The sequence below is a fragment of the Paenibacillus plantiphilus genome, assembly GCF_927798095.1.
In the GTDB taxonomy this organism is placed as follows: domain Bacteria; phylum Bacillota; class Bacilli; order Paenibacillales; family Paenibacillaceae; genus Paenibacillus_Z; species Paenibacillus_Z plantiphilus.
The window spans coordinates 115,344-230,686 of sequence record NZ_CAKMMF010000004.1; the positions used below are offsets into that span (position 1 = coordinate 115,344).

112 protein-coding genes (2 of these 112 cut by a window edge) are annotated in these 115,343 nt (G+C 49.6%); 1 reads left to right on the plus strand and 111 read right to left on the minus strand.

Annotated elements, in window-relative coordinates; all coding sequences use genetic code 11:
• The 12 genes from L6H65_RS04420 to lepB all read right to left on the minus strand — a co-directional run.
• On the minus strand, nt 1-778 hold the beginning of the coding sequence (locus tag L6H65_RS04420) for a VWA domain-containing protein (RefSeq protein ID WP_236339238.1). Its footprint begins 2,195 nt before the window's first position; only the first 778 of its 2,973 coding nucleotides appear in the window; its start codon is at nt 776-778; its stop codon lies off the left edge, out of view.
• Nucleotides 762-2,771 carry a vWA domain-containing protein gene (locus tag L6H65_RS04425; protein WP_236339239.1) on the minus strand — a complete coding sequence of 670 codons (2,010 nt, stop codon included), beginning with the start codon at nt 2,769-2,771 and terminating at the stop codon, nt 762-764. The genes L6H65_RS04420 and L6H65_RS04425 overlap by 17 nt, the downstream gene beginning before the upstream one ends.
• Before the next feature lie 55 nt (nt 2,772-2,826).
• Nucleotides 2,827-3,843, minus strand: coding sequence for a DUF58 domain-containing protein (locus tag L6H65_RS04430; RefSeq protein ID WP_236339240.1), 1,017 nt, complete (start codon nt 3,841-3,843; stop codon nt 2,827-2,829).
• Complete coding sequence (locus tag L6H65_RS04435) at nt 3,840-4,829, minus strand: AAA family ATPase (RefSeq protein WP_236339241.1); 990 nt, start codon at nt 4,827-4,829, stop codon at nt 3,840-3,842. Before L6H65_RS04435 ends, L6H65_RS04430 begins: the two co-directional genes overlap by 4 nt.
• 30 nt (nt 4,830-4,859) lie before the next feature.
• The gene (locus tag L6H65_RS04440) at nt 4,860-6,608 is read right to left on the minus strand and encodes a DUF8809 domain-containing protein (RefSeq protein WP_236339242.1); all 1,749 of its coding nucleotides are present in this window, start codon (nt 6,606-6,608) and stop codon (nt 4,860-4,862) included.
• A gap of 48 nt (nt 6,609-6,656) precedes the next feature.
• On the minus strand, nt 6,657-7,580 hold the full coding sequence (locus L6H65_RS04445; RefSeq protein WP_236339243.1) for an ABC transporter permease: 924 nt from the start codon (nt 7,578-7,580) through the stop codon (nt 6,657-6,659).
• The gene (locus L6H65_RS04450; RefSeq protein ID WP_236339441.1) at nt 7,577-8,509 is read right to left on the minus strand and encodes an ABC transporter ATP-binding protein; all 933 of its coding nucleotides are present in this window, start codon (nt 8,507-8,509) and stop codon (nt 7,577-7,579) included. Before L6H65_RS04450 ends, L6H65_RS04445 begins: the two co-directional genes overlap by 4 nt.
• Nucleotides 8,510-8,520: 11 nt before the next feature.
• Nucleotides 8,521-10,962, minus strand: a complete 2,442-nt coding sequence (locus tag L6H65_RS04455) for a DUF8725 domain-containing protein (protein WP_236339244.1) — start codon at nt 10,960-10,962, stop codon at nt 8,521-8,523.
• A gap of 142 nt (nt 10,963-11,104) precedes the next feature.
• Complete coding sequence (locus tag L6H65_RS04460) at nt 11,105-11,776, minus strand: hypothetical protein (RefSeq protein ID WP_236339245.1); 672 nt, start codon at nt 11,774-11,776, stop codon at nt 11,105-11,107.
• Between the two features lie 92 nt (nt 11,777-11,868).
• Complete coding sequence (locus L6H65_RS04465) at nt 11,869-12,216, minus strand: DUF3889 domain-containing protein (protein WP_236339246.1); 348 nt, start codon at nt 12,214-12,216, stop codon at nt 11,869-11,871.
• A gap of 46 nt (nt 12,217-12,262) precedes the next feature.
• The gene (locus L6H65_RS04470; protein ID WP_236339247.1) at nt 12,263-13,243 is read right to left on the minus strand and encodes a DUF4184 family protein; all 981 of its coding nucleotides are present in this window, start codon (nt 13,241-13,243) and stop codon (nt 12,263-12,265) included.
• Between the two features lie 39 nt (nt 13,244-13,282).
• Complete coding sequence (gene lepB, locus L6H65_RS04475) at nt 13,283-13,828, minus strand: signal peptidase I (RefSeq protein ID WP_236339248.1); 546 nt, start codon at nt 13,826-13,828, stop codon at nt 13,283-13,285.
• 174 nt (nt 13,829-14,002) lie between these two features.
• On the opposite strand from lepB, the gene L6H65_RS04480 reads away from it, so the two are divergent.
• Nucleotides 14,003-15,202, plus strand: a complete 1,200-nt coding sequence (locus L6H65_RS04480; RefSeq protein WP_236339249.1) for an MFS transporter — start codon at nt 14,003-14,005, stop codon at nt 15,200-15,202.
• A 57-nt stretch (nt 15,203-15,259) separates the two neighbouring features.
• On the opposite strand, the gene L6H65_RS04485 is transcribed toward L6H65_RS04480, so the two are convergent.
• From L6H65_RS04485 to codY, 99 genes are all read right to left on the minus strand, one after another.
• A complete protein-coding gene (locus tag L6H65_RS04485; RefSeq protein WP_236339250.1) occupies nt 15,260-16,423 on the minus strand; it encodes an iron-containing alcohol dehydrogenase in 1,164 nt (387 codons plus the stop codon).
• A gap of 151 nt (nt 16,424-16,574) precedes the next feature.
• Nucleotides 16,575-17,078, minus strand: coding sequence for a YlbF/YmcA family competence regulator (locus L6H65_RS04490; RefSeq protein ID WP_236339252.1), 504 nt, complete (start codon nt 17,076-17,078; stop codon nt 16,575-16,577).
• 57 nt (nt 17,079-17,135) lie between these two features.
• Nucleotides 17,136-18,695, minus strand: a complete 1,560-nt coding sequence (miaB, locus tag L6H65_RS04495; protein WP_236339253.1) for a tRNA (N6-isopentenyl adenosine(37)-C2)-methylthiotransferase MiaB — start codon at nt 18,693-18,695, stop codon at nt 17,136-17,138.
• 18 nt (nt 18,696-18,713) lie between these two features.
• On the minus strand, nt 18,714-19,073 hold the full coding sequence (locus L6H65_RS04500) for a hypothetical protein (RefSeq protein ID WP_236339254.1): 360 nt from the start codon (nt 19,071-19,073) through the stop codon (nt 18,714-18,716).
• Between the two features lie 390 nt (nt 19,074-19,463).
• Nucleotides 19,464-20,195 (minus strand): DUF6602 domain-containing protein, encoded by a 732-nt coding sequence (locus tag L6H65_RS04505; RefSeq protein ID WP_236339255.1) that lies wholly within the window; start codon nt 20,193-20,195, stop codon nt 19,464-19,466.
• 9 nt (nt 20,196-20,204) lie between these two features.
• Nucleotides 20,205-20,963 (minus strand): nucleotidyltransferase domain-containing protein, encoded by a 759-nt coding sequence (locus L6H65_RS04510; protein WP_236339256.1) that lies wholly within the window; start codon nt 20,961-20,963, stop codon nt 20,205-20,207.
• 323 nt (nt 20,964-21,286) lie between these two features.
• Nucleotides 21,287-22,318, minus strand: coding sequence for a serine hydrolase domain-containing protein (locus L6H65_RS04515; RefSeq protein ID WP_371877664.1), 1,032 nt, complete (start codon nt 22,316-22,318; stop codon nt 21,287-21,289).
• Nucleotides 22,319-22,379: 61 nt separating this feature from the next.
• Nucleotides 22,380-23,321 carry an alpha/beta hydrolase gene (locus L6H65_RS04520; RefSeq protein WP_236339258.1) on the minus strand — a complete coding sequence of 314 codons (942 nt, stop codon included), beginning with the start codon at nt 23,319-23,321 and terminating at the stop codon, nt 22,380-22,382.
• Between the two features lie 203 nt (nt 23,322-23,524).
• Nucleotides 23,525-24,094, minus strand: coding sequence for a phosphate propanoyltransferase (locus L6H65_RS04525; protein ID WP_236339259.1), 570 nt, complete (start codon nt 24,092-24,094; stop codon nt 23,525-23,527).
• A 92-nt stretch (nt 24,095-24,186) separates the two neighbouring features.
• The gene (locus tag L6H65_RS04530) at nt 24,187-25,053 is read right to left on the minus strand and encodes a 2-oxoacid:ferredoxin oxidoreductase subunit beta (protein WP_236339260.1); all 867 of its coding nucleotides are present in this window, start codon (nt 25,051-25,053) and stop codon (nt 24,187-24,189) included.
• A gap of 1 nt (nt 25,054) precedes the next feature.
• The gene (locus L6H65_RS04535) at nt 25,055-26,788 is read right to left on the minus strand and encodes a 2-oxoacid:acceptor oxidoreductase subunit alpha (RefSeq protein WP_236339262.1); all 1,734 of its coding nucleotides are present in this window, start codon (nt 26,786-26,788) and stop codon (nt 25,055-25,057) included.
• A gap of 184 nt (nt 26,789-26,972) precedes the next feature.
• On the minus strand, nt 26,973-27,920 hold the full coding sequence (locus tag L6H65_RS04540; RefSeq protein WP_236339264.1) for a dipeptidase: 948 nt from the start codon (nt 27,918-27,920) through the stop codon (nt 26,973-26,975).
• Between the two features lie 91 nt (nt 27,921-28,011).
• Complete coding sequence (locus L6H65_RS04545) at nt 28,012-28,278, minus strand: stage V sporulation protein S (RefSeq protein WP_219870467.1); 267 nt, start codon at nt 28,276-28,278, stop codon at nt 28,012-28,014.
• A 142-nt stretch (nt 28,279-28,420) separates the two neighbouring features.
• Entirely contained in the window at nt 28,421-29,215 is a 795-nt protein-coding gene (locus tag L6H65_RS04550) for a TIGR00282 family metallophosphoesterase (RefSeq protein WP_236339267.1), read from the minus strand.
• Between the two features lie 73 nt (nt 29,216-29,288).
• The gene (gene rny, locus L6H65_RS04555) at nt 29,289-30,830 is read right to left on the minus strand and encodes a ribonuclease Y (RefSeq protein ID WP_236339269.1); all 1,542 of its coding nucleotides are present in this window, start codon (nt 30,828-30,830) and stop codon (nt 29,289-29,291) included.
• Between the two features lie 182 nt (nt 30,831-31,012).
• Complete coding sequence (locus tag L6H65_RS04560; protein WP_236339271.1) at nt 31,013-31,711, minus strand: RecX family transcriptional regulator; 699 nt, start codon at nt 31,709-31,711, stop codon at nt 31,013-31,015.
• A gap of 144 nt (nt 31,712-31,855) precedes the next feature.
• Nucleotides 31,856-32,908, minus strand: coding sequence for a recombinase RecA (recA, locus tag L6H65_RS04565; RefSeq protein WP_290370306.1), 1,053 nt, complete (start codon nt 32,906-32,908; stop codon nt 31,856-31,858).
• A gap of 226 nt (nt 32,909-33,134) precedes the next feature.
• Nucleotides 33,135-34,388, minus strand: coding sequence for a competence/damage-inducible protein A (locus tag L6H65_RS04570; RefSeq protein WP_236339273.1), 1,254 nt, complete (start codon nt 34,386-34,388; stop codon nt 33,135-33,137).
• Nucleotides 34,389-34,505: 117 nt separating this feature from the next.
• Nucleotides 34,506-35,078: a CDP-diacylglycerol--glycerol-3-phosphate 3-phosphatidyltransferase gene (pgsA, locus tag L6H65_RS04575; RefSeq protein ID WP_236339275.1), complete on the minus strand. Its 573-nt coding sequence runs from the start codon at nt 35,076-35,078 to the stop codon at nt 34,506-34,508.
• On the minus strand, nt 35,075-36,403 hold the full coding sequence (gene rimO, locus L6H65_RS04580) for a 30S ribosomal protein S12 methylthiotransferase RimO (protein WP_236339277.1): 1,329 nt from the start codon (nt 36,401-36,403) through the stop codon (nt 35,075-35,077). The genes pgsA and rimO overlap by 4 nt, the downstream gene beginning before the upstream one ends.
• 138 nt (nt 36,404-36,541) lie before the next feature.
• A complete protein-coding gene (locus L6H65_RS04585) occupies nt 36,542-37,033 on the minus strand; it encodes a YajQ family cyclic di-GMP-binding protein (protein WP_236339280.1) in 492 nt (163 codons plus the stop codon).
• 141 nt (nt 37,034-37,174) lie between these two features.
• Complete coding sequence (locus L6H65_RS04590; RefSeq protein ID WP_236339282.1) at nt 37,175-38,059, minus strand: helix-turn-helix domain-containing protein; 885 nt, start codon at nt 38,057-38,059, stop codon at nt 37,175-37,177.
• Nucleotides 38,060-38,092: 33 nt separating this feature from the next.
• A complete protein-coding gene (locus L6H65_RS04595; RefSeq protein ID WP_236339284.1) occupies nt 38,093-38,857 on the minus strand; it encodes a DUF3388 domain-containing protein in 765 nt (254 codons plus the stop codon).
• Nucleotides 38,858-39,030: 173 nt separating this feature from the next.
• A complete protein-coding gene (locus tag L6H65_RS04600) occupies nt 39,031-39,276 on the minus strand; it encodes a DUF3243 domain-containing protein (RefSeq protein ID WP_236339287.1) in 246 nt (81 codons plus the stop codon).
• A 121-nt stretch (nt 39,277-39,397) separates the two neighbouring features.
• Nucleotides 39,398-40,129 (minus strand): elongation factor P 5-aminopentanone reductase, encoded by a 732-nt coding sequence (gene ymfI, locus L6H65_RS04605; RefSeq protein WP_236339443.1) that lies wholly within the window; start codon nt 40,127-40,129, stop codon nt 39,398-39,400.
• 14 nt (nt 40,130-40,143) lie between these two features.
• Nucleotides 40,144-41,430 (minus strand): EF-P 5-aminopentanol modification-associated protein YfmH, encoded by a 1,287-nt coding sequence (gene yfmH, locus L6H65_RS04610; protein WP_236339288.1) that lies wholly within the window; start codon nt 41,428-41,430, stop codon nt 40,144-40,146.
• Nucleotides 41,431-41,433: 3 nt separating this feature from the next.
• Nucleotides 41,434-42,717: an EF-P 5-aminopentanol modification-associated protein YfmF gene (yfmF, locus tag L6H65_RS04615; protein ID WP_236339289.1), complete on the minus strand. Its 1,284-nt coding sequence runs from the start codon at nt 42,715-42,717 to the stop codon at nt 41,434-41,436.
• Nucleotides 42,718-42,846: 129 nt separating this feature from the next.
• A complete protein-coding gene (sleB, locus tag L6H65_RS04620; RefSeq protein ID WP_236339290.1) occupies nt 42,847-43,653 on the minus strand; it encodes a spore cortex-lytic enzyme in 807 nt (268 codons plus the stop codon).
• A gap of 104 nt (nt 43,654-43,757) precedes the next feature.
• Nucleotides 43,758-46,418: an FtsK/SpoIIIE family DNA translocase gene (locus L6H65_RS04625; protein ID WP_236339291.1), complete on the minus strand. Its 2,661-nt coding sequence runs from the start codon at nt 46,416-46,418 to the stop codon at nt 43,758-43,760.
• Between the two features lie 49 nt (nt 46,419-46,467).
• Nucleotides 46,468-46,695, minus strand: a complete 228-nt coding sequence (locus tag L6H65_RS04630) for a YlzJ-like family protein (protein ID WP_236339292.1) — start codon at nt 46,693-46,695, stop codon at nt 46,468-46,470.
• Entirely contained in the window at nt 46,692-47,408 is a 717-nt protein-coding gene (locus tag L6H65_RS04635) for a ClpP family protease (RefSeq protein WP_236339444.1), read from the minus strand. The genes L6H65_RS04630 and L6H65_RS04635 overlap by 4 nt, the downstream gene beginning before the upstream one ends.
• A gap of 285 nt (nt 47,409-47,693) precedes the next feature.
• A complete protein-coding gene (locus L6H65_RS04640; protein ID WP_236339293.1) occupies nt 47,694-49,373 on the minus strand; it encodes a ribonuclease J in 1,680 nt (559 codons plus the stop codon).
• Between the two features lie 382 nt (nt 49,374-49,755).
• Nucleotides 49,756-50,631: a 4-hydroxy-tetrahydrodipicolinate synthase gene (gene dapA / locus L6H65_RS04645; RefSeq protein ID WP_236339294.1), complete on the minus strand. Its 876-nt coding sequence runs from the start codon at nt 50,629-50,631 to the stop codon at nt 49,756-49,758.
• Nucleotides 50,632-50,741: 110 nt separating this feature from the next.
• A complete protein-coding gene (dapG, locus tag L6H65_RS04650; RefSeq protein ID WP_236339445.1) occupies nt 50,742-51,956 on the minus strand; it encodes an aspartate kinase in 1,215 nt (404 codons plus the stop codon).
• A gap of 71 nt (nt 51,957-52,027) precedes the next feature.
• On the minus strand, nt 52,028-53,068 hold the full coding sequence (locus L6H65_RS04655) for an aspartate-semialdehyde dehydrogenase (RefSeq protein WP_236339295.1): 1,041 nt from the start codon (nt 53,066-53,068) through the stop codon (nt 52,028-52,030).
• An 89-nt stretch (nt 53,069-53,157) separates the two neighbouring features.
• Nucleotides 53,158-53,751 (minus strand): dipicolinate synthase subunit B, encoded by a 594-nt coding sequence (locus tag L6H65_RS04660; protein WP_236339296.1) that lies wholly within the window; start codon nt 53,749-53,751, stop codon nt 53,158-53,160.
• Nucleotides 53,748-54,647 carry a dipicolinate synthase subunit DpsA gene (dpsA, locus tag L6H65_RS04665; RefSeq protein ID WP_236339297.1) on the minus strand — a complete coding sequence of 300 codons (900 nt, stop codon included), beginning with the start codon at nt 54,645-54,647 and terminating at the stop codon, nt 53,748-53,750. Before dpsA ends, L6H65_RS04660 begins: the two co-directional genes overlap by 4 nt.
• Before the next feature lie 200 nt (nt 54,648-54,847).
• Nucleotides 54,848-55,291 (minus strand): dUTP diphosphatase, encoded by a 444-nt coding sequence (dut, locus tag L6H65_RS04670; protein ID WP_236339298.1) that lies wholly within the window; start codon nt 55,289-55,291, stop codon nt 54,848-54,850.
• Nucleotides 55,272-56,537 (minus strand): M16 family metallopeptidase, encoded by a 1,266-nt coding sequence (locus L6H65_RS04675; protein ID WP_236339299.1) that lies wholly within the window; start codon nt 56,535-56,537, stop codon nt 55,272-55,274. The genes dut and L6H65_RS04675 overlap by 20 nt, the downstream gene beginning before the upstream one ends.
• Before the next feature lie 80 nt (nt 56,538-56,617).
• Nucleotides 56,618-57,610: a polysaccharide deacetylase family protein gene (locus L6H65_RS04680; protein ID WP_236339300.1), complete on the minus strand. Its 993-nt coding sequence runs from the start codon at nt 57,608-57,610 to the stop codon at nt 56,618-56,620.
• A 221-nt stretch (nt 57,611-57,831) separates the two neighbouring features.
• Complete coding sequence (gene pnp / locus L6H65_RS04685) at nt 57,832-59,934, minus strand: polyribonucleotide nucleotidyltransferase (protein WP_236339301.1); 2,103 nt, start codon at nt 59,932-59,934, stop codon at nt 57,832-57,834.
• Between the two features lie 270 nt (nt 59,935-60,204).
• Nucleotides 60,205-60,474 (minus strand): 30S ribosomal protein S15, encoded by a 270-nt coding sequence (gene rpsO / locus L6H65_RS04690; protein WP_236339302.1) that lies wholly within the window; start codon nt 60,472-60,474, stop codon nt 60,205-60,207.
• 162 nt (nt 60,475-60,636) lie between these two features.
• Entirely contained in the window at nt 60,637-61,587 is a 951-nt protein-coding gene (locus L6H65_RS04695; RefSeq protein ID WP_236339303.1) for a bifunctional riboflavin kinase/FAD synthetase, read from the minus strand.
• Between the two features lie 34 nt (nt 61,588-61,621).
• The gene (gene truB / locus L6H65_RS04700) at nt 61,622-62,536 is read right to left on the minus strand and encodes a tRNA pseudouridine(55) synthase TruB (protein WP_236339446.1); all 915 of its coding nucleotides are present in this window, start codon (nt 62,534-62,536) and stop codon (nt 61,622-61,624) included.
• On the minus strand, nt 62,536-63,546 hold the full coding sequence (locus L6H65_RS04705) for a DHH family phosphoesterase (protein ID WP_236339304.1): 1,011 nt from the start codon (nt 63,544-63,546) through the stop codon (nt 62,536-62,538). The genes truB and L6H65_RS04705 overlap by 1 nt, the downstream gene beginning before the upstream one ends.
• The gene (gene rbfA / locus L6H65_RS04710; RefSeq protein WP_236339305.1) at nt 63,546-63,902 is read right to left on the minus strand and encodes a 30S ribosome-binding factor RbfA; all 357 of its coding nucleotides are present in this window, start codon (nt 63,900-63,902) and stop codon (nt 63,546-63,548) included. The genes L6H65_RS04705 and rbfA overlap by 1 nt, the downstream gene beginning before the upstream one ends.
• Nucleotides 63,903-63,908: 6 nt before the next feature.
• Complete coding sequence (infB, locus tag L6H65_RS04715) at nt 63,909-66,725, minus strand: translation initiation factor IF-2 (RefSeq protein WP_236339306.1); 2,817 nt, start codon at nt 66,723-66,725, stop codon at nt 63,909-63,911.
• The gene (locus tag L6H65_RS04720) at nt 66,718-67,047 is read right to left on the minus strand and encodes a L7Ae/L30e/S12e/Gadd45 family ribosomal protein (protein ID WP_236339447.1); all 330 of its coding nucleotides are present in this window, start codon (nt 67,045-67,047) and stop codon (nt 66,718-66,720) included. The genes infB and L6H65_RS04720 overlap by 8 nt, the downstream gene beginning before the upstream one ends.
• Nucleotides 67,034-67,348 carry an RNase P modulator RnpM gene (rnpM, locus tag L6H65_RS04725; protein ID WP_236339307.1) on the minus strand — a complete coding sequence of 105 codons (315 nt, stop codon included), beginning with the start codon at nt 67,346-67,348 and terminating at the stop codon, nt 67,034-67,036. The genes L6H65_RS04720 and rnpM overlap by 14 nt, the downstream gene beginning before the upstream one ends.
• A gap of 57 nt (nt 67,349-67,405) precedes the next feature.
• Nucleotides 67,406-68,503, minus strand: coding sequence for a transcription termination factor NusA (gene nusA / locus L6H65_RS04730; RefSeq protein ID WP_236339308.1), 1,098 nt, complete (start codon nt 68,501-68,503; stop codon nt 67,406-67,408).
• A gap of 39 nt (nt 68,504-68,542) precedes the next feature.
• Nucleotides 68,543-69,004: a ribosome maturation factor RimP gene (rimP, locus tag L6H65_RS04735; RefSeq protein WP_236339309.1), complete on the minus strand. Its 462-nt coding sequence runs from the start codon at nt 69,002-69,004 to the stop codon at nt 68,543-68,545.
• 211 nt (nt 69,005-69,215) lie between these two features.
• Nucleotides 69,216-73,523, minus strand: a complete 4,308-nt coding sequence (locus L6H65_RS04740; protein WP_236339310.1) for a PolC-type DNA polymerase III — start codon at nt 73,521-73,523, stop codon at nt 69,216-69,218.
• A gap of 97 nt (nt 73,524-73,620) precedes the next feature.
• Nucleotides 73,621-75,069 (minus strand): proline--tRNA ligase, encoded by a 1,449-nt coding sequence (gene proS, locus L6H65_RS04745; RefSeq protein ID WP_236339312.1) that lies wholly within the window; start codon nt 75,067-75,069, stop codon nt 73,621-73,623.
• Between the two features lie 9 nt (nt 75,070-75,078).
• Nucleotides 75,079-76,356, minus strand: coding sequence for an RIP metalloprotease RseP (rseP, locus tag L6H65_RS04750; RefSeq protein ID WP_236339314.1), 1,278 nt, complete (start codon nt 76,354-76,356; stop codon nt 75,079-75,081).
• Between the two features lie 80 nt (nt 76,357-76,436).
• Nucleotides 76,437-77,576 carry a 1-deoxy-D-xylulose-5-phosphate reductoisomerase gene (locus L6H65_RS04755; protein ID WP_236339316.1) on the minus strand — a complete coding sequence of 380 codons (1,140 nt, stop codon included), beginning with the start codon at nt 77,574-77,576 and terminating at the stop codon, nt 76,437-76,439.
• A gap of 15 nt (nt 77,577-77,591) precedes the next feature.
• Nucleotides 77,592-78,389, minus strand: coding sequence for a phosphatidate cytidylyltransferase (locus L6H65_RS04760; RefSeq protein WP_236339319.1), 798 nt, complete (start codon nt 78,387-78,389; stop codon nt 77,592-77,594).
• Nucleotides 78,390-78,416: 27 nt separating this feature from the next.
• On the minus strand, nt 78,417-79,184 hold the full coding sequence (uppS, locus tag L6H65_RS04765; protein WP_236339320.1) for an undecaprenyl pyrophosphate synthase: 768 nt from the start codon (nt 79,182-79,184) through the stop codon (nt 78,417-78,419).
• A 73-nt stretch (nt 79,185-79,257) separates the two neighbouring features.
• Complete coding sequence (gene frr / locus L6H65_RS04770) at nt 79,258-79,812, minus strand: ribosome recycling factor (RefSeq protein WP_236339322.1); 555 nt, start codon at nt 79,810-79,812, stop codon at nt 79,258-79,260.
• Nucleotides 79,812-80,540: a UMP kinase gene (pyrH, locus tag L6H65_RS04775; RefSeq protein WP_236339323.1), complete on the minus strand. Its 729-nt coding sequence runs from the start codon at nt 80,538-80,540 to the stop codon at nt 79,812-79,814. Before pyrH ends, frr begins: the two co-directional genes overlap by 1 nt.
• Before the next feature lie 113 nt (nt 80,541-80,653).
• Nucleotides 80,654-81,304: a translation elongation factor Ts gene (tsf, locus tag L6H65_RS04780; protein ID WP_219870508.1), complete on the minus strand. Its 651-nt coding sequence runs from the start codon at nt 81,302-81,304 to the stop codon at nt 80,654-80,656.
• Between the two features lie 105 nt (nt 81,305-81,409).
• Nucleotides 81,410-82,108, minus strand: coding sequence for a 30S ribosomal protein S2 (rpsB, locus tag L6H65_RS04785; RefSeq protein ID WP_236339324.1), 699 nt, complete (start codon nt 82,106-82,108; stop codon nt 81,410-81,412).
• A 1,019-nt stretch (nt 82,109-83,127) separates the two neighbouring features.
• Nucleotides 83,128-83,826 carry a hypothetical protein gene (locus L6H65_RS04790; protein WP_236339325.1) on the minus strand — a complete coding sequence of 233 codons (699 nt, stop codon included), beginning with the start codon at nt 83,824-83,826 and terminating at the stop codon, nt 83,128-83,130.
• A complete protein-coding gene (locus tag L6H65_RS04795) occupies nt 83,819-84,385 on the minus strand; it encodes a DUF6115 domain-containing protein (RefSeq protein WP_236339326.1) in 567 nt (188 codons plus the stop codon). Before L6H65_RS04795 ends, L6H65_RS04790 begins: the two co-directional genes overlap by 8 nt.
• A 34-nt stretch (nt 84,386-84,419) precedes the next feature.
• A complete protein-coding gene (locus L6H65_RS04800; RefSeq protein WP_236339327.1) occupies nt 84,420-84,755 on the minus strand; it encodes a hypothetical protein in 336 nt (111 codons plus the stop codon).
• 31 nt (nt 84,756-84,786) lie between these two features.
• Complete coding sequence (locus tag L6H65_RS04805; protein ID WP_236339328.1) at nt 84,787-86,193, minus strand: flagellar assembly protein A; 1,407 nt, start codon at nt 86,191-86,193, stop codon at nt 84,787-84,789.
• Between the two features lie 37 nt (nt 86,194-86,230).
• Nucleotides 86,231-87,016: a FliA/WhiG family RNA polymerase sigma factor gene (locus L6H65_RS04810; protein WP_236339329.1), complete on the minus strand. Its 786-nt coding sequence runs from the start codon at nt 87,014-87,016 to the stop codon at nt 86,231-86,233.
• A 5-nt stretch (nt 87,017-87,021) separates the two neighbouring features.
• On the minus strand, nt 87,022-87,450 hold the full coding sequence (locus L6H65_RS04815; RefSeq protein ID WP_236339330.1) for a hypothetical protein: 429 nt from the start codon (nt 87,448-87,450) through the stop codon (nt 87,022-87,024).
• 1 nt (nt 87,451) lies between these two features.
• On the minus strand, nt 87,452-87,946 hold the full coding sequence (locus tag L6H65_RS04820) for a chemotaxis protein CheD (protein ID WP_236339331.1): 495 nt from the start codon (nt 87,944-87,946) through the stop codon (nt 87,452-87,454).
• Nucleotides 87,943-88,563: a chemotaxis protein CheC gene (locus L6H65_RS04825; RefSeq protein WP_236339333.1), complete on the minus strand. Its 621-nt coding sequence runs from the start codon at nt 88,561-88,563 to the stop codon at nt 87,943-87,945. The genes L6H65_RS04820 and L6H65_RS04825 overlap by 4 nt, the downstream gene beginning before the upstream one ends.
• Before the next feature lie 4 nt (nt 88,564-88,567).
• Nucleotides 88,568-89,029 (minus strand): chemotaxis protein CheW, encoded by a 462-nt coding sequence (locus tag L6H65_RS04830; protein WP_236339335.1) that lies wholly within the window; start codon nt 89,027-89,029, stop codon nt 88,568-88,570.
• 13 nt (nt 89,030-89,042) lie between these two features.
• On the minus strand, nt 89,043-91,139 hold the full coding sequence (locus L6H65_RS04835) for a chemotaxis protein CheA (RefSeq protein WP_236339337.1): 2,097 nt from the start codon (nt 91,137-91,139) through the stop codon (nt 89,043-89,045).
• Nucleotides 91,140-91,186: 47 nt separating this feature from the next.
• Nucleotides 91,187-92,458: a protein-glutamate methylesterase/protein-glutamine glutaminase gene (locus L6H65_RS04840; protein WP_236339339.1), complete on the minus strand. Its 1,272-nt coding sequence runs from the start codon at nt 92,456-92,458 to the stop codon at nt 91,187-91,189.
• Nucleotides 92,459-92,487: 29 nt separating this feature from the next.
• Entirely contained in the window at nt 92,488-93,360 is an 873-nt protein-coding gene (locus L6H65_RS04845) for a MinD/ParA family protein (protein WP_236339448.1), read from the minus strand.
• Entirely contained in the window at nt 93,356-94,651 is a 1,296-nt protein-coding gene (gene flhF, locus L6H65_RS04850) for a flagellar biosynthesis GTPase FlhF (protein WP_236339341.1), read from the minus strand. Before flhF ends, L6H65_RS04845 begins: the two co-directional genes overlap by 5 nt.
• Nucleotides 94,648-96,681: a flagellar biosynthesis protein FlhA gene (flhA, locus tag L6H65_RS04855; protein WP_236339342.1), complete on the minus strand. Its 2,034-nt coding sequence runs from the start codon at nt 96,679-96,681 to the stop codon at nt 94,648-94,650. Before flhA ends, flhF begins: the two co-directional genes overlap by 4 nt.
• Nucleotides 96,682-96,711: 30 nt before the next feature.
• A complete protein-coding gene (flhB, locus tag L6H65_RS04860; protein ID WP_236339343.1) occupies nt 96,712-97,803 on the minus strand; it encodes a flagellar biosynthesis protein FlhB in 1,092 nt (363 codons plus the stop codon).
• 17 nt (nt 97,804-97,820) lie between these two features.
• Complete coding sequence (fliR, locus tag L6H65_RS04865) at nt 97,821-98,609, minus strand: flagellar biosynthetic protein FliR (RefSeq protein ID WP_236339344.1); 789 nt, start codon at nt 98,607-98,609, stop codon at nt 97,821-97,823.
• 11 nt (nt 98,610-98,620) lie between these two features.
• Entirely contained in the window at nt 98,621-98,890 is a 270-nt protein-coding gene (gene fliQ, locus L6H65_RS04870) for a flagellar biosynthesis protein FliQ (RefSeq protein ID WP_236339345.1), read from the minus strand.
• Nucleotides 98,891-98,914: 24 nt separating this feature from the next.
• A complete protein-coding gene (gene fliP / locus L6H65_RS04875; protein WP_236339346.1) occupies nt 98,915-99,667 on the minus strand; it encodes a flagellar type III secretion system pore protein FliP in 753 nt (250 codons plus the stop codon).
• Entirely contained in the window at nt 99,664-100,296 is a 633-nt protein-coding gene (locus L6H65_RS04880; RefSeq protein ID WP_236339347.1) for a FliO/MopB family protein, read from the minus strand. The genes fliP and L6H65_RS04880 overlap by 4 nt, the downstream gene beginning before the upstream one ends.
• A gap of 7 nt (nt 100,297-100,303) precedes the next feature.
• On the minus strand, nt 100,304-100,666 hold the full coding sequence (locus L6H65_RS04885; RefSeq protein WP_219870529.1) for a response regulator: 363 nt from the start codon (nt 100,664-100,666) through the stop codon (nt 100,304-100,306).
• 20 nt (nt 100,667-100,686) lie between these two features.
• Nucleotides 100,687-101,874: a flagellar motor switch phosphatase FliY gene (gene fliY / locus L6H65_RS04890; RefSeq protein WP_236339348.1), complete on the minus strand. Its 1,188-nt coding sequence runs from the start codon at nt 101,872-101,874 to the stop codon at nt 100,687-100,689.
• Nucleotides 101,864-102,865: a flagellar motor switch protein FliM gene (fliM, locus tag L6H65_RS04895; RefSeq protein ID WP_236339349.1), complete on the minus strand. Its 1,002-nt coding sequence runs from the start codon at nt 102,863-102,865 to the stop codon at nt 101,864-101,866. The genes fliY and fliM overlap by 11 nt, the downstream gene beginning before the upstream one ends.
• A gap of 41 nt (nt 102,866-102,906) precedes the next feature.
• A complete protein-coding gene (locus L6H65_RS04900; RefSeq protein WP_236339350.1) occupies nt 102,907-103,395 on the minus strand; it encodes a flagellar basal body-associated FliL family protein in 489 nt (162 codons plus the stop codon).
• A gap of 1 nt (nt 103,396) precedes the next feature.
• Nucleotides 103,397-103,618 carry a flagellar FlbD family protein gene (locus tag L6H65_RS04905; protein WP_236339351.1) on the minus strand — a complete coding sequence of 74 codons (222 nt, stop codon included), beginning with the start codon at nt 103,616-103,618 and terminating at the stop codon, nt 103,397-103,399.
• Between the two features lie 53 nt (nt 103,619-103,671).
• A complete protein-coding gene (gene flgG / locus L6H65_RS04910; RefSeq protein WP_236339352.1) occupies nt 103,672-104,490 on the minus strand; it encodes a flagellar basal body rod protein FlgG in 819 nt (272 codons plus the stop codon).
• A gap of 228 nt (nt 104,491-104,718) precedes the next feature.
• On the minus strand, nt 104,719-105,096 hold the full coding sequence (locus L6H65_RS04915; protein ID WP_236339353.1) for a TIGR02530 family flagellar biosynthesis protein: 378 nt from the start codon (nt 105,094-105,096) through the stop codon (nt 104,719-104,721).
• Nucleotides 105,089-105,544, minus strand: coding sequence for a flagellar hook capping FlgD N-terminal domain-containing protein (locus L6H65_RS04920; RefSeq protein WP_236339354.1), 456 nt, complete (start codon nt 105,542-105,544; stop codon nt 105,089-105,091). The genes L6H65_RS04915 and L6H65_RS04920 overlap by 8 nt, the downstream gene beginning before the upstream one ends.
• 48 nt (nt 105,545-105,592) lie before the next feature.
• A complete protein-coding gene (locus L6H65_RS04925; protein ID WP_236339355.1) occupies nt 105,593-107,080 on the minus strand; it encodes a flagellar hook-length control protein FliK in 1,488 nt (495 codons plus the stop codon).
• Nucleotides 107,081-107,119: 39 nt separating this feature from the next.
• Entirely contained in the window at nt 107,120-108,025 is a 906-nt protein-coding gene (locus tag L6H65_RS04930) for a MotE family protein (protein WP_236339356.1), read from the minus strand.
• A gap of 49 nt (nt 108,026-108,074) precedes the next feature.
• Nucleotides 108,075-108,521, minus strand: coding sequence for a flagellar export protein FliJ (gene fliJ, locus L6H65_RS04935; protein WP_236339357.1), 447 nt, complete (start codon nt 108,519-108,521; stop codon nt 108,075-108,077).
• Nucleotides 108,522-108,529: 8 nt separating this feature from the next.
• Nucleotides 108,530-109,855 carry a flagellar protein export ATPase FliI gene (fliI, locus tag L6H65_RS04940; RefSeq protein WP_236339449.1) on the minus strand — a complete coding sequence of 442 codons (1,326 nt, stop codon included), beginning with the start codon at nt 109,853-109,855 and terminating at the stop codon, nt 108,530-108,532.
• On the minus strand, nt 109,845-110,675 hold the full coding sequence (locus L6H65_RS04945; protein ID WP_236339358.1) for a FliH/SctL family protein: 831 nt from the start codon (nt 110,673-110,675) through the stop codon (nt 109,845-109,847). The genes fliI and L6H65_RS04945 overlap by 11 nt, the downstream gene beginning before the upstream one ends.
• The gene (gene fliG / locus L6H65_RS04950; protein WP_236339359.1) at nt 110,668-111,681 is read right to left on the minus strand and encodes a flagellar motor switch protein FliG; all 1,014 of its coding nucleotides are present in this window, start codon (nt 111,679-111,681) and stop codon (nt 110,668-110,670) included. The genes L6H65_RS04945 and fliG overlap by 8 nt, the downstream gene beginning before the upstream one ends.
• Before the next feature lie 11 nt (nt 111,682-111,692).
• Complete coding sequence (gene fliF, locus L6H65_RS04955; protein ID WP_236339361.1) at nt 111,693-113,264, minus strand: flagellar basal-body MS-ring/collar protein FliF; 1,572 nt, start codon at nt 113,262-113,264, stop codon at nt 111,693-111,695.
• 41 nt (nt 113,265-113,305) lie between these two features.
• A complete protein-coding gene (fliE, locus tag L6H65_RS04960; RefSeq protein ID WP_236339363.1) occupies nt 113,306-113,611 on the minus strand; it encodes a flagellar hook-basal body complex protein FliE in 306 nt (101 codons plus the stop codon).
• Nucleotides 113,612-113,634: 23 nt separating this feature from the next.
• Nucleotides 113,635-114,087, minus strand: coding sequence for a flagellar basal body rod protein FlgC (flgC, locus tag L6H65_RS04965; RefSeq protein WP_236339365.1), 453 nt, complete (start codon nt 114,085-114,087; stop codon nt 113,635-113,637).
• Nucleotides 114,088-114,090: 3 nt separating this feature from the next.
• Nucleotides 114,091-114,501 (minus strand): flagellar basal body rod protein FlgB, encoded by a 411-nt coding sequence (gene flgB / locus L6H65_RS04970; RefSeq protein ID WP_236339367.1) that lies wholly within the window; start codon nt 114,499-114,501, stop codon nt 114,091-114,093.
• 238 nt (nt 114,502-114,739) lie between these two features.
• Nucleotides 114,740-115,343 carry the 3' portion of a GTP-sensing pleiotropic transcriptional regulator CodY gene (gene codY / locus L6H65_RS04975; protein WP_236339369.1) on the minus strand. 167 nt of this gene lie beyond the right edge of the window, so the window shows 604 of its 771 coding nt (coding positions 168-771); the start codon falls outside the window, past its right edge; its stop codon occupies nt 114,740-114,742.

Consider the following 115,343-nt stretch of genomic DNA (forward strand, 5'->3'; position numbering starts at 1 on the left):
TTTGCAGCATAAAACGGTTTTCGCCCCGTTCCAATGTTACGGACTGCTTCACCAGCTCCGTATTGTCTTCGTACAAGCGCAATTCCGCTTCACCGGCAAAGGTGCTTGCAACTGTGATCTCGAACGTGAATTTCTCGGCTTGCTTCAATGATTTCGGAACATCCAGCCGCTCAATCGCAGCATCCTTGCGCTCTGGCGGTGCAATCGGGAGGACATCAACAACGATGCCTCTATGCTGCAATAGACGTCCTTGTCTCATGAGATTGCCCACATTCTCCTCGCCGTCGGAAAGAAGCACGATCCTGCCGCCTTCCTCTCCGAGCATGCCCGATGCAAGCTGAAGACCATGTGAAAGATGGCTGTAATTCGGATTAATCGTCGTCCGGAATGGTAGCGAAGCCTCCGTCCTTTCCGTTCCCGAACCAGCGGAGAGCGACCGCTCCACCAAGGCATCCAGGCCAAGGGATACAACAGCAGAACGGTCCTCCTGATCCTTGCCCCTGACCGCTTCGCCGATCCAGCCTCCAAGCGCTTTGTCCGCCTGAAGACTGGCTGAACGGTCAGCTACAAATACAATATCCCGCTGGGATTGAATCCAATAAGGGCTCAAGCCAGAAGCAACCATTATAATAAGCAGCATAGTCAGTGCGCGTACTCCAATAGCGGTATGCTTGCGCGCGCCGGTCAAACGCAGTGTTGAACGGTACATCCACCACAGCATGCCGACCCAGGGCAGAAGCAGCAGCAGAAACCAAGGATGCTCAAATTGCACGCCCACGACTGAACACCCCCCATTCCATAAGCATGACAACAACCAGCAGCAGCGCAATCCATCGGATAAGCGAATCCGCATCCTGCGAGCCTGTGCTCTTCGTCTGCGCAGCCGCCGATCCGCTCTCGCCTTCCCATCCATCGGAGGTGAAGACGAGCGGCGCTTCATCCAGCCCCATCGAGAACTCGCGTTGATCCCCAATAACAGCCGCATATCGAGTTGCAATGGTTTGCTGCTTCACATCCTGCTCGACGAAGCGGTACAGGCCGGGAATATTCGGTACCGTTTGGGACGAAGCTAACCCATCCTCGCCTTGCTCAGCCTCCAGCTTTCCAGCAGCGCTTGCGTAATTCTCCAATCCTGGCGTGGGCTCGACCAGCTCCCACAATGCACTTACGGCCCCGCCAGCATAATCAATATCAAGCGAAGACCCTGAAGACACTTGACCAAGCTGCTGCATTCCGCCCCCGCTCATCCACTGTGCCGCCTGTGCGGCCAATATTGGAAACTCCGGACGAAGCGGAAGATCAGAATGATGCAGATCAAACGTAAACAGCAGCATCGGCCTGCCGTCCTCCTTGCCCGCATAAACCGCAGCATATCCGCCATATTTGACGATAGGCTCTCCCCAATTCACGGCATCCGTCTGCACGAGCTTCGCAATATGCGTATCTTCAAAGGACAAGAAGCGAGTTACCGCATGCTCTGTAATTTCCACCCTGTTATGCTGAGGCTCTACGACTCTTGATTTACTTGAGGGGGCGCTACTTGCGTCCTCCATCCGCCAAATTGGCTTGCTGTCAATAAGCTGCTGCCATTCTGGAGCTGACAGCTCCTCTTCGGGAATGCTGTCAAGCACAATCCAGTCGACAGCATCTGTAGTATTCTGTTGCGGTTCAAATGCAGCAGGATCTACTACGATCGTCTCAATCCCCGCCAACTGCAATGCCTTGTCAAGAAAGAGATTGCCCTTCGTCACCAGCAATGCAGTCGTCTCCTTGGAGGATGCCGAGAAGCGATACAAGACATTGTCTGCTGCATAGATGTCCTCCGCGCCTTCCAGCTGAGCCTTGTATACACCCGCAATCGGCAAATTATCGACCGTCACGCTCTCCCACGCTCCTGGCGCGACATGAACCGATGCGTCCCCAACTGGCCGCTCGTTGCGATCCACATAGATACCGGCTTTTATCTCCACAGGCTTGTCGCCGTCATTGCGCAGCGTCACAACCGCAATCGCTTGATCCGGCTGTGCAGGGTCAGCTTTAACACCGAATGCAGCTACCGCCAGATTAGCTTTCTCCACACCGTTCACCTTCACGATCTCCATCGGCGACTGAATGGACAGACCTCTGGCGGCGGCAGCATCTGGCCAGCTTCCATCCGTGATTAGAACGATGGTCCCCTTCATTCTGGCCTCATCATCCCGAAGCAGCGCATCAGCCATCGAGACCGCTGCCGCCCCGTCCACCTCGCCGAAGGTCGGCGTCATTTCAGTTACCGCCTTCTCAAGCTTGTCCTTATTCCGCTCACGCAGCGAGACAATCTGAGGATCCCGTCCTGTCGCTATCACTGTGACTTCCGCATCGCTTCCTGCCCCCTCCTCTAGCCACTGAAGCGCGGCTGACTGCGCCGCCTCGAATTTGGACATTCCCCGCGTTTGCATGCCGCTGGCGCTATTCGGCTCCGCCAATCCTGTCATGCTGGCCGACCGGTCCAGTACGAGAACATAATGTCCACTCTTTCCAGATGTTTTCCATATACCAGGGTTCATCAGAGCCAGTACCAATAGAGCAGCTGCGAGCAGCTGGAGCAAGAGCAGCAGCGATCTTCTGAGCTTCTGCCAAGGCCGATTCGCTTCCTGTTCCTTAAGTGCCCGGTTCCAGAGCAAGTGACTGGATATTTCCGTATCGATATACGTTCGCTTGAGCATGTACAGAAGAACAATAACCGGCAGCGACAATGCAAACCAAAGCGACGTCAGCGATTGGAAAAACATGCCTCAGCCCCCCTTTCTATTACCGTAGCTGCGCGTATAAGCTAATCGGTAAATCTCATCTCATTAAACCGGATTCCTGCAGGAGCTTCACCACAGCTTGCTCCAGCGGCAAACCGCTGTCCAGCAGCAAATAAACCGCTCCCCGTTGTCCGCAATAGCCTCGGATCCTTTCACAATGCTCTGCAACAGCTTGCTTGTATGCTTGCAGTACATTTGCCCCAATCGCAACATCCTTGCCCGTTCCTTGCTCGCTGTCAATCAGCTTCAGCTCTCCTTGCAGAGCTGGACGAAGCTCCTCCGGCGATAAAATATGTACAAAAACAACCTCCTGGCCCGCTCCGATCAGAGAAGAAATCGTCCGCTCAATGCCATGCTCATACAGACCATCGGTGAACAGCCATGTCTGTCCCGCTCGTCGCGGGAGACCCGCCGCCGATACGATAGCCGCTGAGAGATCGTCATTGCCTGCATGATGTGCGGTCTGCTCTACAGCTTCGCTATTGTCTGCATCAGTGAGATAACGAAGAAGCTTCATTGCGCTGACACGGCCCCGCAGAGGCGGAAGCTCGCTCTTAATCTCATCCGAGAACAGCTTGACGCTGACCCGATCCTCTCCGGCAAGCGACAGATAGCCGACTGCTGCGGCAAGCCGCAGCGCATAACGAAGCTTGCTGCCGTCCTGCCCGGCTGGTTTGTCTTGTCCAGAGGACGGACTGTGTTCCCCTTTGCTCCCACGTCGGCCATCGAATGACATGGAGCGGGAGACATCGACATACATATGAACGAGAAGCTCCTGTTCGTCCCAATATTGACGGACGAAAGCGCGGCCTGACCGACCGTATACATTCCAGTCAATTCGACGAATATCGTCACCAGGCGCGTAAGGGCGATAATCAGCAAATTCCAACGAGCTGCCGAGTGAGCGAGAGCGCCTCTTGCCTTGAATTGTGCCGCGAATCCGATTCTTGGACACGATAGACAACCGGCTCAATCGTTCCAGCAAAGCGGGATCAAGCAGAAGCTCCCGTCTTGCGCTTTCAGCAGAAGGAGGATTGAAATTATGATCGCTCATCGCTGCAATTCCAATAGATCAAGAATACTCCCCACGATAGTATCGGTTCGCATTCCCATCGACTGGCCTTCATAACCAAGCACAATACGATGACGAAGCGCCGGAATCGCAGTGGAACGAATATCCTGCCAGGAGACATGCAGCCTGCCTGATGTCAGCGCACGCACCTTGCTCGCAGCAATGATCGATTGAATCGCTCTCGGTCCGCCGCCGTAACGGACAAACTGCTTCACAGGATCAGGTGAATCCGCCTCATCCGGATGTGTCATCATGAGCAGCTTGACAGCGAGATCGAGTATTTCATCGGCAACGAGCACTTCTTTAGCATAAGCTTGCAGCTTGCCCAGATCAGCAGAGGACAGCATACGGTTCGCACTTTCCCCTGTCGCTGCTGTCGTTCGCTGAACGATCAGCTTCAATTCCTCTCTTGTTGGAAAAGCAACATCCAGCTTGAGCAGGAAACGGTCCAGCTGCGCTTCCGGAAGCGGATAAGTTCCCTCCTGCTCAAGCGGATTTTGCGTAGCCAGCACGAAGAACGGCTTCGGCAGCAAATGGGTTTCGCCAGCCGCCGTTACCGTCTTCTCCTGCATCGCTTCAAGCAGGGCGCTCTGCGTCTTGGGTGTCGCCCTGTTAATCTCATCTGCCAGAACAATATTGCCGAAGATCGGCCCCGGCTGGAACCGGTAGGACGTCTGGCCCTGTGTGCCGAACTCCACCAAATTCGTGCCTGTAATATCGGAGGGCATCAAATCCGGCGTAAATTGAATTCTGGAAAACTCCAAATCAAGCGTGTCCGCAATGGTCCTGACGAGCATTGTCTTGCCTAGCCCCGGAATGCCCTCCAGCAGAGCATGTCCTCCGGCGATAATTGCCCACAGCAGCTGCTCGACAATTTCATTTTGACCGACAATAACGCGACCGATCTCTTGCTTCACAGCCTCGACTGTTTCCACTGCCCATGCGACCTGTTCTTTCGATTGCAGCATGATCTCACCTCTTCTATGTGCTTCCTTCATTTAGCGATTTGGCTGTATTTCGTCAAAATAATTCCGCACCCGCTCCTGCATGCTTTGCGGCAGCTCATTGCGTGATAGCGCCTGCTTGGCATCGGCAGCATATTCCGAATAGACATCCTCATAAGGTCGGGATACACCGTCTACCATAGGCGAGGTGCCGCCTGTCTCTATTTGACCGCCAGTGGTGGGACCACTATCCGTCTGGACATTCCCTGATCCCTCCATCGTACGCGGTGTTGTGACCAAATGCCGGCTGCCGCTGCCAGTGCCAGCTCCAGAACCCGCGCCACTACCAGAACCAGACCCACTGCCAGAGCCAGATCCACTACCAGAACCAGATCCACTGCCAGAGCCAGACCCACTGCCAGAGCCAGACCCACTGCCAGAGCCGGAGCTACTGCCTGCGCCAGACCCACTGCCAGAGCCGGAGCTACTGCCTGCGCCAGATGTGGAGCCTTGTCCTGACCCCGAGCTCTGTGAGCCTTGGCTGGATCCGCTCCCAGCCGCTTGATTGCCGATGGCCTGACCAGCGCCGGATGCCGACGATCCGCCGGACCAGCCTGAAGGTACGCCGCCGCCTGAGGAGGCAACCATTCCCGCGAGCGGCTGACCGCTATCGCCGAGCTGTCCCGCCATCGCGCCTGCCAGCGCCGCCGCCTCGCTCTGGGACAGCTCGCGGCCCAGCGCCTGCTCCAGCGCGGCGAGCGCATCGCTCTCGCCGCCGTCGCCTTCGGCCGGGTCCGAGCCCTCCCCGGCCGCTTCAAGCGCTTGCCGCGCCGCATTCTGCAGCGCCTCGCGAAGCTCGGCGCTGCCCTCCGGCGTCGCCGCGGCCGCGCGCTCCAGCTCCGCCGCAAGCGCTTCGCGCTCTTGCGGCGACAGCCGCTTCATCGTCGATCGCAGATCATCGATCGACGACTTCGCCCCCGAAGCGCTGCGCTGCGCCAGCGCTTCGCCGAGCTCCCGCAGCTGCGGGCTGTCCTGCATCGCAGACGCAGTCGAATCGAGCCGCTCCAGCGCGGTTTCCGCTTCCGCTGCCAGCTTCTCCAGCTCCCGCTTCGCAGCATCAAGCGCCAGCAGCGCATCGCGCGGATCTTCCAGCTTCAGCATATCCTGCTGAAGCCGATCAATGGGCTCGCGCAGCTTGTCCTTCACCTTGTCAGGGAGCCCCTTGTTCTCCAGCTTGGCGGTCAGCTCATCCGCATCCTCCTGAACAATAGCCAGCTGCTCCTTCATCGCCGCAATTGCGATTGCCTTCTCATCCATTTCATTTGGAAGCAGCACCAGCAGTGCTGCGGCTGCACATGCGGCCAACAACAACGTCGCATATCGTTTATTGTCCCGCAGCTGCGGCAGCGGCAGCTCCTGTTTTCTGGAGTCACAGTAAGATGCAGCAGCTGCTGAGGCATCCTCGCGCTGCAGCAGCACAATGGGAGACTGGCTGGCAAGCTGGCCAAGCGCCGTTCTAACCGCATCATGAGCGCTGCTGCGGTCCATCACCCCGGCAGCCTCCGCCGCTGTCACACGTCTAACGATGCCGGCAGCAGCGCCGGCCAAAGGCCCAATAATAACGATATACAGGGCAATTTCCCGCGCATACAGCAGCGGCCACAGACGGCTTGCGCCCAGCATGAGGAGAGCCGCTGCCATGCCTGCAAGCAATCCGATCGCAATATACTTAATCGCACACAGCAGCTGCAGACGACGCTGCACCAGCTTTAGACTGTGAAGCAGACGCTGAGTCCCCTCCATAACGCTTCCCCCCTATTGTGAACTCTCCATCCTGTAAGCTAAGTTCGCCTAAACCTTGCCGCCCCGAATTCGCTTGTAGCGCGGCCTTATATAACGGATCGCCAGCAGTACTGCAATTACAGTCACCACGCTATAAATAATAAGAAATTCCTGCCATAGCTCCAACGACCGGGCATTCGCTCCTGACGTGTTGAAGACCGCGTTCGTAATTCCGGTGTCAAAAATACTAACGATCGCAGCAATAGGATTGCTTGCCACAATATGGCCAATCCAGCCGTAATCTGCCGGATTATAACTATTCGTGCTGTTCCGATATATAGCATCCATTATCCGATTCATTAACAAATAGAGGAAGCCGGTCCCGACAAACATAAACAAAGTAACGCCATAGGTGACAATGACAGATACCATCGTTCGTTTGAACAATGTCGAGAACAGCACGCCCAGCGAACCGATCACAACCATGACGAAAATAAAAAATAAAAATACGAGCAGCATCTGCTTCGGAGAGATTCCCCCATATAGAAACACCACGCTGTATACCGGCATCGTCGATACTACGAGCAGCAGCATGAAGCTCAAGGACGAGAACAGCTTGCTAAGCACGATAGTCGCCGAGCTTTGCTGTGTCGTAAGCAGCAGATTAAGCGTCTGCTTCTCTCTCTCCCCGCTAATGACCCCAGCCGTTAATCCAGGGGCCATAAAAGCGACAAGACCCAGTTGAACAATACTAATGAAATAAAACATTAAACGGCTTTGATTCGGATCAAAAGTATTCGAATTGCCGTTCGATAACTCAGTCGTAACATAGATAAACCCGAAAGCCATAGCGCCAATAACGAATAAATAGAAGAAAAGCGCCCACATCGAACGCGGTGTCCGCATGCGGAGACGAAACTCCTTGTCCAAGACCGGATTAATCAGCTTGGAGCGCCATGAACGTATCCCATCGCCTGCTTGAATCTGACTCATGCGAGGTTCTCTCCTCCTTTCGTAATTTCCAGAAAGACATCCTCCAGATTGGTCTGCGCCTCGCTGAAGGACACAATCCGAAAGCCCTTCTCAATAAGCTGCAGGAGAAGTGCTGCCTGCTCGTCATCCTGTCCTTCATAATGAACATGAATGCCGTGCTCATCACGCAGCAGCCGCCCGATAAGCGGCTGTTCCCGCAGGAAGCTCTCGGCCTCCTCCATTCGATCCAGCAGCCGAATATACAGCACGCGTTTAACTCTCAGCTTGCTCTGAATCTCCGAAATGTTGCCTTGAGCGACCATGCTGCCATGCTCGATTACGCCGATCTCATCCACCATTTCAGCCAGCTCAGGCAATATATGCGACGAAATAATAATCGTCTTGCCCATAGCCTTCAGCTCCTTCAAAATTTCCCGCATCTCGATTCGAGCCCTTGGATCAAGTCCAGAGGCCGGCTCATCGAGAATAAGCAGATCCGGATCATGAACAAGACAGCGCGCCAGACATAGCCGCTGCTTCATACCGCGTGACAGCGTATCGACATACGCATCCTTCTTGTCGGAGAGATTAACAAGCTCCAGCAGCTGTGGAATCAATTGCTCGCGCTCTGCTTTAGGAATGCCATAGCTGGCCCCATAGAAATGCATATACTCTACCGTTTTCAACTGATCATAGACACCGAAGAAATCCGGCATATAGCCGATCCGTTTGCGCACTTCCTTGGGATGCAGCGTGACATCGAAGCCGCCAACCTTGACCGTACCGGAGGTTGGTGCTGTAAGCGTGGCAAGCACAGACATCGTCGTCGATTTGCCCGCGCCATTCGGTCCGACAAAACCGAAGACACAACCCTTCTCAATGGTCAGATCGATTCCTTTTACCGCTTGGAATGAACCGAATGACTTCGTCAGTCCCTGAATCTCAATCATTGGCGTTTCCATTACCGCTTCACCTTCCCTTCCAGAGCGATTTGCGGATAGGCAATTTCATATTGAATGTCATCAAGCACATCGAACCTCATCAGCACAGTACGATCCTTGCTCATATAGTCCTGTGCGGATTGAAGCTCCCAGCTTGAACCATTTCCTGTCATCTCAGCCCACTTGCCCTGCTTCTCATTCCATATCGACAGCTTCACGCTGGTAGGATTGGCATTCATGCTGCGGGAATGAATCATCAGCTTATCGTATACCACATCTTCAATATCCGGCAGCATGTAGCTGAAGACAAGCTCGCCCTTGGCAGCAATTATGGTCCCATTCGGCCGTTGATCCAGCATTTTTATCGTTGTGGATTTAAGCTCGGGAATTATCATGCCAGGCATAATAGAGACTTGATCTCCCATAAGAACATTCAAATCAACCTTTTGCGCCCATAACGTCACACTATTGCTCTTCACTTCCTGCCCATTCACCTGGAAGAATGGCTCTGTGTCCTTGCTGAAGCCCACTACAACAATCCGATTCGTATTGCCAAACTTGCCGGCATTCATTTGACTATTCAAATATACATTGAGGAGAATTCTTTCACGCTGGCTCGTGTCCTGACTGCTGGAGGACGTGTAGGGGAAAATTTGCGAGCCATAATCCTGATACATCTGCTGGCCCCCCGCTCCCGTAACAGGAACAAGCGCACTGCCGGATTTCCCGATCTCCAGATCGCCTATCTTCACAACCTGTCCATTCCAGATCAGATGAACATCCGAAAGACCAGCATTGGTCTTGTTTGCAACCCGCAATATCGGACCCTTGTCCGAATTCTCCATTGCAGCTTCCAGCTGCCCCGTATCCGCAACCGTCTCCTGGTCCAGAAAAGTGCGGCGAGTCGACCAGTACGGCACATCATTCCAGCGGATTTCCGTTCCTTGATCCGTTCTTGTTACCAGCTGCAGCGATGTATCATCACTGAGATCTCTGCCGAGCGGGCCGCTGAAACCAGCGTCGGCGTTCTCATATAGCAAAGGGGCTTGCCCTGTATGGAAGGACATCCGAACATCTCCCCCTGTCGGGATAAAAACAGAGGATGCACCAAATTGAGTTCCCTCTCCCTTGCCATTAAGCTCCATAACACGGATCGTATGTGCAAGTGTACTGTTTTTGTCACTCGCGCCTACAAAGAATATTGTAACCGTGCTTATAATGGCGATCGTTGGAATGATCCACCATGCCCATTCGCGACGATCCATCCGCTTTAATAAAACAAACAGCAGCGGTGCGACTATGAATACATACCCCAGGAATAAATAGAGCAGCATCATAAACTGCGGATTATTAATAGAAGGGAACATATTCACCGCACTTTGCAGCTCCCAGTAAGGGCTGTATCCGTTGTGGTTAAACACTACGCCTGCCTGCGTATTCTGCAGGACTTTCCCCATCAGCTTTGCCCACAGACCAGCACTGCCGCCCCATGATGCCATCGGCTCCAGCGATGGGTCAAAAGCAACATACAGCACCTTGCCAAGCCCCATGCTGCGCTGTGCTGCCAGTACGACTTCACCCTCCATCAACTGTGCCGTACCATCTCCAATCGTAGCCGAAGAAACAGTAAGTGGAGATTGAAGAACCAGCTTTTTGCCACCGACATAGGACGACAGACTATCCGTTGATGTGATGGTTCTCGTTCCCTGAACCGTCACTGGGGCAATCGCCTGGAAGGGACCAGCCGTCTTCTCATAGCCGGCTCCTCCTGACAGGATCAGCGTTCCGCCCCCGCTAACCCATTCCGTAATGGCTTCCTGCTGCCCTTCACTTAAGCCGTCGCTTGCCACATCATTAAGCAGCAATACATCAAGCATATTAAGCTGAAGCGAATCCTCCGGAAGCTGCTCTGGCTGGAGCGGCAACGTTTTAATGGAATACCCCTTCTGGTTAAGCATTGGCATAAAATTGAGCGTATCCGGGTCCCGGGCAACGATGCCAATCATATTGCTTTCCGATAATGTGCCCGACAAATAATTGTTGCCAAGCAGCTTCACCGTTCTGCCGCTTTCGGCAGAGTTCTCGAAGAATCGGATCAGACTGCCTGTTTTGCCAAGCTGACTGCTCGGAAGCGCCAATGAAAGCGTGATCGGCGTATCCATTGGCAGCTCGGCCTTGACCGAATAATCCGACTTGCTCCCGTTGTAGCTCGATAGCACAGAAACAACAAGCTCACCGGACAGCTCACGACCGGTGCGATTCGTCAGCGTGAAATGAGCAGGAAACCATCGCTGCCCTTTAATTTCTCCTTGATAGCCAGCGCTGCTCTGTATTTCGATGCCTGTCTCATCTGCAGGCGCTGCAACAGCAGTCCTGCCAGGCAGCGACTGCAAGATTGTCAACATGGCGACAAATGATAGAATAATTGCTTTCATAGCCGTATTTCGTATGTAAGGCTTCACATCCAAACTCCCTTCTGTATTAGGCTTCCTTATTTTAACGATAATGGAGTTTCAAAAGTTTCGATCCTTACACTAGCGCGGACAGCTTGTCCGTCACTGGCAGGACAACTTACGCCGCCAACTGGCGGACATTAATAACAACTTATTGCTTGTTCAATTTTTCAGACTGTTTCATAGTGAACTCATCGAGCATTTGATTGTAATATATCTCGCCTTGTTCAATAATTGCTGAAATCCTTTCTTTCCCTTTATCATCCAACCAAAATTCGACAATCGTCACGCCGCTTCCACCCACATAATCAGGAGCTCCATGTATTTTTTCTATATCTCGCAAGGAGCTCTCGAAATCGTTATTAGAAATGACATCCCTTACTTCAGATAATTTAACTCTCTCTTGGTTTTCAGGAATTTCCCCAAAAATTTGGGCCGTCCTTCTTGCGAATATTCCAAAGTGAGATTGGCCTTTTTTCTCTAGTGCTAATAGTTCTTCCTTCTTCTCTTTACTTAACCCCTCGATCTTATTTAGCAATTCTTTTCTACCCACAGTCTTAGGTAAGTTTTCACTTGCATTTGTAGAATACAACGGGAGCGAATAAAGAGATTCTATCAATAAATTTTCTTCGTTAGCCCTTTCATCATCAACTTGCAAAGTATCCTTATTTCCAGAAAGGGGATTTCCTTCGCTTTCTTCCTGTTTAATAGAACCATGTCCGATTATACTTTCAATGTTTCCATTTCCAAAAGCTAGAGCAACAGTTAAAGTTAGAACAACTATACATGCACCTAAAACTGCAACTTTAATTATTTTATGCACACTCCGTTCCTCCTCAAAAGTTTATTTCATTTTCAGTTGCTGCTACGTGTATACGGAACATAGCCCAAAAATAAAAACGGACGGATAGAATCTCATTCTAACCAGTCCGTTTCATTATTCCTTCTCAGGTCATCAATCTCTTTCATTTGTATACGAATCACCTTTTCTGTATCACGATGAAACCAAATCGTGACGGCTACGCCAAATTCACGCTTGCCCTCTCTGAGAAGCAGCCGAAAATGCTGGGATATGACACCGCCGTTCTGCTCCTTCTTGCCCTCGTACTTGTAATCTACAATATCCGTCTTAAAACGCTTGGCGGCCTCTTCCATCGCAAGCCGTCCCCATTTCGCATAATCAGGCTCCGCCAGAACGGCTGCGCTATGAGCAAGCAGCGACATAACGAACATCAATGATACGATCAAACCTCTTATTCTCATCCTGCACCTCCAATTAAGGAGGTAGTGTGCCCGCAATGACAGCAGGTCATCCTTTTTTTGAAACGAAGCGGCACGAAACGATAACAGCGGCTGCCCAGGCAGAGCAGAACACAATCCAGATCAGCTGGTTTAGCTGCTGAAATTCCGTTAAAGTAATTGTACGATGCAAATCATGCATCCATGTCAATAATTGAAGCTGAATGGCATCATAGCTGGCCATAATAACTAGCGTGACCACCAACAGTATGACGACTCTTCCCACCCTTTGCCTGCGAATAGCCGCGTAGAGCAAAGAGGCTGCGAACCATCCGAACATTGCTGCCGACAAAGGGGCAACGATCCAATCTCCCAGCCCGATTTGACCATAGGACTTCACCATCTTGACAGCCAGCATGATCGTCGCAACCGCGATACAGACTGTCCAAAGAAGGAACCTCTCCCTATCGCGGCCAACAGACTTCATGGAGGACCGATCCACAGAGCTACGCCAACGCCAATAGCGATACAGCAGCAGCGCAGAGGGAATCATCAGTCCCACTACAGATGTCATATACTGCAGCCAATGATAAATGCCTTCTCCGGCAATTTTATTGTTCAGCAGCGGGAAGTGCTTGACGAACACGCCGCTGGTATGGGTCCAGCTATCCATGAACAGATGGGTCAGGAACCCGATAAACAAGGAAGCAACAAACACCATCCATTCACGCGCCGTCCGAAGCTGCCAGGACTGCTGCCCGTTCAGAATGTGCTGAACAAAGTGATTAATTCCGCTTTGCGGCGGCATGAACAAAGGCAATATCGGCTTCATTATCATGTGGAAAGCATAAGCGATTGCGATACACAACGGCAGACCCAGCAGGAGGAATCCAGACAAGGAATGACCGATCGAGCGATACGGCTCCATTGCCATGAAATACTCCATATCAGGTGCCATGCTCCCAAGCACCAGACCTGTAACACTTAACCATTTCGGTGCTATCCGGCGCAGAGGAACCGCAAATAACGGATGCGAGAATGTAAAAGGCATCCCTTACCCCCTAACCGCACAAAATCCTCGTCCATTCTATTAATCAATTTGTCCAAACTTGCTTAATGGCCATAGACGGAATACTGCTCTTCCTTCGATACTCGTCAGCGAGACCGCGCCGAATGCACGGCTGTCCTCGCTTCTCATCCGATTGTCTCCCATAACAAATACCGTTTCGGCTGGCACTTGGTAAGGAACCGTCAATGCGTTCGGCAACGTATCTCCTTTCACATACGGCTCATCCAGCAGCGTGTCATTGATGTACACGCGGCCATTTCTAATATCCAGCACATCGCCAGGCAATCCAATAACTCGTTTAATGAGACGGTTCTCTGCTTCAGGCCCATTGATTATAACGATATCTCCGCGGTCAGGGGCATAGAAATGATAGGTGATTTTGTCTTCAATCAGACGTTGACCCTCGTATAACGTGCCTTGCATAGAAACATTTCTTACTTCTGTCTGAGCGAAAGCATAATTCTGGATTAACAATGCTGCAATGACTGCCACTGACAAAGAAACGACCCAGTCACGCAGCTCCCGCACCCACTTCTTCTTCTGCGGCTTCTCTGTTTGAGTGCTCATCGTATGCTCTCCCTTCTATCTTGCAAATAATTCCATCAACGATAATAATAACGCGGAACAGAGCTATAAAGTTTCTATTTGTTGAAAGAAAACGCAAAAAAATATTGATCCCTCCTGTTCAGGTGGGATACAGTATGTAGATTGACGATTTATTTTTATAGAGGAGTGCTGCACATGTCGCCTGCGAACACAACGATAGAGAGCTCGGCTCCGGCAATTGCTGCAACTCGAAAGGATCATCTGCTCTTTATTATCGTGACCCTGCTCTACTGGATGAATATGTACATCTATGTCCCTATTTTGCCGCCTTATATGCAGGAAAGCGGTCATTCCGCTATGCTCATCGGAATCGTGCTGGGAAGCTACGGCTTTACCCAAATGCTGATTCGCTTCCCGCTTGGGCTGCTGTCAGACAAGCTGCAGAGGCGCAAGCCCTTTCTTCTGATCGGCATGCTGTCAGGCGCGCTTAGCTGCTTTCTCTTCACCATTCCTGATTCATGGCTATGGCCGCTTGCCGGACGAATGCTGTCAGGAGTCTGCGCTTCTGCCTGGGTAGCATTCACCGTACTCTATGCCGCCTACTACGCGTCCAATGATGCTGCGAAAGCGATGAGCAATATTAGCTTTCTCAGCGTAGGCGGACAACTGATCGGAATGACGTTAAGCGGATGGCTGGCGGGCATGTTCGATTGGAATGCCGCCTTTATTACCGGTATCGGGATCGGGTTGACAGGCTTTCTTCTCGTACTGGCTGTCAAGGAGCCTCGCGAAGGCGTTGCCCGCGCTCCCATCTCCATGAAGCATCTTCATGAAGTCGTTCGCACGCCTTCCCTGATCCGTGTTTCCATACTATCTATTCTGGGCCATTCGGTATTGTTCATCACTATGTTCGGCTTTACCCCGCTCAAAGCAACCGAGCTGGGCGCCGACAACGGTCAGCTCACAGCAATCGTCATCGCCTTCATGATCCCGCACGCAATCGCTTCTCTGCTGGCAGGAAGATTGCTTGCCCCTCGATTCGGGGCATGGAATATAACCGCATGTGGCTTCTTGCTGAGCGCAATTTGCACAATTGCCATGGTTTATTCGCAATCACTATCGATGCTTATCATTACACAGGCCATCAACGGCTTCTCACAAGGGCTGTACCTGGCCCTGCTGCTTGGCATGGCCATTCAACCGTTTGAACTGAATAAACGCGCCACAGCTATGGGATTCTATCAGGCTGCTTATTCGATCGGCATGTTCGCCGGGCCTTTCCTTGCCGGATTCATGAATGAAGGCTTCGGCCTTGATAGCGGGTTCTGGCTCGGCGGCGCATTTGCTGCTGCAGCTCTTCTTTTGACATGGCGCTGGAGGGTGCAAGCTTCATGACAGGCGTAATTACAAAGTAAACTGTCAAGTGTGCACTCTCCAGCATCAATCATTACCCTACAGCGACATCTTATAAATTGCCAGCACGTCAGATTGCCCCAGCTTCCGGAAATTCCCTATCGGGCTGCGTCCTGCCGCTTGCTTCGCCATTGCCTCCAGCTGTTGGTCGTCAATACCATATGCTGCAAGTTTTGATGGAGCGCCAATCGAGGTCCAGAACTCGCGGAGCGCTGCAATGCCTGCTTCAGCAATCTCAAGGTCGCTCCGTCCCTCCGCCTCAATACCGAACACCTGCACCGCGAATTGGCGGAAGCGCGGAATGTTGTCCTCCATTACATAGTGCATCCAGTTCGGGAACAGAATGGCCAGCCCTCCGCCGTGCGGAATATCATAAACAGCAGACAACACATGCTCCATTCCGTGATTCGCCCAATCTCCGGTTATCCCCATCGACAGCACATTATTCAGCGCCATCGTTCCACAATACAGAATCGTTTCTCTGTGCCCAACATTCGTCAGATCATTGAGCAGCAGCGGAGCCGTCGCAATAACTGCCCTAAGGATGGATTCACAGAAGCCGTCTTGTACAGGCGTGTTGGAGTCCTGGTGAAAATATTGCTCGAATACATGTGACATAATATCAGCGATTCCATAAACCGTATGCTCCTTCGGAGTAGTAACCGTGAAGACGGGGTCTAGGATCGAGAATGCCGGATAGACATGGGGGCTGCTCCAGCCAAGCTTCTCCTTCGTCTGTTCATTCGTTATTACAGAATTGGCATTCATCTCTGAGCCTGTTGCGGCCAGCGTCAGCACTGTTCCCAGAGGAAGCGCAGAATGAACGGGCACCTTGTTCGTCACCACATCCCAGAAATCCCCGTTATAATGGGCGCCAGCAGCAATCGCCTTGCCGCAGTCGAGCGTGCTTCCGCCGCCGACAGCAAGCACCCAATCAATCCGATGCTCTCTGCACAACTGAGCGCCCTTGTTTACCGTCGTTACCCTTGGATTCGGCTCGACACCGCCAAGCTCCGTCACTTCGCAGCCAGCACGTTGAAGCAGCTCTCTCACACTGTCATAAAGTCCGCTTCGCTTAATGCTGCCCCCGCCGTAGATGAGCAAAACATGCTTGCCATATTTCTGAGCCTCTGCTGTCAGTTGCAGAAGCTGCCCCTCGCCGAAATGAAGTCTTGTTGGATTATGGAAGGTGAACGTGTTCATTGCTGATTTCCGCCTCTCTTCTTAAATAGTCTGCCGCACCGATCAACATATCGCATCCTGCACTACACCACAAGTTTATCAAAATACCGAATAAGAGTAAAAAAAAATCATCCATCGATTTGCTCGACAGATGATTCTAACCCCCTGCATATTACATACACTCTTCCGGATCTTCCGCAGGAGACGCATCTTCAACATTAATTTTGTCCGCAACTGTATCACGAATAACAGCGACAACTGTTTGCAGCAAATAATTAATGTCGGCCTGGCTTTGTTGAAACTCGGAAATAATCGGAATTTCGTCGAGCTGGTCCTGCAGCTCTTCAATTTCCTTCTCGATCTTCGTTACCATATCCGCATTCTTGAAGGTCGTCTCGAATGCAACGATCTCCTTCTGCTTCTTCTTCATCTGGGCAATCAAGCCTTGTACCCGGTCATTGCCTTGAATCTGCTTCTCGGCACGCTGATATTGCTGAACCTCTTCCGAAGTGAACAGCATGTCCGCCAGCTCTTTCGTCTTCGCCATAATATCAGCCCGAACGATAATGTCCTTCGTATGGAACTTGGGAACGCCGCAGCCCTTGCCATGCTCGTGATCGTGGTCGTGGTGGTCGTGGTCATGCTTCACTGATGCCTGTTGTTGTTCGTTCACCATAATTTCTCCTTCTGATCGTTAGTTGATTAGCTATCGCTTCATTGCTGCATGCGTATATTAAGAAACAGCTTCCTGTCGTTGAGACATTTCCAAGGGCTCCCCTTTAACATACCAGGTTTGCGCTTCAGTCACCTTCACTTGGATGAATTGGCCGATCCACTCCTGAGGCCCTTCCAGATGAACGAGCTTGTTCGTCCGGGTCCGGCCGGATAATACATTCGGATTATTCTTGCTCTGACCCTCCACCAGCACCTCAAGCACCTGCCCCTTCAGCTTGATGTGCGCTTCCAGACTAAGCTCTGCTACTACCGCATTCAATCGCGCAAGCCGCTTCTTCTTCACTTCTTCTGTGATGTTGTCTTCCATATCAGCAGCCGGAGTGCCCGCGCGAGGCGAGTAGATATACGTGTATACGGATTGGACGCCGACTTCCCGCAACAATGACACCGTATCCTCGAACTGTTCATCCGTCTCTCCAGGGAAGCCGACGATAACATCGGAGGTGAGAGCAGCATCTGGAATAGCCTTCTTAATTTTGCCGACCAGTTCCAGATACATCTCTCTCGTATATTTGCGGCTCATGCGCTTCAGCACCTCTGTGCTGCCCGATTGAACCGGCAGATGAATATGCTCGACCAGATTGCCCCGCCCCGCCAGCACCTCGATCAGATGATCGTCGAAATCCCGCGGGTGGCTCGTCGTGAATCGGATACGCGGAATATCAATCTTTGCCATATCATTCATCAAGTCTCCGAACCGATATTGGATATCCTCGAAGTCCTTGCCGTAAGCATTCACATTTTGGCCAAGCAGCGTAATTTCCTTGAATCCCTGCCTTGCCAGATCCCGCACCTCGGCAATAACATCCTCCGGTCTCCGGCTCCGTTCCTTGCCTCTTGTATACGGTACAATACAGTAGGTACAGAACTTGTCACAGCCATACATAATGTTGACCCATGCCCGCATCCCTTCCCTCTTCTTGGGCAGGTTCTCGACAATGTCGCCTTCCTTCGACCACACCTCGACGACCATCTCTTTGCCGAACATCGCATCCTGGAGCAAATGCGGCAGACGATGGATATTATGCGTCCCAAAAATAAGATCCACGAAGGAATGCTTCTGCATAATGCGCCCGACAACCGACTCTTCCTGGGACATGCAGCCGCATACACCAAGAATCAGTTCCGGCTTCTCCAGCTTAAGATGCTTCAAATGTCCGAGCTCGCCGAATACCTTGTCCTCTGCATTCTCACGGACCGCACATGTATTGAGCAGAATAACATCCGCTATATTGCGATCTTCCGTCGCCGTATAGCCCATTCCCTCGAACATCCCTTTCATTACTTCCGTGTCATGCTCATTCATCTGGCAGCCGTACGTATATATGATATAATATTTGCCCTTCCCAAAGACGCTCATTTCCTCTGGAATGACAAAATCATAATGAACCTCGATATCTTCCTTGCCCCGCTTCTTCTCTTCCTTATAGTTCGGCGCAGCATTGATTTGAATATTGCGTCCTTTAATCCGGTAAGTCGTTTTACCGTCCTCTTCACTGATCACCTTCGCGCCAGAAAAATCAAAGTATTTGGAGTAATCTTTTGTATTTCCGGTCATTTATTTCTCACATCCTTACTATTTCTTAGCTAACCCCTCTAACCATTTTTCAATTGCATTTATATCAAGTTTATCATCATTAATTGGGAAAGACTCAGGTAATTTGTTTTCCAAAAAATCAGCCCGTTTATCGCTGAATCTATTCCAGTCTAAGATATCTCTAGCCATATATGCAATATCATATTGGCGGTCTTTTCCGTCTATTTCAAGGTTAATGTATAGTTTAGCTCCTTCAATTTCATAACCGCCACCAAACCCTACATTATGAATCAATTTACCTCCTTTTCTTTTTTTTTGACCAAATTGATTCCCAGGCAAACCCTGAATGTAATTTTTTTCACCCGGTATATAAGTAACTCCAATGCACTTCGCTTCCATTAAAATGCACCCCCAGCAATAGCAATAAACAATAAAGCTCTAATCAGAAATTATACCACAACAACCTATCCTAATCCATCCAAGTCATGAAAAGAAGCTCACCTTCTTGTGGTGAGCTTCTTAGCTTAATTGATTAATTATAGAGCTTCTACCCAACTCACTGCATTTTCAAAATCAATTATTGCATCTTCTGTGTCTTTGGCATTCGGCATCAAAGATGAATGAGTAATCTTATGACGAAACCTGTTTCGATGACAATCTATTTTCGTCCAGAGCGTTGCATTATCAGCAGAAAATGATTATTCTGTTTGTTGCTTTAATTGTCTGCTACATCTTTTAATGAAGTTTGTTTTTGTAATTAGTAAATATGAGTAAATTTTATTACCCAAGCTATATCGAATCCAGCGCTTTCGCATATTCTGAAATTGCAAGGGCAGGTATAGTCCCAAGCTTTTGCAAGTCAATTAAAAGTTTTAAAAAGAAGAATATTAACGTTTCCTGTTGTGAACTCTTTTCAAATTGCAGTGTATCTCCATAGATTGCTCGAAATGAACCAGATTTTAATGCACACCCAAAATCAAGTTGTTCTTCAGCATCTAACGATTTCATCACATTTTCAAAGCTATCGCCTAATGGGGGATTCCAGGAACTTTCTAAGCACAGTATTCCAGAGATAATTTTTGAATGCGCTTTAGGGGGAAGTACACCCCCAGCATGATGTATTGGAGCAGAAGTTCTAATTAGCCTCCGAACACTTTTTGTTTTCTGTCCTGCGTACTCGATGTATTGTTTATTCAATTCTGGTTTCACTTCAAATATTGCATAGACACTTTCGGCAGGGATATATACAGCGCCATCTTGGTTAAAGACAAATGGGGTATATTGCTGATCATAAATAACTATATCAATTTGGTCACTAATGTTATTTTGTGAATCAATAAGAAACGCTCTATCTACTTGGTATCTGTTCGGTAGATATAATTTTAGCCATTTTATCCAATTGATTTCAAAGGAATCACCTTTGGTAGTTGGATGTGTTAATATACTTCGATTAGCTGCTAATTGAGAAACCATTTGATTTTGCAGTTCATAAAATATTGTCCTTAAATCAGGCTTATTCATTCTCGTCACCTACCAAATTATATCGCTCCAGTATTTTTTCGTTAGCACTTGTTCAGCAAGCTGAACAATTTTTCTTTTCTCTTGCTTGTTTAAGTCGTCAGAGATTATGTTGTTCGTGTTTGAAGGATCTACTATACGCTTTTCCAAAAAATCATTTTTTAAATAATGAAACACCTTCCATATATTTGTGGCGCTTTGGTTCTTATTTGAATGTTTTAATGCTTCAAGAACAGAGAGTTCAAGGAATATTGAAGGAAAATCAAGATTATTAATATGTCTCCATATCTTCATGATCCTAATTTCATCACATCTTCCTGATTCACTCACTATTTTTATGTGATTTTTCACGTTTGTTTGAGTCCAAGTACCAGTTTTGCTCTTATAAAGGCTATGGAAATTAGTGCTTCCCTTTTGTTTCTTTCCTGGAACAAGGTCAATGTCAAGACCATTATATTTAATTCCTATCGATACATTTTGCCTGCGAGAAGGGACTACATCTTTATAATTGTCAAAGAGTGAGTCGAAAATATATTGCAAAGTATATGGTGTATCTGATTTCAAAGAGATGAACAGGTCTAAATCTGCACTCCCTTTCACACCAGTCCCCTTCGCATAAGAGCCAGAAAAATGAACCTCATTCAGAAAATCTCCAGCCCAATTTTTAATCGAATTGAATAATAGGTTTGCTGTCTTATGGGCAGGGGAATTGGTTCCTGTCTGCTGCTGATATTTTCGAACAATTGAATGCACATATTCTTCCGCCGTCATCTAGTCCTCCTCTTCTTATTGTCGACTAGTATTGTCCTTTACTGAAAGTCGTTTAATGATTACTTTTCGGACAGACCCTTCGATAACATGCAATACTTTCCTACACATATTATTTTATGCGCATAATATAGCTGGCAAATAATTTATCATGCAACAGCGACATATGGGCAGCCGTACGTATATAAATTATTTGCCCTTCCCAAAGACTCTCATTTCCTCTGGAATGACAAAATCATATCTTCCTTCCTTGTAGTTCGGCTCGGCATTGCAAATGACACTTGAATATCCATTCTGATTGATTTTGAATCCATCATTGCTCTCGTTTAATCTTTTAAGTTTTTCATTTCATCCTCAATCGCGTGAAGCAAGTCAAATGCTCCTGAGGATTTATTCGAGCATACGACGACCTTCATTCTTTTATCGGGATAAAATCCGGAATGAAAATTAACCCCCGGATCGTACCCTAAAACATGATATTTTACAACATTGCCCCCTGCATTCTGCTTAATCCAAACGCCATAGCCATAATAATCCACATTCTCAATATGAACGTGAGAGGTTAGCAGCTGCTCGGTATAAAATTTGCTGAGGAGATGGTTGTTCATTAACGCTTCCCACAGCTTGTCCATATCGTTAACTGTTACAAAAGCGCCTCCATCCGACCCTCCTTTTACGGGTAAGGAATAGATGTTTGTTTTCCAGTTTCCATTATTTTGTTCAATATAACCAAGCGCCGTATTTTGGGGATAAGCATCAAATTCAAAATACCCGGACCCGTTCATTCCTGCCCAGTCAAAAATATGTTCTTGAACATATTCATCAAATCTTTGTTGGCTGGTCTGCTCAACGATCAAGCCAAGGAGAATGTAGCCTGCATTATTATAATGAAATCTTTCACCTGTCCTAAATTTCATAGCTTGGTCTTTGAATAATGGCAGAAATTCTTTTAAATTCCTTATTCGATACATAGGATTATCAATCCACAGCTGCTCAAAGTCATCCATAACTTCCTCATCAAAGTAATCCGGTATTCCTGATGTATGGGTTAATAAGTGATGAATCGTTACTTCATTATCAAAATTCGGGAAATGCACCTCAAGACATTGGCTCAACTTTGTATCAAAAGATAATTTCCCCTGCTCAACAAGTTGGCAAATTGCAATGGACGTAAAAATTTTGCAGCCGGAGGCAATGCCGAAACGAGTCTGTGTATTATTTTTCAATTGATCCGAGCGATTAGCATACCCAAAGCTCATTTCCGCAATGGTTTCATTCTCCCTTTTTACAAGTACCGTACCCGAAAAATTGTTGCTTTCGGCAGTATTTATAATGCTTGGTGATAGATTCATAGTTATCCTCCTCATTAATCTGTAGTTCCCCTTTGCAAGGAGGAGCTATGCGACATCATATTCCAATTCAGTCTGCTTTCAGTATCCACTCCAACGCAGCAGGAAAGCGCTCTCTCCAATCTAATTCATTGTGCACGCCATCTGGATCAATGACCAGCTTCCGCCTGTCCGCTGGAATATCTTTATCGGTTAAATATTGGAACATCGTTTCATTATCCTGAACGACATTTATAAACTGCTCCTCTTCCATCTCCCCGATGTCCAGGTAGAATCGCGAGTCCTTATAATTAGCGGCCGACAAGCCCCGAACATATTCGAAAAAGCTATTCCTCCCGATCTCAAAAACAGAGGAAAAGGCTATTACATTGCCGAACACATCCGGATTTTTCAGTCCGGCGTAGACAGATATGTATCCGCCCAGAGAGCTGCCGGAAATATACGTATGTCGAGGATCTGATTTGGTTCTGTAATGGTTGTCGATGTAAGGCTTCAGCTCATTGACTAAGAAATCAACGTACTTTGCCCCATAATTCGAAGGGGTATATTCCAGATAACGATTATCGCCGCCATTCTCGATTGCTACGACGATCATGCCCAATGCCGGATTTTTCGTATAAAGCTGCTCCATCGTCTCATCAATGCCCCATTCCCCCATGAAGGAGGTGCTGTCATTGAACAGGTTCTGTGCATCGTGCATGTACAGGACTGGAAATTCAGTATCGCTTGAATCATAATTCGGGGGCAAATAGAGCCATACTTTGCGCAGCGCGTCAAAGGACTTCATCGGAAATTCTGCGATTGACACATTGCCGATAATTGTATGCTTCTTGACTGCAGGCAGCGCCTCCCGCCAATTCCGGAAAGAAATCTCATCTGCTACGGGCTCCACGCTCTCACTCTCGGCAGCCACTGTCTTCTTAGCGCCTGCTTCATCTCCCTGCGTACATCCTGCAGCCGCTAACGCCAGCAGTACCCAAACCAGCATAAATCGAATGCTCCCCTTCTTCATCTTCCCCGCCCCCCTCAACTGGTCGTTGTGCCAATATATAAGATATTCGCATTATTATACCAAAAGAATGCAGCAAAAAGAAGAGATGCAGAACTGCAGCTTGCACCGCACGCAGCTCCCGGCGTGCGGTGTTTCGCAGCATGATGGCGGTCGGTTGACCACATCTGCATCTCTTCGTTCGTGTAAACCAAGCCTGCCGATTATTAACCGATAATTTCGGCCGTATCTCCTGTTGCAGCGCCAGCGGCGTTCGCTTCATCTGTATCAATATGCATATCCAGCGCAAAATCCTGGGATACGCGAGCAATGACATTCTCCAAAACTACGCCCCGCTCCCCATGAAGCCGGACAGACAGCCGCTGCTTGTCCACGATTCCCCAACGCTCGGCATCGCTTGTATGGAAATGGATATGCCGTGCGGCCACAATGACCCCTTCCTCAATCGTTACTTCGCCTGCCGGGCCTTTAATCGTGATGCCAGCTGAACCCGCAATATCCCCTGATTCTCTTACCGGGGGTTTAATGCCAAGCGCGAATGCATCTGTCCGTGACACCTCAAGCTGTGTGCGCTTGCGTGTTGGCCCCAATATTCGGACCTTAGGGAATCCACCCTTCGGACCAATAACCTCGACCGTCTCATTCGCTGCATATTGTCCCGGCTGCGACAACGGCTTCATCTCCGTCAAGGACGAGCCCTTGCCGAACAATAGTTCCACATGCTCCTCTGATAAATGAATATGTCGTGCAGAAACCCCTACAGGTACGGCTTTCATCCTCTTATCATCCTCTCGGTTGGGTCATCTATACGAATGTGTCAAAAGGCATACAGTCCAAGGACTGTATGCCTTCATATTCTCGACAAAAATTATTTAAACTCGGCGACCAGCTTGTTGAAGTGGTCAGGAGACAACGACAGATCTTGATTGGCAAGGCCAGTTTCCTGGAAGCCAACAACGAGATCCTCGTACGATTTGCGTTCTTTGTTCTGGTAGATAAGACCTGTCAGCATACCGTTCGTTTCCATGATCTTGTTCATTGCCGCAATCCGGTTCGTTGGATCGTAGTCAGGGAATTGCTCCAGATTAACGATGTTCTCCTTGAACCAGTCGTACGTATTCACTTTATTGAATGTAACGCACGGGCTGAATACGTTGATAAGCGAGAAGCCTTTATGCTTCAATCCTTCTTCAATCAGCAAGGTCAGCTGCTTCAGATCCGTTGAGAAGGACTGTGCGACAAAGGTTGCTCCAGCGGACATCGCAATTTCGAGCGGCGACAGCGTCGTCTCAATGGAGCCTTCCGGCGTCGATTTCGTCTTGAAGCCCTCTGCGCTGCGCGGCGATGTTTGGCCTTTCGTCAAGCCGTAAATTTGGTTGTCCATGACGATATACGTAACGTCGAGGTTACGACGAATGGCATGAACAGTATGTCCCATGCCGATTGCAAAGCCGTCGCCATCGCCACCGGATGCAATAACAGTCAGCTCGCGGTTAGCAAGCTTGACGCCTTGCGCGATTGGCAATGCGCGTCCATGAATACCATGGAGGCCATATGCATTGATATAACCGGAAATCCGGCCCGAACAGCCGATACCGGAGATGACAGCAAGATTTTCCGGCTCAAGACCTACGTTGGCCGCTGCGCGTTGAATCGCCGCTTGTACGGAGAAATCTCCGCAGCCTGGGCACCAGTTAGGTTTGACATTGTTGCGAAACTCTTTAAACGTTGCCATCTTAGCTCAACTCCTTGCAAGCTTTGTAAACTTCGGAAGGCAGGAACGGGTTGCCGTCATATTTCAGTACGCTGCTTATTTTCTCTGCTTGGCCCACATACAATTTCACTTGCGATGCCAATTGAGCAGTAGCGTTGTTCTCCAGAACGACCACTTTCTTCGCGCTGTCCATGTATGACTTGACGAGATCGGTCGGGAATGGATGAATTTGGCGAATCGTAATATGATTCGTTTTCAGTCCATCCTTCTCAAGACGCGTTCTTGCCTCATCAATTGTTCCGCCGGTTGAACCCATGCCGATGATGAGAATATCAGCAGCTGCATGAGGTGCATCCGCACGAACTGCATCACGGATCAGCATGCCATTCAGCTTCGTCAGACGTTTGTCCATCATCTTCAGACGATTGAGCGAGTTCTCGGAAGGACGGCCGGTTTCATCATGCTCTACGCCTGTAACGTGGTGAAGGCCGCCTTTGTCGCCTGGGATAACCCTTGGCGAGACGCCATCCTCAGTCAGCTCGTAACGTTTGAACAGCTGATGCGTTTCCAGCTCAGGCAGCTCGCGAACGAGCTTCCCGCGGTTAATTGCAATCTTATCCAGCTCAAGCGCTTCACAGGATTGCTTGCCAAGCGAGAGCTGCAGGTCTGTCATAATAATAACTGGCACTTGATACTGCTCCGCCAGATTAAAGGCTTCAATCGTGTCATAGAAGCAGTCCTCAATCGATGCCGGCGCAATGACGATCTTAGGAATCTCGCCATGCGTTCCGTATACCATAGCGTTCAAGTCAGATTGCTCTTGCTTTGTTGGCAAGCCTGTCGAAGGGCCTCCACGCTGCGTGTTGACGATAACAAGAGGCGTTTCCGTCATGCCTGCAAGACCGATCGCTTCCATCATGAGCGCCAGACCAGGACCGGCAGATGCCGTCATCGTCCGCACCCCTGCATAGTTAGCGCCGATTGCCATCGTTACAGCTGCAATCTCATCCTCTGTTTGAACGACCGTACCGCCAAGCGGCGGAAGCTTCTTAATCAAATATTCCATAATCTCGGATGCCGGAGTAATCGGATAGGCTGACATAAGACGACAGCCGCCCGCTACCGCACCGAGTCCAATTCCTTCGTTGCCGATCATGAACAGCTTCTGCTTGCCGTCAGCAGCATCAAGCTGCAGCTCTTCAATCGGGCCCCCTGCAAGCTCAAGCACGAAGTCCGCGCCGCGTTTAACCGCTTCAACGTTCTTCTCCACAATCGCCGCGCCCTTGCGGCCGAACTCTTCTTCTACCGCCTTGTTGAACACGTCAAGCGGCAAGCCCAATAGCGCCCATGATGCTCCGGATGCTACCATGTTCTTCATAAGTGAAGTACCCAGCTCTTCAGCAATCGTCGTGATCGGAACCGGGAATAGACGCGCATTATTGCCTTCAGGCAGTACAGGATTGAATTTAGCGTCCGCTACGATTACTCCGCCAGCGCGAAGCTCGTGAGCGTTGAGATCGATGCTCTCCTGGTCGAATGCGACCAAAATATCAAGATCATCGGATATAGCACGAATCGGATGCGTGCTGATTCGAATTTTGTTGTTCGTGTGGCCACCTTTGATACGGGATGAGAAATGACGATATCCGTACAAATAATAGCCAAGCCGGTTGAGCGCAGTTGAGAAAATACGGTCCGTACTTTCTACGCCTTCCCCTTGTTGACCCCCGATCTTCCAAGACAATTGACTGATCAAAATGTCCATCTCCTCTTTTTAGGTAAACATATCTCGACATTATTCTACATCATAAATAAAAGTTTTCAATGGTCAAATAAATTTTATGACTACGGGTACTAAAAAGCAAGGTATAAACGCTAGATTACACATAGTTCTTTTCGATTGAATCCATATCAGAAAGAGATGGAATGATTCCAAGCATTTAATGGGGAAGATGAGTCGTTAAAAACCGGTATGTATTCTCGCTAAAAAAAGCGTTGACCTGTGTTTCCGAATACCGTTTCAGCAGACTTTCATAGAGATGATATACTTCTCCAGGATGGGTCAGGCCGGCAACATGCGTGTTTATACCGTCAAAGTCAGAGCCGAACATCAGCTGTTTCTCGCCGCCAAGTCCGCATATATGATCAATATGTCTCAAAACATCATCTACCCCTGCGTTGCCGTCCGCGATTACAAACTCCGGCACAAACGTAATGCCGATCAAGCCGTCCATCGCAATGAGCGCGCGTATCTGATCATCTGACAGATTGCGGGGATGACGGCAGATCGCCCCGGCATTGGAATGCGATGCAATAAGCGGCCGTTTCGTCATATCCAGCATGTCCCAGAATGACTGCTCCGACAGATGGGATACATCGAGTAGTATGCCCAGCCTGTTGCATTCCTCTACAAACGCTCGTCCCTTGCTCGTCAGACCTCCCCCTCTAGGCTCCATCACCCCGTCAGCGCCCCAATTGGCGTTATTCCACGTCAAGCCTATCGCACGCACTCCAAGCTCGAACAGCATGCGCAGAAGCGCCAGGTCCCCCTGGAGGGCGTCAGCGCCCTCCAGCGAGAGCAGAGCGCCTAGTTCGCCCTTCTCTCGCGTGATACGAATATCTTGGGGCTGCTTGATGAAGCGAATGCCCGGTTCCGATAAAATCTTGCGGTGAAAGAGGTCAATGCTATGCAGAATCGGGACCATCGTCTTCTCCATGCGCTGCGGAATATAGATCGCGAAGGTCTGGAGCAGTGCCCTTGCGGTGCGCAGGCGGGGCAGTGTAACATCCAGCGTGTTCGATTCATCGTCTGCGAACGATAGATGCGGGTTCTCCAGCAGCTTCCAAAGCACATCGCAATGAAAATCAGTCGTTCTATAGTCGGCCATACAGCAACCCCCTTGAATCAAAATGCGCGCAAAAAAACCTGTCTACGCCGTAAACAGGTCCACTATTTAGTACTCCCGCCATCCCGTTATACTATCTTGGCTCCACAATGAGCTTAATAGCGGTGCGATCTTCTCCGTCAATAACAATATCCGTGAATGCAGGGATACAGATGAGGTCCACACCGCTCGGAGCTACAAACCCACGAGCAATGGCAACAGCTTTAATCGCTTGGTTCAACGCACCAGCCCCGATTGCTTGCAATTCGGCCGCACCGCGTTCACGTAATACACCGGCCAACGCCCCTGCAACGGAATTTGGATTAGACTTTGCTGAAACTTTTAATACATTTACGTCCATGTAAAGTACCTCCTCGGGATTGATGGATGGATACCACTATTTAGATAGTATTCGAGAGAGGCAAGAAAATTCCTTCTTTCTTGGGCAAGACTTTACAAACTGTTCCGAATTGCAAGAATTTTCAGAGCTTGCTTGCGATTATTTACATCATGAGCCAGTCGGTTTCTGTCAGCCGAATTTTCTGAATGCGCTTCGCTGATCCTGTCGATTCGTCAATATCTACAAGCACAGCATGGAAGTGCCAGTCTCCCTCATCTACAACGAATCTTGCCGGCAGCTGTGTCATGAACTTATGCAGAACCGCTGTTCGCTCCATTCCCAGCACGCCCTCCTTGGAGCCCACCATTCCTACATCGGTCAGATAGGCTGTTCCATTCGGCAGAATAACATCGTCATTGGTCTGAACATGCGTATGGGTCCCTACAACGAGGGAAGCGGAGCCATCGAGATGCCAGCCCATTGCGATTTTCTCGGATGTAGCTTCCGCATGAAAATCAACGAGAATGCATTTTGTCTTGGCACGCATCTCCTCAATCAGCTCGTCCGCCTTGCGGAATGGACAGTCAATTGGCGGCAGGAAGGTTCGTCCCTGCAAATTGATAATCGCCAGCTCCTTGCCGTTCGCTTTAATGACAGCTGCTCCTTGACCAGGCGCCTCCTCGGAGAAATTCGCCGGACGGACCAGTCTCGGCTGATCGTCAATCCATTCAAAAATATCCCGATTGTCCCATGTATGGTTACCCATCGTAATTCCGTGTACGCCTGCATCGAACAGCTCCTTCACGATCGCTGCCGTTATTCCTCTGCCTGCCGCTGCATTCTCGCCATTGGCAATTACGATATGCGGGTTGTATTTGCTTATTAACGAAGGCAATACCTTCTTGACGGCGCTGCGGCCTACGCTGCCTACAATATCGCCGATGAATAGCACGTTCATAACATAACCTCACCTAAATAGAATAGAAAAGTGGCTGACAAGCAGCCACTTTACAGGTTTGTTGCTGATTTAATTATTTGGCGTATTCGACTGCACGCGTCTCACGAATAACCGTTACTTTAATATGTCCCGGATAGTCGAGTTCACCCTCGATCTTCTTCGTAATATCACGCGCTAGGCGGAACGCTTCCGTATCGTCGATTTTGTCCGGCTGAACCATGACGCGAACCTCGCGCCCTGCCTGAATGGCATACGATTTCTCGACGCCCTCGAACGATTCCGAGATATCCTCCAGCTTCTCCAGACGTTTGATGTACGTCTCGAGTGTTTCTCTGCGTGCTCCCGGACGCGCTGCGGACAGTGCGTCTGCTGCGCCAACGAGCATCGCAATAACTGATGTCGCTTCGCAATCTCCATGATGGGATGCGATACTGTTGATGACGACAGGATGTTCCTTGTACTTCTTCGCAAGCTCCACGCCGATTTCAACATGGGAGCCTTCAACCTCATGATCAAGCGCCTTGCCGATATCATGAAGCAAGCCGGAACGCTTCGCAAGCGTAATGTCCTCTCCGAGCTCTGCTGCCATTAGACCGGTTAGATAAGCGACCTCCATGGAATGCTTCAGCACGTTCTGACCATAACTTGTCCGATATTTCAAGCGGCCCAAAATTTTGATCAGGTCTGGGTGCAAGCCATGAACGCCAACCTCGAAAGTTGCCTGTTCTCCATACTCGCGGATTCTTTCGTCCACTTCTTTGCGGGATTTCTCGACCATCTCTTCGATGCGCGCAGGATGGATACGTCCATCTGCGACCAGCTTCTCCAGCGATGTGCGAGCAATTTCGCGGCGAATAGGATCGAAACCGGACAAGATGACCGCTTCCGGTGTATCGTCGATAATGAGATCGATACCGGTCAACGTTTCCAAAGCGCGAATGTTGCGGCCTTCACGTCCAATAATACGGCCTTTCATCTCCTCATTAGGCAGAGCGACAACAGATACCGTTGTCTCCGCCACATGATCCGCTGCACATCGTTGAATGGCCAGCGAGATGATGTCACGCGCTTTTTTGTCAGCCTCTTCCTTAGCTTGCTGCTCGATCTCTTTAATCATCTGTGCCGTTTCATGACGAACCTCTTGCTCGACGTTGGTGAGAATAATTTGCTTCGCATCCTCCATCGTCAGGTTCGAAATACGCTCCAGCTCCTGAAGCTGCTGCTTGTAGAGTGAATCGATCTGATCTTGTGTCTCTTCGATCCGCTTCTCTTTGTTGGCTACTTGTTCTTCTTTGCGTTCAAGCGCTTCTATCTTTTTATCCAACGACTCTTCCTTCTGAAGAAGTCGTCTCTCAAGACGCTGTACCTCATTACGACGTTCACGAATGTCTTTATCAGCCTCGGTACGGACCTTGTGGACTTCGTCTTTCGCTTCGACGACCGTTTCTTTCTTAAGCGCCTCCGCTTCTTTCCGTGCATTGTCAACGATCTGACTAGCGGCTTGCTCAGCGCTGGAAATTTTGGCCTCGGCGATTGACTTTCGAATAAAGTAACCGATCCCAAAGAAAATAACGCCAACAACGAGAGTGATCGGGATCCAGAACCCTATGCCCATGTTCTCACCTCCTCATTGCATTCACCAAAGCAAACGCTTGTGACGATATTTTGTTTTACAGCCGGTTGTTAACCCGATTCATTCATTAAAATTTGACGAAAAAAATCGTTTCGAATCAATTTTTGGAAGGAAAATCGATTCTATAAAGAAAGTATACAGCTTCATTTTATCTTTTGTGAAAATCAATTGTCAAGCGCGGGACCCTCTGCGTCCAGCTTGTCCGATTCCAGAGCCGCTTCCAGTGCCTGTTTCACCGCATCGCTGGGAAACCCTCTGCGAAGCAGAAAAGCCATCAGCTTACGTTTGCGGTCGCGCGGCTCCCCCTTCACATGCGGCCACTTCTTAAGCGCGGCGCGGGTCGCAACCTCAGCCTCTGCCTCGCGGTCCAGACTCTCCGCCGCTTCCTTCGCAGTCTCCTTGGCAATGCCTCGCTGCTCCAGCTCCTGCCGCAGCAGCCTGCGCCCCTTCAACTGATTGCGCATTCGCTCGGCGGCGAACTGGGCTGCGTAGGAATCGTCATCAACCAGCCGCTCCTGCCGCAGCCGCTGCAGCGCCTTCTCACAAGACGCCTCCTCCACGCCCTTGCGAGCGAGGTAGCGCGATATCTCTTTATTCGTCCGCGGTCTGGCTCCCAAATAGGAAAGTGCCATCACATAGGCACGGTGATGGCTGTCCTCTTCATTGATTTCCCTTAGCTCCTCTGCATGGATCTCCCTGCCTTTGAAGAGCCTGTATCGAAGCAGCAGATCCTCATGTATGGACATGAACGGTTCCGTGCTGCCATTGACATACAGCAAGTACCGCTGCCGCCCTTTGGGGTCACCTTCCACAGACGTTATGAGCAGCGTCCCTTCCTCTGCAGCCAACACATCTTCCTCCATCCGACGATTCTCCCCTTCCAGCTTTCATCCACAGAGATCATCCTCATCTCTCCTCCGATGAAGTCAGACCCTCATTGTAACAGACAGAAAGAGCACCTTCTCAGGTGCCCTCTGGCCCGCTTCATCAGAATGAAGCAGCTTCGCTTATTCCAGCTCGAAATCCTCTTCTTCATCCTCTTCCTCGTCCAGTGTGCCAGGAGCAATTGAACCAGCAGTCATGCTGCAAGCATCGCGAATTTGTTTCTCAATTGTCGCAGAAATTTCTGTATGATCCTTCAAAAATTGCTTCGCGTTCTCCCGACCCTGACCTAGACGTTCGCCATTGTACGAGAACCATGCGCCGCTCTTCTGAACAATATCCATCTCGACTCCGATATCGACAATACTGCCTTCCTTCGAGATCCCTTCGCCATACATAATATCAATCTCAGCCTGCTTGAAAGGAGGAGCAACCTTGTTCTTGACGACCTTAATCCGGGTCCGATTGCCGACCATATCATTGCCCTGCTTGATCGTCTCAATACGGCGAACATCCAGACGAACACTGGAGTAGAACTTCAACGCGCGGCCGCCGGGCGTCGTCTCAGGATTGCCGAACATAACGCCAACCTTCTCGCGCAGCTGGTTAATGAATATCGTAATTGTTTTCGATTTGCTGATTGCGCCGGAGAGCTTGCGAAGCGCCTGAGACATAAGACGCGCCTGCAAACCTACGTGCGAATCGCCCATATCGCCTTCAATCTCAGCTTTAGGGACAAGCGCGGCAACGGAATCGATGACGATGATGTCCACAGCGCCGCTTCGCACGAGCGCTTCAGCAATCTCAAGCCCTTGTTCGCCTGTATCAGGCTGAGAGAGCAGCAGCTCGTCAATGTTGACGCCAAGCTTGCTGGCATAAGCAGGATCAAGCGCATGCTCCGCATCGATGAATGCAGCTTGTCCGCCGATACGCTGAACCTCTGCAATCGCGTGCAGCGCTACTGTCGTCTTACCGGATGATTCCGGTCCATATACCTCGATAATTCGTCCTCTGGGAAAACCGCCAATGCCAAGTGCAATATCAAGTGCAAGAGCGCCGCTGGATACCGTTTCAACTGCCAGTTGAGCGGACTCTCCTAATTTCATAATAGAACCTTTACCGAATTGTTTCTCTATCTGGCGTAATGCCATTTCAAGTGCAGCGCGACGATCTGCCAACGAATCCACATCCTTCATCATTTATAATAATATGATACCTTGTTTCGCATCTGTTGACAAGACTTTTTACGAACATATATTCTTATTTCTATCCATCGGCCGATGAGGAACAAAAAAAGAACCGCAGCAAAGTATTCTTCGCCACGGTTCTTCCGTTAACTACAATTAATTATAGTCGAAATCCCGGTAATTGACAAGAAAATTGTTGAATTTAGACATATTTCAGTCATTTCTCATTATCCAGTCTTTGCCATAATCGATACAGTGCTGATTTCGCCGCCCTGAGCCGAATAATATCGCGGCTTCCGCTCAAATTAGCTGTATGCACCTCTGTCTGCTTGCCTCGTTCGGCGATTCCGAAATAAACCAACCCTACCGGTTTGCCTTCCGACTCCGAAGGTCCTGCGACACCCGTAAGCGAAACGCCGTAATCACAGTCCGTCAGCTCACGTACCCGCTCCGCCATCAACGCTGCGGTGGATTCGCTAATGGCGCCAGGCGCATCCGGCCCCTCCAGTTGAGTCATAGGCACGCTCAGCAGCTTATGCTTCATCTCATTCGTATAGGTGACTACACCGCCGACAAATTCGCCGCTGCTGCCGGGAATATCAGTTACCAGCTCAGCGAACAGGCCACCTGTAATACTCTCGGCGCTTGCCAGCTTGCGGCGCGTGGCGCGCAGCTTGCGCACGATGGCTTCCTCCAGCGGAATATCCTCGCTGGCATAGAGATGCTTGCCAACCCGCTCCTTAATCGCCTCCTCAGCAGCGTCAAGCCGAGCCCCTGCCTCCAGCTGGGACACCGCCTTTGTGGAGATCCGAATAGCAACCTCGCCTTCCTTGGCATACGGCGCTATCGTAGGGTCGCTCTGCCCTTCAATGAGGTCAAGCAGCGCCTGCTCCAGACTCGATTCTCCAATGCCCGCGAATTTGAGCACTCTGGAGTACAGCCGCCGCTCTTCGCCTAGAATCGAGAGAATCCATTCCTTTGCCGGGCCATTGAACATGGGCTTCATCTCGCGCGGCGGTCCCGGCAGGAGGACGTAATGCGTGCCATCCTGGCTCAGTGCATTGCCGACCGCCAGCCCCGCATCATTAACAAGCGGGAAACTGTCTTGAATGCAGTTGGCTTGCCTCCGATTGCTCTCAACCATGTGCATTCCCCGAGAGGAGAACAGCGCTTCAATCTTGTCCATGGACGGACCGTGTATTCCGATTTCCTTGCCCAAATAGTCAGCCAGAGCATCCTTGGTCAGATCATCCTGCGTAGGTCCAAGTCCGCCGGTGAACACAATCAGCTCGGCTCGCGAGCGTGCCAGCTCGATCGCCTGGACAATCCGTCCGGCATTGTCGCCGACGACCGTCTGAAAGTAAACGTCTACTCCGATATCAGCGAGACCTTGCGATAGATACGTTGCATTCGTATTGACAGTTTGACCTAGCAGCAGCTCGGTTCCGACAGCGATAATTTCAGCGCGCATATTACAGCTCCATTTCCTGCGAATATTGTATGCGGGAACAATGCTGCGTTTTACAGGAAAAGCATCACTCCCGAGCCAACAGGAATGATGCTTCGTCCATCAACAGCAAATTCATCATTACGAAATCTGGATAATATCCTTGTTCTTAACGAAATAATCAATGCCCGAGTACACCGTAATAAGAGCGGCCACCCAGCTTGCAATAAGATCAAATCTAATATCAAGAAAGGCAAAGGGAAAATTGTTCAACAGCAGCGCAATAATCATAGTGATTTGCACAGCCGTCTTCCATTTGCCCCAATTGCTCGCCGCAAGCACGACGCCTTCCAGAAGGGCAATCTGACGCAATCCAGTCACCGCGAACTCACGGCTTATAATAACGATGACGATCCAGGCATCAATTCGATCCATCTGCACAAGCGATATGAGCACAGCAGCGACGAGCAGCTTGTCAGCCAGCGGATCCAGCAGCTTGCCAAGATTCGTGACGATCTTTCTTTTCCTTGCGATGTAGCCGTCAAGTCCGTCCGTGCTGGCTGCTATTATGAAGATGACGGTAGCGACAATCTGATTCCAGGTGATGCTGAAATCCGCGAACACAAGCGGTCCCAGATCAACATTAATTAACAGCAGAACGATGATCGGCACTAGAAAAATGCGAACAAACGTAATTCGATTGGCTAAATTCACACTAGCCCCTCCCCGGACATATCAAACTCATAAGCGTGCGTGATCCGCACCTTCTGAATTTCGCCGATTCCCGCTGTACAGTTGGCAATAAAAACCTCACCGTCAATCTCTGGGGCATCGTATGGCGAACGTCCGATATAAACATCGCTTCGGCCATCATAGCGTTCCACAAGAACTTCAATCTCGCGGCCAATATATTTGCCGTTGTTATCCTTGGACACCTCTCGCTGAATTTCCATCAGCGTATTGGAGCGCCATTCCTTGACATCATCCGGCACTTGGTCAGGCAGACGAACAGCAGGCGTATCCTCCTCGTTGGAGTAAGTGAACACCCCAAGGCGGTCGAATTTCATCTCACGCACAAAATCACACAGACGCTCGAAATCCTCCTCCGTCTCTCCCGGGAATCCGACGATGATCGAGGTGCGCAGCGCAACATCCGGTATGCGCGAACGAATTCTGGACACCAGCTCGCGTGTATCCCGCTGACGTCCGGGACGGCGCATTTTCTTCAGAATGGAATCCTCGCTATGCTGCAGCGGCATGTCAATATAATTGCATACCTTCGGATTCGATGCTATCGTGTCAATCAGCTCATCAGTAAAGAAGCCCGGATAAGCATAATGGAGACGCACCCACGCAATGCCTTCAACCTCACTCACACGATTCAACAGTTCAGGGAGCATGAATTTGTCATACAAATCCGTTCCATAATTCGTGGAATCCTGTGCGATCAGACTGACTTCCTTCACACCCTGACTCGCCAATTGCTCTACCTCATGCACGATGGAATCTATCGACCGGCTGCGGAATTTGCCCCGCATAATCGGAATCGAGCAGAATGTGCAAGCATTGTCGCAGCCCTCTGCTATCTTGACATAGGCCGTATATCTAGGCGTAGTGACAAGCCTTGGCAGCTTCTGATCGTAGTCAAATGCCGGATTCCCGACTTTGACCGGCTTCTTGCCGTGCAGCGCTTCGTCCACGATATCCGTAATATGGTGAAAATCACCCGTTCCGACAATACCGTCAATCTCCGGCATCTCTTCCATCAGCTGCTTCTTATAGCGCTGTGTCAAGCAACCTGACACAATAAGCGCTTTAAGCCGCGCGGTCTGCTTCAGCTCAGCCATATCCAGAATCGTATTGACCGATTCTTCCTTCGCCGCATCTATAAACCCGCATGTATTAACAATGATCACCGTTGCATCATCAGCTTGGTCCACTAAATGATAGCCGCGCTCATGGATCAGTCCGGACATAATCTCCGAATCGACCAGATTTTTCTCGCAGCCAAGTGTTACTACTTTAACTCTTTCAGTCATTGATGTATCCCCCAGATCTACTCCGTAAAGCTATCGGTACAAGTATAATACAAGCGTCAATCCGCTGTCAAAATAGGAAAAAGTCCCATAAACCGCTGTGATTCGTGCTAGAATTGGGACTTCTGCCTTATATAAAACTTAACGATAGTTAGTAAATTGCAATTCAATTTGCAAATCAGCGCCGCGCAAAAGCGTCATTACAGCCTGCAGATCATCGCGGCTCTTGCCTGTAACGCGAATCTGATCGCCTTGAATCTGGCTTTTCACTTTAAGCTTCGAATCCCGAATCAGAATATTGATCTTCTTCGAAATGTCCTGCTCAATGCCTTGCTTCAGCGTAATCCGCTGTCTGACCGTTGCAGCTGATGCGGGCTCGACCTTGCCGTATTCCAGATTCTTAATCGGAACGCCGCGCTTGACCATCTTGGATTGCAAAATGTCGATAACGCTCGCCAGCTTGTACTCATCATCCGAGGCGACTACCAACACTTCCTTCTCCAGCTTGATGCTGCTCTTGCTTCCCTTGAAATCAAATCTTGTTTCAATCTCCCGCTCTGCTTGCGTGATCGCATTCACTAATTCCTGCATATCCACCTTGGATACGATATCAAATGAACTTTCCGAGCTCATGTATGCAGCAACTCCTTTTCCAACTCTTTCATGTCACGTATTATAACCGAAATGGCTGCACAAGAAAAGGCATCCCCTCCATATGGAAGAGATGCGCCTCATCGTTCATGCAAATGGTGCATGAATGGTCACAATGAAGTCTTATGTCGAGGGGACCGCATCAGCCGATGGATCAAACTGTAATTTGCGCGGCCCTGATTTGTTGCCGTCGTCAACGACTACGCCATCAATCGACACCTCTACCAGATCCGCCCGACCGACATTAACATAGATCGGTCCGTCAACCTCGAACGTTCTAGTATCACCGTCCTGCAGAGATTCAGACAGGAGCGATTCGCCTTTGCTGTTCGTCTTCTTCACACCAATCCAGCAGGCTCCGCCCGACACTTTAAGCTCAAGCTTGTGCGTGCCGCTTGTCGACATCTCATAATAATCCGTCCGTCCTGAGCTGCGACTCAGCGTCAATGCCGTTGTCACAGGAGGCGTGACAGGAGGCTCAGGGTCAGGCTGCACCACATCAGGCTCCTTAACTGCGTTGCCGTCAGCAGGCTTATCCGTATTATTCTTATTCGAATCCGGCTGGTTCGTTTCGTCGGTAATCTTGGATTGATCTACTGTATCCGTTTTCTCGTCATCCGGCTTATTAATCGCAAACACATACACAACAACAACAATGAGCAGCATGAATGACCACATCAGAGCTTTGAAGCCCCACTTGCTCCATCTATCCGAGCTTTGAGTTCGAGCACTCCTTGGTCGCTGCATCGGCTCAACAACTTGCTCCGTCACTGGCGCCGGCACTTCATTATTATACAAACGGAGCACTTCCTCGGCATCCAGACCGACAGCCTCCGAATAGTTTTTCACGAATGCACGCACATAGAATGTGCCTGGCAGAATCCTGTAATTGCCTTCCTCAATCGCTTCCAAATAGCGTTTCTGAATTTTCGTTAAATCCTGAATGTCATCTAGCGTCATTCCACGCTGCTCGCGCGCTTTGCGAAGCAAGGCTCCCAAATCTGACATGACCACACCTCCTGTTCAATTGGATTCCTGCTTCTAGAAATCGTTGTAGCCTGTTGTAAAGGTCTCATACGATATTTCTTCATCAGGTGTGTTGCGCAGCTCGATAATATAATCAAAAGTGCTATAGTCGTAGGACGATTCCTTAATAAAGATATCCGGATGCTCAATAACCTTCGTACATGGCATCGCCATAATCTCTTGCAGCAGCGAATAATGCTTCTCATTGGAGCGCATCGTGCTGACAATACCGTCAATAATAAACACATTATTATCGTTGAGCTCCTCTTCGGAGAGCTGGCTTCTCACCGTCTGCCTAAGCAAGGTGGATGAAATGAATGTCCAGCGCTTATTGGAGCAGACGCTTCCGGCAATAATCGACTCTGTTTTCCCTACTCGCGGCATGCCTCTCAAGCCGATAACCTGATTTCCGTCCTGCTTGAACACCTCGCCCAGAAAATCAACGAGCATTCCGAGCTCATCGCGCGTAAATCGAAAGGTCTTGCGATCGTCTGAATCCCGTTCGATATAACGGCCGTGACGTACCGCCAAAATATCTACCAGCTTAGGCTCTCGCAGCTTAAGCACAGTAATATTATCCACTTTCTTGAGCATTCTGCCGAGAATTTCAATCTTCTCATCATCGTTCGTTTGCAGCAGCATGCCGCGCGTGCGATTCTCAACACCGTTAATGGTCACAATATTAACTTCAAGCATACCAAGCAGAGAAGCAATATCTCCAAGCAAGCCTGGTCGATTCTTATAGATCTTATATTCCATATACCACTGTTTAACTTCCATGAGACACCTCGCCCGAGGATTATTGATAGATAATTGGTACGGCCTATGTAAGGACTAGACTATGCTTTCAAAAAAACTATTCTACAATATCCACCAAAATCCTGCAAGAGAATCGGAAAACATTGCAGAAAAGCCTCCTGCTCTGGAGGCTTTTCTGCTTCGAAGCTCTACGACTACTGCACCAGCTTGACCATCAGCCTTGCAATCGTCTTTTTCTCCTCTTCATCGCCGATATCCCACAGTTCCTTAAGAACGCGTTCCTGTTCGTTTTTGGGATCGACCTTCTCATCCAGGAAGGAGCCGATCTCGAAAGCAAGCTTAGAAATCGTTTCTTCACTCAAACCGATGTTCTCAGCTTGCTTCACACGATCCGCCAAAAATTGCTTCCATGTTTCGAAATTAGTGAGGACAGTTGTCATCTTCGCTAACGCCTCCTTTGCGTGTTGGCCGTTATTCGGCAACAATCGTATTGTGCACGCAAAGGTCACTTCTTATACGACGACAGTCCGATTCAAAAAGTTTTAAGCGAAAGGCCGATTATCAAGTATGCCAGCCGCCATTAGGACTGATGACTTGCCCTGTGATATAAGCAGATTCCGGCAATGCCAGAAAATATACGAGGGAGGCAATCTCATCGGGCTGAGCGAATCGTCCAGCCGGAATTTCGGATTCCAGGGCCGACTTCTCCCCTTCGTTAAGATTATCCAGCATGACCGTATCGACAGCTCCCGGAGCAACGGCATTAACGGTCACATTAGATGGCGCAAGCTCTTTGGCCAGCGCCTTCGTGAAGGCGTTCATGCCTCCCTTGGTCGTCGAATACAGCACCTCGCAGGAAGCGCCTGTCATCCCCCAAATCGAGGAAACGTTAATAATACGGCCGAAACGCTGTGCAATCATCGCAGGCATGAAAATTTGCGTACACAGAAACATGCCCTTCAAATTAACCGCCATGACATCATCCCATGTCTCCTCCGTCACATCGGAGAGCATGCTGTAATGCGCAATACCCGCATTATTGACAACAATATCCGGGACCATGCCGCTACTCTCAAGCTTCTCCCGCATTCGCTGCAGCTGCTCCTTGGAGCGAAGATCAGCCGAAACGGTCATTACATTCGCTGCTCCAAGCCGCATGCAGGTGCGTGCGGTTTCATTCGCTGCTTCATGCGCTTGATTGTAATGAATGACAACGCTCATGCCTTCCGCGGCAAAACGGCGTGCAATTGCAGCACCGATGCCCCGGCTTCCCCCGGTCACAAGCACAGTCATTTCATTTAATGTTTTCACTTTGCGCCTTTGGAAACGATGGAAACAGCCATTCGATCCCAGTTAAAATGCTCGCGCAGCCGCTTATTCGCTTCCTCAATCGTAATGCTCTCATAAAGAGGAAGCAGCTTGAACAAATCCGCGCCACGGAACCGGTATCTCGTAAACTCGCTGGCAATAGCCTCAGGGGAGTTAAGCATACGAAGATAACCGCCGATTTTTTTCTTTTTTGTCCGCTCGAACGACTGCACATTCAGGCCGCTTTTCTGCGTATTTTCGATTGCTTCGCGCAAACGCTCGATGAGCAGATCAGGATCGCGGGTTTCGCCTCCGATTACAGAAAAGGCATAGTCCTCGCTGCTGTTGAATTCATGCCCGAAAGAATCCGAGATGAGGTTGTCATCATACAGCTCGTGATAGATCGGTGAGCTCGACCCAAGCAGTGAATCGAGCATCAGCTTCGTGATCAGCTCGGTTCTAAGCAGCGCATTCGGCTCCAGCGGCTCGCGATGCTCCTTGAAGCCGAACAGACATTTGGGCTGGGAGACAGGAAGCGCCGTCAGCTTGCGAGGCTGCTTGACCGAAGCAGGCTCAGGATCGAAATAGCGTGCAATAGGTCCTTGCGGCGCAAAGGTCTTCCTCGCTTGATTATTCCTTACAAGCTCCATCACATCAAGCGGCTTCACGCCGCCAACAATGAAGAGAAACATATTGGACGGGTGATAGAACGTTTCATAGCAGCTGTACAGCGTCTCCTTGTCAATCTGGCGAATCGACTCTGCCGTGCCTGCGATATCAATATGGATGGGATGCACATGGTACAGCGCGTCAATAAGGCCAAAATAAACGCGCCAATCCGCATTATCGCGATACATATTGATCTCCTGCTCGATAATTCCCTTCTCCTTCTCTACATTCTCATCCGTGAAGTAAGGATGCTGAACGAAATCGAGAAGCGTTTCAAGATTTGCCGGAATCTGTTCCGTAGCAGAAAACAAATATACAGTGCGGTCAAAGCTCGTAAAAGCATTCGCGGATGCTCCTTGCGAGGCAAAGGTGGCAAAGATATCGCCTGTCGGCTCCTCGAACATTTTGTGCTCCAGAAAATGCGCGATGCCGTCTGGAACCGAAATCGGGTCTCCCTTATCAACTGCGAAGCGGTTGTCGATAGAACCATAACGTGTTGCAAAGGTCGCATAGGTCTTGCTGAAGCCTTCCTTGGGAAGGACGACAACCTCCAAGCCGTTTGGCATTATTTCGCGATACAACGTTTCCATAACACCGGGATAAGCTAACGTCTCCATCTGCTATTCCTCCTTCCCGTCGCGCAGGAAATAAATCGTATCCAGCTCGACCTTGCGCGCTACCGCAGCAATTTGTTCCGCAGTAACGGCCTCCACCTGCTGCAGCAGCTCATCAGCCGAACGTTCGCGTCCAGATAGCACTGTATTGAAATCAAAGCTGATCATCTCATTGGCGGAATCCTTCAGCTCGCGCAAATGATTGGCGATCATCGCCTTCGTCTGGCTCATCTCCAGCTCGCTGTAATGTCCCGACCGCATACTTTCCAGCTGCTTCTGAATAATATCGGTCGCTTTATCATAATTGGCAATTTCAATGCCGGATTGAATCGTGCATATGCCCTTATGTCCATCAAGGCGAGAAGCTGCGTAGTAAGCCAGACTCGCCTTTTCCCGCACATTGAGAAACAGCTTGGAGTGCGGATATCCGCCAAGAATGCCGTTATATAACAGAGCGGCTGGATAATCATCATCCCCATATGCAGTGTTGATGCGCAGCCCCATATTCAGCTTTCCTTGGCTGACGTCCATACTTTCGATAATCGTGCGGACCTTGCCCGGTGTGCTTTCAACAGGAGTGCTTGTATAAGGAGAGGGCTCCCCTCCATCGAGCCGGAAGGCACGTGCGACGATTTGCTTAACTTCTTCAAGCGTTGTATCTCCGACGACATACAGATCGAAAGCGGCTTGCGACAGCCACTGGCGATACATAGCCGTTAATGATTCTGCAGTAATGCCCGCAATATCGTCCATCTGACCGAGCGCATGCAGCCGAAAAGGCTCGTCATGGCACATTTCTTCGATACAGCGTTCTGCGGCATAGCGGATTTTATCGTTTACAATCGCTTCCATCCGCTTGCGCAAGGTGACCTTCTCCGCCTCTACATATTTGGCGCGCAGACGATTGCCCTCATCCGTTGCAGGGTCTGTCAGCACTTCGCCAAGCAGCTTCAACGAAGCAGACAGAAGCGGTGTTGTTGAGGAGACGAAACGGTCGTTAATGACGTCCATTCGAAACTGAATGATTTGCGAATGACCCCGTTTATACACATCAAATCCAAAGCCGGCGCCATACAGATCGTCCAGACGTTCGCGAAATGCGATTGTTTCAGGTGTTGCAGCCGTTCCCCGGCGCAGCACGAAAGGAATTAATGCGACAGGCGTCACCGTCTCTTCCTTAAGCGGCAACCCGGCATACAAGGAGATAGAGAACGTCTTGAATCGCTGTGTCGGCAGCACATGCAGTCGTATACGGTGAAGCTGACCTCGTTGAAATTGGGATTTGCTCACGCTATAGCTTCCCCTTCCGCTCCGATTTATAAAGTCAATCTATTCCATATTCCAAGGATCTATTCCATTCTACCCGATCGGAAATGGAAGAAGCAACCCGCGTGACAAACGGGCTGCTTCCGGTAGCTGCTACATGCAAAAAATGTGTTTGCCAATCGTCTTGACCTGCGGACGGCTCCAGATCCATTTGGACGTTGCCGTAACCGGATTAAAATAATAGATGCATCCTCCGCTTGGGTCATAGCCGTTAATCGCATCCTGCACCGCTTTACTGGCACTTTCGTTTGGCGTTAACCAGATTTGCCCGTCTGCTACCGCTGTAAACGCTCCTGGCTGAAAAATAACACCCGAGATCGAATTGGGGAAGCTTGGCGACTTGAGACGGTTAAGAATGACAGCGGCAACCGCTACCTGGCCGACATAGGGCTCGCCGCGGGCCTCGCCGTACACAGCGTTGGCCATCAGCTTCAGATCATTGGCGGATAAGCCAAGCTTCGCAGACTGGACATTTGATTTGCCGCCTGTAGATTCGGCCTTGGGCTTGCTGCCCGCGCCAGCTCCTCCGCCACCTGAGCTCGCCGATGGCGGCAGATCAGCGGCAGTTGGACGCCAGCTCTTCGTTGCTTCCCACAGCTTCAGCTTTGTCTTCGCTGCGACGATGCCGTCCGCCTTCATTCCGAACTCGCCTTGAAACCATTTAACAGACTTCAATGTTGACCAGCCGTACTGCCCGTCTATCTTGCCCTTGAAGAAGCCTAAATGCTTGAGACGTCCTTGCAGTTCATACACATCTTTACCTGCCGAGCCTACCTTCAATGTGGCGTTGCTGAAAGTTTCTGTCGTTTGACCGCTGCCTGCATGCTTCAGCGTGAAGGCTCCGAACAACAGAAGGACGATGACAACAGTCACCGAAATTAATCGATGTCGATTTCTCATTAAGTAATCTGCCTTTCCCTTGCCCTTGCAAGTGGTATTTGCAAAGCAAACGATGCTTGTTACTAGTATGAGAAATGACATTGGCTTCTATGCACGATTTTGTCTTAGGAGCTAATCTTTCCTGCATCGTATTGATCCAGCGTAAGAAGAACCTCCCTTGGCTTGCTTCCTTCATAAGGGCCGATAATATGCTTTGCTTCCATTTGGTCAATGAGCCGCGCGGCCCTTGTATAGCCAATTCTCATCCGGCGCTGCAGCAGCGATACAGAGGCCTGCTTCGCTTCCAGCACGATGCGAACCGCTTGATCGAACAGCTCATCCTGCATCTCATCCATTTCTTGTACACTGTCATCGATTTCGGGCACAAGATCCTCTTTGTACTCCGCTTCCCCCTGCTCGCGAGAAAAGGCTACAACCGCCTCCACTTCCCCATCGGACAGAAATGCCCCTTGAACCCGTATCGGCTTCGACATTCCCACCGGCAGGAACAGCATATCTCCCCGACCGAGCAGCTTCTCAGCACCGACCATGTCAAGAATCGTCCGCGAATCGACCTGTGATGACACGCCGAATGCAATTCTGGACGGAATATTCGCTTTGATGACACCTGTAATGACATCTACAGACGGACGCTGTGTTGCGATGATGAGATGAATGCCGGCTGCACGCGCCATCTGCGCGAGACGGCAGATGGCGTCCTCAACGTCATTGGCTGCAACCATCATGAGATCTGCCAGCTCATCCACAATGACGACGATGAATGGGAGCACAGCAGCAGGATTATCAGCCATCAGCGTATTATAGCCTTCCATATTGCGCGTGCCTGATTTGGAGAACAGCTCATATCGCTTCTCCATCTCCACTACAATCTTCTTCAGTGCAAGCGAAGCCCGCCTTGGATCTGTAACGACAGGCGCAAGCAAATGCGGAATGCCGTTGTACATATTGAGCTCAACCATCTTGGGATCAATCATGAGAAACTTCACTTCATCCGGTCTTGCTTTGTACAGGATGCTCGTTATAATGCCGTTAATACAAACGGACTTGCCTGAGCCTGTCGCTCCTGCCACAAGCAAGTGGGGCATCTTCGCCAAATTGCCGATAATCGGCTGGCCGGATATATCCCGCCCAAACGATATGGAGAGCTTGGACGGCGCATTAAGAAACGCTGGCGTTTCCATGACTTCCCGCATCGTTACAACAGATACTTCATTGTTGGGCACTTCGATGCCAATTGCGGATTTGCCTGGAATGGGCGCTTCCATCCGAATATCCTTGGCAGCGAGCGCCAGCGCTATATCGTCTGTCAGTCCGACAATCCGGCTGACCTTGACGCCTGTCGCGGGCTGTACCTCATACCGTGTTACAGCAGGCCCTCGGACAACATCAAGCACCTTGGCGCGAACGCCGAAACTCTCCAAAGTCGCTTCCAGCTTCCTTCTGGAGTCATTTGCATCTGACAGATCACCCGCCCTGCCGCTTCCGCCTGGCTTGGCGAGCAGCGACAATGGCGGGAGCTGATACGGCTTCTCGGATGGCGGACGACTCACCGCCGTCGCTGGAGCTTGCTGAGCGAGCGCTTCGCTTTGCTCTGTCAATGGAATGCTTTCGACTGCATTTCGGGCCTGAACGTTAGTGGATTCATCATCATGCTGGAAATCATCGTCGTGTGCTGGATAACTTTCACCCTGCTCCTGAACGTGCACCTGCTGCTGTTCCGTTGTTGGCTCATTCTCCGAATAAGCATCCTCCCAAGGGAGCGCTTCCTCTATAGGATGCTCCGGAACAGCAGCCTGTCCGTCCCCATTGAAGTTATAATCCTGCCAATCTTGCTCGCTGGCATGATCATCCTCATCCGCCCATTGAGGCTGCTTCCGGCCATGCGGCGGTGTAGCCGACAATCTTTCATCATCCATCAGCCACTCGCCGTCTCGTGCCTCCTGCTCATTGTCCTCCTGAGGAGGAGAATCATTGAACCACGAGAAGAAACGCGCTCCGCGTCCGCGAGGTCTTCTTGGCTGCTGCTCATGATCGTCGTCATCATCATCCATGTCATCATTCACAATAACGGCATTACCTCTGCCGTTCGCTGCTCTTGCAGGTGTGCCTGCCGGCAGTGCAGACGGCCTTTTAGCGATCAGCTTCTTTGCAAGCAAGGACAACAGACGCCCTCCCCTGCGATGAATGATTCGAGCTATGTCGACATAAGACTTCCCGGTCATGAGCATGATGGAAATCGCAAACATGACGAGCATAATGAACTTGGCGCCAAAATAGCCAAACAACCAATAAAGCACCGTATACTGTACAGCTCCGGCATAACCGCCGCTTACTGATTGCTGAACCATAGCAGCTTCCTCAGTTGGCGGCGCTTCCAACAATGCTGCCCGCACATCGCTCCCAAGCTCAAGCATAATATAACTCGCCGTCAAGCCGCCTGTTGGCTCCGTCTTCCCATTCATGACCGATATGGAGCTGTAGAGCGTGCATGCCAGCACAAACAGGAGAAGCCCCGTTTTGCGGTTTGACCAGCCCGATGGCCAAGCCCGTTTGATCATAACGGCCAAGCCGACATAAATGCCGACAAGAGCCAGCACAAAGTAAAACTTCCCGAGAATAAGACCAAACAGCTTGGACAATGAGCGCCCCACAGTCGCCTCCCCTGAGAGCGCAATGACAGACAACGTTATAAGCAAAATACCGTAAACTTCATATTTGAGACTCGCAGCAAGCGAGTTTTTCTTCTTTCGTCTTCGTTTAGCCAACTTCGTCACCTCTGGTTGCCATTATACCATAGGTGCCATCCAATGTTTACTACTTGATAACGGCTGGTCCAAGAGCAATAACGTTTCCCGGCGACAGCTCCGGTCGCAAATAAGCGTCCAGCGGGCATTCAACGAGCCGGACAATACGCCCCACGCCCGGGGATAGCGGCTCCACCTGCATACGGACATCACCAATCACGATGTCCATATAGGCGTTCCTCTGCTCGTTCATCCCTTCGAATACGAGCTCAAGCGGAATATTGGTGTATATCGTCATTGCGGCAGTCCTCCTATCCCGTTGCGCTTGCGCTCCTCGATATAGCCGTTCAGCTCCTGCAGCGCATGTCCAAGCCCGCCTACAGCATCGATCAGGCCATGCTTGACTGCATCAACGCCAATAACTGTCGTGCCAATATCGCGCGTCAGCTCACCCGTCTTGAACATTAGCTCCTTGAACCGTTCCTCTGTCACATTGGAATGCGAGGTAACGAATCTGACCACCCGCTCCTGCATCTTCTCCAAATAATCAAACGTTTGCGGAACGCCGATGATAAGTCCGTTGAGCCTGATCGGATGAATGGTCATCGTAGCGGTTTCCGCTATAAACGATTTGAGTCCTGCAACAGCAATCGGCACTCCGATCGAATGTCCGCCGCCAAGAACAAGAGTGACCGTCGGCTTCGTCAGCGTTGATATCATTTCCGCTATCGCAAGTCCTGCCTCCACATCTCCTCCAACTGTATTCAGAACGATGAAAATCCCTTCGATCTTCGGATTCTGCTCCGCTGCGACAAGCTGTGGAATAATATGCTCATATTTTGTCGTTTTGTTCTGCGGAGGCAGCACTAGATGTCCTTCAATCTGCCCGATAATCGTCATGCAAAAAATATTGGATTCCGCCTGCGGCGTCATCGTCTGACCTAATTGCTGTATAGTGTCTACAATCGGATTCACCATTTTTCGTTCCTCATTCGGCACCGGCTGCTCCATTGTATTGGCCCTTGTTTCTTCCCACATGCTGCTTCCTCCTCTGATATGAACCTTAGATCCCGTCAATGCTGTTATGCTGCCCTGCTGCAGTATGGCTAGTCATATGTTTAAGCTGCCCAGCTTCGCCTAATTTTGACGACCGCTTTTCTATAGGGCGACTATGTCTCGGCTCTCATAGTATGGAAGAACAATGTCGATTTATACGAGAAAATGAACAATTACGCAATAAAAAAACGGTTTCCTCCACCGGAATAACCGGACAAGAGGAAACCGTCTATAACTAATCTATACTTCCATAATAATTGGCAAAATCATTGGGCGGCGACGAGTTTGCTCATAAAGGAAACGGCCAAGCGCATCCTTCACATTCGTCTTGAGCGAAGCCCATTCGTTCACTTTATCGTTCATAAGCTTATGAAGCGTCGTCGTAACAATGCGATTCGCTTCTTCAAGAAGCCCTTCCGACTCACGCACATAAACGAATCCACGCGAAATAATGTCTGGACCGGATAGAATCGTGCCATCCTGCTTGCTGAGTGTAACGACAACAACGAGAATCCCATCCTGGGACAGCAGCTTGCGGTCACGAAGCACGATATTGCCTACATCGCCGACGCCAAGTCCATCGATAAGCACGTTTCCTGCAGGTACTTTGCTGCCTTTGCGGGCTGCTCCGCCTTGCACTTCCACTGTATCGCCGTTATCGATGATGAAGATGTTCTCTCTTTCGATTCCTACTGCTTCTCCAAGCAATGCGTGCTGACGAAGCATGCGGTATTCACCGTGAATCGGAATAAAGTACTTCGGTCTGATCAGGTTAAGCATCAGCTTCAATTCTTCCTGGCTTCCGTGACCGGAAACGTGAACCCCGGATACCGAACCCGGACCATAGATCACATTCGCTCCAAGGCGGAACAGCTCGTCTACCGTGCGGCCAACATGGCGCTCGTTGCCAGGGATCGGCGTAGCAGCGATAATAACGGTGTCTCCTGGCAGAATATCGACTTTACGATGCGTTGAACGCGCCATGCGCGTCAAGGCCGACATCGGCTCGCCTTGGCTGCCTGTCGAAAGAATGACGACACGGTCTGCTGCCATCTTGTTCACTTCTTCCGGCTCGATAATCATACCTTCCGGAATGATCAAGTAGCCGAGCTCTGAAGCGATGGATACAACATTAACCATGCTGCGGCCAACGACTGCAATTTTACGTTTCGTTGCCATTGCGGCATTAACGACCTGCTGAATTCTATGCACATTCGAGGCAAAGGTCGCAACGACAACACGCTGCGTAGCTTTACGGAAAATATCCTCTAATTCTACCCCAATCTTGCTCTCCGATGGGGTATAGCCTGGACGTTCTGCGTTCGTACTGTCAGACAGCAGCGCAACAACGCCGCGTCTTCCGATATCAGCAATGCGCTGAAGATCGGCATATTGATCGTTAACTGGTGTGTGATCAAATTTGAAGTCACCCGTATGTACAACGGTTCCTTCTGGCGTGTCCAGGCATACACCGAGGGAGTCTGGTATGCTGTGGTTTGTTTTGAAGAAAGAAGCATGGATGGAGCCGAGCTCCAGTTCCGATTCGGCGTTAATAAGAATACGTTTCGTTTCGCCGAGCAGACCCGCTTCCTTCAGCTTGCCTTCAATAAGGCCGAGTGTAAGCTTCGTCCCGTAGACAGGCACGTTCAAATGTTTGAGAACATAAGGCAATCCGCCGATATGATCCTCGTGGCCATGTGTAATCAGGATCGCTCTTACTTTATCCCGATTATCTGTCAAATACGTAATGTCTGGAATAACAATATCGATTCCGAGCATGTCCTCCTCGGGGAATTTCAATCCAGAATCCACGACTACAATGTCGTTCCCATATTGTATAACATACATATTTTTCCCAATTTCACCGACGCCGCCCAGTGCAAAAATAAGCAGCTTATCCTGGTTGTTCTTCTTAGACAAGTGTATCTATACCCCCTAATAGTATTGCGAAACGCTGACAGTCATTGTTAAACGCTTACTAAACCGGCGTTTCATACAAAATCATTGTCTTTAGCATTCGCTATTCCTTCAATTTAATGATCATTCTCAGTAGAAAGCCGCAAAAAATCCTAGCTGTGAAAAACCGACAGCTATCATGCCATATAATCGTTAAATGGTGTTATTGGACTCCGCTCCAACACCTTAATACGCATTTCCAAATATTTGCCGCACACCGTCACTTGAGAACATTATACATGATTGAAAATATGAAATACAAGTCATCAATTAAATCAGCTTACAAAAAGAAATAACCGATGCAATCGCACCGGTTATTGTCTAGTGCAATATAACCTTTGCTTTCTTACTGCAGCAATTGTTTAAGCGCAGCTGTCTCCTCTGCTGTAGCATCGACAAGAGGCAAGCGAACGCCCCCAACAGGCAGGCCGCGAATGGCTAGTGCTGCCTTGACGAGCACTGGATTCGGTATCGCATATGGAAGCTCGAACAAGCCTTTTAGAATCGGATGGCATTTGCCATGCAATTGCGCCGCTTCGACGACATTGCCATTCGTATAAGCGGTGATCATACGCTTCAGTTCGCTGCCCACCACATGGCTGGCTACACTAACGAGACCATAGCCGCCGACTGACAGCACTGGCAACGCTGCGCTGTCGTCTCCGCTATACACACGGAAGCCTTCGGGTGCACCCGCAACAAGCTGGGTAACTTGATCCGTCGATGCACATTCTTTCGTAGCCACAATATTAGGAAGCTCCGCAAGACGAAGCGTCGTTTCGACCGACATGCTCACAACCGTTCGTGAAGGCACGTTATACAGCATGACTGGCAGTTTCGTTGCTTCTGCAATGACCTTGAAATGTCTGTAGAGTCCTTCTTGGCTCGGCCTGTTGTAATAAGGCACAACGAGCAGAATGCCATCCACGCCGCATTGCTCGGCCACTTGAGTCAGATGGATGGAATGGGCCGTATCGTTGCTGCCCGTTCCTGCAATGATCTTGCTCCGGCCGTTCGCGCGTTCCACAACAAACTTGAACAATGCCGCCTTCTCCGCATCGGTTAGTGTCGGCGATTCACCGGTCGTACCTGATACGACCAGGCTGTCACTTTGCTGCTCTTCAATTAAGTAATCGATCAACCGGCCCGTCGCATCCCAGTCAATCGCACCATCCGCGTCGAACGGAGTAACCATTGCAGTAATTAATCTTCCGAATTCCATCTTGACTCCTCCTAAAAGTTTTGCGAAGCAAAACTAGCTTCGTAAGCATCTTCTTTAAAGTTTTGCGAAGCAAAACTGGCATCGTAAGCTTGTTCTATTAGAATTCCCTGTTATTCATGTAACGAGAACTTGGCGTGAAGCGCGCGCAGCGCGTCCACCATATAGGTCTCCCTTACGAGAACCCAGATCGTCGTATTTGAATCCGCAGACTGCAAGATCGGCACTCCCTGCTCGGTAAGCGCTTCAACGATTCTAGCCATGATTCCCGGGACACCATTCATTCCACCGCCAATGATGGAAATTTTTGCGCAGCCGCTAACCGCAATTGGCTCATAGCCGATACGTTGAAGTACAGCGACAGCCTGTTCCGCATCATGATCAAACACGGTGTAGACGGCGCCGCCTGGTGTGACATTAATAAAATCCACACTAATAAGATGGCTGGCCATCGCTTGAAACACTTGCAGTTGAACATCGTTATGGCCATTCTGGACCTGCACCGTTATTTGCGTGATGCCCGTTACATGAGCAACGCCAGTAACATGACGGTCAAGCACCATAGCCCCATAAACAGGATCATACTTATCGGTTACAAGCGTTCCTTCCTCATCCGAAAAGGTGGAGCGTACGCGCAGCGGAATTCTTGCTTGCTGAGCAATCTCCACCGCTCTGGGATGAATCACCTTGGCACCCTGCCTCGCCATGTTGCAAATCTCGGTATAACCGACCACAGACAACGGTCTCGCATTCTCAACGATACGCGGATCGGCCGTTAGTATTCCGTTCACATCAGTATAGATATCCACTTGGTCCGCATGAAGCGCAGCGCCTAGAGCAGTTGCCGAGGTATCGCTTCCGCCTCTTCCCAATGTGGTCAGCAGACCTGATTCCGTCTTGCCTTGAAAGCCTGCTACAATGACAACCTTATCTTCATGCAAATGACGAAAAACGGTCTCAGTCCGTATCTCAACAATACGAGCCCGGCCGAATTGGTTATCCGTCAATATGCCAGCCTCTCCGCCTGTAAGGGCCACGGCTGGAATTGATGCTGCTTGAAGCATGCCTTGCAGCATTACAGCAGAGATGATCTCACCGCAGCCAAGCAGCAGATCACGCTCTCTTGACGGAAGTGAATCGCCATTGGCTGGAAGAAGTGAAAGAAGCGTATCTGTGGCATAGGGATCCCCTTTTCGTCCCATAGCAGAGACGACAACGACAAGACTGTTTTGCCGCTGCCGCTCTCGCTGGATATGACGAAGCACGAATTGACGCGCTTCGTCAGTAGAAAGTGAGGTTCCGCCGAATTTTTGAACAAGGATGCGCATAGTCAAACCCCCGTTTCCACCTCAAAAAACGATGGATCGCAATGTTTGACAAGCCGCTCAGTTCCTATTCATTATTTCTGACCGATTGCAATATACTCAGCAATTTGTACGGCATTCCATGCAGCGCCTTTGAGCAGATTGTCGGATACGATCCACATATTAAGCCCGCGCGAGGAACCAAGATCACGGCGCAGCCGTCCAACGAATACATCCGGTTTGCCGGTTGCCTCTGAGGCCAGCGGATATTGCTGCCCAGCCGGATCGTCGACCAAAGTGATGCCAGGTGCATCCTGCAGCAGTTTGGCAATGTCCTCAAGCTCATAATCATTCTTCAATTCCACATAAACAGATTCCGAGTGGCCATTGACTACAGGAATACGCACACAGGTTGCAGTAACGTCAATGGACTCGTCACCCATAATTTTCTTCGTCTCACGAACCATCTTCATCTCTTCTAGCGTATAGCCATTCTCCGTAAACTTATCGATTTGCGGAATGGCGTTGAATGCGATCTGGTGCTTCACGGGCAAAGCGCCAACCGGCAAAATCTCCGGCGTCACTTCGTTGCCGGCGAGCACTTCGCGCGTCTGGCGATGAAGCTCGTCAATTGCGCGGCTTCCCGCACCGGATACAGCTTGATAGGTCGATACGATAACACGTGAAATGCCATAGCGGTCATACAGCGGCTTGAGCGCTGCAACCATCTGAATCGTGGAGCAGTTCGGGTTCGCGATCAAGCCCTTATGCTCGCTTACTTTATCAATATTGACCTCGGGAACGACAAGCGGAGTCTCGGGGTCCATGCGGAATGCGTTCGTATTGTCGATACATACTGCGCCATGCTGGATCGCATGCGGCGCAAGCACCTTGGTTACATCGCCGCCGGCGCTGAACAAGGCAATCTCCACGCCTTTAAAGCTGTCCGGAGTCGCTTCTTCAACCGTATGCTCCTGACCCTTGAACGTTATCTTCGTGCCTGCCGAACGCGCAGAAGAAAGCAGCTTCAGCTCAGCAATCGGAAAGTTTCTTTTCTCAAGCAGACCAATGATTTGTTCTCCTACTGCGCCTGTTGCCCCTACAACGGCAACGTTAAATAATTTCTGATTCGACATTTGTGTCTTCCCCTCTCAAAAATCAAACTTATGTCAAGGATTTCTCCATTTGCATACGAGCTGTAAATGCGACACCCGCTTTAGCTTCGTTAATATTGAAAGCGTTCGATAAGGAGCGGCTGCAGCTGCTTGCCCTCAAGGGCAGCTTCGCAAGCTTCCGGCACAAGATCCATTCTCGCTACTAACGAATTCGGCTTGTTCTCCGGATTATCCTGCCCGAACGGTACGAAATATACATTTTTGCATACTAGCAGTCTAGCAATATTAGCCGCATTGAGGCCGAGACCGTCATTCGTAGATATAGCTAATACTAATGGACGCTGGTTGCGCAGCTGCGCCTTGGCAGCCATCAGAACCGGACTGTCTGTCATCGCATTGGCCAGCTTGCTCGTCGTATTGCCCGTGCAAGGCGCAATGACGAGTACGTCAAGCAGCTTGGAGGGCCCTAGCGGCTCCGCATCTACAATAGTAGATATGAGCTCATTGCCGGTAATCGACCTAAGCTGGTTCTGCCAATCCTCTGACGAGCCGAATCGGGTGTCTGTAGACATAATTGTGCCTGTCACAATCGGCACTACCCTGGCTCCCTGATCTACGAATCGTTGAATGACCGGCATGACTTCCGCAAATGTGCAGTGCGAGCCGGACAACGCATAACCGACTGTTTTACCTTGCCATATCATTGCTCATTCCCCCGTAATCTCGAATCTTCCATAATCAGTCGACTAAGACAGTCCGCTATGATGCGACCAGCGGTTTTGGGAGCGACGATTCCTGGTAGACCGGGGGCGAGCAACGCTTTAATGCCCCGCTTCTCTGCAAAGCGAAAGTCCGTTCCGCCCGGCTTTGAAGCGAGGTCGATAATGACCGCTCGCGAGGGCAAATTTGCGATAATTTGCGCTGTGACTATCATAGTCGGAATTGTATTAAAAAGCAAGTCGATATTACTCACAACCTGTGGCAGTTGCTTCACATAGAAAGGCTCGAAGCCCATCTCATCCGCCCTTGCATAATGCTCCTCGCGACGCACGCCAACCTTCACTTTAGCCCCTAATCCTCTCAGCGTTCGGGCGAGTGTCAGCCCTGTCCGTCCAAGTCCAAGCACCATGCAGATCGAACCGTGGATCGTAATGTCCGTGTGCTGGATAGCCATCATAACGGCCCCTTCTGCCGTTGGAATGGAATTATAGATTGCGACATCGTCCCGGTCAAACAGCTCAATCAGACCAATACCGTGCTTGTCGCACAGCTGACGCAAGTAGGGCTTCGCCATTCCTGTGTAAACTGTACAATGCTTGGGAAGCAGTCCGATATGCTCATCAGTCAGTACAAGCTCCCGATCACTGAACACAGCGATGATCTTCCCCTCATCGTCTGTTCCTACCGCTGGCAGAATGAGTGCATCTGCGCCTCGAAACAAATCATCGCTCATCTCGGCGCGGATCGCACCGTCCAGCGGAGTATGGAGCTGTTCGAAGCCCGCAACCGTAACAATCGAGTCAAGCTCAGTCAGCTTGCGGATGACCTCAAGCTGGCGAGCATCACCTCCGAGAAGCACGACCTGAACTCCTGTCAGCATAGGCTGTCACTCCTTTCATACTGCAATCGGATACCGCTGCCTTGCTGCGGCTCGATTGTCAGTCTGCCCATATGGATATAGACCATCTTATGCTTGCGCCCAGAACAGGGTGAAACTGAAATCAAAAAACACGCCCAGAGAGCCCCCGGGCGTGTTCATTTGTTTATATTTATTGAAATAAGTTGGTGCAATCTTTTTTTCTATACGCCTGTATGTCCAAATCCGCCCGCACCGCGCACCGTATCCGGAAGCTCATCGACCTCTGAGATCGATATGGCTGGAACAAGTCCGAAGAGCATTTGGGCGATCCGTTCGCCGCGTTCTATTGTGAAGGACTCCCCGCCAAGATTGACGAGCAGCACTTTAACCTCACCGCGATAATCGGCATCGATTGTGCCTGGTGAATTCAAGCATGTAACGCCATGCTTGTATGCAAGTCCGCTGCGCGGACGAATTTGCGCTTCAAGCTCGCCCGGCATAGCCATCGAGAAGCCTGTTGGAATCAGCTTTCTCTCTCCAGGAGACAATGTCACCGGCTCAGAGACCGCTGCATGCAGATCAAATCCAGCTGCCAATTCGGACATTTTGCGCGGCAGCTGAATATCCTCATTGCCTGGCAAACGTTTAAACAATACTTGAAACAAGACGATCCCTCCCAAGGTTCACAACTGCTTTGTCATTGCTGCCCACCATCGCTACTGCAAATGGTTGAGACAGCATTCGTTTCGTAACATCCGCTATATCTTTCATGCTGACAGAATCAATCCGCTCCAGCAGCTCATCCAGCGTATAGTGCTTGCCGAGCATCAGCTCGTTCTTGCCTAGACGGTTCATACGGCTGCTTGTGCTCTCAAGACTGAGAATCAGGCTGCCTTTAAGCTGCTCCTTGCCTCTGTGGAGCTCTTCCTCGCTAAGGCCTTTCGCGGCCAGATCATGCAGCTGCTCCATCGTGCAAGCAAGCACATCCTTAGATTGCTTGGGCGCTGTACCGGCATAGATGGTGAACAAGCCGCTGTCCGCATATGAGGTATGGTAGGAATAGACAGAATACGCCAAGCCGCGTTTCTCGCGAATTTCCTGGAATAGACGGGAGCTCATTCCGCCGCCAATCGCATTGTTAAGCAGGATCATCGCATACAGCTGCGGATCAGCAATGGAGCAGCCTGGGAATGTCATACAGATGTGATTCTGCTCCGTCTTCTTCTTGTGGAACAAGTACTCGCCTTTGAACTGAGGCGCTGCGATAGCAGAGCCGGCTCCTGTACTCTTGTAAGACCCGAAATGCCTTTCCAACAGTTCCAGAAGCGCGCGCTCCTCTACATTGCCGGCAACGCTAATAACCGTGTTGTCGATTCTGTAGTTGTCCTTCATATATTGACGAAGAACGTCTCCATTCATCGCCGACAGCTTTTCCTCCAGGCCCAGTATGGAATAAGCCAGCGGATGGTCGCCATAAGACGCGCGTGAAGCTTCATCATGCACCTTGTCATCCGGGGTATCCTCGTACATTGCGATTTCTTCGAGAATGACATTTTTTTCTTTGGCAAGCTCGGTCTCATCGAATTGCGATTCGAAGAACATATCCGAGAGCGCGTCCACGGCAATCGGCAAATGCTGATCCAACACCTTGGCAAAATAACAGGTATACTCCTTCGCGGTAAAGGCGTTGACATTGCCCCCGATTCCATCAAACAGGTCAGCGATATCCTTTGCGCTGCGGCGAGCCGTGCCCTTAAACAGCATGTGCTCGATAAAATGCGAAATGCCGTTATTGTCCAGTGATTCGTTGCGCGACCCTGTTTTCACCCAAATGCCGAATGCTACCGACCGAAATGTAGGAATGTATTCCACAACGACTCGTAATCCGTTGCTTAGTGTATAGTTATTCACCGCAGTTTCCTCCTAAGCGATACCATTCTTTATCGTTCTAATAACACGGTTGAAAAATCAATGCTTTCACTATATCAAAATTACAGCCCCGCCTCAACCAACGGCACTCTATTGGGCGACAAGATTTCCGAAACAGTACCAAGCGAAAGACCCTTCTCTTTGATTGCCGCAATAATTCCTTCCAGCGCCTGGCTCGATGAATCAGTCGGATGCATAAGAATAAGCGTGCCCGCTGATACGCGGCTTTTAATCTTATTGACAACTGTCCACGCCGGAGGGTGCTGCCAATCAACGGTATCCAGCGTCCACAGCACTGTTCGGAGTCCCTGCTCAGCTGCTACCTTTACCGTCATGCCATTATAAGCCCCTGAAGGAGGAGCGAACCAGTTATTGGTTACATTCAGCGTCGACTGAAGAAGCTTCTCTGTCTTGGCAATCTGCATATACGCAGCCTGGCGGTCAAGTTTGCTCATATCCGGGTGGGAATAAGCGTGGTTGGACATCTCGTGTCCATGTGCTTGAATATTGCGCGCAGCGTCCCCGTTCTTCTTGAGCCAAGAGCCATCCAGGAAAAATGTCGCCTTTACATTCTCCTTATCCAAGATCTTCAGCATCGGCTCCAAGTATTCATTGCCCCAAGCCACATTAATCATTAGCGCTGCCATCCGCTTATTCGGATTCCCTCTATATATGGGATGCTCGCCCAGGTCGGCCAGCTGCACCTTTGGCGGAACCTCCCTGTATACGAAACGCAGTTGAGCATCCCGGGGAGAAGACAGCATCAGCCGGTATGTACGCTCCACATCTACTTCCAGACCGTTATAGCCCGGTATAGCTTTCCATATTCGATCCAATCTGGCGTCGACCGGAGCAATGCGATGTTTAACTGCTTCCGCCTCTATTCGCTCACGCAGCTCCCCATTCTCATTTAGCTCCTCATTCATCCTCATAACGGATAGGGATTCACCTTGTTTAAGCGCCCAAACATAGGCCGCAATATTACCATTGAACCGGACGATCAGCAGCATCACACACATGGAGACAGCTATAATAAGAACTAATCTGAGCTTCATCACTTCACCCCCCTCTCTTCATCCTATTATGGCTCGGACAACATTATGAGGAGAGCGGGAAACAAAACAAAAAGTGGCCGCACAGGGACCGCCCCTGCCAGCCGCTTCGCTGACTGTAGCCGCTAAAGCAACGAGGCTGGTCCCATTCAAGTAGCAAGTCAGCTACTATTGGGGACAGCCTCGTTATTGATGCTTGTGGAGACGCTAGCAGCCGTCTCGTACTATTGTTGTGCAGACACTTCTGAAGTCAGCACAGCTTTGCGTGACAAGTTAACACGGCCTTGTGCGTCGATTTCGGTTACTTTCACCGTAATTTGATCACCGATCTTAAGAACATCCTCAACCTTCGCTACCCGCTCAGTGGAAACCTGCGAAATATGGACGAGTCCATCCTTGTTCGGCAATATTTCGACGAAGCAGCCGAATTTCTCAATACGCTTAACCGTACCCAGATAGATTTCACCGACGACTACCTCGCGCACGATACCTTCAATAATTTGCTTCGCGCGTTCGTTGGCCTCCGCGTTGGAGGAAGCGATGAACACGGTGCCGTCCTGCTCGATATCAATTTTGACGCCTGTTTCGTCAATGATTTTGTTAATGATCTTGCCGCCGGGCCCAATCACATCACGGATTTTGTCCGGGTTGATGTGAATGATGACAATCTTAGGCGCGTACTGGGACAGACTTTGGCGCGGCTGACTCATAACCTCTGTCATTTTGCCCAAAATATGCATACGGCCAACACGAGCCTGCTCCAATGACTCCGTCAGAATCGCGCGGTTGATCCCATTGATTTTGATATCCATCTGGATCGCTGTTACGCCTGCCGGTGTTCCAGCTACCTTAAAGTCCATATCTCCCAAGTGATCTTCCATGCCCTGGATGTCCGACAGGATGGAGAAATGATCGCCGTCCTTGATCAGACCCATCGCTATGCCGGCAACCGGCGCTTTAATCGGAACTCCGGCATCCATCATCGCAAGCGTGCTTGCACAGATACTTGCTTGGCTTGACGATCCGTTGGACTCCAATACTTCAGATACAAGACGAATCGTGTACGGGAAGTCCGTCTCCGAAGGAATAACCTTCGACAATGCACGTTCGCCGAGCGCACCATGACCGATCTCGCGGCGTCCTGGAGGACGGAGCGGTCTAGCCTCGCCTACGCTGAACGGAGGGAAGTTGTAATGATGCATGAAACGCTTCGTCTCAGCAAGATCGATGCCATCCAAAATCTGCACATCGCCAAGCGCGCCAAGCGTACAAATGCTGAGCGCCTGTGTTTGGCCGCGTGTGAACAGACCTGAACCATGCGTGCGCGGAAGCAAGGAAACATCGCAATCAATCGGACGGATTTCGTCCAGAGCTCGTCCATCAGGACGGACTTTATCATGCGTAATCAAGCGGCGCACTTCTTCCTTCACAATATCGTACAGAACTTCCTTCACATCGCCAAGCAGCTCAGGCGTTTCCGCATATTCCACCTCGAAATGAGCAACGGTATCGCCATTAACGACATCAATCGCTTCCTGACGAGCATGCTTCTCTGGGGTGCGAACCGCTTCCACCAGACGGCCCGATGCAAATGCGCGAACAGCGGCATTCACAGCTTCGTCTACCGCATGAAGCTTCACTTCCATCTTGTCCTTGCCAGCGAGCGATTGAAGCTCTTCTATAACAGCTATTATCTTCTTGATCTCGTCATGTCCGAACATAATCGCTTCCAGCATCACGGATTCTGGAACCTCGTTCGCTTCAGCCTCAACCATCATGATCGCTTCTTTTGTACCGGATACAACGACAGCAATATCGCTTTTTCCCTCTTGCTCAATTGTCGGGTTAATGATGAATTGTCCGTCAACACGGCCTACTGCCACGCCGCCGATGGGGCCGTTGAACGGCAAATCGGAGATGGAGAGCGCTGCAGACGCACCAATCATCGCTGCCATTTCTGGCGAGCAATCCTGATCCACACTCATAACGATATTGGCAACCTGTACTTCATAGCGGAAGCCATCCGGGAACAGGGGGCGAATCGGGCGGTCCGTAAGCCGGCTCGCAAGAATAGCCTTCTCGCTTGGGCGGCCTTCACGTTTAATAAAGCCTCCAGGAATTTTACCAACCGCGTAGAGACGTTCCTCATAATTAACGGTAAGCGGGAAAAAATCCAGGTTTTTAGGCTCGCTGGACGAAACAACGGTACACAATACGACTGTCTCGCCATATTTCACCGTTACAGCGGCGTTGGCTTGCTTGGCAAGGCGTCCCGTCTCAAGAACAAGCGGGCGTCCGCCAAGCGTCATTTCCACACGATGCAGCATAGAACTCCTCCTCATTGAAGCCAGCATGACGCATCTATTGCGTTCTGGCTTGTAGTCTTATCTTGTTTTACATGTTCTATATAAGAGATAAAAGAAAAGCTCCGATTGGAGCTGTTCCTGACATTCATTTGCTTGGGCGCATATCTTATGTAAATCCTGATCTGTCGCGATAACGCATGCATTCCGGTATTTTTACAAAAAGCAACCCGGAGCAGCCACCCGGATAACCCCGGACGGCTGAACAACCAGGTTGCTTCTAGACCGCATCTCTTATCGGCGAAGACCGAGCTTCTCGATCAATGCGCTATAACGTCTTACGTCTTTGTTCTTCAGGTATGCCAGCAATTTACGGCGTTGACCTACCATCTTGAGCAAACCGCGACGGGAGTGATGATCTTTCTTGTGCTCCCGAAAGTGATCCGTCAACTTGACGATGTTATGCGTCAGGATAGCGATTTGAACTTCCGGTGAACCCGTATCGTTCGCATGCGTCTTGTGCTCATCAATCAGTTGTTGCTTACGCTCTTGTGTTAATGCCATCCTTGTTCACCTCCTTCTAATCATAATCGCCATTAGCCTCGCCTCCGTCGGTGAGAACGGACAGGCCAAGCTAAGGTTCTCTGCGGATGAAATGATAGCAAGTCATCACGCAACGTCTAAGAGTATATCATACCCATCTATAAGAAGTAAATGGAGTCGTAATTATTTGTAAGCAGAAAGCACTTCTCTCGCTTGCAGAGCATCCGAATTGATTTGCGCGATCAGTTCATCAATGGAGCCGAACTTCTTCTCCTTGCGGAGAAACGAAATGAATCGAATCGTCAAGCTCTGTCCATATAGATCGCTGTTAAAGTCGAATAAATGGGCTTCCATCACCGGCTTGGGCAGTTGATCATGAAAAGTGGGCTTCACCCCAATATTCAATACGCCTGAGATTCGCTTCCCCTTCACTTCAGCCATTATGGCATAGACGCCCTGCCTGGGCATCACATACGCTGCTTCCGGCTCTATGTTGGCCGTCGGATAACCGATTGTGCGACCTCTGCCTTCGCCATGAACTACAGTTCCGCGAATCGCATACGGCTCGCCGAGAAGCTGCTCCGCTGTCTCCGGCTGCCCTTCTGCCAGCGCCTCACGAATATGCGTGCTGCTCACTTTCCGATCATTCAACATAAGCGGCTCAACAATCTCGACAGCAATATCCGGCTGGCCCAAAGCCCGCAATGTATCCGTCTTGCCCGCTCCCCGCGACCCGAACGAGAAATCAAAGCCAACAATCGCTTTCTTTACCGCAAGCGGACGCAGCACATCATCCACAAACTCTGAAGGAGACACTGCGGCAAATGCGATGTCAAAATGAACGACGTAGACGATGTCAACGCCAAGGCGGCGGAATCGCTCTACCTTCTCATCCAGCGGAGTCAGGCAGGTTACATACTGTTCGCCCTGTCCCAGAACTTCCTTGGGATGAGGATGAAAGGTCATCACCGCAGATTGCAAGCCAGCGACGCGAGCAGCTTCAACGGCACGTCGGATCACATTTTGATGGCCCCGATGCACCCCATCGAAATGACCGATGGCAAGTGTTTTCGGCACAGCCTCAATGGCTGGCGCATGTGCGGTTAAGGGATATTGCAATGGGATGATTTCCACTTCTGTCACACCTGCTTCGTAAGCTTTGCATTATTTAGACGGGCGTAAAAACTTTTACTGCTTTAAGAGAGGCTGTACTCTTCTCCACCTCGAACAGTCCCAGAAAGAGGCCGTCCTCCCCATACAAGCGGATAAGCTCGTCCATATGTGCCGGCTGCAAGCCATTCACACGCGCAAGCGGCACCCGCTTGCCCTGAAAGGCCTGCTTCGCTGTCTCCAGCTCTACGCTGCCGGAAGGAAGATAGTCCAGCGCCCGATCAGAAGGGATCAGATGCGCTTCAAGCTCACCGTTTGCCTGCAACTGTTCAATTTCCTCCAACGTCAAGCAATTCTCCTCGGTGAACCCAGCCGACATCGTGCGGGTCAGCTTCGCCATTGCGGCTGGTACACCCAGCGCTTTGCCGATATCCACGCACAACGTTCTAATATAAGTTCCTTTGGAGCAGGTAACAGAGAAAGAGATTCGAGGATGCGGCACGTCAAGCTCAAGCTGCCCCAGCTCCAGCTGGTGAATTGTTACTTGACGCGACTTGCGCTCGATGACCTGACCTTCCCTGGCCAGCTCATACAGCCGTTTGCCATCCACCTTCACTGCGGAATACATCGGCGGTATCTGATCGATAACACCAACAAAGGAAGCCAACACGCGGCGGATATCCGACTCCGAAATGACGACCTCCGGCACTTCCGCAATAATATTACCGGTCAAGTCCTCCGTATCCGTAGCCACTCCAAGCTGCAGCACCGCTTCATAGGCTTTGGGACGCTCCTGCAAATACTCAACCATCCGTGTGGAACGGCCAATGCAAAGCGGCAGCACGCCGGTCACCTCTGGATCAAGCGTGCCCGTGTGTCCGATGCGCTTTACACGCAGCAGCCCCCTTGCTTTGGCAACGACGTCATGCGAGGTCCAACCCGCTGGCTTCCAGACAGCCAGAATTCCATCCATCATGACTCCAGCGCCTCGCTTACCGACTTCACCAGCCGCGTCATGGCATCTGCAATGGGGCCGTCCAAGCGGCAGCCTGCTGCCCGAATATGTCCGCCGCCGCCAAATGCCTGCGCGATTGCCGCTACATCGGCCACGCCTGCTGAACGCATGCTGACCTTGACATCGCCATTATCTGTTTCCTTGAATAGAATTCCGACTTCAACGCCTTCAACATTGCGGGCATAGTTGACGAGACCTTCCAGATCATCGCCTACTGCCCCTGTCTCCGCCATATCCGCCTTATTGATATACAGCCATGCGATTCTATTATCATCGGAGAATGAGAGCCGGTTCAAACCACGCTGCAGCAGCAAGAGCTGAGATTTCGTCATCCGCTCCAGCAGATGATCGGCAATCCAGTGACCCTCGACACCATGTTCCAGCATCTGGGAAGCAATGCGCATAACGGACGGATTCGTATTGGCATAACGAAATCCTCCCGTATCCGTAAGCAGCCCCGTATAAACTCCTGTTGCCGCTTCTCTGTCAAAGGCAACACCCGCATGAACGATGAGATCATACAAAATCTCCGCCGTAGCTGCCGCATCCGTACGGATCAGATTAACGGAGCCAAAACCGTCATTAGTGGGGTGATGATCGATATTCAGCAGCTGGGCACCCTCTGCGAATGCATCGGAAACGCGGCCGATACGCCTGAAATCGGCGCAATCGACCGCGATTATCCGATCATACGCGGCAAGGGATTCCTGCTCGTTATAGATACTAATTGAAGCTGCTCCATCCAGATAGGCGAGCCTCACAGGGACAGCTCCCTCGTTAATAAGAACGGCTTCTTTGCCAAGCTGCCTCAGCAGCCATCCTATAACCAAGGTCGAGCTTATGGCATCGCCGTCAGGCTGAACATGGGACACAACGAGAAAGCGTTCCCCGCCTTGTATGAACGATAGCGCGTCCTCCAGCTTATTCTCATAAGCTGGAGTGGACGCGGAATGATGCACCGCCGACATTATTGACCACCGCTGCCGCTATTGATTTGCTCCAATAGCGATTCGATCCGGCTGCCGTATTCAATGCTGCTGTCGAACTTGAAGATCAACTCAGGCGTATGACGGAAGCGAATTCGCTTGCCAAGCTCGGAACGAATAAAGCCCGCTCCTCGCGCCAATGCCTTCAGTGTCTCTTCCTTCTGTTCATCACTGCCCAGCACGCTCAGGAAGATGCGCGCTTGTGACAGATCGTTCGTCATCTCAACACCCGTTACCGTAATGAAACCGATGCGGGGATCTTTCAGCTCCTGTTGAATAATGACGCTTAATTCCTTCTTAATTTGTTCGCCTACACGTCCTACGCGAATTTTGGCCATAGGTAATCACCTCTCTACTGTCTCCATAACGTAGGCCTCAATCGTGTCTCCCTCTTTCAGGTCGTTGAATTTATCCAGTGTTATCCCGCACTCGTAGCCCTGCGCGACTTCTTTGACATCATCCTTAAACCGTTTGAGCGATTCGATTTCTCCTTCATACACAACAATGCCATTACGGACAAGTCGTGCTTTGGCCGAGCGGGTAATTTTGCCGGATGTAATCATACAGCCAGCGATGGAACCGACCTTGGTCACCTTGAAAATATTGCGAATTTCAGCATGGCCGATAACAACTTCCTTGAAGATCGGATCAAGCATTCCCTTCATCGCGTGCTCGATCTCGTCGATCACGTTATAAATAACGTTGTGATGACGAATGTCTACCTTCTCCAGCTCAGCTGTCGCTTTCGCCTGCGGCTCTGGACGTACGTTAAAGCCGATAACGATCGCGTTGGAGGCCGATGCGAGAATAATATCAGACTCGGTAATCGCGCCAACGCCGCTGTGAATGATTTTGACCTGAACACCCTGGATATCGATCTTCGCAAGCGATCCCTTGAGCGCTTCAGAAGAGCCTTGAACGTCTGCCTTGATAATGACGTTCAAGTCTTTAATTTCACCTTCAACGATATGTTTATACAGGTCATCCAATGTTATGCGCGAATGCGTGCCAAGCTCCGATTGACGGTGCTTCGTTGCACGGCGTTCCGCGATTGCCCGCGCTTTGCGCTCGTCCTCAAAGGCGAGCAGCGGATCGCCCGCTAGTGGCACTTCCGTCAAACCTGTAATTTCGACCGGCGTGCTTGGACCCGCTTCCTTGAGCCTGCGGCCCTTGTCGTTCACCATTGCGCGAACACGTCCAAAGCAGTTGCCCGCTACGAAAGCATCGCCAATCTTAAGCGTACCGTGCTGGACAAGGATACGAGCAACAGGGCCCTTCCCTTTATCAAGCTCGGCTTCGATTACAGTACCGCGAGCACGCTTGTTCGGATTCGCTTTGTAGTCATTCATTTCCGCTACGAGCAAAATCATTTCGAGCAGCTCTTCAAGACCCATGCGCTGCTTGGCAGATACGTTGACGAATATCGTGTCGCCGCCCCACTCTTCCGGAACTAGCTCATATTCTGTCAGCTCTTGCTTGATTTTGTCCGGATTTGCATCCGGCTTATCGATTTTGTTCACTGCGACAATGATTGGCACGCCAGCAGCTTTAGCATGGCTGATCGCCTCTACTGTTTGCGGCATAACGCCGTCATCTGCAGCAACAACGATGATTGTAATGTCCGTTACTTGTGCACCCCGTGCACGCATAAGCGTAAACGCTTCGTGGCCCGGTGTATCCAGGAACGTAATTTTCTTCTGATTGATCTCGACCTGATACGCACCGATATGCTGAGTAATGCCGCCAGCCTCGCCGCTTGTTACACTCGTTTGGCGGATCGCGTCCAGCAATGTTGTTTTACCATGGTCAACGTGACCCATTATGGTAACAACAGGCGGACGGGTTACGAGATCCTCATCCTCATCCGTTTCTTCAATTGTTTCGAAATGATCTTCCTCGACCGGTATTTTCACTTCAACCTCAACGCCATATTCCGTTGCAATCAGTTGAACGGTATCCAGATCGACCTCTTGGTTAATCGTCGCCATGACACCGAGCATAATGAGCTTCTTAATAACCTCGGAAGCATCCTTATGAAGCAGCTTGGCAAGATCGCCTACCGTCATCGTGCCGCGCACAATAATTTTCTTCGGCGTGTTGTCGACCTTCTCTTTGTAAACCTGCTGCTGCTTGCCGCGCTGATTTTTGCCGCCGCGATTGTTGCCCTTGAAGCCGCCTGATCTTGAATCATCAAACCGCTTGCCGCCGCCCGGCTTCGATGATCTTCTCTTATCATCAGCGCCGCCGGTTGAAGGACGCGAATCGAATGAACGACCTTGGCCCGGCGCTCCGCTGCGGTTCGCATCTGGACGCTGTCCGCCCTGACCGCCACCCTGGCTGCTTGCTTGACCGAAGCGTTGTCCGCCTCCGCCTTGTCCTTGGCCTGCTGGACGCTGTCCGCCACCCTGACCTTGGCCTGCTGGACGCTGCCCGCCGCCTTGTCCTCCGCCTTGACCGAAGCGTTGTCCGCCTCCGCCTTGTCCTTGGCCCGCCGGACGTTGTCCGCCCTGACCTGGTGGACGCTGTCCGCCTTGCCCTTGACCGCCTGGACGTTGACCGCCTTGGCCTGCTGGACGTTGTCCGCCCTGACCGCCTCCTTGATTGTATCGTTGGCCGCCTTGTCCTTGGCCCCCGCTATTGCCTTGACGTTGACCGCCTTGGCCGCCCTGCTGAGCCGGACGCTGCTGCTGTGAAGAACTACTTTGTTGCGTGCCAGCTGTATTTGCTTGCTGTGGCGCATTAGATTGCGCAGCCGCCGTCGGTGCTGATTCTGATTGTTGATTGGCTTGTGATTGTGGTTGTGATTGTGGTTTCGTCGTATTCATATTCCCCTGCTGTTCCTGAGTATTTTTGTTGACCTGTCCTTGCTGGGGCTTCCGCTCCAGCTGTTGTCCTGCTTGACGATTAGTCGATTGTGTCGATGCCGATACCGTCGCATTCTCTTGCGCGCGTTTAGCTGCCGCATTTGCTTTAATGTCACGGAAGAAGCCTTCGACCTTATTGACCATTTCGTTCTCCATGACGCTCATATGGTTATTAACCGGAAGATTGAGACGCTTCAGGATCGTAATAATTTCTTTGCTGCTCATATTGAGCGACTTGGCATATTCGTAGACCCGCAATTTATCCTTGTTATCCTTGCTGTCTTGTTGTTTAGTCAATATACTCCACCTCCGTAGGTTGGGTTAAGCTTCGCATAATGCTTGCCGAGAAACCGGCGTCTGTGACTGCGATTAACACGCGTTCCGATTTGCCGATTGCTTCTCCAAGCGATACACGATCGAACATTTCAACAAGCTTCACATTGTAGGTACTGCATTTGTCCCGATATTTCTTCTTCGTATTATCTGAAGCATCGCCAGCCAATATGACAAGTCGTGCTTTACCCTGCTTCACGTTTTTGAGCACTGTTTCGTCGCCAGTGACCAGCTTGCCGGCTCTCATTGCCATGCCGAGCAGCGACAAAGCCTTATGCTTCATCATCATCAATCTCATCCCTGCTAGCGATGAATGCATCCTGAACACTAATGAATTCCCGCTGCAGTTCATCGTATATTTCTTCGCCGACCGTCTGCTTTAACGCACGATCCAGCGACTTTGCCTTTTTGGCTAGCTTGAAGCATTCTACTTTGCCGCAAAGGTATGCGCCCCGCCCCGCCCGCTTGCCTTTCAGGTCGATGAGCAGTTCGCCCTCCGGCGTTCGCACAACGCGGATCAGCTCTTTCTTGGCCATCATCTGCTGACAAGCTACGCATTTGCGCAGCGGAATTTTTCTCGGCTTCATGTCATCATCCCTCCTCAACGCTCAACGTCACCGCACAGCTTATTGCCGTGGCGCCCGCTAATCGATCGAGACGGAATCCTGATGCATCGTGCTCATCGGCGATTTGGGACGGCCATATTCCTGCTCGGCCTGCGTCTCGCTCTTGATATCGATTTTCCAGCCGGTCAATTTGGCAGCCAGCCTTGCATTCTGTCCTTTAATGCCGATTGCAAGCGACAGCTGATAATCCGGCACGATAACACGCGCCATCTTCTCCTGCTCATACACGATGACCTCAATGACTTTCGAAGGACTAAGCGCGTTCGCAACATACTCCTCCACATTCTCGGACCAGCGCACGATATCGATTTTCTCACCCTTCAGCTCGTTCACAATGGTCTGCACACGCATACCCTTCTGACCGACGCAAGACCCGACGGGATCAACCTCGACATTGCGCGAATGGACCGCGATCTTGGAGCGGAAGCCCGCTTCTCTGGCGACAGAGCGTATTTCGACAACACCGTCATAAATTTCCGGAACCTCCAGCTCGAACAGACGCTTAAGCAGGCCTGGATGAGTACGGGAGAGGAAAATTTGCGGACCCTTTGTCGTATTCTCAACTTTAGTAATAAATGATTTCACACGGTCGCCATGCTTGAATTTGTCCGTAGGCATTAATTCTGTGAGCGGCAGCACCGCTTCCACCTTGCCCAAATCAATGAACAAATTGCGCACATCCTGACGCTGCACAATGCCGTTCACGATATCTTCTTCCTTATCGATAAAGGCGTTGTAGATCAGTCCGCGCTCAGCCTCGCGAATCCGCTGGGTAACGACCTGCTTTGCCGTTTGCGCAGCAATGCGTCCAAAATCACGAGGCGTAACCTCGATCTCAGCGATATCATCGAGCTGGTAATGCGGGTTCAGCTCTCTGGATGCTTCAACAGATATTTCGAGCCTTGGATCAAATACCTCTTCAACAACCGTCTTGCGAGCGTATACTTTGATCACACCGTTGAACCGGTTAATATCAACCCTTACATTCTGAGCGGTGTTAAAATTACGTTTGTAGCTGGAAATCAAGGCAGCCTCAATGGCTTCCAACAATACATCCTTGCTGATGCCCTTCTCTCTTTCGATTTCCGACAGCGCTTCTATAAAATCCATACTCATTGGAACTTCGTTCCCCCTCTCAAAATGGTTCCTGTCAATTTAGAAAATAATAGCCAATCGGGCGCCTGCCACCTTAGCATAAGGGATTTCATGCTGCTTGCTGCCGATTTCCACCACTACGGTCTCACCGTCGAACGAGAGCAATGTCCCTTCAAATTCCTTTAATTTATTAATCGGCTCGTAAGTTGTAATAAACACATGCTTGCCAACCGCCTTGCGGACTTCGTCCGGCTTCTTGAGCGGACGCTCCGCGCCAGGGGACGACACCTCAAGAAAATAAGCATCCTTGATGGGATCATTCTCATCGAGCTTAATGCTCAGAACCTCGCTAATACGTCCGCAATCCTCGATATCAATGCCGCCTTCTTTATCAACAAACACGCGAAGGAACCAGTTGCTGCCTTCCTTCACGTATTCGACATCGACAAGCTCATACCCATTCTCGTCAAGAAATGAATCGATCATTTCTTCAACGACGGTTTTGATATTTGCTGTACTCAAATATGTACCCCCCACTGCTACTCTCAATAATTTCAATTCGTCCTGTCGTCCTTGCACAACTAAAAAGGTGTGGACAAAACGTAAAGAGTGGGTTTCCCCACTCTTCTGCGAAAAAGTCGTATCATCAGCATTGCCAGAAAAATTATACCATAACCATAGAGTGGTGACAACAAATGAATTGTTGCAACAGCTTTTCGCCCACCGCTTGACCCTAGAATAATGAGAGCTGATTGGACTCCGGGAGCCCCCTGAAGCAGCCCATGGAGGCCAGTACCTCGACGATCGTCTTCGAAGCCTTCGACTTCTGCTGAAAATCCTCAACAGACAGAAAATCGCCATGCTCCCTGGCAGCAGCGATGTTCCGCGCCGCATTCTCCCCAACACCTGCGATTGCTGAGAAAGGAGGAATAACAGCGTTGCCATCGATAATGAAGCGCGTCGCGTCCGAGCGATACAGATCTACCGGCTTGAAGGAAAAGCCGCGAGCCGTCATCTCCAGCGCCATCTCAAGAAGAGAGATCGAGTTCTTCTCTTTAGGCAGCGCATTAAACCCTTTGGCCTCGATCTCCACCAGCTTGCGCAGAATCGCATCATAGCCTTGGCATAGCAGCTCCAGATCAAAGTCCTCTGCCCGAACGGTGTAATAGGTTGCATAATAGGCAATCGGGTGATAAAGCTTGAAGAAAGCCGTTCGTACAGCGGAAATAACATAAGCGGCGGCATGCGCCTTAGGGAACATGTACTCGATCTTGAGGCAGGAATCGATATACCATTGCGGAACCTTGCACCGCTTCATCTCCTCAATCCATTCCGGCGTAAGCCCCTTGCCCTTCCGCACGCTCTCGGTAATTTTGAATGCAAGACCCGCATCCATCCCCGCCTTATAAATGAGAAACAGCATAATATCATCACGACAGCCGATTACGGTCTTAATTGTGCAGGTCCGGTTCTTGATCAGCTCTTGCGCATTGCCAAGCCATACACCTGTTCCATGGGAAAGTCCTGATATTTGGAGCAAATCGGCGAATGAGGAAGGCTTGGTCTCCTCCAGCATTTGACGAACGAACTTCGTTCCCATCTCCGGCACGCCGTAGGTTGCGACCGAGGTGCGGATTTTGTCCGGCATAACGCCAAGCGAATCTGTTGAGTTGAACATGCTCATAACTTTGGGATCGTTCATTGGAATCGTTGTCGGATCAACACCTGTCAAATCTTGAAGCATCCGCATCATCGTAGGATCATCGTGACCCAGAATATCGAGCTTCAACAGGTTCGCATCAAAGGCGTGGTAGTCAAAATGCGTCGTCTTCCATTCCGCGCTCGTATCATCAGCCGGATATTGTACCGGAGTAATATCCTCGACTTCAATATAATCAGGTACGACGACAATTCCGCCGGGATGCTGTCCCGTGCTTCGTTTGACACCTGTACAGCCGTTAGCCAGACGCGAGACTTCCGCTCCGCGCCATTTCTTCCCATGCAGCTCTTCATATTTCTTGGTGAATCCGTACGCCGTTTTCTCCGCTACTGTACCGATTGTGCCCGCACGGAACACACTCTTTTCACCGAACATCAGCTTCGTATAGTTATGGGCATGCGGCTGGTATTCGCCAGAAAAGTTAAGATCAATATCGGGAACCTTGTCGCCCTTGAATCCAAGGAACGTCTCGAACGGAATATCCTGTCCCTCTCCCTTGAGCGGCTTGCCGCAGTTCGGACAGAGTTTGTCCGGCAGGTCAAAACCGCTTGGGTAGCTTCCATCCAGAAACCATTCACTGTATTTGCAGGCTTCACTCAGACAGGTATAATGCGCCGGAAGCGGGTTAACCTCAGATATGCCGAGAAATGTAGCAACGACTGATGAGCCGACAGAACCACGGGAGCCAACCAGATATCCGTCCTGATTGGATTTCTTGACAAGCCGTTCCGAGATCAGATAGTTGGCGGAGAAGCCGAACTTGATAATCGGCACCAGCTCCTTCTCCAGACGCTGTACGACAACATCAGGCAGCGGCTCGCCATACTGCCTCTTCGCCGTCTCGTAGCAGGTGTTGCGTATTTCTTCATCTGCGCCCTCGATAATCGGTGTGAACAGCTTGTCCGGGAACATCTCGAACGGCTCGAACCGTTCAGCGAGCTCCACCGTGTTCTTCACAACAACCTCATGCGCTCTGGCTTCCCCGAGGAAAGCAAACTCCGCCAGCATCTCCTTCGTCGTGCGGAAATGAGCATCCGGCTTCTGGAGATCCTTCAGCGGACTAAAGCCCGTTATTCCATTAATCGTAATGTCCCGGAAGATTTTCTCCCGATGCAGCAAATAATGGACGTTGCCTGTCGCAATAACAGGCTTGCCCAGCTTGTCACCAATCTCGCAAACGCGGCGAAGCGCCCCTTCGATCTCGGCGCGGCTTGCGACGAAGCCTTTGTCAACCAAATGCATGTAGAAGCCTACCGGTTGAATTTCCAGCACATCGTAGTAGAGAGCGACTTCCTCCGCTTCCTCCATCGATTTGTTCATAACCGTCTCGAAGAACTCGCCTCTCTCGCAGCCCGAGATGATCAATAAGCCATCCCTAAGCTCGGTCAGCTTGCTCTTGGGAATACAGGGCACACGCTTGAAATGCTCGGTATGGGAAAGCGATACAAGCTTGAACAGGTTCTTCTTGCCGATTGCATTCAATGCGTAGATACAGCAATGGAACGGACGTGAATTGGAGAAATCCAATCCGACATAATCGTTCAGCATATGCAAGCCCGTCACATTGCGCTGGACGGCATCGCCGATCAGCCCCATGAGCACCCCGCCAAGCGCGATGGAGTCATCGATTGCCCGGTGATGATTCTCCAGACTGACCTTATATTTGTCAGACAGCGTGTTCAACCGATGATTCTTCATCGACGGATGAAGGAAACGGGCCAGCTCCAATGTATCCAGCACAGGATTACCCACTTCTGGAAGACCATTTGCTTTGCAGGCCGCTTGAATGAAGCCCATATCAAATCGGGCATTATGCGCGACAAGCACCGCATCATCGATAAAGGTAATAAATTCGCGCAGCTTGGGCGGCAGCTCCGGCGCATCCTTCACCATATCGTTCGTAATATTGGTCAGCTGCTGGATGTTATATGGAATATCCTCATGCGGATTAATAAAGGTTGAGAAACGGTCAATTTCTTTTCCTTCCTTCATTTTAACGCCAGCGAGCTCGATAATTTTGTTATTAATGACCGACAGCCCCGTCGTTTCTATATCGAACACAACGTAGACCGCGCTTTCGAGTATTTCCTCACGCGCGTTCATAACCATCGGGATCGCATCATTGACCACATTTGCTTCCAGTCCGAACAGCACTTTGATATCATGCTTCTTTGCTGCTTTTGCAGCATCGGGATAACATTGCACATTGCTGTGATCTGTTATTGCGATTGCCTTGTGCCCCCACTTTGCCGCCTGCTTCACATAATCGCCAATCGGCGTTATCCCGTCCATCGTGCTCATCGTAGAGTGCAAGTGAAACTCCACTCGCTTCTCCTCTGCATCGTCCTTCATTTCTTTGGGCGCGAGCACTTCATGAAGATCGGAAGGCATCATAACTAGCTCCGGCTCCTGCATGAACCGGTCATATTCAACCCGGCCTCTTGCCTTCACCCACTTGCCGTTGGCAAGCTGGCTCAGCACCTTCACATCATCCTTCGTCTTCCCGAACATCTTCATTGCAATCGAATCCGTGAAGTCGGTCAGATTAAAGGTGAACAAGGTGCTGCCATTGCGAAGCTCCTTCACGTCCAGGCCGAATACCGTTCCTTGAACCGTCACCTTCTTCTCTTCCTCAATGACGTTCATGATCGGCACCGCTTCTTCACGAATGTCATAACCAACGACGAGGCGAACCTCGCCTTCCTCGACCGGCGGCGCTTCTGCTGCCGCGCTGCTCATCATCTGCTGGATGACCTCGCGCTCTGCAAGGTCGCGCTGCTGTGCAAACTGCTCATAAACCTCTTGGCTTGATTGCCCAACCGCCAGCTTCATTCGGCAGGCGCGCTGGAACTGCTGCTGGAAAAATGAAACGGCCAGCTCATCCAGCTTCTTCTTGCGGGCAAGCTCCAATCCCATTTCATCCAGCAAAGAGAGTGTGATAAGACCGCCCTCAATCTCCATCGCCGCTTTGCCCAGCCACCCGTTCACAGATGCATTGTTCTGCTGCACCCATTCCACAAATGTCGGCCAATATTCGCGTACAAGCAGATCCGTATTTACAGACTCCTCATAGTTGAATTGAAAGGAGACCTCTGCAATGTGAGCAAACTTAGACCGTACAGAACGGCAAAAAACACCAAAAGCCGGTAAAGGAATCAAAGACGTTTTGCATATGCAAAACGTCCACTCCCGGTTGCTCCGGCTTACAATCACTTTATCTATATAACCATCCCCAAAATGCTCATCCAACAGCCCTTGCGGAATTTCTGCCTGCTTCAGTAGCAGCTCGAAACGATGCCGCTTATCTCCGGTTTGGTTCATTGTTTCCTCCCCCAAGAAGAAACGCCGCCGCCCTTCACATTCTCTTGCAGAGCCATGCACATGGGCGGCAGCGCTAAATTCCTGTCTTGACAGTTAATCAGTACGCACGCGCAAATACTACTGTGTGTGCTGCTTTTTCTTCACATACGAGACATTTGGTCTTCTTCTCTGCCGGTTGGAACGGAATATTGCGGCTCGTTGCGCCAGTCTCTTCCTTTACCTGCCGCTCACACGCTTCTGAACCGCACCAGCCCGCAAGCACGAAGCCTCTCTTCTCTTCCATCATAGCCTTCATCTCATCGAGCGTCTCTACAGAATGCGAATGATCCGCACGGAATTGCTTCGCACGCTCTAACATATCTGCCTGAATCTCAACAAGCATCCGTTGTATCTCCGCCGTCAGATTGACCTGCTCGACGATGCGCTTCTCGCCCGTAATACGCGAGACGAGAACGACTTGTCCATTCTCCATATCGCGCGGTCCAAGCTCCAGACGAAGCGGAACGCCGCGCATTTCGTATTCATTAAATTTCCAGCCAGGACTTACATCACTGCGGTCATCTACTTTAACCCGAATTCCTGCACGTTTAAGCTCCGCATACAATTCATCCACACGGCCAATAACCTGCTCGCGTGTCTTCGCCGGACCAATCGGGATCATAATTACCTGTGTCGGCGCCACCTTCGGCGGAAGCACAAGACCGCGATCGTCGCCATGCACCATAATAAGGGCACCCAGCAATCGAGTCGAAACACCCCATGAGGTCGTGTGCGCGTACTGCTGCGTGTTCTCACGATCAAGGAATTTAATATCGAAGGCAACGGCAAAGTTCGTGCCGAGAAAATGCGATGTGCCCGCCTGAACAGCACGTCCATCCTTCATCATCGCTTCGATGGAATACGTATCCACAGCGCCGGCAAACTTCTCGGAAGGCGTCTTCTGGCCGACGATCACCGGAATTGCCAAGAAATTCTCAGCAAATTCCGTGTAGATGTCAAGCATCGCATTCGTCTCCTGCCGCGCTTCCTCTTCCGTTTCATGCGCAGTATGGCCTTCCTGCCATAGAAATTCCGTTGTGCGCAGGAAAGGCAAGGTCCGCTTCTCCCAACGCACCACATTCGCCCATTGGTTAATCAATACAGGAAGGTCGCGATAGGATTGAATCCATTTGGAGTACATATGTCCAATAATGGTCTCCGAGGTCGGACGAATAGCGAGGCGCTCTTCGAGCTTCTCTCCTCCGGCTTCTGTCACCCACGGGAGCTCAGGGTTGAACCCTTCGACATGCTCCTTCTCCTTTTGGAAGAAGCTCTCAGGAATGAACATCGGGAAGTAGGCATTCCGATGGCCCGTTTCCTTGAACTTCCGATCCAGCTCATCCTTGATATGCTCCCAAATTTCGAAGCCCTCCGGACGGAACACGATACAGCCCCGGACAGGCGAGTAATCCATTAACTCCGCTTTCTTAATTACATCGATATACCATCTTGAGAAATCCTCGCCCTGTGGCGTTATTTCGGTAACAAATTGCTTATCTTTCGACATGACCGACTATTACTCCCCTCTAACCAATCGAAGAATATCATTGTAAGTTACGGCTAGCATGAGCAGCATCAATAGGGCGAAGCCGATAAAATGCACCATGCTCTCACGGTTCGGATTAATCGGTTTCCTGCGCACCGCTTCAAGTCCCAGGAACAGCAAACGGCTTCCATCCAGTGCTGGAATAGGGAGCAGGTTGAATATTCCAAGATATAAGCTTAGCAGCGCAGCCCATCTCGTAAGCTCTGGAAATCCTTGCGCCGCAATTTCTCCAGTAACCTGCGCTGTCCGAACAGGACCGCCTAAATCATCCAGCTTGAAATCACCGATGATCAGCTTCTTAAACCCTTCAAAAATACTAATTGTCATTTGCTTCATATACCAACCTGATTCCTCGAAAGTCTCCAGGAAGGTTGCAGGTCGCGTTGGATATGCAGGCCCCACTCCTACTTTTCCAATGCCCGTTGTCTCTTCAGGCTTAGGCGTAATCGTTAGCTCAAGCTGTTGATTATCGCGAATTACCGTCCATTTCTGCGGCACATCCGGCGACTTTTTAATCATATCGACCATCTTATCCGCATCAATCCCAATCGGAACACCATTGATAGCTTGAATGACATCGCCTTCCTTGAGACCCGCAGCAGCAGCCGGCATCTCCTTATCGAGATAACCGACTAGCAGACGATCAGGATTCTCCATCGGAACGCCTTGCATGGTAATGTACAACGCGAATAAAACAAACGCGAGCACGAAGTTCATGACCGGTCCCGCAAAAATTGCCAGCGAACGCTGGCCGACCGTCTTGCTGCCGAACTGCCGGTTCAGAGGAGCAATCTGAGTCTCTTTCCCCTTTGCAATGAGAAGCGCTGCAGGATGAACGGGATACGTCTCTGAAACTCCGTCGGAGACAAGTGTCAATTGCAGCTTCTTCTCAATATCAATGGCCTCAACTTCACCGCGAACAACGTTGGCTCGCTCATCAAGGCGATCCAAATAGAACCGCGACACAGCATTGTCCTTCAATCGAACCGCTATCGTCTGGCCCGGTTGAACCTCTACAAGCTCGGGGTCCTCCCCCGCCATGCGGACATAACCTCCCGCTGGGATCAAGCGCAGTGTATAACGCGTTTCACCGCGTTTCACCGAGAATAGCTTGGGACCAAATCCGATTGCGAATTCCCTGACGAGAATTCCGGCACGTTTGGCAAAGTAATAGTGACCCCATTCATGGATCGTCACTATGACAAAAAAGACGAGTACCGTCATAAAGACGATTTGAACCATTTCCATCGTTATAGAGCCTCCTGTTTCGTAACGGCTTGTACTTAGATTATCATTATTCTCTCATTCGATACAAGAGAACCTGCGGACTAGATCGTGGCCGCTTCTTTTCTAGCCCATGCATCAACCTCTGCAATGGCCGCTACGTCAGGAAGATCTACGATGACATGCCTGCTTAGAACTTGTTCAATGACTCGTTCAATATCAAGAAAAGTGATTGCGCCATCCAGGAAACGGGCCACTGCCGTTTCATTGGCTGCATTAAAGACTGTCGGAGCAGAACGACCGGCTCTGCCGCTCTCATAAGCAAAGCGCAGACAAGGATAACGGTCAAAGTCCATCTCGCGAAAGCGAAGCGATCCCAGCTTGGCCAAATCCAGCGATTCTGTCGGTGTCGGTCTGCGATCTGGATAGGTCAGCGCGTACTGAATCGGCACTCTCATATCCGGCAGCCCAAGCTGGGCAACAATGCTGTTATCAACGAACTCCACATAGGAATGAATAATGCTCTCCGGATGGATCAGCACATCAATCTCATCATATTGGAGCCCGAACAACCATCTGGCTTCAATAACCTCAAGCCCTTTGTTCGCCATCGTCGCCGAATCGATCGTTATCTTCGCTCCCATCGACCAGTTGGGATGATTGAGCGCTTCCGCAACGGTTACGCCTTCAAGCTCTTCCCTTGTGCGATCGCGGAATGAACCGCCCGATGCTGTCAGTGTAATTCGTTTCACTTGAGCGCGGTTCTCGCCGTTCAGACATTGGAATATAGCCGAATGCTCACTGTCTATAGGCAGTATAGAGACACCCTTGTCTGCAGCGCTCTTCATGACAAGATGCCCTGCTGTTACCAGAGTCTCCTTATTCGCCAGACCAATGTTCTTCCCAGCTTCTATCGCTGCAAGCGTAGCGCTTAGCCCCCTGCTGCCAACAATTGCTGTAACAACTGTATCTGCATCCGTTGCTGCGGCAATCTCAATCAATCCTTGCTCCCCGTAAAGAACCCGCGTTCCGATCGGCAGATGGGGCTTTATATCATCAATTAGCGACTTTTCAGCCACACATACCGCTTTAGGACGGAATTGCTTCGCCTGCTCAATAAGCAGTTTAATATTGCTTCCTGCCGCAAGGCCATGAATCTCGTAAGCTTGAGGGTCATTGGCGACAACATCCAATGTCTGTGTGCCAATAGAGCCTGTAGAGCCGAGTATGGTTAATTTCTTCATTATCCACCTATCCTCCTAGCCAAGCGGCAGCAGCTCAGTTATTACCAACAGCGGGAACACGACCAGCCAGCTGTCGCAGCGGTCCAGAACACCACCATGACCAGGCAATAGCTGTCCGGTATCTTTAATGCCACGAATACGCTTGTAAGCCGATTGAATTAAATCGCCCAGTTGTCCCGCAACTGCAGCAATCAAACCAATCAACAGCGCATGTCCCAGCTCAATAGCTTCGGGAGCAGCCAATGGGAATATAGCCGCGACAGCCAGTGCGATCAGCACCCCGCCCAGCGAGCCTTCAATCGTTTTATTGGGACTGATAGACGGCCATAGCTTATGCTTGCCGATCGCTCGTCCAACAAAGTAAGCGCCGCTGTCCGACGCCCAGATCGCCCCGAACGCCATACAGGTCGTCAGCAAGCCGTGATCGGCTCCGTTGCGAACCTCAAACATCGCATAGAAGCCGTAACCGACATAGAGCGCGCCTAGCAGAATCAGGGCAGTTCCATCAATCGTAAACTTGTTCTTCGTCGTTACCGTCAGAACAAACAACAGAATGGCAAGCAGCCATATCACATGCAGGGCAGAAGGAGCTTGAAGCCCTAGATCATCCCACGGTATTAAAAGATACAGCATGCCGGCATATCCGATCAATGAAGCGGGATGATGCCACTTGAGACCATTCATTCGAATATATTCCCAGAATCCGATTATAGCCAGCAATACGAGCAGGCCATAAAAGAACCAGCCGCCCAGCACGGTCATTAGAATAAAAACAGCACCGCCGATGACGCCTGTTATTATACGTTGCTTCACTGCGTCAACACTCTCCTATAAAGCCAGCTATACACCGCCATATCGACGCACTCGACGCTGGTATTCGCGAACGGCTTCATAAAAATGTTCTTCTGTAAATTCAGGCCAGTAGACATCGGTAAACCACAATTCACTATAGGCAAGCTGCCAGAGCATGAAATTGCTTATTCGCAGCTCTCCGCTTGTGCGGATGAGCAGATCCGGATTAGGGATGCCCGCAGTAAGGAGACTGCCCTCCATATGGGTATCATTAATATCCCCTGGCAGCAGCCTTCCGGCCTGCACCTCTTCCCCAATCAGGCGAACAGCCTCAATCATTTCTTTCCTGCTGCCGTAATTAAGCGCAAAATTAAGAACCAGTCCCGTATTATTTGCTGTTTGCTTAATCGCCTCTTCGACAGCCCTTAATGTATGATCAGGCAGGTCTCCCTTATAGCCCATCATACGGACCTGTACATTCTTTTCTATCAATTCTTTCAACTCGATGGCAAGAAACTCTTGCGGAAGCTTCATAAGAAACTCAACTTCCGCCTTAGGTCTCTTCCAATTCTCTGTCGAAAACGCATATAACGTTAAATATTTGACACCTAGCCGGTCGGCAGCCATCGTAATCCGTTTGACTGTCTTCATTCCGGAATGGTGTCCGGCCATCCGCGGAAGACCGCGGCTCTTGGCCCACCTGCCGTTGCCATCCATAATAACTGCAATATGCTGCGGTATCTTGTCGGCGCTAAGCGCCTCCTCAGAAGCCGGCTTTGGCGTTCTTCCGAATAATGCTTTCAATCGCTGAAACACGTGCTTTACCTCCCACCGCTAACGTCAATTTATGCAACAAACCCCACCTGTTGGAGGGGCCGGTGAGCTTGCTTTATACTTCCATAATTTCTTTCTCTTTGGCTGCGAGCACTTTGTCTACTTCAGCGACAAACTTGTCTGTCGTCTTCTGTATATCGTCCTGATGCCGGCGGGACTCATCTTCGGAAATATCCGATTTCTCCAGCTTCTTAATATCATCATTGGCATCGCGGCGCACATTGCGGACAGCAACCTTCGCCTCTTCACCAAACTTCTTCGTCATCTTGACAAGCTCTGCACGCCGTTCTTCCGTCAATGCAGGAATGCCAATGCGAATCGTGCTGCCGTCATTAGACGGAGTCAGTCCAAGATCAGACTTCAGAATCGCTTTCTCTATAGCGCCAACCGATGTTTTATCCCACGGCTGAATAAGCAGCGTGCGGGTATCCGGCGTATTAATGTTCGCCAATTGGCTGACGGGCGTCATCGCCCCGTAATATTCAACTTGAACGCGATCGAGCAGTGCAGGAGTAGCACGGCCTGCACGAAGAGTTGAGAGATCGCGTTTTAATGCGCCGATCGCTTTCTCCATCCGATCCTCTGCGCTTTTTTTAATCGATTGCGGCATTAATCTACACTCCCTTTTACAATGGTTCCGATTTTTTCTCCTAGAACAACACGTTTAATGTTGCCTTGCTCCGTAATAGAGAATACGACTAGCGGAATATTGTTATCCATACAAAGTGAGGAGGCGGTTGAATCCATTACACCCAGATTGCGGTTCAACACATCGAGGTATGTAAGTGTTTCGAATTTCTCAGCGGTTGCATCCTTGAAAGGATCAGCTGAATATACGCCATCCACTTTATTCTTCGCCATCAGAATGACCTCTGCCTCAATTTCAGCAGCGCGCAGCGCAGCTGTCGTATCGGTTGAGAAGAACGGATTGCCCGTTCCGGCAGCGAAAATTACGACTCGGCCCTTCTCCAGATGGCGAATAGCACGACGGCGAATATAAGGCTCCGCAATTTGCTGCATCGCGATCGAGGTTTGTACGCGTGTTGGAACTTCAATCTGCTCCAGCGCATCCTGAAGCGCCAAAGAATTCATAACTGTTGCCAGCATGCCCATGTAATCGGCCGTCGCACGGTCAATCCCTTTGGCAGTCCCGGCTATGCCGCGCCATATGTTGCCGCCGCCGCACACAATCGCTACTTCCACATTTAATTCAACAACCTCTTTAACCTGCTCAGCTATCGACGATATAACAGCAGCATCGATTCCGTATCCATTATTGCCAGCAAGCGATTCACCGCTAACCTTAAGGACGATTCGTTTGTACACGGGACTTTGCAACGTGGTTTACCTCCATCTTTGACCTTGTTCATAGGCCGCATACTTTTTTATTCTAACCTTCTATTTAAACAAATAGGCGGGGCGGACGCCCCGCCCCGCCTTGTGCGTTCGGTTTACAGTTTTGCCTGAGACATAACTTCAGCAACGAAGTTGTCTTCTTTTTTCTCCAAGCCTTCGCCAAGCTCGTAACGAACAAAGCGACGGATCGAAATATTTTCACCGATTGTGCTGATTTTTTCGTTCAGCAGTTGAGCGATTGTTTTGTCTGGATCTTTGATGAAAGATTGCTCCAGCAAACAGAATTCCTCGTAGTATTTGCCAAGACGGCCTTCAACCATTTTCTCAACGATTTTCTCTGGCTTGCCTTCGTTCAAAGCTTGAGCTGTCAGAATCTCGCGCTCTTTGTCCAGCTCAGCTTGCGAAACTTCCTCACGGCTAACGAATTTCGGATTAGCCGCTGCGATTTGCATCGCAATATCACGAGCGAAGTCACGGAATTGATCCGTTTTGCCTACGAAGTCCGTTTCGCAGTTGATTTCCACGAGAACGCCGATACGGCCGCCCGCATGAATGTAAGATTCAACAACGCCCTCTGTAGCTACACGACCTGCTTTGTTAGCTGCAGCAGAAAGGCCTTTCTCGCGGAGAAGATCGATTGCTTTGGATACATCGCCATTCGTTTCATCAAGCGCTTTCTTGCAATCGAGCATGCCTGCACCTGTTTTTTCACGCAATTCTTTTACTGCACTCGCACTAACTGCCATGATGGAGACCTCCTAGTATCATCTATCGTATTCTCATTCGAAAAAAAGGGCGGTGAGAGGTTTATCACCTTCTGACCACCCTTCGTGTTGACTTATTAAGAACGACTATACAGTCGCTTGCTCGCCTTGATTAGCTTCCACGATTGCATCAGCCATCTTAGCTGTCAGCAATTTAACTGCGCGGATCGCGTCATCGTTACCCGGAATAACATAGTCAATCTCGTCCGGATCACAGTTGGTATCAACGATACCGACAATTGGGATGCCCAGTTTGCGAGCTTCTGCAACAGCGATACGCTCTTTACGAGGATCGATGATGAACAGCGCGCTTGGCAATCCTTTCATGCCTTTAATACCGCCGAGGAATTTTTCGAGGCGATCTTTCTCTTTGCGGAGAATGATAACTTCTTTCTTCGGCAATACGTTGAACGTACCGTCTTCTTCCCATCTTTCGAGCAATTTCAGACGGTCGATACGTTTTTGAATCGTTTGGAAGTTAGTCAGCGTTCCGCCGAGCCAACGTTGGTTAATGTAGAAGTTGCCGCAACGCTCTGCTTCTTCTTTAACCGAATCTTGAGCTTGCTTCTTGGTACCAACGAAGAGGATCGTACCGCCAGTGCCCGCTACATCGCGAACAAAGTTGTAAGCTTCCTCAACCTTCTTAACCGTCTTCTGCAAGTCAATAATGTAAATGCCGTTTCTTTCAGTGAAGATATAACGATCCATCTTAGGGTTCCAACGACGAGTCTGATGACCGAAGTGCACCCCAGCTTCTAGAAGCTGTTTCATGGAAATTACCGCCATCCTCACACACCTCCTGTACAATGGTTTTTTGGTTTCCTCCGCGAAAATCATTTTCCGTCAAAACTTCGACCGAGCCGAAGCACCCTTAACGAAATTATTTCGCGTGTGTTTTTAACACCGTCAATTACTATACCATAACTTGCATGCACGATGCAACAATCAAAGTAGGGATTGGGCACGTGAACGAATTGAACGTCAAAAGCGAAGGCTGTGCAGTCGTTCCCAGAATGCTAAACATCAACTTGTTTATGGTGAAATCCCATGAACAAAGACAAGCGCAACGCTAAATACCGCGTTACAGCGCGGAAACGTGGAAAGAAACACGCTGTAACGCTGAAAAATCCTCTTACAGATGATAAGGCAGCCCAGAATGCTCTTCGACTATCTCCATAAGACGGAAATATCGCGTTACAGCGCGGAAACGTGAAACGAAACGCGCTGTAACGCTGAAAAATCCTCTTACAGATGATAAGGCAGCCCAGAATGCTCTTTGGCTATCTCCATAAGACGGAAATATCGCGTTACAGCGCGGAATCGTGGAATGAAACGCGCTGTAACGCTGAAAAATCCTCTTACAGATGATAAGGCAGCCCAGAATACTCTTCGACTATCTCCATAAAGCGGAAATACATGGAAATACCATGTTACAGGCCGCGGAACTCTGTAAGCCTCAAAAATCGTCTTACAGATGGCAACGTGCGCAGCCCGTACATGCTGCTTGGGCTATCGCTGAAAGCGTGAAGTAGTTCCGCGTTACAGCATGTAAAGTGGGGAAATACGATGGTTTCGGGTTTAAGTACTGTTCGTTTAGTACTGTTCGTTTAGTACTGTTCGTTTCTTACTTCTAGAAATGCGGTGAAGGGGGGAGGAGTGGAGTGGGTGGAATCGTTCTGGAGAAGCGATAGCGTTCGCCTTTGTCTATGGATTTCTACCGCTGATCCATTATACATTCAAGAAATCCATAGACAACAGCGATCGGAAGAATGATCCACACGCGCAGCGGGGCCTACTTACCCGCATTACCCCCCATTCATTTCCTTGGCCGCAGCCTCAGGGTCCATCGGCTGTCCGGTAACGATTTTTTTCACCTGCTGCAAGGTTAAATCGCCCTCAAATGCAAAATAGCCTGCGCGTATTTTATTGCTTGCTTTACGCATCAGGGTTATAAATTGCTTCTGACTTTGAATAACGCCTTGCTTATGCAGCAACGCTGCAGTTTCGGTCAAATCCGACCCGGGAACGATGCGAACGATGATTCTCGATTGCTGCTTGGCAGCACCTGGTTCGGTTGTTGTTTTAGTAACACTGGAGTCAGCGGCAGCTTCCTGCTCCGCCGCTTTATTAGCCGCCTCTGACTTATCAGTCTGCGTCTGCTTGTCAGAAGAAGTGTTCTTATTGTCCTCAGACTTACCAGACTTTGTTGCCTCAGGCTGCGTTGACGCATCCTTCTGTTCATTATCCTGTCGTGCCTTCTCCTGTTCCTTTTCCTGCTGCTCTTGAGTCCGCTGCTGTTCTTCAGCTCTAACCCGCTTGCTCTCTTCTGCGAGCTTGCTGTCGAGCTCCTCTTGCGTGTACAGCTTGGAACCGGCAGAATCGATGTCCTTATTGTAGTTATCAAGACCTTCCGCCTGCTGCTGCCCAACAAGCATTAATTGAAGAAGAGCAGCTCCAACAATAAGTCCGATGCCTAATCCTAGCAGAAAGGGGCGTTTATTCATGACGATTCTCTTCCTCCTGCTTCGATAACTGGAGAATTAACTGAACTTCCCCTTTATTCATATTCATCCTCTTCGCAATGGCTTCTACCGATTTGCCGCTATCATGAAGTGTGAACAGCTCTGTATATCGACTGCGAATTGTCGCTGACCGGGGAGGGTCAACTGCTTCCGGCTCATGCATGCTAATCTGGGATTCAGTTTCAATCTCTTCACGGTCAGCTGCAACAGACTGCTGTGCCGCTTGGAAAGCTGCCACTGGCTGCTGAGCCTTCGCTTGCTCGGACAACGATTGCTGGAGCTCATTGCAGCGCTGCTCAAGCTGATTGATCCGCTCTTCACGCTCTTGCGCCTGCTGTTTGGCTTCCTTCTGAGCGCTTGTTACAAGCTCGACCATTTCGCGGTTGTCTGCTTCCATATTCTCCATGAATTGCTCCAGCGCTGTTTCCATGTTGCGAACAGTTGAGCTTTGCTCGTCTTTCTGCGCAGCTTTGCGTGGTGTGATCACCGCATATACAACAGCTACTGCTCCCAACAAAACGATCATATGCCATGGTTCCATTCATTTCACCTGCAATTCAATATTCGTTCGGCTGCTAAAGCGATATATCAATATGCTGCCCTTTAAAAGGATGCTGCGGCGATTGCGGCGTCTGTGTCTCGGCAGGCTCCTGCGAGTCTTCCGAATCTCCGGCGTTCTTGCGCCGCTTTGCATTCGATTCGGCTTCTCGCTGCTTATTGTCCTTAATGTTCAGTTTGTCGCTCTGTTCAACCGCACTATTCTTCCTGCGCATCAATTCTGTTTCTTTGACTGAAGCTTCCTCTAAACGGGTCTGGTCGGCAACAGGCTTATGCATCATTTGATTTTGCAGCGCAGCGACATCCGGCGTTCGCGGAATCGAAGCCTGCAGGTCAATCGATTTATAGGGCATCCGTTACTCCTCCCTTAATCCCAGTTTTCGATTATAGATACGGAACCATCATAATATCGCCTTCAGAATATCGGAAGGAAATGCGCTGCGTAGGATCTTTGACAAAACGGGTATATCGTCCGATGACGATTTTCGTGCCGCCATAAATCGTATTAAGCGCGTCTACTCTCGCTGTCTCCGTATCCTCCAGCGATTTCTCAATTTCAAGAACCCGCTCGCGCGATACGGACATTTCCTCCACAGCCTGACGTTTCGTCGCACCGAGCTTGATGCGCATTGCCAGCTTATCGGAAGGAAGCTGGCCCATTGCAGCAAGCTGATCCAACAATGTCAGCGCTTTCTCCGTCTTATCCAAATTGTCGTTCATCACCTTAAGATTCTGCCTCAGCTCAAGCAGTTCTGCACGCAGCTCTGGCCGGACACCGACTTCGATTGCCGTAGCCGTCGACATCGTATTGCCTATCGTCCGCGCGACTACCCGCTCGCCAGCCTGTATCATGCCGCCCACGATGAGTCCTTTGGTCCCGCTGCAAACAACATTTCTTCCGGCACGAACATGGGAATGCATAATACTTTGCGTAACAAGCACATCCTCGGCTGCGGTAACATTGCCATCCTGGATAAATGTGCTCTTCACATTTTTTCCAGCTCGTATAAATCCTTTATTGCTCGCCAGAATGCCTCCGGTAATTTCAATCGAGCCTTCGGACTCCAGCTCTGCGCCTTCAACACCGCCGATAACGCGAATATCTCCCGATGCCTTGATCCGAAAACCGGTTAACACATTGCCGCGTATGACGACTGTGCCAACAAAATCGATATTGCCGATATTATAATCAACATCACCGTTAACCTCATAAATAGGAAACACGTTGATTTTGTTTTTGTCCGTCATTGTAATAAGTCCGTCAATAGCTGCATAAAGTGCGGTTTGCTCTGGATTCAGGACGACATTCTTGCCTAATTTGAAAAAAGCCTCTTTACCATTCTTGCCCGGAATTACCTCTCCTGTTACGGCTACGCCAGACTTGCCCTCTGTAGCTGGTACCTTCTCTGCAATCAACTGACCGCGTCTCACGTTCTTAAGCTGCGTAATCTCTTTGAAGTCAACTTTACCGCCCTCAATTTCAACCGGCTTATGCTGCTCTTCCTTCATATCGTACGAGAAACGTATCGTACCGTCCTGTCCGCTGACTGCTGCTTCTCCTTGTGCAATAAGCGTCTGATTATTGAAGAATAAGCTTGGCTGGCTGGAAATATTGGCAATTACATTAGGCAGTAGTCCGTGGACTACGCCATTGCTTCTAACGAATTCTTCAAGCTGCTTGGCTGTCATGGTGAGATTCTCGTCCGCAACATTAAACCTGAGATGAGCTGTAAGCTTATCGGCTGATGTTTGGATTACGATGTAAGTTTCAAGCGTGTCATAAGTTGACATTGACGTCCCCCCCTTTCATAAATCTCTTTCACTTATTTTAATGCTGCATTAATTGATCCTTTTGCTTATCAAGAGCGCCGCGCAATCTTAGAATGGCTTTGGAATGAAGCTGCGAGATTCGTGAAGGCGACAAGCACATCACTTCGGCAATTTCGCTTAACGAAAGCTCTTCATAATAAAATAAGGAAATAACCGTTCTTTCCTTCTCTGTCAGCCGATCGATTCCGCGCACAAGCGATTCCTTCAAATAAAACTCATGCACCTTATAGTCCGGATTTTTGGCCTTCTCGTCAATCAATAAGGACAGCCGCGTTTCTGACTCTTCATCTTTAATTGGATCTTCGAGCGAGCAAACCGTTGTGACGGCTATTTCTTGCAGCATATGCCCGAATTCCTTCTCGCTAACATTCAAATATTCGCTAATCTCCGCATCAGAGACTGAACGAAGATACTGCTGCTCCAGAAGCTGATAGGCTTCCTCGATTTTTTTCGCTTTCTCCCGCACAGAACGCGGAACCCAATCCCCTTGACGCAATCCATCGATAATCGAACCTCTGATTCGCCAGGAAGCATAGGTTTCGAACTGAAGTCCGCGCCGGTAATCGAATTTCTCGATGGCATCGATTAATCCCATAACCCCGTTGCTGGCTAGATCGTCCTTAGAGACGTTCTTCGGCAAACCAATCGCCATCCGATTACTTACATAATCAACCAAAGATAAGTAATATTCGATAAGCCGTTTTTTCGCTTCAATGTCTCCGTCTTCTTTCCACTTCTGCCAGATCTCGATGTTAGACAAATGAGGTGTTTTCGGCTCTATCATTCAACTCACCCTCCCGTCAGGTGACGTACTGCTTTGGCCAATTCTTCAGGCTCTTTGTTTGGAGTCGATACGAGCTTCGGAGGAGTCAGCGGTTGAAAGCTCAACTGCTCTCCAGGCTCTAGCTGTACGTTCCCGTCCATTTGCTTTTTGAGTAAATCGTTCAATTCATCGCTTTGATCAGGTGTGGACATGTCCACTTGACTGCCTCTGGCCTCATCCTGAGGCTCAGGATGGTCAGTTGCGGCATTGCCGCCAGCATTCAAGATGAGAGCAAACACAGCACGAAATAAATACATGAGTACAAAAAATGCGATAAAGGCATATAAGGACCGCAAGCTAGTTACAGGCAGCCCATTACTGCCAAGTGAAAACATCAGCGTTAGCAAAGACCCGCAAATACCGAATGCAACGTTCCAACGCCAGGTTCCAATCATCTTAAATCTCCTTTATGCCAAGTTGGACGCTTCGTATGAGCAGAATACCTCTCGTACTGTCAAATTCGATCGTCCGTCCATAATTGCCGCCTGTATCTTCACCGAGCAAGGGAATATCGAGTCTCATAAGCATTTCTTTGCAGGATTCAACATTGCGCGGGCCGATTCTCATCGCATCACTTTGCATGGCGAAAGCGAACATTTGCGATCCTCCAGCCATCTTGGCAATAAGACGGCTCGTTGTTGCTCCTGCACCCTTCATTCGCTCGATAAGCTCCGGGATCGCGGTGTCTGCATACTTGGCTAGATTAATGGATGACTCCCGGGCAATTTCCGAAGATGGCAGCATTACATGTGCCATACCGGCAATCCTGCTGCGCTCATCGAACAGAATCAAACCGACACACGATCCGAGTCCGGTCGTCCTGAGCGTACCGCCATCGGAAGAAATATTCAAATCTGCCATGCCCACTTTCACCACGTTCTGTTGTATCATTCAGATGGCACTCCCAAAGAGCTGAAAATTTTGTCAAACGACTCAGGATCAGGAATAAGAAAGAAATGGCCTTCTAAATCTTCCCGGCCCTCAAAGAAGGTTGTATCAATCAACAATGCCGAATCTCCCATTTCCCCGTACTGCACAAGTCCATAGCTTAGAACAGCCCCAGCCATATCAACTGCTAACGCAGGTACAGTAGGCGACATGGACAGTTTGGTGAAATCTGCGAGAGAAGAGAGATAGGAGCCCGCTAATATATTGCCAATCTCGGACAGTGCGGAAAATTCCATTTCCGAATATCCCTGGCCATCTTGAGCTTCATAGGACAGCAAGCTATTTAACAGCTTCTTAGCGGAATCTTCTTTGATCAAAAAGAACATATTGCCGGGCGCATCGCCCTCAACCCGCAAAAATATTGCAACAACAACCTGTTCCAAACCGCCAACCTTATCTGCAACCTGCTCGAAAGGAATGAGGCTAACTGTCGGCACCTTCATATCAACCGGTTTGTCCAGAAGTCTGGATAGAGCAGTGGCCGCATTACCTGCTCCGATATTGCCGACTTCCTTCAAAACATCTAATTTGAAGCCCTCCAGCTTGGATAATGGATTCACAATGCTAATCCTCTAGATGTTCCAGCTGGATAATTTCATTTTTGTTCAACACTTCGGCCAAGTTAAGCATGATAAGCAAACGATTGTCTCCGATTTTGGCTACGCCGTGCAAATATTTGGCCTTAATCCCGCCAACTACTTCAGGTGGACTATCAATGGTATCGGTATCGATATCGATTACGTCATTGGCTGTATCCACAATGAATCCTACTTCCAGATCGTTGACTGCAACAATAATAATACGCGAGCTCTCGGTCTGTTCTGTCTCCGCCAAGTTGAATCGTCCGCGCAAATCAATAACGGGAAGCACAACTCCGCGCAGATTGATCACACCTTTAATGAAAGCCGGCGTCTTCGGCACACGCGTTATCGGAATCATTCGCTCGATTGTGCGAACCTTTTCCACTTCGATTCCATATTCTTCATTAGCAAGTCCAAAGACGATTACTTTAATTTCCTCACCCATGCGTTATCCCTCCTTATTTTATGAGAGCATTCGGATCGATAATTAGCGCCACTTGGCCATCGCCAAGAATTGTAGCACCAGATACTGCTGGAATATTCGTCAAGTATTTGCCAAGCGACTTCAGGACGATCTCGCTCTGACCGATAAATTCGTCCACCATAACAGCGCCAAGCTTGTCCCCTTTGCGAATAACGACGATCTCGGTTTCTGTTTCATTGTCTTCATTATAAGAAGGGGATTGCAGCACCTGGCTTAGTGATATGACCGATATCACATTGCCGCGATACTCAATCATCAGATTGCCATGAATGTTGCGAATTTGTTCCTTGCGGATAATGCCAGTTTCTACTATAGACGAGAGTGGAATCGCATATTTCTCTTCACCGAGCTTGACGAGCATCGCCGATATGATCGACAGCGTCAAAGGAAGCTGGATCGAGAATTTAGTCCCTCTTCCAGGCTCAGAATCAATGGTGACATTGCCGCCAAGAGAAGTGATCTTCGTTCGCACAACATCAAGCCCTACACCACGGCCGGATATATCGGATATTTTGTCTGCTGTACTAAAGCCAGGCGCGAAGATAAGCATATTAATCTCGCTATCCTCTAAACGCTTGGCCTCTTCGAGCGTGACGACGCCGTTCTTAATCGCGATTTCCTTAACCTTCTCGCGATTAATTCCCCGCCCATCCTCTTCCACCTCAATAAAGACATGGTTGCCGCTATGAAAGGCTCTTAAATGTACAATACCCGTTTCGGACTTGCCTGCAGCAATCCGATCCGCGATCGATTCAATGCCATGGTCCAACGAGTTGCGAAGCAAGTGTACGAGCGGATCACCAATTTCATCTATGACAGTCCGATCCAATTCTGTTTCAGCCCCGGTAATGATGAGCTCAACCTTTTTGTCCAACGTCTTGGCAAGATCCCGAATCATCCGCGGGAACCGGTTGAAGACGGATTCAACAGGGACCATCCGCAGCTTGAGCACGATATTCTGCAAATCGCCGCTAACGCGCGACATATGCTCCACTGTCTCAGACAATTCCGTGCTCTTCACTTCACTGGCCAGCTGCTCCAGACGAACACGGTCAATAAGCAGCTCGCTGAACAGATTCATTAGAGCGTCCAGCCGCTCGATATCAACACGGATCGTACGTGATGCTCCGCCTCCGGCTGCCGCCGGAGAATTAGGAGCGGCCGCCGGTGCAGCTGGTGCAGCAGTCGCCGCCGTCTGGGCGCGGGCCGTGCTCAGTTCCTGCTGGGCCGCAATCGTCTGCGGCTGCGCTGCAGCATTGCTCTGAGCTTCGGCTCCTGAGCTTGAGCCGCCACTGATTTCCTTCAAGGTTGTTTCATCAAGCGCTATAATCTCACAGCCCTGAATCTCAGACACCGATTCGATACCTTTTCGCAGCTCTTGCTCATTCACACTTGAAATGGTAAATACTGTGAATGAATGCTCGAATTTCTCCTGCTCGATATCCTGCACATTCGGAATCGACTTAACAACCTCACCATTGCGTTCCAGAAAGTCGAATACCATATATGCTCTCGCCGCTTTAAGCAAGCAATCCTCACGTATCGTTACGACAATATGATAGACCGAGTGGCCCGATTCAATGGACTGCAGCAGCACAGACGTTTGGAACTCATCCAGCAATGCCGCCCCGCCAGAGGCTCCGCCATTCGAAGCTGTGGAGGCCGCCGCCGGCTTTGCCTGTGACTGATGCTCGCCCTTCTCGATTGCTTTCAACGATGTTACGATAGCCGTTACATCCGCCTTGCCTGTTCCACCGCCGATAATATCCTGAACCATAGACTCCAGCGCGTCCAAGCCCTTAAACAGCGTATCGAATATAAAGCTATCCATCTTCAGCTTATTGTTACGTACCAGGTCCAATACGTTTTCCATTTCATGCGTCAATGATGCGAGATCTTCAAAACCCATGGTTGCCGACATGCCTTTAAGCGTATGAGCGGATCGAAAAATGTTCTGCACGATGCTCAGATCCTCCGGATCACTTTCCAGACGCAGCAGGTTTTCGTTTAGTGCTTGAAGATGATCGTTCGATTCATCAATGAACATCGATAAGTAAGCATTCATATCCATTTCCATACACCTCCTGTTTGAATGGTTGCCAATCGGAAATCTATCCCTTACTTCTTTGCGGCTTCGATTAACCTGGTTGCGATTTGCCGCAGCGGAACTACCGTCTTGGCAACCCCCGCTTCGACAGCAGCACGCGGCATTCCATATACGATGCACGATTCCTCGGCCTCAGCAATGGCGCTTTCACTGCCGCTGTCATTCAATGCATGCATTCCTTTGACCCCATCGCTTCCCATCCCCGTCATGATGACCGCATGTCTGCGCAGCTCCTTAAATTCCGCACAGGATTCGAACATGACATCGACAGATGGTCGATGACCATTGCGGGTTGGGCCTTGTGTAAGTCGTATGTAATAGCCCTCGCGGTCCTTAGCAAGCTCCATATGATAGCCGCCTGGCGCAATATATACCACCCCTGCACTTACACGATCACCATTAGACGCTTCAATAACCTGCAAACTGCTGAAGGAATCCAATCGCTGCGCCAATGAATGTGTAAACTTTGGCGGCATATGCTGTACGACCAGCACCGGTGCAGCAAGGTCTGCCGGCAATGCGGTGATCACTTCATGAAGCGCGCGCGGCCCGCCCGTTGAAGTGCCGATCGTTATCAAATGCTGGAAGCTGCTGGCAGGCTTAGCTTTCGGTTTTGCACTTGCGATTTCCTGCTCCAGCTGCGCTGGGTAAGGGGCCTGAGCTGCCCCTTTATTGACTGTCGGCAGCTTCTTTTCCGCTGGTTTAAGGATTGGTTCGCGTGCATCCTTCAACCTGTCCTCCAATGGATTGGCCTTTTCCCTCGGTTTGACTGGTTTGACTGGCTTAATCGGCTTAGCCATATCCGTTAATGTCGGAGATGGTTTCGCTTCTTTGATATCTTGTAACTCTTTTATTTCTGTCCGCTCAATCTGCGGTTTGCGCTTAATGAGTGCAGCAATTCGCATTTTTTCAAGCAGCATTTCGCCTACTTTATGAATATCAGGAGACAACGCGCCGGAAGGCTTGCGTATAAAATCAAATGCCCCGCTTTGCAGCGCTTTTATCGTTTCTCGCGTACTGTCATCGCTTATGCTCGATAGCATAATAATCGGTGTCGGAAACAGGTGCATAATACGTTCAAGCGCTTCCAGACCATTCATCACCGGCATTTCCAAATCCATCGTAATAACATCCGGCTTTAAGCTCTCAACCGCTTCGATTGCTTCCAGGCCATTCGTTGCTGTCGCCACGATTTCGAACTGTGAATCCGATCCAATCAGATCACAGAAAATCTTGCGCATAAAGGCTGAATCATCCACCACAAGCACACGATAAGGGCTCATTGAAATCTCCCTCCTACTCTTTCAAAGGATCACTTCATCCGTCTGAACATCTTATGCAAAAATCCTTTGACCCCGCTGCCCGCAGAGGTCGGAGTACTCGGCACATCCATAAACCTTTTGGCAATTTCCATAACGGAGCTAGAAGCATCGCTGCTTGGAAAAGCGATTGTGAATGGGACCTGCTTCTTAACGGCCTTGCTCACATTCGGGTCATCCAGAACGATGCCCAGCATAGGCAGCGAAGTGTTAAGAAACCGCTCGGCCACCATACTAATCTTGTTGGCTGTCGCCGTCCCTTCTCTCATATCTACTGCCCGATTGACAATCAGCTTGAATTGGATATCATGCTCCATTGCCTGAACCATCTTAATTAACGCATAGGCATCGGTTATGGAAGTCGGCTCCGGTGTCGTTACGACAAGCGTTTCTTGGGCGGCTGCAATAAACTTAACCGTTTCTTTGGAAAGACCTGCTCCCGTATCGAATAGGATTACATCGTATTCGCCGTGCAGCCTGCCGATCTGTTCCTCGAAGTAATCCAGTTGGGTTGGCGTCAGTTCAAGCAAATCCTTGAATCCCGAGCCTCCAGCGATAAAATGAATGCCATCCGGGCCTTGCTGAATAATCTCCCAGATGTTTTTCTCCCCTTTAAGCAAATGGTACAAATTGTACGGTGCTGAAACACCCATCAGAACGTCTATATTCGCCATGCCGATATCAGCGTCAAATATTAACACCTTCTGCCCCAGCTTCTGAAGTGACAGAGCAAAGTTCAAGCTGAAGTTGGATTTGCCGACACCGCCTTTGCCGCTCGTCACCGTAATGACTCGCGTCGTCTTCCCGCTGTCCTGCAGCTCCCGGTTTTTGACCATGTGACGAAGCGCCTCAGCCTGATCGTTAATCATTCCAATCCCCCAGAAGTTGTTCTACATAGCTGTCGGTACGAAATGGAGTGATATCATCCGGAACTGTCTGGCCATAAGCGATATAGGCGGGTTTTAACCCTTGCTCCAGAGCTAAATTCAAGATGGCGCCGTATGCATTCGTCTCATCCTGCTTCGTAAACACCACGCGACCGACATCATATTTGGCAAAATGTTCGGCCACTGTCGCCATGTCCCTATATTTGCCGGTCAAGCTGAGAACGAGATACGTTTCAGATTGGCTGTCGGTTTGCAGCAGGCTGTTCACTTCCGAGACGTACAGCTCATTGCGGAAATTACGACCTGCCGTATCCATAAAGATGAGCTCGCGATCCTCCAATTGCTTGAATGCGCGAGACACCTCTGCTGGCGAGAATACAACCTCTAATGGAACATTCAGAATCGTCGCATAGGTTCGCAATTGATCAACTGCAGCAATTCTGTACGTATCGGAGGTTATGAAACCAACCTTGCGGCCTGCCTTGAGCGTTTGCTCTGCAGCAAGCTTTGCTATTGAGGTTGTTTTGCCAACACCAGTGGGGCCGACAAAATGGACAACGCGTGTATCCGGGTGGATGCCTTCTCCTTGAAAATCCTGCAGCCACTCGATCAAGATAGCCTTAGCCATCCTCCAGGCGGATTCACGTTCAATCGTTTTTTCTTCATCCTCTTGCAATTGCTTCTGTATCGTCTCGATCAAACGTTCAATCCACTGCTCTCCAACCTCTTGCTCCAGCAGCCGATCATGAAGCTCCTGCAGTGGAGCTGGCAGCGCCTCCATATGCTGCTGCTTGGAAATTTGCAGCACCCATTTCTTCATCTCAAGAATTTCATCAAGCAATTCTTTCTCCTTTGCCTGTCTATCCTTGGATGGAGCTTTAGCCTCCACACTTGCCGTATTCAACTTTGGAACTTCAAGCGGGATCGAGGAAGTATCCGCTCGCTGTACAGCAGCTATTGCTGGCGGGGGCGTATAGCTCTCACTTTCTCCGAGTGCAGCAGATGACTCTGATCGTGCGGCCGGATGCGGAGAGATCGCTGCTGCTGCAGGTCTTGACTGGACCGGCTTCGATCGAACAGGAGTAGACTGCTTGCTCGTATTCGTGTCAACAGCTGCAATAACCTCCATCTTCTTCTTGCCGAACATGCCGAGAAATCCACCGACACGAATCTCTTTCGTATTCAGAATTACCGCATCAAGGCCAAGATCCGTTCGAATCATTGGCAGCGCTTCGGGAACTGCATTAACAACATATCGCTTTACCTTCATAGATTGACCACCCCAATGCTTTGAACTTCTACACTAGGCTCAAGCTCACTGTAGGAAAGGACAGGTATATCCTGCATCGTGCGCTCAACAATTTGACGCAGATACATTCTAATTGTTGGTGAAGTAAGCACGACAGGCTGATAACCGGATTGAATCTGCTTATTGACCTGCTCGTTAAGCCTCTGATGGATCGTCTGAGTCATAATCGGATCAAGTGCCAGATAGCTGCCCTGATCCGAGGACTGTACCGATTCGGCTATCTTCTTCTCAACAGAAGGACCTACCGTAATCACTCTCAGCGCATCTCCGCTTTGCGAGAATTGCTGTGTAATTTGACGAGATAGAGATTGACGAACATATTCCGTAAGAATATCGGGATCTTTCGTATATGTGCCATGATCGGCCAACGTCTCGAAAATGGTTACCATGTCTCGAATAGAAATTTTCTCGCGAAGGAGCTTGGAGAGAACCTTCTGAATCTCCCCGACAGTAAGAATAGAAGGAATAAGCTCCTCGACGAGCGTCGGATACGTTTCCCTGACATTCTCGATCAGCGCCTTCGTTTCCTGACGGCCAATCAGCTCATGAGCATGTCGCTTAACGATCTCGGTCAAATGTGTAGCTACGACAGACGGCGGATCAACAACCGTATAGCCTGTCAGCTCCGCACGCTCCTTCGTCGCTTCGTCGATCCAGATCGCTGGCAAGCCAAACGCCGGTTCAACTGTTTCGATACCGATAATCGAATCGTCATCGAAGCCCGGGCTCATCGCCAAATAATGATTCAGCAGCAGCTCGCCGCGGGCAACGGTGTTGCCTTTGATCTTGATCACATATTCATTGGGCTTCAATTGAATATTGTCCCGGATACGGATAACCGGCACAACAAGCCCGAGCTCCAATGCGCATTGTCTGCGTATCATAATGATACGGTCCAGCAAATCCCCGCCCTGCTGTGTATCTGCCAGTGGAATGAGTCCATATCCAAATTCAAACTCGATGGGATCAACCTGAAGCAGGCTGATCACACTTTCCGGACTGCGAACTTCTTCGATCTGCTGCTCTTCGACAAGCAAATCCTCCTCTTTTTGCTGCTTCGCAAGCGACTTTTGCATGCGATAACCGGCAAACACCAGAAGAGCTGCGAATGGAAGTGTTGCAACAGGTCCAATTGGTGTGCCGATTCCAAGCAACGTAATCGTTCCTGCAACGATAAACAGCAATTTAGGATAACGTAAAACCTGGGAGGTCACATCGTAAGCAAGGTTTCCTTCCGATGAAGCCCGAGTCACAATAAGACCCGCAGCAGTAGAAATCAGGAGCGCCGGAATCTGGCTGACCAATCCGTCACCAATCGTCAGAATCGAGAACCGTTCAATGGATTCGCCGAAGCTCAGACCATGTACCGTCATCCCGATTACAAAACCGCCCAGCAAATTGATAATCAGAATAATAATGGATGCAATAGCGTCGCCTTTAACAAATTTGCTGGCACCGTCCATTGATCCATAGAAATCAGCTTCTCTTTCAATTTTTTGCCTGCGGTCTCTTGCTTGCTGTTCATTAATAAGACCCGCATTCAAATCTGCATCGATACTCATCTGTTTACCGGGCATCGCATCGAGTGTAAACCGCGCTCCAACCTCAGCTACACGCTCCGAGCCCTTCGTAATGACGATGAATTGGACAACAACCAGAATAAGGAACACTACAAATCCGATTGCCACTTGTCCGCCAGCGACCCAATTCCCGAACGTCTCAACAACCTCGCCTGCTTCAGCATGCTGCAAAATATTCCTGGTCGTGGATACGTTCAGCGCCAATCGAAACAGTGTAGTAATTAGCAAAAGCGCGGGGAAAATGGAGAACTGCAGAGCATCCTGCGTATTCATTGATATCAACAATATCATGAGCGCCGCGGAGATATTAATAATGAGCAGTACGTCCAACAACCCGACGGGAATCGGAACAACCATCATTAGAACGATGCCAATAATCCCGATTAATACAGTCAGGTCTTTTGCTTTCATGACGCTACCTCCTCCATCGTCGCAACTAGTCTATTTCCCTTTGCCTCTTAGCTTATATACATAAGCCAGCACTTCGGCAACGGCTTGGAATAAATCAGCCGGAATCGTCTCGCCGATCTCCGACCTATCGTATAACGCTCTGGCGAGCGGCTTGTTTTCCATCGTTATAACACCGTTTTCCTTTGCTACCTCTTTGATTCTTAGCGCCACATAATCCATTCCTTTAGCGATGACCGTCGGCGCTTCCATATTGGATGAATCATACTTCAAGGCGATTGCAAAGTGAGTCGGGTTAGTAATGACGACATCCGCTTTGGGCACTTCCTGCATCATTCGCTGCAATGCCATCCTACGCTGGCGCTCACGAATCTTCCCTTTAATGAGCGGATCGCCTTCCGTCTTTTTGTATTCCTCTTTAATATCCTGCTTTGACATTCGCAAGCTTTTCTCATGCTCATACCGTTGATAGATATAATCGAGAACGGCCAGCGCCACAAGCAGTCCGCCTATCTCAAGCCCCAATGTTATGGTCAGGCTGGCGGTAAAGCTGAACATACTCTCCAGCGGGACGCGCGCAAGCTGCATAATATGGTCGCGTTCGTTCCACAGATTCAAATATACAATTAGGCCGATAACACATAGTTTCAAAATATTTTTCACAAACTCAACCACTGAACGCATAGAGAAAATTTGCTTAAAGCCATTTATCGGATTCAGCTTCTCCAGCTTGAGCTTCAATGGCTCTCCGGTAAACAGAAATCCGATTTGTACATACGTTCCAAGAATAGCGACTACAAAAGCAATTGCGAAAATAGGCGCTAATAAGATAAAAGATTGCCACATAATATCTGTGAATAAGGTCATCACATTGCCAGCCGAAATTTCCATAGCTAGCTTCTGTTCAAAAATTAGACCAAATAATTGCATAATACGCTCATAGAAAAATTCGCCTAGCATAATAAAGCTGAGAAAAACAAAAAGCAAGATAAAAGCAGCCGGCAGGTCAGCACTTTTGGCAACTTGGCCCTTTTCTCTGGATTCTTGTTTCTTCTTAGGTGTTGCACGCTCTGTTTTTTCTTGAGAAAACAGCTGTAGATCTAGCGTCCAACGATATGATCGCATGATCGCAGACCTCCTGCCTAAGTTACGGGGCCTTGCACAATGCTGAACAGCTTCTCCATCGCCCGAAACAATTCTGCGAACAAGTGCTCGAAGATCGTGATCAAGCCTGGCATCATAATGACCAGCATGAGTAGGCCGACAATAATTTTGATCGGTATTCCTATGACGAACACATTGTACTGTGGCGCGGTTCTAGCCAGAAAACCCAGTCCGACATCTGTCAGAAACATCGCAACGACAAGCGGTGCGGCCAATTGAAATGCAAGCAAGAAGGTTTCGGCGAAGGTCTTCGTAATGAAATCGCTAATACTTCCATCATAAATTCGGCCGAATAACTCATTCGATAACGGTATCCATTCATAACTTCGCATTAAAGCCGATAATAGTAAGTGATGACCGTTAACAGATAAGAAGATCAGCGTCGCAATCATAAATTTGAAGTTGCCCATCAGCGGTGAAGATGCGCCAGTCATCGGATCGATAACGTTCGCCATACCAAAGCCCATCTGCAAATCGATGAATGCGCCTGCTGTTTGAACAACTGTAAAAAACAGATACGCCACAAATCCAAGCAATACGCCTGCCAATATTTCTCGAATAATGATGAGTATGTATCCGGCATCCGGAACGATCGTCTGCTTCAAGCCGTAAACCAGAAATATGATGATCGATATCATGAAGCCTAAACCGATTTTGAACGTTGTCGGCACATTTCGCGAAGAAAAGATAGGCGCGACGACGAAAAACGAAGTTATTCGACAAAAAATAAGTAAAAAAATAGGAAAACCTTGTAGAAACTGCTCCATCGATTCACAGCCTATCCGATGTATTTATACAAATTACTCAGCAGATTGTAGGTGAAATCGACCAGCGTGTTTAATATCCATGGGCCAAACAGCAACATCGAAAGCAATACCGCCACTATTTTCGGAATAAATGCAAGCGTCTGCTCTTGAATCTGTGTCGTTGCCTGAAAAATACTGACGAGCAGCCCAACGATCAGACCGAGCACCAGCATAGGTGCGCTAGCCTTTAGGACCGTATAAATCGCCTGCCCTGCCAAGGCTATGATAAAGTCTGAACTCACGCCTCGCACTCCTTCCTTTCAGCGTCAGGTGTTGAAGCTAAGCAGCAGCGACTTGACAATTAAGTACCATCCGTCTACCAAAACAAACAGTAGAATCTTGAATGGCAGCGATATCATAATAGGCGGGAGCATCATCATCCCCATCGCCATGAGCGTACTGGATACGACCATATCGATGATTAGAAACGGAATGAAGATCATAAAGCCCATCTGAAAAGCTGTTCGCAATTCGCTGATTGCATATGCTGGCACCAAGACAGTGATTGGAATGTCCTCGTATGTTTCCGGTTTCTCCGTTTTGGTATATTCCATGAAGAGAAGCAAGTCTTTCTCACGTGTTTGGTTGAACATAAACTTCTTCATCGGTACCGCAGCTTTATTCAATGCTTCTGTCTGCGTAAGCTCACCCTTCAAGAAGGGCTGCAGAGCTACTTCGTTTACTTGTCCGAGCGTAGGCGCCATGATGAAGAAAGTGAGAAACATGGCTAGTCCAATCAACACTTGGTTCGGCGGCATCTGCTGAGTACCTAGAGAGGTTCGAACGAATCCAAGCACAATTACGATTCTAGTAAAGCTGGTCATTAGAACGAGTATAGCTGGCGCTACACTAAGCACGGTAATAATCAACAATAGTGATAGTGCGCTAGTACCAGGCTGCTCGTCCTCCTCACCGAAAGAAAAATTGAAGCTCGGAAGAGGTTCAGCGTATGAATGCGTTTGGAATAATAACCCTATCGCTAGAAGTGCAAGAAGCGAAATTATGATTTTTTTGTTCATTCATCCAACAACCGATCATTATGATTTTCCCTTTTGAGCAGTTCCTCTACCTTCTGCTTCTGGTCCGACTGTCGCTTCATCTTGCTTTGGAGAAGCTCTTGAAAGGAGCTCGCCTCCTGCCAAGGTTCACTAGTTGGCGCAGCCTCAGTGTTGCGTTTGCGGAAACGACCCAAAAAGTCAGTAAATGACGTGGTGCTCCATGCTCGGGCGCTTTGCTGTTCCATAGAATCCAGAACAGCTTGCGCAGTCAGCGGATCATCGATCTTATCAAGAAGAGTTACCGTCTCACCGACACCGACGACATAGATGCGGCCGGACAATTCAACCACCTGCAGAGACTTGTTCTGACCGAGCGGAATGCCGCCAAGCGATCGAAGCGTTCGATTGGCGCCCCAGCCTTGGTTGCGCTTGGCCAGCAACTTAATGACAAGAATAATGAGTCCGATGACGAGCGCCAATGCAACGGTTACCCATACGAGATAGCCCGTCATATCAGGTCCATCAATAATACCTGAGGACTTCTCTGAATCAAAAGTGTCATTCGCAGACTCTGCCAGTGCTGCCTTAGCGCTCACCAACCAACCACCAAGAGCAAGCGCCGCAAGCCGCAATCTGTTACGTTGTATCATGCTTGAATTATCCGAGTGTTTTCTTGATCGCTTCGATTACACGATCAGCTTGGAACGGTTTGACGATAAAATCTTTAGCACCCGCTTGAATCGCATCAATAACCATTGCTTGCTGCCCCATTGCAGAGCACATAATAACCTTTGCATTGCCGTCAATTTTCTTGATTTCCTTCAAAGCGACGATTCCGTCCATCTCCGGCATCGTAATATCCATCGTTGTAAGATCTGGTTTGAGTTCCTTGTATTTCTCGATCGCTTGCGCACCATCCTGAGCTTCACCTACAACCTCATAACCATTCTTGGTTAATATGTCACGGATCATCATTCTCATAAATGCTGCATCATCAACGATCAGAATGCGGTTTGCCATTGTTTCTTCCTCCTAAGGTGTTATTGTAATTTTTGAATACGGTCCCATTGGCTGACGATGTCCGTTACCCTTACACCGAAATTCTCATCGATAACAACGACCTCGCCTTTAGCGATCAGCTTGTTGTTGACTAGAATATCGACCGGCTCTCCAGCAAGCTTATCCAGCTCAATGATAGATCCTTGGGATAACTCAAGAATATCCTTTATCTGCTTCTGAGTTCTCCCTAATTCTACTGTGACCTTAAGGGGGATGTCGAGCAATAAATTAAGATTGGATTCTTCTGGTTGAATATACGGCGCACCTTGGAAGTTAGCAAACTGTACCGGCTGAACATTCACATTACGATTAGACATTCCACCCAATGTTTGAGGACCTCCATAAGCTGCAGCAGGCTGCTGCGGCATAGTCGTTGGAACTGGTGCAGCTGGCGGCGCCACCGGTTGAGAAGGAGGCGCCTGTGCAGCTGGCGCACTGACTGGCGCTGAAGCTACTGGAGCCGGTTCCGGTTCCGGTGCTCCTCCCATTAGCGTGGATACCATATCCTTCGCGAAGGAGATAGGCAGCAGCTGCATGAGAGTCGAATCAATTAAATCGCCGATCTTCAAACGAAATGCCACTTTGATGAACATGTCATCAGGAGGCAAATTTTCTACCCCATCACCGTTGGAGACATTCAAGATGTCAATGCCAGGCGGCGAAATATTAACGAACCGATTGAAAATGGTAGACATCGATGTTGCTGATGAGCCCATCATCTGGTTCATCGCTTCCTGTACAGCGCTGATATGTATCTCGTTCAGCTCTTCATTCGATACCAGTCCCTCACCGCCAAGCATTAAGTCAGCGATCGTCTGAGCGTCCTTGGTTTTAATGACGAGCGAGTTGATCCCTTCGAAACCGTCTACATAACGGACGGATACTGCAACATGAGGCTTAGGAAATTCTTCATCAAGCTGGCTTCGTTTAATAAGCGATACCTTCGGTGTCGTAATGTCAACCTTCTTGCCCAGCAGGGTGGACAAGGCAGTTGCAGCGCTGCCGAATGTAATATTGCCAATTTCTCCGAGCGCATCCTGTTCAATAGAGTTCAGAAATTCATTCAAACCCTCTAACGGTTCAGATGGTTTCGACGTATCCGGCTCATCGGAAGATTGACGCAGCAAGGCATCGATTTCTTCTTGGGACAAATAATCTTTACTCGTCATAATCTTCTTCCACTCCTTCACTGATTACCTCGTCAATCTGAATGGCCATGCGATCTTTAATCGATCCTGGACTGCCCCTAAACTTGAGCTTCTCCCCGACTTTGATATCAAGACCTTCTGTTATCGGCTTATTCAAACCAATTACATCGCCAACGGCAAGCCCGAGAAACTCACGTATCGAAATGCTGGATTGTCCAAGCTCTGCAACAATGGCCAGCTTCGCTTTGCTAACCCGCTGCTTCAGTACATCCAATTCTTCCGGCGCGCGTGTCTTCTTCTGCGAGACGAACCAATGATGAACCGACAATCGAGGCATGATCGGCTCGATAACGACATGCGGGATACATAGATTGATCATTCCTGTTGTATCGCCAATCTTCGTGCTTAACGATATGAGAGCTATCGTTTCGTTGGGAGAAACGATTTGCATAAACTGCGGATTCGTCTCCAACGCTTCCAGCCGTGGTGATATGTCGATTATCGTCTTCCACGCTTCCTGCAGGCTTTCAAACGCCCGGCTGAAAATACGTTCCATTATAATGGTTTCGATTTCAGTGAGTGCATTGATTTTGGAAGGCGCCAATCCTTGCCCGCCCAGCATGCGATCCAACATGGCATAAGCTACGTTAGGATGGACTTCAAGCACCATTCGTCCTTCAAGCGGCTCCGCTTCAAAGATGTTCAATATCGTCATTTTCGGAATGGAGCGAATAAACTCATCATAAGGCAGCTGTTCAACTTGAACGACATTGATTTGAACAAATGTGCGAAGCTGTGCTGAGAAATAGGTTGTCAAATATCGCGCGAAGTTTTCGTGTATCCGAGTCAAACTCCGGATATGATCCTTCGAGAATCGGACCGCACGCTTAAATTCATAGGAACGAATTTTCTTCTGCGTTTCTTCCTTTTTCAGTTCTTCAGCATCCATCTCACCAGATGACAAGGCAGCAAGCAATGCGTCAATCTCGTTCTGCGACAAAACATCAACCAATTATCTCACCCCCTTCGAAGGAATGCGTCATGACTAGGCAATTACAGTTTCGTGACGATGTAGTTTGTAATTTCAACATTGACCAGTTTTCCTTCAGAAAATTCTTCGAGCTTTTTATTGATCAGATTCAACAGCTTGGCATTTAATTCATCCTTGCCTTTTGAGCCTTTAAGCTCATCTGGCATCATATCCGAAAGTGTACGAATAATGATCGGCTTGATTTGAATGTCTTTAATTTTGTCGAAATCCTCTTTCGTCGATTTGTCATCCAAAGTGAACGCAAATCCCATGACACCGATATATTCAAGATCAGCTAAATTTGTTTTAATATCGGTAATCTCGCTCGTTACCTCTACTCGCTCATCTGCGTCCAGAACCTTCATTTCTACATTGTTGGCACTGTTGGCAGCATTTGTTGCCGGATCATTCGACTTGTCGCCCCAAATGGTATTAAACAAGATAACCGCCACAATTGCGATTAGGGTAATGGCGAGCAATATCGTGATCAACCAAGGCAGCATTTTTTTCATATTATGGTCCCTCCGATGGCTCGCTCTTCACGGTCGCCGCATAGACACCGATAGAACGTAGGTATTGTTGAACGGAGGCAATCACATCCGCCGCTTTTTCAAGCACGATTACTTTTTTTCCTGTTGTCAGCGTAATGAGTGTATCCGGCATTTCTTCAATCGTCTCGATAAGCAGCGCGTTGATATGAAAAGATGTTCCGTTCAAACGCGTTACAGCGATCATGAGCTTCCTCCTTAACCTAGCAGGGAGGCGAGGCCTCCCCTGTGGTTATTGACCTATCGTTTTAAGTTGACTACTTCTTGCAGAATTTCATCTGAAGTCGTGATAATACGAGAGTTCGCCTGGAAACCGCGCTGTGCTACGATCATCTCTGTAAATTCAGAGGTCAGATCCACGTTGGACATCTCCAATTGACCGGAAATAATAGCGCCCGTGCCTGCTTCAATGTCGCCTGCGAACGTAATCGTCATATCTCCCTCAGGATTTGCGTTCTGAGTCATCGCGTACAGATTGCCGCCGAGCTTCTCAAGTCCAGCTGGGTTGACCACTTTCATAACGCCTAGCTGGGCTGCAACTGCGCTTGTTCCATCTGCATTCACTGCAATGATGGAGCCATCCTGAGCGATAGAGAAGGATTTCACTTCGGCAGGATCAAGAGTAATTGTCCCTTCATCTGAGCCGAGTACAAACATTCCGTCACCATTCACCAACTGACCAAGAGCATCAACTTTGAAATCGCCTGCACGAGTCAAAAATCGAGTTGTGCCGTCATCAGGTGTAACGACGAAGAATCCGTCGCCATCGATACGCACATCAGTCGGAACATTCGTCGTCATCGCGGAGCCTGGCGTATGCAGTGTATCGATTGAAGCAAGCGCTACACCAAGACCGACTTGCTTCGCATTGACACCACCTGTCGCACCAGCTTCTGGACGAGTTACACCGGCAACGGATTGACTGAGGATGTCCTTGAACATAACGCGACCTGCTTTGAAGCCAACCGTGTTGACGTTCGCGATGTTGTTACCAATAACATCCAACTTAGTTTGAAACCCACGCATACCCGAAACACCGGAATACATCGATCTTAACATGCGTTCTTCGACCTCCTAAAAGTTTTTTGCGAATTCTTCTTGATTCGCATCTTGCGAGCAAAAAACTTGCTTCGTAAGCATAAGCTTAGTTTTTGTGATACTTCCTGATAAACTTCTTCGTGAGCAAAAACTCACTTCGTAAGCATAAGCTAAGTTTTTTGCGAATTTTTCTTCATAAGCCGCTTCCATCGATCCACGGCTTTATCGGCCTCCATGAAGGTCCAGCCGTTACGATACTACAACAGCGCTGTCGATTTGGGTGAACACATTGCCTTGCAGCGATTTACCATCCATAGCAGTGACGACTGTACGACTCGGCACATTGACAATCATCGCGATATCACCATAAAGAACGAGTGAATCCTTAGCTCCTTTGGCAGCGGCCTGATCGAGTGCATGCACGATTTTCGAGAGTGTCTCCGGCTTGAAGGTAATGCCGCGCTGTTCCATTCGAAGCTCTGCGTGATGACTAAATTTAAGTACATTCCGATCCAGCACTTCTTTAAATGAAGGAGCGCCGAAATTGCTATCCTGCTGCAGGGGCTTTCTGATCCCCGCATTTGCGCTAGATAACCGTAAATGCCCGATTTTCATTGGTTCATTCACTGGCAGGCTCACCGCCTACACTGATGGCTACGATATCTTCAAGCGCCACTTCTGTGTCGCCAACCTTCGCGTATTGCTTGCCATCGCGAATGACAATTCCATCAACAGTTCCGTATTTAATGATGGTTTCGCCGGTTTCTGTTACGCCGTACCAATCCACATCTTTACCGATCATGCTGGAGGCCATTCCGAGATTCTGACGAAGCTTCGTCATATCACCGGCCATGTTCATCAATTGCTCTACAGAAGAGAATTGTGCCATTTGAGCGATAAAGTCGCGATCCTGCAGCGGCTGCATCGGATCCTGATTTTTCAGCTGAGTTACCAGAATACGCAGGAAATCATCCTTGTCTAGCGTGTTCTCTTTTCCTTTAGCCGTCGCCAGCTTAATATTGCTGCTGTCATAATTCGGCCAAACATTCCGTGTTGAAATATTATCTGCTGCCATTCGTGCTTCACCTCCGTTCCAGGGCGATCCTGTGACCTGGCTTCTTATTTAAGCCATTGTGTTAATCCCCCTACCGAATCCCATATCGCGATCAACTGCTTGCTCGATTGAGACTTCTTCCAAACCGGTATCGAAACCATTGATTTCGCCGACAGAATCATTCTTCGATTTGTTTCGCTTTGCTTCCTGCTGCTCTCTTCCGTTATGACCATTTCGGTCCTGGAATAAGTTCGGCTGCACAGAGCTGCTATTCGAAACTTCAAGCTTGTCGATTTGCAACCCCTGGGATTGAAGCGCCGAACGGAGCTGCCCTAATTGATTCTCCAACAAGTCCTTGGCAACTGCTGTTTCCGCGACGAACATGGCGGTCAATTGACCATTCTGAACCGAAATACGGACATCCACTTGTCCAAGCTGCTCTGGGAACAACGTAATACGAGCCTCGGAAACGCCGTTCACAGTCGTCACATTAAACTGCTTCACAACAAAACCTTCCATCGTTTCAGCAAACTGCTGAACCGGTACTGGCTGTGCTATAACAGGTGCTTTAGCAGTCTGAATCTGGCGTTGAGCCTCCTGAGTGCCTGCTGCTAGCTGGGTAGCTGCTCCAGTGCTCGGGTGTTCAACGACTTGTTCAAGAGCCGCGGCCGCTTCTTCCTGAGTTGGAACAACGGACATCAGACCTACATGGAACGCTTGCTGCGCCATACGATGCAGATGTGATTGCGAAGCCGGCACTACTGCTTGCATGCTGCGAAGAGCAGCTGCTGTTTCTTCATTCAGAACGATATCCGCACCTGTGGACGTACTGTTCAGCGCATTGCCATCAAGCACTTGCTTAATTGCCAGCAGCTGTTTACCAATGATTGCTGATTGCTCCCGATTGACAACATCGCTCCTCCCTTGCTGCAGGAAAGAACGCAGATCTGTTAGCGCATCTTGCAGCGCCGATTTCAGTGTCTCAACCGTTTGTGGATTAGTAACTGCTAATTCGTTCGACTGCGCATTCGCTGCAATAGAAGTCTGTACCACTACTGCTGATTGAATTGCTGCTTGAACGATCGCCAATCCTTTACCCGCTTGCTCAGCATGGACTGGATCTGCAGTTGGCTCGCTGGCATCAACCGCATTAGCAGTGGACGGGGAGACAGGCTGCCCGATAACAGGAACTGCGCCTAACAAAGCCAACAAATTATCAAGCTGCTCCAGCGCACTCTCCAAGTCAGACTCGGATAGACTCACCTCACCCTCCTGGGTGCCAGCTTCATCCAGCTTGCTCAGAAGCGCTTCAATTGCTGCGATCAAATCAGCGGCTGTCAGGTTGCCGCCCAGCAATGAAGTCAATGCATTAGCGGTTGTAGTCGGCACTGCACCTTCTGCCGCAGCCTGTGCTTGGCCGCTGTCTACCGATGAGCCTGCGATCGTTTGAACGAGTGTTTGCCCGAACGAAGCCCCTGCTGCGCTCTTGGCAGCCGGCGTACCGCCTGGTTGAGCCGGTGCAGCGCCTGATGTTGCTTGAGAAATGGACATTTGCATACATTTCACCTCCTTCCCTAATAGAAGTGAATGGCGGCTCTATTTGCCGGTCATAAGCTTGGAGACAAGCTGTGCTGTAACCGCTTCGTTCTTTTTGGACATGGCTGCCAGGATGCCCGAACGCGTTGTATCATCAACCGCATTCAATATGCGCAGCACTTTACTCGCGCTTACATCTGACATTTTGAGTAGCAGATCGCCAGCGCTCTTCGGATCCATTTTTGCGAAGGTTTCCTTCAGCTGCGCTTTATCAAGAACCGTTTCCGTTTGCTGTGTAGCTGCGGTTTGCTGTTTAATACGTGCCTGCAGCGCCGCAATTTGGCGATCCTTTACTTCCTTAATATCCTTCAGCATGACTGTGACGTCGGCTGCTCTCTTAGGATTCATCTTCTCCAGAATACGCACTCGATCCTCTGGCCGCATGGAATCCAATACGAGAACGGCCTCTTCGAGCTCCATAGCTGCCAGAATCGGTGCTGCTTTGCCAGGCGAAATCTTGGCATACATGCTGGACAGCTCCGTAATTTTGCTCTGGTATTGCTCCTCGTCCAGCAGTTCCTCGCTATTAACGCGTTTGAGCTGATCGATTTGCCCTTGCAAATCTTTAATTTCCTGCGCTTGCTTCGTGCGCTCTCCGACTGCTTTGGCAAGCTCTGCTTCCTTGGCCGCAAGCGATGCTTTCAGCTCATCAATCTTGGCTGACGAATTCTCATTCTTGATCTTCTCTTCATCCACGATAACGCCCTCCTCAACTACCGGGTCCGGCAGCAGCGAGTTCAATAGCGGAATAGAGTTGCCGAATTCAAGCGCTTTGTTGCGAAGATCAAAATTGAATAAAGTAACCAGAACGCCTAACAGAACGAGCGTAAACAAAATCGGTGTTACAAAAAACATAAACCGTTCAAACCCGCTATACCCTTGCTTTTCAATATCCAAGTCCGCCACGATTATCCCTCCCTCGGACGTCTGTCCGATTCGACAAGCTTGCCTTCTGTTATGGGGCCGGAACGATGAAGCGGACCGTAGCCAACTCATCCAGCTCATTTTGTTCCTTTAACTGTACAACTGCACGAAAACGATCCAATGCGCGTTCCTTCGATTTCAGCCATACCTTCTCGTCCTTCATCTTGTCAGACAAGAAAGCTCTGCGCTCATCGACTTCTCTTTGTGCCTTCTTAATATCAGTCAGCTTGCGCATAATACAGACATCCAAATGATCGACATACTGCTGCATGACAAGAATTTCGGATAGCGGCACTGCCGTTTGCGAAGCATCCTGCAGCCGTTGACACCACTCTGCGCGTTCTTCATACAATTTCTGAAGGGTCGACTCCTCGGAATGCAGGATGCCTAGCGCAGCAGACAGCAGCCATTCTGCCTGCGTCTTCTCACTGGACTTTAAGTCAACCACCTTCTGATACGCATAACGAAACCTGGCCATCTAATGAATCATCTCCTATAGAAATCGATGACGAGCCTCTCCAATGCTTCTTGATAGTCGACCTTCTCTGACGTCTTCTGACGGGTAAACTCCCGTATCGTCTCATAGTTGTCGATCGCTTTATCAATTTCCGCGTTGGAACCACGCTGGTACGCCCCAATATTAATGAGGTCTTCCGAATCCCTGTAAACAGCGAGCAGCCGCTTCAGCTCATTCGCTGCATCCTGCTGATTCTCAGGAACGATGTCCTTCATGACACGACTGACCGAAGCCAACACATCAATCGCAGGAAAATGCCCTTTGTTCGCCAAATCGCGAGTTAATACGATATGTCCATCGAGAATACCGCGAACAGCATCTGCAATCGGCTCATTCATATCGTCTCCATCGACGAGCACGGTGTAAAATGCGGTTATCGAGCCTCTTGGTCCCGTACCCGCACGTTCGAGCAGCTTGGGCAAATTAGCAAAAACCGATGGTGTATAACCGCGCGTAGCCGGCGGCTCTCCAATTGCTAGTCCAACTTCCCGAAGCGCCATTGCGTACCGAGTGACTGAATCCATCATGAGCATGACATTAAGACCACGATCTCGAAAATATTCAGCAATCGTCGTCGCAATCAGCGCGCCTTTAATTCGAATCAATGCCGGCTGATCGGATGTAGCAACAATAACGACAGAGCGTGACAACCCTTCGGGTCCCAGATCCTTCTCGATAAATTCGAGCACCTCGCGGCCGCGCTCTCCAATAAGTGCAATCACGTTGACGTCAGCTGATGTATTGCGAGCAACCATACCAAGCAATGTACTTTTCCCGACACCAGAGCCGGCGAAAATACCAACCCGCTGCCCAGTGCCAATCGTCAGCAACCCATCGATTGCTCGCACGCCGATACTGAGCGGCTCGGTAACACGAGGCCTTGACAGCGGATTGCTGGGCGCATTGTGCGTCGAATAGTGCGGCATCCGCCTGGAGATGTGAGTGCCATCCAGCGGCTGTCCTAATCCATCAAGCACCTTGCCAAGCAGCTCCGAGCCTACCTGTACAGTCAGCGGCTTGCCCGTGCCGACCACATCACAGCCGGGTCCTATGGACTGCAAATCACCAAGCGGCATAAGAATAACTTTGTTATTGCGGAATCCGACTACCTCTGCTTTTAGCGGTTTCGCCGACTTAACAGGGTAGATGTAGCAAACATCACCGATGCTTGCATCAGGACCTTCTGATTCAACCGTCAAGCCAATGACCTGCGTTACTTTGCCATTGACACGAACCGGATCAATCGGCCGCATATGCTCAATATATTTCGCCGCATCCAGCGAGCTAGCTTTCATCGGCATTCCCTCGCTCTTCGGCGTGCATAGCCAGTCCGACAAGCTCACGTTTGATCTCTGTTAGCTGCGTATCGATTCTAGCATCGATACTGCCGAATGATGAACGAATAACACATCCAAAGTCTTTCACCGTAACATCCGGAACTATCTGCAATTCCGCTTGTGAATCAATTGCCAGGCTTAGCTCTTCGCGAGCAGCTTGCACGAAAGTCAACTGCTTCGGAGATACACAAAGGGTAATTACGCCCTGCTCCCGTCTGCGAGTTAGCGATTTGCGAATGAGCTCAAGCGACCAGTCTGGCGAAACGGTAAGCTGCTTGCCAATAATTTTTTCAGCAATGGCAGCGCTCAGCTCTACTAGAAAAGGCTCTGCTTCCAGAATAATTTGCTCCTTCGTCTCATAAGCCGAATCCAATATCGCTCTGGCCTCGACAAGCATCGATTGCCATTGCTCCTGCACTTCCTGCCTGGCTTGAGCAGCACCTTCGTCATACCCAAGTCGGTATCCGTCCTGGCGTATTTGGTCAAGCAGCTCCGTATCCTGCTCGCGGCGTTCTTCCCACCAAGCCTCAATTTGAGCTTTGGCGTCACCGTACATCACTTCAATCTGGTCTCCAGTCTCTTGAATACGCTGCTTGGCGAAGGATTCCGCATCAGACAGAATCTGATCTCGAAGCGATACCGTCTCTTCATCAGGTCCTTCTGGTTCTGCATCCTCATCCAATCCGGGACTGGGCTTAAACACATATTTGTTATACCATTCAAGGCGCTTCATATCTTCGACCGAGATAACGTCCGTTGATTTAAACAGCCTAGACAATGATATCATCTCCTCCGCCGCGTGCGATGATGATCTCGCCAGCTTCTTCAAGCCTGCGGATCGTTGCTACGATGCGAGTCTGAGCTTCTTCAACATCACGCAGCCGGACAGGTCCCATATATTCCATTTCTTCCTTGAAAGTCTCCGCCATACGTTTGGACATATTGCGGAAAATCGCTTCCCGCACTTCTTCGCTCGCAACCTTAAGCGCAAGCTGAAGGTCGGCGTTCTCGATATCGCGAATGATCCGCTGGATGGAACGATTGTCGATGTTGACGATATCTTCGAAAACGAACATCCGCTTCTTGATTTCTTCCGCCAGTTCCGGGTCTTGAATCTCCAATGCATCCAATATTGTACGCTCAGTTCCGCGGTCAACGCCATTCAATATGTGGACAATTGATTCAATACCACCCGCACTGGTGTAATCTTGAGTAACAGTAGCTGACAGCTTCTGCTCAAGAATGCGTTCCACCTGCGATATAACCTCTGGCGACGTGCTGTCCATAAGAGCAACGCGTCTTGCAACCTCGGCCTGTTTGTCCTGCGGCAAGGATGACAAGATTTGCGCGGACTGCTCTGCTTGAAGGTACGAAAGCACGAGCGCAATGGTCTGGGTGTTCTCATTCTGAATAAAGTTAAGAATTTGGCTGGCATCCGCTTTGCGTGCGAAATCGAATGGACGAACCTGCAAGTTAGCGGTTAATCGATTGATAACCTCTTGCGCCTTTGCCTCTCCGAGAGCCTTCTCTAGAATCTCTCTCGCATACGTAATACCGCCTTGAGAGATATACTCTTGTGCAAGACAGATTTGATGAAATTCACCGAGAATCAATTCTTTGTCAGCGCTGTCTACTTTTCGCACATTGGCGATTTCCAGTGTCAGCTGCTCAATTTCCTCATCCCGCAAATGCTTGAAAATTTGAGCGGATACTTCAGGGCCCAGCGAAATTAACAATATTGCTGCTTTTTGACGTCCACTGAATCCTTGTGATACTTTCGCCAACTAGGCCACCTCTATTCATCAACAAGCCAAGTCCGGAGCAAATTAACAAATTCATCCGGTTTGCGCTTCGCAAGGCTTTCGAGCTGCTTGCGCACTTGACTTTCATTATTCGCATTGTCGAAATCAATGGTCGGATATTCCACTTTGCCAGGCACAATGATCTCTTCCGTTGCTTCATTAGCCTGCTTGCGGCGACGAAGAATGACGAACAGCAAGCCGCCAATCAATGCCAATGCAGCGATTCCAATACCAATCATCCAGGCCGTCGAGAGACCCGAGGATTCAGATGCTGCGCTGCCCTCAGCGAAAGTTTGACCGATGATTGAAACCTTTTTCTCCATTAATTCGTCATTATTAACATCCTGACCAGATTCAACCAGTTGCGTTCGGACAAGTGATTTAAGGTAATTGTTGATATCCGTTCTTGCCGTCTCATCAAGCTTGCTTTTCTCAACGCCAACGCTAATTGCGAGATCCTTGATTACATAGGGACCGGATTCAACAAGTTCATTGATATGCGTTACTTCAAAATTAACAGTACGTGTATTTTCTTCTGATTCCGAGCCGCCGCTTCCGTCAGTAGCCTGATAGCCAGGGACATCAGTATCGCCCGTACCTGCAACTCCGCCAGCGCCAGCTGAACCTGTTGCCGTCCTGGACGTTGTATTCTCACTTATGATGATGCCGTTGTTGCCGTTATTCGGGAGCGGTTGAACAATCTTCGCATCCGTCTTTTTCTTATCGAAGTTAAAGCTGCTTAGCACATTCACTTCAATATTCTGGGATCCAACTATGCGACCAAGGAACTGCTGTATGCTTCTTTTCAGGTCATTGTCATATTTACGTTGGATTTGAAAATGAGACTCCAGCGTTGCTGCGCCGTTGGCACCATTACCGCCAATCGCGTCAGAGGCTGCCATTTCGCCCTCTGGACTCGATATTGTAATGTCGGCAACACTCAAATTCGGGACTGAAGTCCTTACCAGATTATAGTAGCCATCGACTTCCTTCTGATTGGGACGATAGCCCGGTTTAAACATAATCATGATGGAAGCAGAAGCTTTTTCTTTCTCTTCCGTCGACAGGAAAACACTTTCCTCTGGCAGATTGACGAGAACGTCAGCCGAATTGACTCCCTGCATGTTGGAGAGCAATTGCTGAATTTCTCCGTTCAGCGCATTACGATACTTGACGTCAAACTCACGATCTGTCGCACCGAACGGAGATGCGCCTTCACTAAAAACGCCAAATCCGATCGAACCGTTCTGTACCAGACCTTGTGAGCCGGCGTCTATCTTTACTCTATCAGCGTCCGCTGTCGGAACGAGAATGCTCTTGCCGCCGTTTGCCAGCTCGTACGGAATGCCGCTTCCGTCCAGGTAAGCCATTACTGCCGCCGCATCCGTCGCACCCAAATCCTGGAACGCCAGCTCATATTCCGTCTTCGAGAAGATGACGGTCAATAAGATAATCGACAGGATCAGCACGCCCGCTGTCGCGCCTAACCATATCTTTTGTTTTTTTCCTACTGAACCCCAATATTGCGATAACTTAGCTCGATATTGGGCGAATTTCTCATTCACAATTCCACCTCACCTTATGCTTTACCATGTCCCGAGCGCGATTATAGCTGCATACGCATAATATCTTGATAAGCCTCGACGACCTTATTGCGAATTTGTGAGGTTAACTGCAAGCTGAGCTGTGCTTGCTCGGCAGCGATCATGACTTCCGATACATCCACTTGACCGATCAGATATTTATCACTCATGACGTGGGCATTCTGTTCTTGCGCGCTCACACCATCCAGAGCATTTTGCAGAAATTCGCCAAAGCTTTTCGTCATTTCAGCTGGCGTCTTGTCTTTCACTGCGCTAGATTCAGTCATACGAACCGCTTGTACAGGATTAAGCATAGTCTGATTGATCAATGAAATTTCCCCCATTTATTATTTTATCTTCCGATTTCAAGCGCTTTCGTAAGCATGCCTTTAGAAGCATTCAAAGCTGTTACGTTTGCCTCATATGCCCGGGATGCCGAGATCATATCGACCATTTCTTTCAGCACGTCCACATTAGGCATTTGTACATAACCGTTCACGTCGGCATCAGGATGACTAGGATTATAGACCAGCTTGGAAGGCGTGCTGTCCTCAATAATCCGGGTTGCTTTTACCCCTTTAGCACTACCTGTTGATCCGCCAAGCTGCCCATTCAGGACATCAGAAAAGGAGCGATTCATCGGTTCCAATACGACCATCTTGCGTTTGTAAGGTACGTATTGTCCGTTGACAAATTTCGCTCTCGTCGTTTCGGCATTGGCGATGTTGGAAGAGACAACATCCATTCGAAGCCGGTTGGCCGTTAATGCCGATGCGCTAACATCGAAACCATTTGTAAGCTTCAAATTCTAAACTCTCCCTTCAATTCCTGTTCTCATCATTTTTACATGATGGTTCACTTGAGCTACATAGAAATTGTAGTTCAGCTGATTCTTCGCCAAAAGCGACATTTCTCGATCGATATCAACATTGTTTACATTGTTGTTCATAACGCTTTTACTATCAGTCACTACTTTGGGCTGCTGCATCGCATTCGCTGAACCTATGACAAAATGTCTAGGATCTGAACGAAAGCCTGCTAGCTGTGATGTTCCTTTGCCCATTGATTGCTCCAACAGCGTTTCGAATAGTACATCTGAACGTTTGAATTTCGGCGTGTCAACATTTGCAATATTATTTGATATAACGCGTTGACGTGTTTCTGCAGCACTAATCGCAGTTTCCAGCCTGCTAAACTCTGGGCCATTCAACAATTTCACTGAAAAACCCCTCTTTCCATATGATTGTCTTTGTAAGATATTCAACAGAATCTCTCGCATTCCTTCTTTCTTCGACAAAGAATTATTAAAAAAATGAGAGACACTTGTCGACGATTGCCGACAAGTTAATATTCCTCAACTTCCTATTTTATTACAATAAGAAAAAAGCCCTATCTTTTAAAAAAGATAGGACTTTGACTCAGGAAAATGGACCTGTTTTTGGAAATATCGTGTAATATTAATGTTTGTTCTTATTCAACTCTTGAATGAGCTGGGTATTGAGCATTCTAATATAGGTCCCCTTCATGCCCAGAGACCGGGTTTCGATAACGCCTGCACTTTCCAGCTTCCGCAGCGCGTTCACGATGACCGAACGTGTTATACCAACACGATCAGCAATTTTGGAAGCAACCAGAAGGCCTTCCTTGCCATCCAGCTCTTCAAAAATATGCTCCACCGCTTCAAGCTCGCTAAACGACAAGGAGCCTACTGCTACTGCGACGACAGCTCTGCTTCTTGCCTCGACTTCGATTTCATCCGCACGCTCCCGCAAAATTTCCATCCCGACAATGGTCGAGCCATATTCTGCAAGAATGAGATCATCATCTCCGAATGGATCTGAGCTGCGCAATAGGACCAACGTACCAATTCTCTCACGTCCGCCAACAATGGGAACAACTGTCATTTTCTCATGACTGGCCATCATCGGAAACGCTTCATGCACGCCTTCATCCGGCTTTACGTTCGTAAGCGTCTCCTGCATCCTCATAAACCGTTCATTGCTCTCGGGAGTAAAACGAAGCTCATCCGCACTCATCGTCCGCAGCTGATCATGCTGGTGA

Excerpts from the sequence above, each read along its gene's own strand:
- L6H65_RS04635 (WP_236339444.1), bottom strand. The coding sequence starts at position 47,408 with ATGGAGCAGCCGGTGCCGAATGAGGAACGAAAAATGGTGAATCCGATT.
- L6H65_RS04540 (WP_236339264.1), bottom strand. The coding sequence starts at position 27,920 with ATGGCCGACTATAGAACGACTGATTTTCATTGCGATGTGCTTTGGAAG.
- rpsO (WP_236339302.1), bottom strand. The coding sequence starts at position 60,474 with ATGGCATTAACACAAGAGCGTAAGCAACAACTGATTGATGAGCACAAG.
- rbfA (WP_236339305.1), bottom strand. The coding sequence starts at position 63,902 with ATGGCCAAAATTCGCGTAGGACGTGTAGGCGAACAAATTAAGAAGGAA.
- dpsA (WP_236339297.1), bottom strand. The coding sequence starts at position 54,647 with ATGCTGACAGGAGTTCAGGTCGTGCTTCTCGGAGGTGATGCTCGCCAG.
- L6H65_RS04720 (WP_236339447.1), bottom strand. The coding sequence starts at position 67,047 with ATGATGAAGCATAAGGCTTTGTCGCTGCTCGGCATGGCAATGAGAGCC.
- L6H65_RS04600 (WP_236339287.1), bottom strand. The coding sequence starts at position 39,276 with ATGACAACTGTCCTCACTAATTTCGAAACATGGAAGCAATTTTTGGCG.
- rpsB (WP_236339324.1), bottom strand. The coding sequence starts at position 82,108 with ATGGCGGTAATTTCCATGAAACAGCTTCTAGAAGCTGGGGTGCACTTC.
- lepB (WP_236339248.1), bottom strand. The coding sequence starts at position 13,828 with ATGAGCACTCAAACAGAGAAGCCGCAGAAGAAGAAGTGGGTGCGGGAG.
- flhA (WP_236339342.1), bottom strand. The coding sequence starts at position 96,681 with ATGAAAGCAAAAGACCTGACTGTATTAATCGGGATTATTGGCATCGTT.
- L6H65_RS04885 (WP_219870529.1), bottom strand. The coding sequence starts at position 100,666 with ATGGCAAACCGCATTCTGATCGTTGATGATGCAGCATTTATGAGAATG.
- flhB (WP_236339343.1), bottom strand. The coding sequence starts at position 97,803 with ATGCGATCATATCGTTGGACGCTAGATCTACAGCTGTTTTCTCAAGAA.
- truB (WP_236339446.1), bottom strand. The coding sequence starts at position 62,536 with ATGGATGGAATTCTGGCTGTCTGGAAGCCAGCGGGTTGGACCTCGCAT.
- L6H65_RS04445 (WP_236339243.1), bottom strand. The coding sequence starts at position 7,580 with ATGAGTCAGATTCAAGCAGGCGATGGGATACGTTCATGGCGCTCCAAG.
- L6H65_RS04900 (WP_236339350.1), bottom strand. The coding sequence starts at position 103,395 with ATGAAAAAAATGCTGCCTTGGTTGATCACGATATTGCTCGCCATTACC.
- ymfI (WP_236339443.1), bottom strand. The coding sequence starts at position 40,129 with ATGACTGTGCTTGTGACCGGGGGAAGCCGGGGCATCGGTGCTGCAATT.
- flgG (WP_236339352.1), bottom strand. The coding sequence starts at position 104,490 with ATGTTAAGATCGATGTATTCCGGTGTTTCGGGTATGCGTGGGTTTCAA.
- tsf (WP_219870508.1), bottom strand. The coding sequence starts at position 81,304 with ATGGCAGTTAGTGCGAGTGCAGTAAAAGAATTGCGTGAAAAAACAGGT.
- L6H65_RS04820 (WP_236339331.1), bottom strand. The coding sequence starts at position 87,946 with ATGATACAACAGAACGTGGTGAAAGTGGGCATGGCAGATTTGAATATT.
- L6H65_RS04525 (WP_236339259.1), bottom strand. The coding sequence starts at position 24,094 with ATGAAAGCCGTACCTGTAGGGGTTTCTGCACGACATATTCATTTATCA.
- L6H65_RS04470 (WP_236339247.1), bottom strand. The coding sequence starts at position 13,243 with ATGCCTTTTACATTCTCGCATCCGTTATTTGCGGTTCCTCTGCGCCGG.
- L6H65_RS04805 (WP_236339328.1), bottom strand. The coding sequence starts at position 86,193 with ATGTCAACTTATGACACGCTTGAAACTTACATCGTAATCCAAACATCA.
- L6H65_RS04430 (WP_236339240.1), bottom strand. The coding sequence starts at position 3,843 with ATGAGCGATCATAATTTCAATCCTCCTTCTGCTGAAAGCGCAAGACGG.
- L6H65_RS04740 (WP_236339310.1), bottom strand. The coding sequence starts at position 73,523 with ATGAACCAAACCGGAGATAAGCGGCATCGTTTCGAGCTGCTACTGAAG.
- rnpM (WP_236339307.1), bottom strand. The coding sequence starts at position 67,348 with ATGAAGCCGAGAAAAATTCCGCTGCGCAAATGCGTAGCTTGTCAGCAG.
- L6H65_RS04435 (WP_236339241.1), bottom strand. The coding sequence starts at position 4,829 with ATGCTGCAATCGAAAGAACAGGTCGCATGGGCAGTGGAAACAGTCGAG.
- nusA (WP_236339308.1), bottom strand. The coding sequence starts at position 68,503 with ATGAGTATGGATTTTATAGAAGCGCTGTCGGAAATCGAAAGAGAGAAG.
- L6H65_RS04545 (WP_219870467.1), bottom strand. The coding sequence starts at position 28,278 with ATGGACGTAAATGTATTAAAAGTTTCAGCAAAGTCTAATCCAAATTCC.
- L6H65_RS04425 (WP_236339239.1), bottom strand. The coding sequence starts at position 2,771 with ATGTTTTTCCAATCGCTGACGTCGCTTTGGTTTGCATTGTCGCTGCCG.
- fliP (WP_236339346.1), bottom strand. The coding sequence starts at position 99,667 with ATGAACAAAAAAATCATAATTTCGCTTCTTGCACTTCTAGCGATAGGG.
- L6H65_RS04480 (WP_236339249.1), top strand. The coding sequence starts at position 14,003 with ATGTCGCCTGCGAACACAACGATAGAGAGCTCGGCTCCGGCAATTGCT.
- L6H65_RS04880 (WP_236339347.1), bottom strand. The coding sequence starts at position 100,296 with ATGATACAACGTAACAGATTGCGGCTTGCGGCGCTTGCTCTTGGTGGT.
- L6H65_RS04790 (WP_236339325.1), bottom strand. The coding sequence starts at position 83,826 with ATGAATAAACGCCCCTTTCTGCTAGGATTAGGCATCGGACTTATTGTT.
- rimO (WP_236339277.1), bottom strand. The coding sequence starts at position 36,403 with ATGACTGAAAGAGTTAAAGTAGTAACACTTGGCTGCGAGAAAAATCTG.
- fliR (WP_236339344.1), bottom strand. The coding sequence starts at position 98,609 with ATGGAGCAGTTTCTACAAGGTTTTCCTATTTTTTTACTTATTTTTTGT.
- pnp (WP_236339301.1), bottom strand. The coding sequence starts at position 59,934 with ATGCTGCATCGTGTGGAAATGACGCTTGGCGGACGCCCGCTTGTTCTT.
- sleB (WP_236339290.1), bottom strand. The coding sequence starts at position 43,653 with ATGAGAAATCGACATCGATTAATTTCGGTGACTGTTGTCATCGTCCTT.
- fliI (WP_236339449.1), bottom strand. The coding sequence starts at position 109,855 with ATGAAAGCTAGCTCGCTGGATGCGGCGAAATATATTGAGCATATGCGG.
- L6H65_RS04595 (WP_236339284.1), bottom strand. The coding sequence starts at position 38,857 with ATGGAAGTTAAACAGTGGTATATGGAATATAAGATCTATAAGAATCGA.
- L6H65_RS04795 (WP_236339326.1), bottom strand. The coding sequence starts at position 84,385 with ATGGAACCATGGCATATGATCGTTTTGTTGGGAGCAGTAGCTGTTGTA.
- L6H65_RS04755 (WP_236339316.1), bottom strand. The coding sequence starts at position 77,576 with ATGAAGAAATTAACCATACTCGGCTCTACAGGCTCTATTGGCACACAG.
- rseP (WP_236339314.1), bottom strand. The coding sequence starts at position 76,356 with ATGGAAATGGTTCAAATCGTCTTTATGACGGTACTCGTCTTTTTTGTC.
- miaB (WP_236339253.1), bottom strand. The coding sequence starts at position 18,695 with ATGACCGGAAATACAAAAGATTACTCCAAATACTTTGATTTTTCTGGC.
- L6H65_RS04905 (WP_236339351.1), bottom strand. The coding sequence starts at position 103,618 with ATGATCGCTGTAACGCGTTTGAACGGAACATCTTTTCATATCAACGCG.
- L6H65_RS04835 (WP_236339337.1), bottom strand. The coding sequence starts at position 91,139 with ATGGATATGAATGCTTACTTATCGATGTTCATTGATGAATCGAACGAT.
- L6H65_RS04490 (WP_236339252.1), bottom strand. The coding sequence starts at position 17,078 with ATGGTGAACGAACAACAACAGGCATCAGTGAAGCATGACCACGACCAC.
- L6H65_RS04570 (WP_236339273.1), bottom strand. The coding sequence starts at position 34,388 with ATGCGCGCTGAAATTATCGCTGTCGGAACCGAGCTGCTGCTAGGTCAA.
- L6H65_RS04680 (WP_236339300.1), bottom strand. The coding sequence starts at position 57,610 with ATGAAGCTCAGATTAGTTCTTATTATAGCTGTCTCCATGTGTGTGATG.
- frr (WP_236339322.1), bottom strand. The coding sequence starts at position 79,812 with ATGCCGCAATCGATTAAAAAAAGCGCAGAGGATCGGATGGAGAAAGCG.
- L6H65_RS04500 (WP_236339254.1), bottom strand. The coding sequence starts at position 19,073 with ATGGAAGCGAAGTGCATTGGAGTTACTTATATACCGGGTGAAAAAAAT.
- yfmH (WP_236339288.1), bottom strand. The coding sequence starts at position 41,430 with ATGGAGACGTTAGCTTATCCCGGTGTTATGGAAACGTTGTATCGCGAA.
- L6H65_RS04630 (WP_236339292.1), bottom strand. The coding sequence starts at position 46,695 with ATGACGATATACACCAATATTCCGCTTGAGCTCGTATTCGAAGGGATG.
- L6H65_RS04655 (WP_236339295.1), bottom strand. The coding sequence starts at position 53,068 with ATGTCGAATCAGAAATTATTTAACGTTGCCGTTGTAGGGGCAACAGGC.
- fliJ (WP_236339357.1), bottom strand. The coding sequence starts at position 108,521 with ATGGCCAGGTTTCGTTATGCGTATCAGAAGGTGGTTGACTTAAAGTCC.
- L6H65_RS04840 (WP_236339339.1), bottom strand. The coding sequence starts at position 92,458 with ATGAGCCCTTATCGTGTGCTTGTGGTGGATGATTCAGCCTTTATGCGC.
- L6H65_RS04590 (WP_236339282.1), bottom strand. The coding sequence starts at position 38,059 with ATGTCAGATTTGGGAGCCTTGCTTCGCAAAGCGCGCGAGCAGCGTGGA.
- L6H65_RS04560 (WP_236339271.1), bottom strand. The coding sequence starts at position 31,711 with ATGGAGGAAGATGTGTTGGCTGCAGAGGAAGGGACGCTGCTCATAACG.
- L6H65_RS04585 (WP_236339280.1), bottom strand. The coding sequence starts at position 37,033 with ATGAGCTCGGAAAGTTCATTTGATATCGTATCCAAGGTGGATATGCAG.
- flhF (WP_236339341.1), bottom strand. The coding sequence starts at position 94,651 with ATGAAGGTAAAGCGATATGTTGTTAATGCAGTTCCCGAAGCGCTGCCA.
- L6H65_RS04510 (WP_236339256.1), bottom strand. The coding sequence starts at position 20,963 with ATGACGGCGGAAGAATATGTGCATTCAATTGTTCGAAAATATCAGCAG.
- L6H65_RS04530 (WP_236339260.1), bottom strand. The coding sequence starts at position 25,053 with ATGGCAACGTTTAAAGAGTTTCGCAACAATGTCAAACCTAACTGGTGC.
- proS (WP_236339312.1), bottom strand. The coding sequence starts at position 75,069 with ATGTCGAAAGATAAGCAATTTGTTACCGAAATAACGCCACAGGGCGAG.
- fliY (WP_236339348.1), bottom strand. The coding sequence starts at position 101,874 with ATGACGAGTAAAGATTATTTGTCCCAAGAAGAAATCGATGCCTTGCTG.
- L6H65_RS04440 (WP_236339242.1), bottom strand. The coding sequence starts at position 6,608 with ATGGAGGGGACTCAGCGTCTGCTTCACAGTCTAAAGCTGGTGCAGCGT.
- L6H65_RS04505 (WP_236339255.1), bottom strand. The coding sequence starts at position 20,195 with ATGAATAAGCCTGATTTAAGGACAATATTTTATGAACTGCAAAATCAA.
- L6H65_RS04520 (WP_236339258.1), bottom strand. The coding sequence starts at position 23,321 with ATGAAGAAGGGGAGCATTCGATTTATGCTGGTTTGGGTACTGCTGGCG.
- dapG (WP_236339445.1), bottom strand. The coding sequence starts at position 51,956 with ATGCGCATCCTTGTTCAAAAATTCGGCGGAACCTCACTTTCTACTGAC.
- L6H65_RS04815 (WP_236339330.1), bottom strand. The coding sequence starts at position 87,450 with ATGATTGGAACCTGGCGTTGGAACGTTGCATTCGGTATTTGCGGGTCT.
- L6H65_RS04705 (WP_236339304.1), bottom strand. The coding sequence starts at position 63,546 with ATGTCGGCGGTGCATCATTCCGCGTCCACTCCAGCTTATGAGAATAAG.
- dapA (WP_236339294.1), bottom strand. The coding sequence starts at position 50,631 with ATGGAATTCGGAAGATTAATTACTGCAATGGTTACTCCGTTCGACGCG.
- L6H65_RS04550 (WP_236339267.1), bottom strand. The coding sequence starts at position 29,215 with ATGAACGTGCTATTCATCGGCGATATTGTAGGCAGCGTAGGCCGCAGC.
- L6H65_RS04660 (WP_236339296.1), bottom strand. The coding sequence starts at position 53,751 with ATGATATGGCAAGGTAAAACAGTCGGTTATGCGTTGTCCGGCTCGCAC.
- L6H65_RS04830 (WP_236339335.1), bottom strand. The coding sequence starts at position 89,029 with ATGGGTGAGGAAATTAAAGTAATCGTCTTTGGACTTGCTAATGAAGAA.
- L6H65_RS04800 (WP_236339327.1), bottom strand. The coding sequence starts at position 84,755 with ATGCCCTATAAATCGATTGACCTGCAGGCTTCGATTCCGCGAACGCCG.
- rny (WP_236339269.1), bottom strand. The coding sequence starts at position 30,830 with ATGGGCATAGGGTTCTGGATCCCGATCACTCTCGTTGTTGGCGTTATT.
- L6H65_RS04450 (WP_236339441.1), bottom strand. The coding sequence starts at position 8,509 with ATGATTGAGATTCAGGGACTGACGAAGTCATTCGGTTCATTCCAAGCG.
- L6H65_RS04925 (WP_236339355.1), bottom strand. The coding sequence starts at position 107,080 with ATGCAAATGTCCATTTCTCAAGCAACATCAGGCGCTGCACCGGCTCAA.
- L6H65_RS04810 (WP_236339329.1), bottom strand. The coding sequence starts at position 87,016 with ATGATAGAGCCGAAAACACCTCATTTGTCTAACATCGAGATCTGGCAG.
- L6H65_RS04485 (WP_236339250.1), bottom strand. The coding sequence starts at position 16,423 with ATGAACACGTTCACCTTCCATAATCCAACAAGACTTCATTTCGGCGAG.
- L6H65_RS04465 (WP_236339246.1), bottom strand. The coding sequence starts at position 12,216 with ATGAGAATAAGAGGTTTGATCGTATCATTGATGTTCGTTATGTCGCTG.
- L6H65_RS04920 (WP_236339354.1), bottom strand. The coding sequence starts at position 105,544 with ATGGCAGCAGATAATATTTCAACACGGAATGTTTGGCCGAATTATGAC.